At 63.4% G+C, this 113,681-nt stretch carries 107 protein-coding genes, 1 tRNA gene, 1 other RNA gene and 2 pseudogenes (1 of these 111 running past the window's edge); 63 read left to right on the top strand and 48 right to left on the bottom strand.

Going from position 1 to position 113,681, the window contains the following annotated elements; translation table 11 throughout:
- Window positions 1-1,004: the 3' portion of an esterase-like activity of phytase family protein gene (locus ACK4R0_RS06410; RefSeq protein WP_409671931.1), read on the top strand. 1 nt of this gene lie to the left of the window's left edge; the window shows 1,004 of its 1,005 coding nt (coding positions 2-1,005); the start codon is cut by the window's left edge — 2 of its three bases fall inside, at window positions 1-2; its stop codon occupies window positions 1,002-1,004.
- Here ACK4R0_RS06410 and ACK4R0_RS06405 read toward each other — a convergent pair.
- Together ACK4R0_RS06405 and rpmB are read right to left on the bottom strand one after the other, a co-directional pair.
- The gene (locus tag ACK4R0_RS06405) at window positions 973-1,440 is read right to left on the bottom strand and encodes a Rid family hydrolase (RefSeq protein ID WP_409671928.1); all 468 of its coding nucleotides are present in this window, start codon (window positions 1,438-1,440) and stop codon (window positions 973-975) included. The genes ACK4R0_RS06410 and ACK4R0_RS06405 overlap by 32 nt on opposite strands.
- A gap of 1 nt (window position 1,441) precedes the next feature.
- A complete protein-coding gene (gene rpmB / locus ACK4R0_RS06400) occupies window positions 1,442-1,723 on the bottom strand; it encodes a 50S ribosomal protein L28 (protein WP_300880021.1) in 282 nt (93 codons plus the stop codon).
- Window positions 1,724-1,873: 150 nt separating this feature from the next.
- Between rpmB and ACK4R0_RS06395 the strand changes: the two genes are divergently transcribed.
- A complete protein-coding gene (locus ACK4R0_RS06395) occupies window positions 1,874-2,329 on the top strand; it encodes a nucleoside deaminase (RefSeq protein WP_409671926.1) in 456 nt (151 codons plus the stop codon).
- 56 nt (window positions 2,330-2,385) lie between these two features.
- Here ACK4R0_RS06395 and ACK4R0_RS06390 read toward each other — a convergent pair whose 3' ends face one another.
- On the bottom strand, window positions 2,386-3,192 hold the full coding sequence (locus ACK4R0_RS06390; RefSeq protein ID WP_409671924.1) for a LytR/AlgR family response regulator transcription factor: 807 nt from the start codon (window positions 3,190-3,192) through the stop codon (window positions 2,386-2,388).
- Complete coding sequence (locus ACK4R0_RS06385) at window positions 3,189-4,286, bottom strand: sensor histidine kinase (protein WP_409671922.1); 1,098 nt, start codon at window positions 4,284-4,286, stop codon at window positions 3,189-3,191. Before ACK4R0_RS06385 ends, ACK4R0_RS06390 begins: the two co-directional genes overlap by 4 nt.
- A 120-nt stretch (window positions 4,287-4,406) precedes the next feature.
- On the opposite strand from ACK4R0_RS06385, the gene ACK4R0_RS06380 reads away from it, so the two are divergent.
- Window positions 4,407-5,015: an HD domain-containing protein gene (locus tag ACK4R0_RS06380; protein ID WP_409671920.1), complete on the top strand. Its 609-nt coding sequence runs from the start codon at window positions 4,407-4,409 to the stop codon at window positions 5,013-5,015.
- Window positions 5,016-5,098: 83 nt separating this feature from the next.
- Here ACK4R0_RS06380 and ACK4R0_RS06375 read toward each other — a convergent pair whose 3' ends face one another.
- The 14 genes from ACK4R0_RS06375 to ACK4R0_RS06310 form a co-directional block, all read right to left on the bottom strand.
- Entirely contained in the window at window positions 5,099-5,995 is an 897-nt protein-coding gene (locus ACK4R0_RS06375) for an OmpA family protein (RefSeq protein ID WP_409671918.1), read from the bottom strand.
- Window positions 5,996-6,160: 165 nt separating this feature from the next.
- Window positions 6,161-7,189 (bottom strand): M48 family metalloprotease, encoded by a 1,029-nt coding sequence (locus ACK4R0_RS06370; protein ID WP_409671916.1) that lies wholly within the window; start codon window positions 7,187-7,189, stop codon window positions 6,161-6,163.
- Window positions 7,190-7,194: 5 nt separating this feature from the next.
- Window positions 7,195-7,977 carry a DsbA family protein gene (locus ACK4R0_RS06365; protein ID WP_409671914.1) on the bottom strand — a complete coding sequence of 261 codons (783 nt, stop codon included), beginning with the start codon at window positions 7,975-7,977 and terminating at the stop codon, window positions 7,195-7,197.
- Between the two features lie 94 nt (window positions 7,978-8,071).
- Window positions 8,072-9,457: a M48 family metalloprotease gene (locus ACK4R0_RS06360; RefSeq protein WP_409671912.1), complete on the bottom strand. Its 1,386-nt coding sequence runs from the start codon at window positions 9,455-9,457 to the stop codon at window positions 8,072-8,074.
- A 165-nt stretch (window positions 9,458-9,622) separates the two neighbouring features.
- Entirely contained in the window at window positions 9,623-11,233 is a 1,611-nt protein-coding gene (locus ACK4R0_RS06355) for a methyl-accepting chemotaxis protein (protein ID WP_409671910.1), read from the bottom strand.
- A 117-nt stretch (window positions 11,234-11,350) separates the two neighbouring features.
- Window positions 11,351-12,652, bottom strand: a complete 1,302-nt coding sequence (gene hslU, locus ACK4R0_RS06350) for an ATP-dependent protease ATPase subunit HslU (protein ID WP_409671908.1) — start codon at window positions 12,650-12,652, stop codon at window positions 11,351-11,353.
- A gap of 58 nt (window positions 12,653-12,710) precedes the next feature.
- Window positions 12,711-13,817, bottom strand: a complete 1,107-nt coding sequence (locus tag ACK4R0_RS06345) for an FAD-dependent oxidoreductase (protein WP_409671906.1) — start codon at window positions 13,815-13,817, stop codon at window positions 12,711-12,713.
- 18 nt (window positions 13,818-13,835) lie between these two features.
- Entirely contained in the window at window positions 13,836-14,399 is a 564-nt protein-coding gene (gene hslV / locus ACK4R0_RS06340; protein ID WP_409671904.1) for an ATP-dependent protease subunit HslV, read from the bottom strand.
- A 39-nt stretch (window positions 14,400-14,438) separates the two neighbouring features.
- On the bottom strand, window positions 14,439-14,741 hold the full coding sequence (locus tag ACK4R0_RS06335) for a putative quinol monooxygenase (protein ID WP_409671902.1): 303 nt from the start codon (window positions 14,739-14,741) through the stop codon (window positions 14,439-14,441).
- 72 nt (window positions 14,742-14,813) lie between these two features.
- Complete coding sequence (locus tag ACK4R0_RS06330) at window positions 14,814-15,812, bottom strand: NAD-dependent epimerase/dehydratase family protein (protein WP_409671899.1); 999 nt, start codon at window positions 15,810-15,812, stop codon at window positions 14,814-14,816.
- A gap of 18 nt (window positions 15,813-15,830) precedes the next feature.
- Window positions 15,831-17,132, bottom strand: a complete 1,302-nt coding sequence (wecC, locus tag ACK4R0_RS06325; protein WP_409671896.1) for a UDP-N-acetyl-D-mannosamine dehydrogenase — start codon at window positions 17,130-17,132, stop codon at window positions 15,831-15,833.
- A gap of 254 nt (window positions 17,133-17,386) precedes the next feature.
- Entirely contained in the window at window positions 17,387-17,656 is a 270-nt protein-coding gene (locus ACK4R0_RS06320; RefSeq protein ID WP_409671893.1) for a hypothetical protein, read from the bottom strand.
- 65 nt (window positions 17,657-17,721) lie between these two features.
- Complete coding sequence (locus tag ACK4R0_RS06315) at window positions 17,722-18,444, bottom strand: glycosyltransferase (protein WP_409671889.1); 723 nt, start codon at window positions 18,442-18,444, stop codon at window positions 17,722-17,724.
- Window positions 18,441-19,028: a TIGR04282 family arsenosugar biosynthesis glycosyltransferase gene (locus ACK4R0_RS06310; RefSeq protein ID WP_409671886.1), complete on the bottom strand. Its 588-nt coding sequence runs from the start codon at window positions 19,026-19,028 to the stop codon at window positions 18,441-18,443. Before ACK4R0_RS06310 ends, ACK4R0_RS06315 begins: the two co-directional genes overlap by 4 nt.
- A gap of 167 nt (window positions 19,029-19,195) precedes the next feature.
- On the opposite strand from ACK4R0_RS06310, the gene maiA reads away from it, so the two are divergent.
- From maiA to ACK4R0_RS06290, 4 genes are all read left to right on the top strand, one after another.
- On the top strand, window positions 19,196-19,828 hold the full coding sequence (maiA, locus tag ACK4R0_RS06305; RefSeq protein WP_409671883.1) for a maleylacetoacetate isomerase: 633 nt from the start codon (window positions 19,196-19,198) through the stop codon (window positions 19,826-19,828).
- Between the two features lie 104 nt (window positions 19,829-19,932).
- The gene (locus tag ACK4R0_RS06300) at window positions 19,933-22,026 is read left to right on the top strand and encodes a TonB-dependent receptor (RefSeq protein ID WP_409671880.1); all 2,094 of its coding nucleotides are present in this window, start codon (window positions 19,933-19,935) and stop codon (window positions 22,024-22,026) included.
- A 13-nt stretch (window positions 22,027-22,039) separates the two neighbouring features.
- On the top strand, window positions 22,040-22,492 hold the full coding sequence (locus ACK4R0_RS06295) for a MarR family winged helix-turn-helix transcriptional regulator (RefSeq protein WP_409671877.1): 453 nt from the start codon (window positions 22,040-22,042) through the stop codon (window positions 22,490-22,492).
- Between the two features lie 106 nt (window positions 22,493-22,598).
- Complete coding sequence (locus tag ACK4R0_RS06290; protein WP_409671874.1) at window positions 22,599-23,606, top strand: fumarylacetoacetate hydrolase family protein; 1,008 nt, start codon at window positions 22,599-22,601, stop codon at window positions 23,604-23,606.
- Between the two features lie 16 nt (window positions 23,607-23,622).
- Here the strand turns inward: ACK4R0_RS06290 and ACK4R0_RS06285 are convergent, their stop codons facing one another.
- From ACK4R0_RS06285 to ACK4R0_RS06275, 3 genes are all read right to left on the bottom strand, one after another.
- Entirely contained in the window at window positions 23,623-24,555 is a 933-nt protein-coding gene (locus ACK4R0_RS06285; protein ID WP_409671872.1) for a hypothetical protein, read from the bottom strand.
- A gap of 160 nt (window positions 24,556-24,715) precedes the next feature.
- Entirely contained in the window at window positions 24,716-25,696 is a 981-nt protein-coding gene (locus tag ACK4R0_RS06280; protein WP_409671869.1) for a hypothetical protein, read from the bottom strand.
- A gap of 96 nt (window positions 25,697-25,792) precedes the next feature.
- Entirely contained in the window at window positions 25,793-26,449 is a 657-nt protein-coding gene (locus ACK4R0_RS06275) for an alpha/beta hydrolase (RefSeq protein WP_409671867.1), read from the bottom strand.
- A gap of 191 nt (window positions 26,450-26,640) precedes the next feature.
- Between ACK4R0_RS06275 and ACK4R0_RS06270 the strand changes: the two genes are divergently transcribed.
- From ACK4R0_RS06270 to ACK4R0_RS06235, 8 genes are all read left to right on the top strand, one after another.
- Complete coding sequence (locus tag ACK4R0_RS06270) at window positions 26,641-27,726, top strand: cysteine desulfurase family protein (protein ID WP_409671864.1); 1,086 nt, start codon at window positions 26,641-26,643, stop codon at window positions 27,724-27,726.
- Window positions 27,726-28,856 carry a cysteine desulfurase family protein gene (locus ACK4R0_RS06265; protein WP_409671861.1) on the top strand — a complete coding sequence of 377 codons (1,131 nt, stop codon included), beginning with the start codon at window positions 27,726-27,728 and terminating at the stop codon, window positions 28,854-28,856. The genes ACK4R0_RS06270 and ACK4R0_RS06265 overlap by 1 nt, the downstream gene beginning before the upstream one ends.
- A gap of 3 nt (window positions 28,857-28,859) precedes the next feature.
- On the top strand, window positions 28,860-29,195 hold the full coding sequence (locus ACK4R0_RS06260; protein ID WP_409671858.1) for a 2Fe-2S iron-sulfur cluster-binding protein: 336 nt from the start codon (window positions 28,860-28,862) through the stop codon (window positions 29,193-29,195).
- A 63-nt stretch (window positions 29,196-29,258) separates the two neighbouring features.
- Window positions 29,259-29,354: signal recognition particle sRNA small type (ffs, locus tag ACK4R0_RS06255), an RNA gene on the top strand.
- 95 nt (window positions 29,355-29,449) lie between these two features.
- Window positions 29,450-31,291 (top strand): DNA polymerase III subunit gamma/tau, encoded by a 1,842-nt coding sequence (locus ACK4R0_RS06250; protein WP_409671856.1) that lies wholly within the window; start codon window positions 29,450-29,452, stop codon window positions 31,289-31,291.
- Window positions 31,288-31,623, top strand: coding sequence for a YbaB/EbfC family nucleoid-associated protein (locus ACK4R0_RS06245; RefSeq protein ID WP_409671853.1), 336 nt, complete (start codon window positions 31,288-31,290; stop codon window positions 31,621-31,623). The genes ACK4R0_RS06250 and ACK4R0_RS06245 overlap by 4 nt, the downstream gene beginning before the upstream one ends.
- A 122-nt stretch (window positions 31,624-31,745) precedes the next feature.
- Entirely contained in the window at window positions 31,746-34,142 is a 2,397-nt protein-coding gene (gene lon / locus ACK4R0_RS06240) for an endopeptidase La (protein WP_409672230.1), read from the top strand.
- Between the two features lie 211 nt (window positions 34,143-34,353).
- Window positions 34,354-34,626, top strand: a complete 273-nt coding sequence (locus tag ACK4R0_RS06235; protein WP_409671850.1) for an HU family DNA-binding protein — start codon at window positions 34,354-34,356, stop codon at window positions 34,624-34,626.
- 172 nt (window positions 34,627-34,798) lie between these two features.
- Here the strand turns inward: ACK4R0_RS06235 and ACK4R0_RS06230 are convergent, their stop codons facing one another.
- The 3 genes from ACK4R0_RS06230 to rlmB all read right to left on the bottom strand — a co-directional run bounded on the left by ACK4R0_RS06230 (window position 34,799) and on the right by rlmB (window position 37,141).
- On the bottom strand, window positions 34,799-35,431 hold the full coding sequence (locus ACK4R0_RS06230; RefSeq protein WP_409671847.1) for a DUF4157 domain-containing protein: 633 nt from the start codon (window positions 35,429-35,431) through the stop codon (window positions 34,799-34,801).
- A 22-nt stretch (window positions 35,432-35,453) separates the two neighbouring features.
- Window positions 35,454-36,248 carry a hypothetical protein gene (locus ACK4R0_RS06225; protein ID WP_409671844.1) on the bottom strand — a complete coding sequence of 265 codons (795 nt, stop codon included), beginning with the start codon at window positions 36,246-36,248 and terminating at the stop codon, window positions 35,454-35,456.
- A gap of 128 nt (window positions 36,249-36,376) precedes the next feature.
- Entirely contained in the window at window positions 36,377-37,141 is a 765-nt protein-coding gene (gene rlmB, locus ACK4R0_RS06220) for a 23S rRNA (guanosine(2251)-2'-O)-methyltransferase RlmB (RefSeq protein WP_409671841.1), read from the bottom strand.
- Window positions 37,142-37,298: 157 nt separating this feature from the next.
- On the opposite strand from rlmB, the gene ACK4R0_RS06215 reads away from it, so the two are divergent.
- Window positions 37,299-37,384, top strand: a tRNA-Tyr gene (locus tag ACK4R0_RS06215).
- A gap of 11 nt (window positions 37,385-37,395) precedes the next feature.
- Here ACK4R0_RS06215 and ACK4R0_RS06210 read toward each other — a convergent pair.
- Window positions 37,396-37,866 (bottom strand): DUF4126 family protein, encoded by a 471-nt coding sequence (locus tag ACK4R0_RS06210; RefSeq protein ID WP_409671838.1) that lies wholly within the window; start codon window positions 37,864-37,866, stop codon window positions 37,396-37,398.
- Between the two features lie 119 nt (window positions 37,867-37,985).
- On the opposite strand from ACK4R0_RS06210, the gene gloB reads away from it, so the two are divergent.
- A complete protein-coding gene (gene gloB / locus ACK4R0_RS06205; RefSeq protein WP_409671835.1) occupies window positions 37,986-38,714 on the top strand; it encodes a hydroxyacylglutathione hydrolase in 729 nt (242 codons plus the stop codon).
- Window positions 38,715-38,738: 24 nt separating this feature from the next.
- Here the strand turns inward: gloB and ACK4R0_RS06200 are convergent, their stop codons facing one another.
- Window positions 38,739-40,367: a leucyl aminopeptidase gene (locus ACK4R0_RS06200; RefSeq protein WP_409671832.1), complete on the bottom strand. Its 1,629-nt coding sequence runs from the start codon at window positions 40,365-40,367 to the stop codon at window positions 38,739-38,741.
- A 133-nt stretch (window positions 40,368-40,500) separates the two neighbouring features.
- Here ACK4R0_RS06200 and ACK4R0_RS06195 point away from each other — a divergent pair, with 133 nt between their 5' ends.
- Both ACK4R0_RS06195 and ACK4R0_RS06190 read left to right on the top strand, forming a co-directional pair.
- Window positions 40,501-40,989, top strand: a complete 489-nt coding sequence (locus ACK4R0_RS06195) for a TspO/MBR family protein (protein WP_409671830.1) — start codon at window positions 40,501-40,503, stop codon at window positions 40,987-40,989.
- 79 nt (window positions 40,990-41,068) lie between these two features.
- Entirely contained in the window at window positions 41,069-42,382 is a 1,314-nt protein-coding gene (locus tag ACK4R0_RS06190; RefSeq protein ID WP_409671827.1) for an NAD(P)/FAD-dependent oxidoreductase, read from the top strand.
- A 980-nt stretch (window positions 42,383-43,362) separates the two neighbouring features.
- Here ACK4R0_RS06190 and ACK4R0_RS06185 read toward each other — a convergent pair.
- The gene (locus ACK4R0_RS06185) at window positions 43,363-44,442 is read right to left on the bottom strand and encodes a PA0069 family radical SAM protein (protein WP_409671825.1); all 1,080 of its coding nucleotides are present in this window, start codon (window positions 44,440-44,442) and stop codon (window positions 43,363-43,365) included.
- Between the two features lie 109 nt (window positions 44,443-44,551).
- Between ACK4R0_RS06185 and ACK4R0_RS06180 the strand changes: the two genes are divergently transcribed.
- The gene (locus ACK4R0_RS06180) at window positions 44,552-45,784 is read left to right on the top strand and encodes a potassium/proton antiporter (RefSeq protein WP_409671822.1); all 1,233 of its coding nucleotides are present in this window, start codon (window positions 44,552-44,554) and stop codon (window positions 45,782-45,784) included.
- Between the two features lie 16 nt (window positions 45,785-45,800).
- Here the strand turns inward: ACK4R0_RS06180 and moaB are convergent, their stop codons facing one another.
- Genes moaB through ACK4R0_RS06165 form a run of 3 tightly spaced genes read right to left on the bottom strand, consistent with a single transcriptional unit; the run spans window position 45,801 to window position 48,900 of the window.
- On the bottom strand, window positions 45,801-46,328 hold the full coding sequence (moaB, locus tag ACK4R0_RS06175; RefSeq protein ID WP_409671819.1) for a molybdenum cofactor biosynthesis protein B: 528 nt from the start codon (window positions 46,326-46,328) through the stop codon (window positions 45,801-45,803).
- Between the two features lie 3 nt (window positions 46,329-46,331).
- Window positions 46,332-48,089 (bottom strand): lytic transglycosylase domain-containing protein, encoded by a 1,758-nt coding sequence (locus tag ACK4R0_RS06170; RefSeq protein WP_409671816.1) that lies wholly within the window; start codon window positions 48,087-48,089, stop codon window positions 46,332-46,334.
- A gap of 1 nt (window position 48,090) precedes the next feature.
- Window positions 48,091-48,900, bottom strand: coding sequence for a uracil-DNA glycosylase family protein (locus tag ACK4R0_RS06165; RefSeq protein ID WP_409671813.1), 810 nt, complete (start codon window positions 48,898-48,900; stop codon window positions 48,091-48,093).
- An 82-nt stretch (window positions 48,901-48,982) separates the two neighbouring features.
- Here ACK4R0_RS06165 and ACK4R0_RS06160 point away from each other — a divergent pair, with 82 nt between their 5' ends.
- From ACK4R0_RS06160 to ACK4R0_RS06130, 7 genes are all read left to right on the top strand, one after another.
- Complete coding sequence (locus tag ACK4R0_RS06160) at window positions 48,983-50,635, top strand: electron transfer flavoprotein-ubiquinone oxidoreductase (protein ID WP_409672227.1); 1,653 nt, start codon at window positions 48,983-48,985, stop codon at window positions 50,633-50,635.
- Between the two features lie 144 nt (window positions 50,636-50,779).
- Entirely contained in the window at window positions 50,780-51,715 is a 936-nt protein-coding gene (locus tag ACK4R0_RS06155) for a 4-(cytidine 5'-diphospho)-2-C-methyl-D-erythritol kinase (RefSeq protein ID WP_409671810.1), read from the top strand.
- A complete protein-coding gene (locus ACK4R0_RS06150) occupies window positions 51,712-52,446 on the top strand; it encodes an N-formylglutamate amidohydrolase (RefSeq protein ID WP_409671808.1) in 735 nt (244 codons plus the stop codon). The genes ACK4R0_RS06155 and ACK4R0_RS06150 overlap by 4 nt, the downstream gene beginning before the upstream one ends.
- Before the next feature lie 44 nt (window positions 52,447-52,490).
- A complete protein-coding gene (gene ilvD / locus ACK4R0_RS06145; RefSeq protein WP_409671805.1) occupies window positions 52,491-54,212 on the top strand; it encodes a dihydroxy-acid dehydratase in 1,722 nt (573 codons plus the stop codon).
- Window positions 54,199-54,573 (top strand): hypothetical protein, encoded by a 375-nt coding sequence (locus ACK4R0_RS06140; protein ID WP_409671803.1) that lies wholly within the window; start codon window positions 54,199-54,201, stop codon window positions 54,571-54,573. Before ilvD ends, ACK4R0_RS06140 begins: the two co-directional genes overlap by 14 nt.
- A complete protein-coding gene (locus ACK4R0_RS06135; protein ID WP_409671800.1) occupies window positions 54,566-55,987 on the top strand; it encodes an NAD(P)H-hydrate dehydratase in 1,422 nt (473 codons plus the stop codon). The genes ACK4R0_RS06140 and ACK4R0_RS06135 overlap by 8 nt, the downstream gene beginning before the upstream one ends.
- Window positions 55,977-57,179 carry a class I SAM-dependent RNA methyltransferase gene (locus ACK4R0_RS06130; RefSeq protein ID WP_409671797.1) on the top strand — a complete coding sequence of 401 codons (1,203 nt, stop codon included), beginning with the start codon at window positions 55,977-55,979 and terminating at the stop codon, window positions 57,177-57,179. Before ACK4R0_RS06135 ends, ACK4R0_RS06130 begins: the two co-directional genes overlap by 11 nt.
- Window positions 57,180-57,185: 6 nt before the next feature.
- On the opposite strand, the gene ACK4R0_RS06125 is transcribed toward ACK4R0_RS06130, so the two are convergent.
- From ACK4R0_RS06125 to ACK4R0_RS06105, 5 genes are all read right to left on the bottom strand, one after another.
- Complete coding sequence (locus tag ACK4R0_RS06125; protein WP_409671795.1) at window positions 57,186-57,626, bottom strand: MAPEG family protein; 441 nt, start codon at window positions 57,624-57,626, stop codon at window positions 57,186-57,188.
- Window positions 57,627-57,638: 12 nt separating this feature from the next.
- Window positions 57,639-58,067 (bottom strand): MAPEG family protein, encoded by a 429-nt coding sequence (locus ACK4R0_RS06120; protein WP_409671792.1) that lies wholly within the window; start codon window positions 58,065-58,067, stop codon window positions 57,639-57,641.
- 106 nt (window positions 58,068-58,173) lie between these two features.
- On the bottom strand, window positions 58,174-59,367 hold the full coding sequence (locus tag ACK4R0_RS06115; RefSeq protein WP_409671789.1) for a type III PLP-dependent enzyme: 1,194 nt from the start codon (window positions 59,365-59,367) through the stop codon (window positions 58,174-58,176).
- Window positions 59,368-59,498: 131 nt separating this feature from the next.
- Complete coding sequence (locus tag ACK4R0_RS06110) at window positions 59,499-60,671, bottom strand: carboxynorspermidine decarboxylase (RefSeq protein WP_409671786.1); 1,173 nt, start codon at window positions 60,669-60,671, stop codon at window positions 59,499-59,501.
- A 128-nt stretch (window positions 60,672-60,799) separates the two neighbouring features.
- Entirely contained in the window at window positions 60,800-62,005 is a 1,206-nt protein-coding gene (locus tag ACK4R0_RS06105) for a saccharopine dehydrogenase C-terminal domain-containing protein (RefSeq protein WP_409671782.1), read from the bottom strand.
- Between the two features lie 57 nt (window positions 62,006-62,062).
- Between ACK4R0_RS06105 and ACK4R0_RS06100 the strand changes: the two genes are divergently transcribed.
- The 6 genes from ACK4R0_RS06100 (at window position 62,063) to ACK4R0_RS06075 (ending at window position 67,298) form a co-directional block, all read left to right on the top strand.
- The gene (locus tag ACK4R0_RS06100) at window positions 62,063-63,046 is read left to right on the top strand and encodes a threonine/serine dehydratase (protein ID WP_409671779.1); all 984 of its coding nucleotides are present in this window, start codon (window positions 62,063-62,065) and stop codon (window positions 63,044-63,046) included.
- Window positions 63,047-63,107: 61 nt separating this feature from the next.
- A complete protein-coding gene (locus ACK4R0_RS06095; protein ID WP_409671776.1) occupies window positions 63,108-63,620 on the top strand; it encodes a sigma-70 family RNA polymerase sigma factor in 513 nt (170 codons plus the stop codon).
- Entirely contained in the window at window positions 63,610-64,329 is a 720-nt protein-coding gene (locus tag ACK4R0_RS06090) for an anti-sigma factor domain-containing protein (protein ID WP_409671773.1), read from the top strand. Before ACK4R0_RS06095 ends, ACK4R0_RS06090 begins: the two co-directional genes overlap by 11 nt.
- A 340-nt stretch (window positions 64,330-64,669) precedes the next feature.
- Window positions 64,670-65,248 (top strand): fasciclin domain-containing protein, encoded by a 579-nt coding sequence (locus tag ACK4R0_RS06085; RefSeq protein WP_409671770.1) that lies wholly within the window; start codon window positions 64,670-64,672, stop codon window positions 65,246-65,248.
- A gap of 177 nt (window positions 65,249-65,425) precedes the next feature.
- Window positions 65,426-66,643 carry a DUF3419 family protein gene (locus ACK4R0_RS06080; protein WP_409671768.1) on the top strand — a complete coding sequence of 406 codons (1,218 nt, stop codon included), beginning with the start codon at window positions 65,426-65,428 and terminating at the stop codon, window positions 66,641-66,643.
- Window positions 66,644-66,650: 7 nt separating this feature from the next.
- Window positions 66,651-67,298, top strand: a complete 648-nt coding sequence (locus ACK4R0_RS06075; RefSeq protein ID WP_409671766.1) for a class I SAM-dependent methyltransferase — start codon at window positions 66,651-66,653, stop codon at window positions 67,296-67,298.
- Window positions 67,299-67,409: 111 nt separating this feature from the next.
- Here ACK4R0_RS06075 and ACK4R0_RS06070 read toward each other — a convergent pair whose 3' ends face one another.
- The 5 genes from ACK4R0_RS06070 to murI form a co-directional block, all read right to left on the bottom strand.
- Complete coding sequence (locus ACK4R0_RS06070) at window positions 67,410-68,975, bottom strand: cisplatin damage response ATP-dependent DNA ligase (RefSeq protein WP_409671763.1); 1,566 nt, start codon at window positions 68,973-68,975, stop codon at window positions 67,410-67,412.
- Window positions 68,975-69,979 carry a ligase-associated DNA damage response exonuclease gene (locus tag ACK4R0_RS06065; RefSeq protein WP_409671761.1) on the bottom strand — a complete coding sequence of 335 codons (1,005 nt, stop codon included), beginning with the start codon at window positions 69,977-69,979 and terminating at the stop codon, window positions 68,975-68,977. The genes ACK4R0_RS06070 and ACK4R0_RS06065 overlap by 1 nt, the downstream gene beginning before the upstream one ends.
- A gap of 32 nt (window positions 69,980-70,011) precedes the next feature.
- Complete coding sequence (locus tag ACK4R0_RS06060) at window positions 70,012-71,274, bottom strand: YceI family protein (protein ID WP_409671759.1); 1,263 nt, start codon at window positions 71,272-71,274, stop codon at window positions 70,012-70,014.
- Between the two features lie 4 nt (window positions 71,275-71,278).
- Entirely contained in the window at window positions 71,279-72,493 is a 1,215-nt protein-coding gene (gene hemA / locus ACK4R0_RS06055) for a 5-aminolevulinate synthase (protein WP_409671756.1), read from the bottom strand.
- A 293-nt stretch (window positions 72,494-72,786) separates the two neighbouring features.
- Complete coding sequence (gene murI / locus ACK4R0_RS06050; protein ID WP_409671754.1) at window positions 72,787-73,608, bottom strand: glutamate racemase; 822 nt, start codon at window positions 73,606-73,608, stop codon at window positions 72,787-72,789.
- 111 nt (window positions 73,609-73,719) lie between these two features.
- On the opposite strand from murI, the gene plsY reads away from it, so the two are divergent.
- The 8 genes from plsY to ACK4R0_RS06010 all read left to right on the top strand — a co-directional run bounded on the left by plsY (window position 73,720) and on the right by ACK4R0_RS06010 (window position 81,919).
- Window positions 73,720-74,334: a glycerol-3-phosphate 1-O-acyltransferase PlsY gene (gene plsY / locus ACK4R0_RS06045; RefSeq protein ID WP_409671751.1), complete on the top strand. Its 615-nt coding sequence runs from the start codon at window positions 73,720-73,722 to the stop codon at window positions 74,332-74,334.
- A gap of 24 nt (window positions 74,335-74,358) precedes the next feature.
- The gene (gene dprA / locus ACK4R0_RS06040; protein WP_409672224.1) at window positions 74,359-75,471 is read left to right on the top strand and encodes a DNA-processing protein DprA; all 1,113 of its coding nucleotides are present in this window, start codon (window positions 74,359-74,361) and stop codon (window positions 75,469-75,471) included.
- A gap of 91 nt (window positions 75,472-75,562) precedes the next feature.
- Window positions 75,563-78,169 (top strand): type I DNA topoisomerase, encoded by a 2,607-nt coding sequence (gene topA, locus ACK4R0_RS06035; RefSeq protein ID WP_409671748.1) that lies wholly within the window; start codon window positions 75,563-75,565, stop codon window positions 78,167-78,169.
- Between the two features lie 434 nt (window positions 78,170-78,603).
- Window positions 78,604-79,071, top strand: coding sequence for a hypothetical protein (locus ACK4R0_RS06030; RefSeq protein ID WP_409671745.1), 468 nt, complete (start codon window positions 78,604-78,606; stop codon window positions 79,069-79,071).
- 263 nt (window positions 79,072-79,334) lie between these two features.
- A complete protein-coding gene (locus ACK4R0_RS06025; RefSeq protein WP_409671742.1) occupies window positions 79,335-80,258 on the top strand; it encodes an IS1595 family transposase in 924 nt (307 codons plus the stop codon).
- A gap of 26 nt (window positions 80,259-80,284) precedes the next feature.
- Complete coding sequence (locus ACK4R0_RS06020) at window positions 80,285-80,470, top strand: hypothetical protein (protein ID WP_409671739.1); 186 nt, start codon at window positions 80,285-80,287, stop codon at window positions 80,468-80,470.
- Window positions 80,471-80,507: 37 nt separating this feature from the next.
- The gene (locus ACK4R0_RS06015) at window positions 80,508-81,326 is read left to right on the top strand and encodes a hypothetical protein (protein WP_409671736.1); all 819 of its coding nucleotides are present in this window, start codon (window positions 80,508-80,510) and stop codon (window positions 81,324-81,326) included.
- A gap of 188 nt (window positions 81,327-81,514) precedes the next feature.
- Window positions 81,515-81,919 carry a hypothetical protein gene (locus tag ACK4R0_RS06010; RefSeq protein WP_409671733.1) on the top strand — a complete coding sequence of 135 codons (405 nt, stop codon included), beginning with the start codon at window positions 81,515-81,517 and terminating at the stop codon, window positions 81,917-81,919.
- Between the two features lie 33 nt (window positions 81,920-81,952).
- On the opposite strand, the gene era is transcribed toward ACK4R0_RS06010, so the two are convergent.
- Genes era through lepB form a run of 3 tightly spaced genes read right to left on the bottom strand, consistent with a single transcriptional unit; the run spans window position 81,953 to window position 84,365 of the window.
- On the bottom strand, window positions 81,953-82,885 hold the full coding sequence (gene era, locus ACK4R0_RS06005; protein ID WP_409671730.1) for a GTPase Era: 933 nt from the start codon (window positions 82,883-82,885) through the stop codon (window positions 81,953-81,955).
- The gene (gene rnc, locus ACK4R0_RS06000; RefSeq protein WP_409671727.1) at window positions 82,882-83,580 is read right to left on the bottom strand and encodes a ribonuclease III; all 699 of its coding nucleotides are present in this window, start codon (window positions 83,578-83,580) and stop codon (window positions 82,882-82,884) included. Before rnc ends, era begins: the two co-directional genes overlap by 4 nt.
- Window positions 83,553-84,365: a signal peptidase I gene (gene lepB / locus ACK4R0_RS05995; protein ID WP_409671724.1), complete on the bottom strand. Its 813-nt coding sequence runs from the start codon at window positions 84,363-84,365 to the stop codon at window positions 83,553-83,555. The genes rnc and lepB overlap by 28 nt, the downstream gene beginning before the upstream one ends.
- 137 nt (window positions 84,366-84,502) lie before the next feature.
- On the opposite strand from lepB, the gene pgi reads away from it, so the two are divergent.
- Complete coding sequence (pgi, locus tag ACK4R0_RS05990) at window positions 84,503-86,020, top strand: glucose-6-phosphate isomerase (RefSeq protein ID WP_409671721.1); 1,518 nt, start codon at window positions 84,503-84,505, stop codon at window positions 86,018-86,020.
- A 37-nt stretch (window positions 86,021-86,057) separates the two neighbouring features.
- Entirely contained in the window at window positions 86,058-87,404 is a 1,347-nt protein-coding gene (gene gorA, locus ACK4R0_RS05985) for a glutathione-disulfide reductase (protein ID WP_409671718.1), read from the top strand.
- A 9-nt stretch (window positions 87,405-87,413) separates the two neighbouring features.
- Here gorA and ACK4R0_RS05980 read toward each other — a convergent pair whose 3' ends face one another.
- The gene (locus ACK4R0_RS05980) at window positions 87,414-88,814 is read right to left on the bottom strand and encodes a short-chain fatty acyl-CoA regulator family protein (RefSeq protein WP_409671715.1); all 1,401 of its coding nucleotides are present in this window, start codon (window positions 88,812-88,814) and stop codon (window positions 87,414-87,416) included.
- Window positions 88,815-88,924: 110 nt separating this feature from the next.
- On the opposite strand from ACK4R0_RS05980, the gene ACK4R0_RS05975 reads away from it, so the two are divergent.
- The 12 genes from ACK4R0_RS05975 (at window position 88,925) to alr (ending at window position 101,457) form a co-directional block, all read left to right on the top strand.
- Window positions 88,925-90,451, top strand: coding sequence for an acyl-CoA carboxylase subunit beta (locus tag ACK4R0_RS05975; RefSeq protein WP_409671712.1), 1,527 nt, complete (start codon window positions 88,925-88,927; stop codon window positions 90,449-90,451).
- 59 nt (window positions 90,452-90,510) lie between these two features.
- Complete coding sequence (locus ACK4R0_RS05970; protein WP_409671709.1) at window positions 90,511-90,804, top strand: hypothetical protein; 294 nt, start codon at window positions 90,511-90,513, stop codon at window positions 90,802-90,804.
- On the top strand, window positions 90,801-91,016 hold the full coding sequence (locus tag ACK4R0_RS05965; RefSeq protein WP_409671706.1) for a hypothetical protein: 216 nt from the start codon (window positions 90,801-90,803) through the stop codon (window positions 91,014-91,016). Before ACK4R0_RS05970 ends, ACK4R0_RS05965 begins: the two co-directional genes overlap by 4 nt.
- Window positions 91,013-91,462, top strand: coding sequence for a methylmalonyl-CoA epimerase (mce, locus tag ACK4R0_RS05960; protein ID WP_409671703.1), 450 nt, complete (start codon window positions 91,013-91,015; stop codon window positions 91,460-91,462). The genes ACK4R0_RS05965 and mce overlap by 4 nt, the downstream gene beginning before the upstream one ends.
- A 191-nt stretch (window positions 91,463-91,653) precedes the next feature.
- Complete coding sequence (locus tag ACK4R0_RS05955; protein WP_409671700.1) at window positions 91,654-92,436, top strand: enoyl-CoA hydratase-related protein; 783 nt, start codon at window positions 91,654-91,656, stop codon at window positions 92,434-92,436.
- 22 nt (window positions 92,437-92,458) lie between these two features.
- Window positions 92,459-94,597, top strand: coding sequence for a methylmalonyl-CoA mutase (gene scpA, locus ACK4R0_RS05950; RefSeq protein ID WP_409671697.1), 2,139 nt, complete (start codon window positions 92,459-92,461; stop codon window positions 94,595-94,597).
- A 107-nt stretch (window positions 94,598-94,704) separates the two neighbouring features.
- On the top strand, window positions 94,705-95,691 hold the full coding sequence (gene bioB, locus ACK4R0_RS05945) for a biotin synthase BioB (RefSeq protein WP_409672221.1): 987 nt from the start codon (window positions 94,705-94,707) through the stop codon (window positions 95,689-95,691).
- The gene (locus tag ACK4R0_RS05940; protein ID WP_409671695.1) at window positions 95,688-95,939 is read left to right on the top strand and encodes a hypothetical protein; all 252 of its coding nucleotides are present in this window, start codon (window positions 95,688-95,690) and stop codon (window positions 95,937-95,939) included. The genes bioB and ACK4R0_RS05940 overlap by 4 nt, the downstream gene beginning before the upstream one ends.
- The gene (locus tag ACK4R0_RS05935; protein ID WP_409671693.1) at window positions 95,936-96,802 is read left to right on the top strand and encodes an alpha/beta hydrolase; all 867 of its coding nucleotides are present in this window, start codon (window positions 95,936-95,938) and stop codon (window positions 96,800-96,802) included. Before ACK4R0_RS05940 ends, ACK4R0_RS05935 begins: the two co-directional genes overlap by 4 nt.
- Complete coding sequence (locus tag ACK4R0_RS05930; RefSeq protein WP_409671690.1) at window positions 96,781-98,778, top strand: biotin carboxylase N-terminal domain-containing protein; 1,998 nt, start codon at window positions 96,781-96,783, stop codon at window positions 98,776-98,778. Before ACK4R0_RS05935 ends, ACK4R0_RS05930 begins: the two co-directional genes overlap by 22 nt.
- A gap of 23 nt (window positions 98,779-98,801) precedes the next feature.
- Window positions 98,802-100,409 (top strand): MFS transporter, encoded by a 1,608-nt coding sequence (locus tag ACK4R0_RS05925; protein WP_409671687.1) that lies wholly within the window; start codon window positions 98,802-98,804, stop codon window positions 100,407-100,409.
- Window positions 100,410-100,431: 22 nt separating this feature from the next.
- A complete protein-coding gene (gene alr / locus ACK4R0_RS05920) occupies window positions 100,432-101,457 on the top strand; it encodes an alanine racemase (protein ID WP_409671684.1) in 1,026 nt (341 codons plus the stop codon).
- Between the two features lie 133 nt (window positions 101,458-101,590).
- Here alr and ACK4R0_RS05915 read toward each other — a convergent pair whose 3' ends face one another.
- Together ACK4R0_RS05915 and ACK4R0_RS05910 are read right to left on the bottom strand one after the other, a co-directional pair.
- Window positions 101,591-102,763 (bottom strand): acetyl-CoA C-acetyltransferase, encoded by a 1,173-nt coding sequence (locus tag ACK4R0_RS05915; RefSeq protein WP_409672218.1) that lies wholly within the window; start codon window positions 102,761-102,763, stop codon window positions 101,591-101,593.
- Between the two features lie 51 nt (window positions 102,764-102,814).
- Window positions 102,815-103,855: an alpha/beta fold hydrolase gene (locus ACK4R0_RS05910; protein WP_409671681.1), complete on the bottom strand. Its 1,041-nt coding sequence runs from the start codon at window positions 103,853-103,855 to the stop codon at window positions 102,815-102,817.
- A 73-nt stretch (window positions 103,856-103,928) separates the two neighbouring features.
- Here ACK4R0_RS05910 and phaR point away from each other — a divergent pair, with 73 nt between their 5' ends.
- From phaR to rnr, 3 genes are all read left to right on the top strand, one after another.
- Entirely contained in the window at window positions 103,929-104,522 is a 594-nt protein-coding gene (phaR, locus tag ACK4R0_RS05905; protein ID WP_409671678.1) for a polyhydroxyalkanoate synthesis repressor PhaR, read from the top strand.
- Between the two features lie 96 nt (window positions 104,523-104,618).
- Complete coding sequence (gene proS, locus ACK4R0_RS05900) at window positions 104,619-106,151, top strand: proline--tRNA ligase (RefSeq protein ID WP_409671675.1); 1,533 nt, start codon at window positions 104,619-104,621, stop codon at window positions 106,149-106,151.
- A gap of 174 nt (window positions 106,152-106,325) precedes the next feature.
- Window positions 106,326-108,617, top strand: a complete 2,292-nt coding sequence (gene rnr / locus ACK4R0_RS05895) for a ribonuclease R (RefSeq protein ID WP_409671672.1) — start codon at window positions 106,326-106,328, stop codon at window positions 108,615-108,617.
- Between the two features lie 6 nt (window positions 108,618-108,623).
- On the opposite strand, the gene ACK4R0_RS05890 is transcribed toward rnr, so the two are convergent.
- Window positions 108,624-109,079 (bottom strand): universal stress protein, encoded by a 456-nt coding sequence (locus ACK4R0_RS05890; RefSeq protein ID WP_409671669.1) that lies wholly within the window; start codon window positions 109,077-109,079, stop codon window positions 108,624-108,626.
- Window positions 109,080-109,241: 162 nt separating this feature from the next.
- On the opposite strand from ACK4R0_RS05890, the gene ACK4R0_RS05885 reads away from it, so the two are divergent.
- The 5 genes and pseudogenes from ACK4R0_RS05885 (at window position 109,242) to ACK4R0_RS05865 (ending at window position 113,541) form a co-directional block, all read left to right on the top strand.
- Complete coding sequence (locus tag ACK4R0_RS05885) at window positions 109,242-110,546, top strand: pyruvate dehydrogenase complex dihydrolipoamide acetyltransferase (protein WP_409671666.1); 1,305 nt, start codon at window positions 109,242-109,244, stop codon at window positions 110,544-110,546.
- A 13-nt stretch (window positions 110,547-110,559) separates the two neighbouring features.
- Window positions 110,560-110,922: pseudogene (locus tag ACK4R0_RS05880) on the top strand (endonuclease domain-containing protein); the annotation flags it as partial.
- A 142-nt stretch (window positions 110,923-111,064) separates the two neighbouring features.
- A complete protein-coding gene (locus tag ACK4R0_RS05875; RefSeq protein ID WP_409672257.1) occupies window positions 111,065-111,460 on the top strand; it encodes a hypothetical protein in 396 nt (131 codons plus the stop codon).
- Between the two features lie 5 nt (window positions 111,461-111,465).
- Window positions 111,466-112,860 (top strand): dihydrolipoyl dehydrogenase, encoded by a 1,395-nt coding sequence (gene lpdA, locus ACK4R0_RS05870; protein ID WP_409671664.1) that lies wholly within the window; start codon window positions 111,466-111,468, stop codon window positions 112,858-112,860.
- A gap of 15 nt (window positions 112,861-112,875) precedes the next feature.
- Window positions 112,876-113,541, top strand: coding sequence for a hypothetical protein (locus ACK4R0_RS05865; RefSeq protein WP_409671661.1), 666 nt, complete (start codon window positions 112,876-112,878; stop codon window positions 113,539-113,541).
- A 36-nt stretch (window positions 113,542-113,577) separates the two neighbouring features.
- On the opposite strand, the pseudogene ACK4R0_RS05860 reads toward ACK4R0_RS05865, so the two are convergent.
- Window positions 113,578-113,681: pseudogene (locus tag ACK4R0_RS05860) on the bottom strand (IS5/IS1182 family transposase); the annotation flags it as partial.

Genomic DNA, 113,681 nt, shown 5'->3' with positions numbered 1-113,681 from the left:
TGATGATCCGGCGGACATTGGCGCTGGCGTCGCTGCTGTTCTTTCTGGGGACAGGTGCCTTCGTGGCGGATTCCCCGGTGCCGCCCAACACCAGCCAGCAGATCGTGTTGAAGCGGCCGCTCGATCTGCCGCCGCTGCCCCACCGCATCGGCACCGGCGAACTGACGCTGATCGACGGCTGGGAGCTGGAAAGCGACAACAGCGATTTCGGTGGATTTTCTGCGCTGAACGCCATGGGCGACGGACGGCTGCTTGCGCTGAGTGATGCCTCCATCCTTGCCGGTTTCACCATCGGCAAGGGCAGGACCGCGCGCGACGCCTTCATCGCGCCGCTGCCGATCCGCAAGGGCGAACGCAGCACGAAGAAGGACCAAGATTCCGAGAGCCTGACCCATGATCCCGTCTCGGGCCGATATTGGGTGGGGTTTGAACACAATCACAGGATCAGGCGCTATTCGCCAGGGTTCGCGCGCGCCGAGGCGACAGGTGCGCCTGCTGCCATGGCGCAATGGCCCAAAAACGGTGGGGCTGAAGCGATCGTCCGGCGCTCGGATGGCAGCTTTGTCGTTTTCGCCGAGACGCACTCGTCACGCCCAGGATTTACCACCGGGTTGATCTTCAAGTCGGATCCGTCCGAGCGAGGCGCGCGAGCGCAGGAATTCTCCTATCGTGCGCCAACCGGGTATCGCCTCACCGACGCCGCCGCATTGCCCGATGGGCGCATGATGGCGCTGCATCGGCAGTTTGGCTATTTCAGCGGTTTCAAGGCCAAGCTGGGGGTGATCGAGGCAGGCAGCATCGCGCCTGGAAGCATCGTGGAACCAAGGATCATCGCGACGCTGGTGCCGCCGTTTCCCGTCGATAACATGGAGGGGATCGCGGTCGATCAAGAGGCCGGCAAGACGATCGTCTGGGTGATCTCGGATGACAATTATTTCGCGATCCAGCGGACGCTTCTGCTGAAGTTCGCGTTCAGCGCGGCGGGCGCTTCGCCACGACCTTGATCTCGGTCTTGCCCTCTGGCGCATAAAGACGGCTCACCTGAATGGCCGTCCACGCGGGGAAAGGTGGTGCGAGATACTGCTTCTGCACCGCTGACATCGGACCGATCTGCGCATCAATATCGGTATGGTAGCTGGTAACGTCGACGACGTCTTCCCAGCTGGCCCCGGCGCGGATCAGGATGCGGCTGATGTGCAGATAGGCGCGATTGAACGCAGCCTCGTCGGCATCGCCACCAACGACGACGCCTGACAGATAGATCGTGCCATCGCCGAGAATGACCGCATCGCTATACCCCGTGGCCTCCTGGAAGGCACGGCCCTGCGGGTTTTCGGAATACAGCACTTCTGCGGTCGTACGCGAACCTGCCATTGCAGGGTGCGATACCGCAGCGAGGCCCAGCGCGCTTGCAATCAGCAAGACGCGCTGGAGGGCCATGTCAGGCCGCAGCCTTGGCAAGCTCGCGCTTGATCTTGGCGGCGCGGGCCGACAGCTTTTCTTCGCTGGTCTTGATCAGCCAGTTGTCGAGACCGCCGACATGCTCGACCGAGCGCAGACCTGCGGTCGATACGCGCAGCTTGAAGCTGCGGTCGAGCTTTTCGCTCATCAGCGTGACATTCTGCAGGTTGGGCAGAAAGACGCGCTTGGTCTTGTTGTTGGCGTGGGACACATTGTGACCCACCATCCGGCCCTTGCCGGTCAGTTCGCAAATCCGCGACATGGTGTAAGAATCCTGATGAAACGTTGTGTTTATGAAGGAGCGGCGGTTAGCGTCAGAGCGTGCCCAAGTCAACCTTTGCCGATGCCTGCTGCGGCCAATATGCGCGAAAACTGCTGGCAGGGCAACCGCGTTGACGGTAACCGGCAGGCCATGACGCTCGAACACGCCCGCAAATACAGTGCCCTTGCCCTCGATCTGGCTCGGCAAGCCGCCGCACTGGGCGAGGTGCCGGTCGGGGCCATCGTGGTGCAACATGGCCTCGTGATCGGCGAAGGGCACAACCAGCCTCGCGCGCGCAACGACCCGACCGCACATGCCGAGATCATGGCGATCCGTGCCGCATGCGCGGCCTTGGGAACCGACAGGCTCACTGGATGCGAGATGTGGGTGACATTGGAGCCCTGCGCGATGTGCGCAGGCGCCATATCGCACGCCAGGATCGCCAGATTGCATTACGCCGCCAGCGACCCGAAGGGCGGGGCGGTGGAGCATGGCCCGAGGCTGTTCCAGCAGCCCACCACGCTGCACAAGCCAGAGGTTTATGCTGGGGTGGGTGAGGAAGACGCGGCGGCACTGCTGCGTGCCTTTTTTAGCGAAAGGCGCTGATACCATGCCGTTCTCCGGCTTGCGCCAGAGAACGGTTGGCGAATCGGGACCTCAGTTCAATGCACGAACCGCGCGACAACGTCGCGATAGCTGCGCGAGACCTTCACCTGCGCGCCCGATTCGAGCACCAGGAAGCACTCGCCGTTGGTGTGCGGCTTGACCTGGCGGACCAGCCCCAGATTGACGATGGTCGAACGATGGACACGCTGGAAGTTGCGCGGGTCGAGCCGCTTTTCCAGATCCTTCATCGTTTCGCGCAGAATCAGCGAATTGTCACCGGTATAGATGCACATATAGTCGCCAGCGGCATCGATCCGTTCGATGGTATCGACATCGACACGGAAAATCTGGCCGCGGTCCTTGATGTTGATGAGCTTCTCGTAACGGTTCGAAGCGGCACCATCGTCGTCGTCGCTCAGGTCAAGCGCTTCGACGGCATCGGGCGCGACCTCGTTGAGCACGTTCATCAGCTTGTCAGCCTCTTCACGGCCCTTCTTGTCGCGGATGCGCTCGCGGATGCGGTCGATCGCATCGGCAAGCCGCACGTCGTCCACCGGCTTGAGCAGGTAATCGACAGCCTGGGCTTCGAACGCCTTGACGGCATGTTCGGAATACGCGGTGCAGAACACCACCAATGGCGGCTCGATGTCCATGATGCCCTTGACCACCGAAAAGCCGTCGAAGCCGGGCATCTGGATATCGAGAAATACCAGATCGGGCTTGAGTGTCTTGATCTTGCGGATCGCCTCGCGCCCGTTGAGGCAGGTGTCGATAATTTCGATGTCTTCAAACTTTTCCAGCCGGAGCTGCATTCCCTGAATGGCGAGTTTCTCGTCATCTATCAGGATGGTGCGGATGGTCATGCCTGTAATTGCCTTTGTTCGCGTGTTTCAAACGGAATTTCGATAATCACGCTATAGCCGCCCCCGGGTGATGATCGTGTCTCAAACCGGTGATTGTCTTCGTAAGCCTGGGACAATCTGTCCCTGATATTCGCTAACCCGACCCCGGTTGACGCATTGGCGGTTGTGCCTTGCTTCTTCAATCCGGGCCCTGTGTCTGTCACGGTGATACGCAGCAGGGGTCCGATGAGTTGCGCCGAAATGGTGATATCGGCCCCGTCCTCCTTCGGCGTCACTGCATATTTTATGGCGTTCTCGACCAACGGTTGCAAGAGAAGCGACGGCAGCAGGGCCCCGGCGGCATTCTGTTCGATCTCGAAATGCGCACGTAGCCGCTCCTCGAAACGCATCTTCTCGATATCGAGGTAGAGCTTCAGCGTCTCGACCTCCTGCGCCAGCGTGACCCGCGCGGTCGGCTCGTTCGCCAGCGTGTAGCGCAGGAACGACGACAGCCGCGACAGCATGGCGTTGGCCGGCTCGGTCTGCTTGAGTAACACGAGCGTCGAGATGCTGTTCAAGGTGTTGAACAGGAAGTGCGGATTGAGCTGATAGCGCAACATGGCCAGCTGCGCGCTGGTCGCCTGATTTTCCAGCCGCAGCATCTGGTCCTGCTGCTCCTCGATGCGCAGGAAGAAGTTGATCGCGTAGTACAATGCCGACCACGCCCCGAGCAGCGTCAGATCGAGGTAGAACGCGCCTAGCAGAATAGCGGTGAAGTTGCTGACGCTGCCCGGACGGTAGAGCGTCGCCACCCATGCATCGACGAAGGCATACAGGGCCGATCCCGCCAGCAGCACGATCAGCGTGATGCTCCAGGTAACGAGCGGCTTGCGGTCGATCAGTGCCTGATAGATTACGCCCATCACCAGCGAGATCGAATAACCGGTGATCGTCGCGATGATGATCGGCACCAGGAACGAAATCGGCTGGCCGTTGGCGAGCCCCGATATGCCGCGCAATGCGAGCGCGCCTGCCCAACCCAAGGTTTGCAGGTTCCAGAAGGCCCGGTTCTTGTTGGCAAAGAACGGTGTCGGCTTGAAGGGCAGCATCGCCATAGGGAACACGGCTTAGCCGGATTCGTGCCATCACCCCAGAAAATTTTGACCCGCATTTTTTTGCATCCGCTGCGCCGCTGGGTTACTCTCAACGTCAACGATAACGAGAGGATCCGCCGCATGAGCGACATGACCGATACGCTTGCGCCCGAGGACCGGGCGCAGTTCACCGCAATGACCAATGGCACGCAGGGCGACTGGGCGATCATCGCCGGACAGTATCGCGAGTTTGCTGGTGGGCTTGCCGATCGGGTGCTGGCGCACCTGCGCCTGCTCGATGGCGATTTCGGCGGATTCCCGATCGATCGGATGCAGCACAGCCTGCAGACCGCGACACGAGCCCATCGTGACGGACGCGACGAGCCGTATGTCGTGATGGCACTGCTCCACGACATCGGCGATACCTTGGGGAGCTATAACCACCCCGACGTTGCCGCCGCGATCATCAAGCCGTTCGTGTCGGAGGAGCTTCACTGGATCTGCGCCAACCACGGTGCGTTCCAAGGCTATTATTATTTCCATTTCATCGGCGGGGATCGCAATGTGCGCGAGAACTTCCGTGGATCGCCATATTTCGACGCCTGCGCCGAATTCTGCGAGAAATACGATCAGGCTGCGTTCGACCCGGATTATCCAAGCGAGCCGCTCGAGTTCTTCGAGCCGATGCTGCGCCGGGTGATGGCACGCCCGATCAATTCGATGTACGCCAAAGCGGCGGAAGCTGCCTGATCAAAACACTGGCGCTCGCTGCGTGAGCCGAGCGAAAGGTTGATAAGGGTGTCGCCGCGGTCGCCGGGGCGACACCCCCTCGCTCAACGGGAAGAGTTATCCGCATAAAGGCCATCAACGGCCTTGCTTACGAGCACGTTCACGGTGACGCGGCGGTTCTGCGCCTTGCCTTCCTCGGTCATGTTGTCAGCGACCGGATCGGCCTCGGCCATGCCTGCGGGGGTGAGCATGCGATAGGGCTTCCAGCGACAGGCCTGCTGCAGATGGTTGGTCACGCTGGCAGCGCGCTTTTCGCTGAGCTGCTGGTTGAAGTCCTGCTCGCCGTCGGCGTCGGTGTACCCGACCACCAGCATCAATGCGTTGTCCATCTGCTCGGCCGAACCGGCAGCGGCGCACAGCTGCGCCTTGGCTTCGTCGGTCAGCTTGGCCTGGGCGGTATCGAAATAGACGTTGGTCGTCGCCTTGACGTTATACTGGTCGATATCGCCCATCCGTCCGCGCAAAGCCTCGGTCGCGGCGGATTGCTCGGCGAACTGCTGCGACGTTCCGGTGCGGATCATCGAGGCGGTCTTGAAATCGGTGTTCTTGAAGGTGATCTGGCGTGCCAGCAGCGTGTCGCCCGATTGCAGCGTCTTCACGGTCAGCGGCAGTCCGTTAAGCAACGCGCCCGTGTCCAGCTCGGTCCGGCTCGCACCGAACAGGCCACCAGAGGCCCGGACCTGGGTGGCCTCATTGACCATGAGCAAGGTGCGGCTGCCGTCTGCGGTCTCGACCTGGATGCGATCGCCCTGACGCGCGGTGAGCACACCCTTGATCTCGGGACCCTCGGTCATCGAGGCAGGGTCGGGCAACCGCTCGCCAGCGTTGGCGACATCGGCCTGGAGTGGCGCAGACTGCTGGGCGATGCTCGCGGTGGCAGCGGTGGCGGCCAACAAGGCAAGCGCCATTTTGATTCCCGAAGAGGTGGCATCGGAACGCATTGAGAGACTCCTTCAACATGGGGGTTTTCGCCCGTGTTCTGCGGAGACTGCTCGAACGATATTTATGTTCCCGCCGATTGGCAAATGTGCGGCAAAACGAAAGCAAAGGCACGGCGAGGCGAGGAACACGCCACCGGGCCAATGCTGTTTGCGCTGACAGCGGCGCTATTCGAGCGGACGAAGCGGTGCGGCCAGGAGGGGGGGCACCCGCCCATGCTGGCCGGTGGTGGTTGCTGCCAGCCGCGCCATTTCCTCTTCGAACAGTCCCACACGTTTCTTCCAGCGATAATGGGTCGGGGCAGAGAAGATGCCCTTGCCATGCTGCTTTCCGTAACGCGTCCAGAAGCGGACCGCGCCGCCCGGATCATAGCCCGCATTGGCCATCAGCCAGATCGAGAGCCGGTCCGCCTCGATCTCTGTTGCCAGCGTCAACCGGGCATTGCGGCCGATCTGTTGCATCAACCCGCGCTGGATCCCCGCGTCGTTCAAGCGCTTGCGATGCTCCAGCAGGTTGTGCGCCATTTCGTGCGCCAGAATCGCGGCAAGCTCGTCATCATCGGCCATGAAGCCCAGCATCGCGCTGGTGATACCAACGATGTCGCCATCGGCCGAGGCGCCATATTTGCCGCTGGGTCTGAGCTCGAAGCGGCTGCGGCAGGCAGGCATGCCGGTGAGAATGACGTCGAAGGTCTCGCCGCCCCGCATCAGGGTCAGCGTCACCGGCGGCGCGTCCAGCGCCGTGCGCAGCCGGGCATCCGCCCATGCGACGGGGCGATAAGCGGCAGGCTGATCGATCTCCGCAAGCTCGCCGGGGGGAGGGGCCAGCTCCACGCCGTTCAGCGCCACGATCGCATCGTCGGCCCGGATGCCCGCCTGCGCCGCCGGGCCGTCTGCCACCAATGCCAGCACCGCATAGTCGCGGGCAAAGCCGAAGGTTGCGCGGGCAGCGGCGTCATCACCATACTGCCCGATATGGTGCAGCGTCATCCCGATCGCATTCTCGGTGGACTTGCAAAACGGCGCGTTGGCGACCGCTAGCCGGGTCCCGACCGACAGGATTCGCGTATCGGATGCCCGCAATGCTGCCAGGCTTTCGTCAGCAGCAGCCACGGATTGCGCGCGTGCCGTGGGTGCCAGACCAGGCGCGGCACACGCCAGTGCCAGCCCGAGCGCGAGCGAACGGGCAAAGCGCATGCTGCTCAGCCTGCCGTTTTCTTTGCAGCGCGAGCCTCGTCGATCGCGCTCTTCAACTCTTGATAACCGACCGCGCCGTTCAGCACCTTGTTGCCGACCACCCAGCTGGGCGTGCCGCTGAACTCGAGCTGCTGGGCAACGCGAATGTTGCCCTCAAGCACCGCATCGGTCTTGTTGGTCGCAACGAAGCTCCGCGCGGCGGCCATGTCCAGCCCGGCCGTCTTTGCGGCCTGCTCGATGGTCGACTGGTTGGGGCGGCCGGCAGCAAACATCGCCTTGTAGAACGCGTAATATTTGTCCTGTTGCGCGGCGGCGAGACCCCAGGCGGCAGCGACCCGGCTTTCGTCAGAGAGGATCGGAAGCTCGTGGAACACGATCTTGAGGTTCTTGTCCTCGCTCAACAGTCGGGCGACGTCGCTGACGCTCTGGCGGCAGAACCCGCAGGCGAAATCCGAATACTCGACGAGCACGACATCGCCGTTGGGGTTGCCGGCAAACGCTGCGGCATAAGGCTGCTCGATCTCGTTGCGCACCGATGCGATTCGCTTTTCCGCCTGCTTGGAGCGCAGGTTTTCGACCGCTTCGGGGATGATCTCGGGATTGTCGAGAATATAGGCGCGAACGATCGCCTCGATCGCGGCCTTTTCTTGGGTGTCGAACCCAGCGGCAGCCGCAGCGGCGTTGGCATCCTGCGTGGCTGCTCCTCCGCCTGCGCCGGCGACGCTGCCGCCCTGCCACATGAAGGTGCCGATCGCAGCTGCGATGGTGATAAATGCAGCAACAGCCATGAACCGCCAGTTCCTTGATGAAGCCTCGCCAGAGGATGATGTGGGTGATGTCATGGCGGGCCTTTGATTGGTGAAAGGTATCGAGCAGATGCGCTTAACGACGGCGCGACTGGCGTTCAACCGCGTCGCGCGCCAGAATGGCGATATCCTGCGCGCGGATATGGTCTGCGCTGCCCTGCGGCAGGCCCAGCATCGCCTCTTCGGAGCTGCGCAACGCAAGTTCGGCATTACCCTGCAGCACATAGCGCTCGGCGCTGGCGAGTGCCGCGCGCGGGGTATCGCCGCGGCTGGCATAGACCACGCCCAACTGGTACCAGGCAAACGGGTTCTGGGCATCGCGCGCGACCGCGGCCTTGAGCACCCGCTCGGCCTCGGGCAGGTTGGCCGGGTCTTCGGTGGCAATCAGCGCGTGCCCATAAACGCCTGCGATCAGTGATTGCGCGTTGGTCGTCGTCACCGCGCGCTGCAGAGGAGCGATCGCCTCGAGCGGTCGCCCTGATTCGAGCAGTATCTGCCCGTAGATTTCGAGAAAATAGGGATCATCGGGCGCCTCTGCGAGCAGCGACCGAGCCTCGTCCAGCGCTTTTTCGGGGTACGCGCTCTTGTGCCATGCATAGGCGCGAGCATAACGGGCAGGAACGCTCCGGTCGGTTTCAGGGTAGTCGCGCAGTGTTTCCCCTGGATCGGCGACATAGCCGACAAGCTTGGCCTTCACCCGCTGGAACCGCGCCTCGAGCGCGGGATCGATCGGGGTGTTGTAGGCGGGGTCGTTCTCGTAGATTTCCTGTAGCAGCGTGATGCGCTCGCCAGACAGGGGATGCGAACGGTTGTAGCTGTCTTCCTGCGGGATCGCGAGACGGAACTCCAGGTTCTGCAGCCGCTTGAAGAAGTTGATCGAGCCCTTGCCGGTCAGCCCGGCGATGGAGAGATACTTGGCGCCAGCGACGTCGGCCCCGGCTTCCTCGCCGCGCGTGTGTGCCAGAAATTTGCCCAGCGCAGCCTGCTGGCCGGCGCCCATGATGCCCATGCCCGCCGCGCCAGCACCCGCCGCCACCGCAGCGATGCCGAGCAGCAGCGAGAGGATCGTGATGTTGGTCGCCTTCGCTGCGCTTTCCGACCGGGTGATCGAATGGCCGAGCGCGATATGCCCCAGCTCGTGCGCGATGACCCCCTGAACCTCGTTGACGTTGCCGGCTGCCTCGATCAGCCCGCTGTGGATATAGACGTCCTGCGTGCCTGCGACGAAAGCGTTGATGCTGCGTTCGTTGATCACCACGACATTGACGTTCGAGGGCAGGAGGCCTGCAGCCTTGATCAAGTCGCGCGACATATCCGCGAGCAGCGCTTCGGTCTCGGCATCGCGCAGGATGGACTGGGCCGAAACCGGCTGGACGACGAGCGCGATCATCGCGCAGCAGGCCAGAGCCCGAGCGGCAAGCTGCGATATCACCCTGTTCCAGCCTGACGTAATCGTGTCCATTGCCACCCGTATCGTTATCCTGATCACCCTATCGACGATGCCGCAGATGATCGAGCGGCGATGAACGGCGCATGAAACCGTGCGCAGTCATCGGCACCCTAACGCGCGATCGGCGGCTTGGACAGCGCCGCGCAACACAATCCGGCCAGACGCCAGCTTTTGCGATCAGGTGAAGCTGAGCTGCTGCAGGAATTCGGCGCTGGCGCGGCGAAGCTCGCCCGCCTGGTCCTGCAGCCGATCGGTAATCGCGCGCATATCGGCCGCCATCAGCCGGACCTGCTGTGCATGGCTGCTGACGTTGCGCGCCGTCTCCTCCATGCTGCGGGCGTCGGTCGCAACCTGGCTGACATGGTCGGAGATGTCGCATGTAGCCTTGCCCTGATTGGCGATCACCGCGGCGATCTGAACCGCGCCTGCGTTGACCACATCGATCTGGTCCGAGATCGAGTTGATCGTCATTTCCGCGAGGGTCATCTGGGTGCGGATGCCATCGACGGTGTGCCCCACCGAGTTGATGGCGCCGCGCGTCTGCCCGGCCAATTGCTTGACCTCATGCGCGACCACCGCAAATCCGCGCCCGGCGTCACCGGCCCGCGATGCCTCGATCGTGGCGTTGAGCGCGAGCAGGTTGGTGTGCGAGGCAATCTCTTCGATCAGATTGGCGATCTGCGATGCCTTCGCCGCTTCTTCGGCGAGCGCGCCGATGGCTGCGCTGCCTTCGCGGGAGGACGCCCGGACCGCAGTGGCCGCACGGTGTTGCTCTTCGATCTGCTGCGCAATTGCGCTGGTCGAGGAACTCAGCTGGCTCGCGGCGTTGGCGACGTTCTGCACCGATTGCCCGACATTGCCGGCCCGGCTGGTCACCATGGCGGCGCTGGCGCCGGTCTCGTCGCCGATTTCGCCCAGCGCATCGGAGCAAACGGCAAGGCGGTGCAGCGCCTCGCTCAGTTTCTCGACCGTCTGCAGCACCGATTGCTCGAACGCCCCGGCAAGCGTCGCCATGCCCTCGCGCCATTCTGCCGCGTGGCGGGCATCCTGTCGGGCCAGCATCTTGTGGGCTTTGAGATCGAGCTCGGCCTGGCTCTTGAGTTGCTCCTGCTCGAGCGCAAACTGTCGCTCGCGCGCCTCGGCGAGCTGACGCGACTGGATGATCGCATGCGCGAAGAAATTCCAGATGAGGATGTTGGTCCGCCACAGCGCGAACAGATAGACCAGCAGCAGCAGGTACAAGGTCGCCGGGACGCGTGTGTCGGTGATCTCGATCGCCGCGACAAGGCCGATCCCCGATCCGATCAGCCAGATCAGGTTGGTCGTGGGCAGGGTGAACGACCCCATCGCCCCGACGGCAATATGCGCGATCGCAACGAGCAGGCCCAAAATGCGGATGCTCGGGCTGGGCGACATCAGCATGCCCATCGTGATCAAAGACCAGCCGACTGCAGCGAATATGATTACCAACCGCAGCCAAAGATTGGCCGACGCGAGTGCCGGATCGAGATCAGGATCGTCGCCATGCAGCCGCAACGCCCGCAGGTGGATCAGGCAGAAGGCGCAGACCGCAAGCACGATCATCACCGATCCAGCGACGACCCAATGCGCCCCGGTTCCGCCCCAGCTGAACCAGCTGACGACAGGTCCGGTCACCGCCACGGCCGGCACCAGGGCGACCGAACCCTTGCTGGCGTGGAGGAACTGCGCCAGCCTGAATGCCCGCCCCGCTTCGGAATCAGCCGTCAGCGTGGTTCCGACGATATCCGGCGCAATACGTGTGTGCACAGATATATCTAGCCACAACTGGCGTGACATTCGGGCGTCTCCTTTGCCTTGGGAGGCCGCGCTAACACCGCCATGGTTAAGGAGAATTTACCAAACGGTATACAATTTCAACGGACCCTAGAGCACGTATTTGCTGAGGTCCGTATTCTTGGCGATCCCGGTCAACTGCTTCTGCACATAGGCCGCATCGATGGTGATCGTCTCGCCGCGATGCTCCTCTGCGCCGAAGCTGATCTCTTCCAACAGCTTTTCCATCACGGTCTGCAGACGGCGGGCGCCGATGTTCTCGACGCTCTCGTTCACCGATGCAGCGATGCGTGCCACTTCGCGAAGCGCGTCTTCGGTAAAGTTCAGCGTCAGCTCCTCGGTGCCCAGCAGAGCGGTGTACTGCTGCGCCAGATTGGCCTTGGTCTGGGTGAGGATGTGGTAGAAATCCTCTTCGGTCAGCGCTTTCAGCTCGACCCGGATCGGCAGGCGGCCCTGCAGTTCGGGCAGCATGTCGCTGGGTTTGGCGATGTGGAACGCACCCGATGCGATGAACAGCACATGGTCGGTTTTCATCGGGCCATATTTGGTGGCCACGGTCGTGCCCTCGATCAGCGGCAGCAGATCGCGCTGCACGCCTTCGCGGCTGACCGATCCACCGCGGACATCGGACACCGCGATCTTGTCGATCTCGTCGAGGAACACGATGCCATTGGCCTCGGCGTCGGCCAGCGCGACGCGCGCGACGTCGTCCTGGTCCATCCGCTTTTCGGCCTCTTCCTCGATCAATTTGTCCCAGGCATCAGCGAGCCGCATCTTGCGCGGCTTGGTGCGCTTCTGGCCAAACGCCTTGCCCATCATGTCGGACAGGTTGATCATGCCGACCTGGCCGCCCATTCCGGGGATCTCCATCGGCATATTGGGGCTGGATTCGACCTCGATTTCGACTTCGGTGTCGTTCATGTGGTTGTCGGTGATCCGCTGGCGGAAGCTCTGCCGGGTCGCCTCGCTGGCGTTGTCGCCGACGAGCGCATTGAGCAGTCGCTCCATCGCTGCTTCAGATGCCGCCTCGCGCACGCTCTCGCGGCGGCGCTCCTTCTCCAGCCGCACCGCATCTTCCACCAGGTCGCGCGCAATCTGATCGACATCGCGCCCGACATAGCCGACCTCGGTGAACTTGGTCGCCTCGATCTTGATGAACGGCGCGTCGGCGAGCTTGGCCAGACGCCGCGAAATCTCGGTCTTGCCGCAACCCGTGGGGCCAATCATCAGAATGTTCTTGGGCGTGACCTCGTCGCGCAGCTCGGCAGGCAGGCGCTGGCGGCGCCAGCGGTTGCGCAGCGCCACGGCCACGGCGCGCTTGGCGTCCTGCTGGCCGATGATGTGCGCATCCAGCGCAGCGACGATGGACTTGGGGGTAAGCATATCAGTCATTCGGGGTTCTTCTTTAGGAGAGTGTTTCAAGTCAATTTGGGGGTTGCGGCTACCCGCTTCAAGCACAGCGCCAGCCCGCCATCAGCGCGCGATGCGATTCGACGATATCGGCAATATCCTGCGGCTGAGGCTCGGCCAGATATTCGCCGCGCTCGAACGTGCCGCCCAGCAGGATGCCGTCGGCGCGGGGAAACATGTACCCCGCGCTCAGCGAATAGGCGTATTGCACCTCGGGCTGGGGGATCAGCACCGCAAGCTGGCCGCGCACGGGGATAAGCTCGCTGTCTCCGAACAATGCGGCTGCGCCCAGCCCGGTGCAATTGAACACCAGCCTTTCGGGCAGCGCGGCGATCTGCTCGGGCGTATCGAACCGGCGAACCTGGACTGCGCCACCTGCAACGCGGATATCGCTCAACAGCCGCTCGAGAAACCGCCCGGTCTCGACATACATCGTGTCGTACTTCACCACATTGTCGAGCGGGAAGGGGTGCTCGGAAGCCGAAAGGCGGTCGCGACCGGGGAACCTCAGGTCTGGCGGGATCGGGCCGACCCTTCGAGTCTGGTCATAGGTCGGCAACCAGCGGACACCATAGTCGTCGCCGACCATGATCTGGAACCGACGCCGGCTGTAATCAGCTGCGGCTGCGGCCTGTTCGCGCCACTGCGGGGTCACCATGTTTTCGTCGAAATGGCTTGCCGGGTAAATCTGCCCGCCGGCAATGTTCGAGGTGGTGCCGGGAGGAAGTGTCTCGGTGTAGATGGTGACGGGGTACCCGGCTTCCTGCACCAGGCGCGCCGTGGTGAGCCCCATGATTCCCGATCCGATCACCGCGACCGGACCCGAGTGGCCGGGCAGGCCAAGCGCCGTCGCCAGCCGCGAACTGCCCCAGCTCAGCGAGATGCCGCCGCCGCCATGGCCGTAATTGTGCACCAGCAGCGAATCCCCGAGCTTATCGGCGCGGACGACAAAGCCCGAGGGCCGATAGGGACGCAATCCCGCGACGGTGCGAATGACGCGCGACGGGTCGACCTGAACGCGCGGAAGGCAGCGGGTCGCAGGCGCCACCAGCTGCGCCACCGAGCGTGATTGCACGGTGGTGCACCCGCTCAACGCCAGCGCCGCTCCGCCCGAAACAAGCGCGCGTCGATCCAGTGCAAGTGTCATGGCGCCGACCATAAAAGGTCAGGCCGACGTGTCGAGGGTTTCGATGGTCAGCTGGTCGTTGGTGTAAACGCATACGTCGGCTGCGATCTTCATCGCCTTGCGCGCGATCGTCTCGGCGTCCTGCTCGTACTCGAGCAGAGCGCGCGCAGCGGCGAGTGCGAAATTGCCGCCCGATCCGATTGCCGCGACGCCATCGACGGGCTCAAGCACGTCGCCATTGCCGGTCAGGATCAGCGTCACATCCTTGTCGGCGACGATCATCATCGCTTCCAGGTTGCGCAGATACTTGTCGGTGCGCCAGTCCTTGGCAAGTTCGACCGCAGCGCGCATCAACTGCCCCGAATGGCGCTCGAGCTTGCCCTCGAGCCGCTCGAACAGCGTGAAGGCATCGGCCGTAGCGCCTGCAAATCCGCCGATCACCGATCCGTCGCCCAGGCGGCGCACCTTGCGCGCGTTGGGTTTCATGATGGTCTGGCCCATCGATACCTGGCCATCGCCCGCGATGACCGCCTTGCCGTTCTTGCGGATGCCGATGATGGTGGTGCCATGCCAGGTCGGCATGCTGCTGTCTTGTCTGCTCATGGCGCGGGATATGGTGGAGACGCCCGAGCGCTGCAACCCCTACATGATGCGCCGGACTTCATCGCCGTTGTACAGGCGGATGTCGGCGCCGATGCGCTCGACCTGGGCGAGCCCGGCGCCGAACGCCGCCATGTGCGGCGACGTCAGATGCGCATCGAGCGCCGCCTCGTCGGTCCAGCGTTCGGCAATGCGCAGGATATCGGGATCGTTCATGTCGCGCGCAAAGCTGTAATGCAGGCAGCCGTCTTCCTGATGCGTCGCCTCGACCATGATGCGCGCCGCCTCGGCGAACTTTTCGATTTCGCCCGGCGCAAAGTGGAGCCAGCCTTCGATGATGAGCATGTCGTGTTTCTCCGTGCGGCGCGATCGGTCCGCTGAGCGGTACAGGTACGATGCCGCTATCCGGCACGCAAGTCAGAGCTGGTGATAGGCGCGGTACCAGTCGACGAAGCGCGGGATGCCGGTGTCGATCGAGGTGGTGGGCGCATAGCCCAGATCGGCGTGGATCGCGCTGATATCGGCATAGGTTTCATGCACATCGCCGGGCTGCATCGGCAGCAGGTTGCGGATCGCGGGCTTGCCGCATGCGGCTTCGACAACGTCGATCATCCGGCCCAGCGGCTCGGGCTGGTTGTTGCCGATATTGTAGACCGAATGGGGTGAGACGCTGCCTCCAGGCTTGGCAGCGCCGTCATCAGCGGGCGGATGGTCGAGCACCGCGATCACGCCTGCGACGATGTCGTCGATGTAGGTAAAGTCGCGGCGCATATCGCCATGGTTGTACACGTCGATCGGCTGGTCCTGGAGGATTGCCCGGGTGAACTTCCACAGCGCCATGTCCGGACGGCCCCATGGGCCATAAACGGTGAAGAAGCGCAGCCCCGTCATCGGCAGCCGATAGAGATGCGCATAGGTTTCGCTCATCAGCTCGTCCGCCTTCTTGGTGGCGGCATAGAGCGAGACGGGATGATCGACGCGGGCATCGACACTGAACGGGCTCTTGGACGAATTGCCATAGACCGACGAGGACGAGGCATAGACGCAATGCCCGGTGCCGCGTGCGCGGGCGAGCTCCAGAATGTTGAGATGACCGACCAGATTCGACTGCACATAGGCGTGCGGGTTGTCGATGCTGTAGCGCACGCCCGCCTGCGCGCCCAGATGGACGATTGCATCGAACGTACGGCCCTCCAGCGCGGCAACCAGCGCGGGATAGTCGGCAAAGTCGAGCGGCAGGAACTCGAGGCGGCCCGTGGTCACCTCTTCCAGATCGGCGAGCCGGGCGTGCTTGAGCGCGGGGTCGTAATAGGGGTTCAGATTATCGATACCGATAACCTGATCGCCGCGCGCCATCAGTGCGCGCGTGAGGGCGTGGCCGATGAATCCGGCAGCTCCGGTGACAAGGACTTTCATGCTGTCGTACCTGCCCGATCAGCCGGCCAGGCGCAAATGGCCAGCCGGGCGTTCGGGATGGGCAGGCTGGTCGGACCAGATGCCGCGGGTGTCGTAGACGATCTTGCCTACGCGTTCGGCGAGCGGGATCGACTTGAACACGTCGTGATCGACCAGCACGATGAACATGTCACAGGTCTCGATCGCATCGTCGACATCGATCAGGCTTGCGCCAAGGCCGTCATAAGCGGGCGGCAGCGCCTGCGCATAAGGCTCGACGATCGCGATGCGCTCGCCATATTTCTGTGCCAGCGCCAGCGCGACCTTGTTGGCCGGGCTTTCGCGGAAGTCGTCGATGTTGGCCTTGAAGGCGAGGCCCAGACAAGCAACGCGCGCGGTGGGGTTGGCTTCGATCATGTCGCCGGCCTTGCCTAGCACATGGCCGATCTTGCCATCGTTGACCCAGCGTGCGGTGCGGATCAGCGGGGTGTCGTCGGGCGCGCCGTGGATGATGAACCACGGGTCGACCGCGATGCAGTGTCCGCCGACGCCCGGCCCGGGCTGGAGAATGTTGACGCGCGGGTGACGGTTGGCGAGGCGGATCACCTCCCAAACGTCCAGCCCCATGCGGTCGGCGACGATCGAAAGCTCGTTGGCAAAGGCGATGTTGACGTCGCGATAGGCGTTCTCGACCAGCTTGGTCATTTCCGCCGAGCGCGCGTCGGTGGTGATACACTCGCCGCGCACGAAGCGGCGGTAGAAGGTCAGCGCCTTGCGCGCGCAGCGCGGGGTGATGCCGCCGATCGAGCGGTCGTTGTTGGTGAGTTCCTCCAGAATGCGGCCGGGGAGCACGCGCTCGGGGCAATAAGCGATCGCGATATCGGGAATGTCGGTGGTGATGCCGGGAACCTTGAGATCAGGCCGCAGCTTGGCGATCATGTCGCGCATTTCCTCGGTCGTGCCGACCGGCGAGGTGGATTCCAGGATGATGCAATCGCCAGGCTTGATCACGGCGGCGATGCTGCTCGCGGCCTTCAGCACATAGCTGATATCGGGCGCATGGTTGTCATCGAAAGGGGTGGGGACCGCGATCACGAACACGTCCGAAGGCTCGACGGTCAGCGAGGTTCGCAGCATGCCGCGCGACACCACGCCCTGCACCAGACCATCGAGATCGACCTCCTCGATATGGATCCGGCCCTCGGCGATGGTGTTGACGACGTGCTCGGACACATCGACGCCGAGCACCCGGCAGCCCGATCGGGCGATGATCGCGGCGGTGGGCAGGCCGATATAGCCGAGCCCGACGACACAAACTTCAGGCTTCTTGTCGGACAGCATGGTCAATCCCCGGAGATAGGCGACCCCGCACGGCGAGAGCCCGGGGCCAGTAAGCCCCTGTCCTAAGTCCTATGGAGTTAAAAAAGCCGTAAGCAAGCCACATTGGCCGGCAGGTTGGGCTGGCGCGGCGGCCGGGGCGCGTCTGTAGCAGCCGTCGTCAGGTTGCGGGCGGCTGCCCCGCCGGCGTCGCGAGCGCACAAACAAAAAGGGCGACCGATTGGCCGCCCTTTCCGTATGCGTTGCGCCTGATCAAATCAGGGGCTGTTGGGTTCATCATCATCAGCGATGAGGATGATGCCGCCGACGACAGCAGCTGCAGCGACGACACCGATGATGATACCGGTGCTGCCTTCAGCTTCGCTGTCTTCGCTCGAAACAGCGGAGGTACGGGCAACAGACGATACGGCCTGTGCCAAAACCGGAGCGCCGACCATCGTGGTCAGTGCGATCGCGGCCATTGCAGCTTTGAACATTTTCATAGTGATTCCCCAGAAGGAGTTTTTGTCTTCAAGGGCAGACTGCACCCAAACCCATTATATTGCAAGTGCGAAATGGATATTCCCCCCGATTTGGTGGCGATTCGCTGGTCCTAGCGGACATCGGGGTACATATCTTTCAGTCGGTGGCGCATCCCGAAGGTCCATGCGAGGCCGACCTTGAGATAGATGTAGTTGGCCTTGAGCGGGCCCCAGGCAGCGATCCGGCGGTCGGAGGTGATCACCGGCTTGCGTGTCATCTTCAACTTCCCGATCCGCGCAAAGCCTATGCAAAGATCGGCTTCCTCCATGATCGTGGCATCGGCGGGGATCCCACCGATGCGCAGAAAGTCGGCGCGGCGGAAGAACATCGCGTGATCGCCAAACAACAGCCGCACCCCGCGCACGAACAAATGCGGATGCGTGACCAGCGGGTAATAGGTCTTCCACCAATTGTGCGCGGTGGTGAACCACCGCAATTTTTCACCGCGGATGATCGGCAGAAACGTCGCGAGCGAAATCCGCCGATCTGCAAGCACCGCGCGGATATGCGCGATCGCGTCGGGCGGAAGCAGGCTGTCGGCGTGCAGAATGCAGACCAGATCGCTTTGCGCCTGCTCGACCCCGAAATTGATCTGCGGCCCGCGTCCGCGTTGCGGCGATACCAGCGCCCGCCATCCTGCAGCCGTTGCCAAAGCGACAGTCTCGTCCTCGCTGCCGCCGTCGATCAGCAATATCTCGTCCGGTTGCGGGTCCATCGCGGCGACGTTGGCGATGGTCGCGGGCAAGGCTTTAGCCTCGTTGAGCGCAGGGACCATCAGCGTCACGGTGGTCATGCAAGCGTCGCCAGATCGGGCCAGCGTGCAAGATCGGAGGGCGTGTCGCAGTCGGACAGCATGAGCAGTACCGCCACCGAGAGCCCAAGTCCCTCGCTCCGGCGGATCGTTTCCGCGAAGACGGCAGGAGTGCTCCACGGCATGTCGGTCAGCAGAGCGGGCTGCGCGGTCGCCATCCCGATCATATAATAGCCGCCATCCTCGGCAGGCCCGATCACCACATCGTGCGACGCCAATGCAGTGATGGCGTCATTGATGATTTCGGTGGTGAGCTCCGGGGTGTCCGCTCCAAAGAAAATGTGCGGCGCAGTGCGCCCCGCATCGATCAATCGCTCGGAAAGCCCGCCTTCGACCTGCCGGGCCAGAGCAACCGCCTCGCCCAGCCAGTCTCGGAAATCCTGCTCGCTCGCCCCGGCATAGCGAACCTCGACCGGCGCGCCCGATGCCAGCAGCGTGGCGACGGTGCGTTCGGTCAGATGGCGGTGCACTTTTGCTGCGCCTTGCGCTCCGACCGCGGGGATCAGCCGCGTCTTGGCATAGCCCGGAACGGGAAACTTGGCGAATAGCACTAGTGTGGGCAGCACAGGGGTTGGCAACACAGGGGTTGGCAGCACAGGGGTGGGCATTGCGGGCATGGCGACAAGCCATACCGGGCGGCGAACGGGAAACAAGCCTTGCATCGCGGCGTTCGCTACATATGGTGCGCGGCCCGGCAGCCCCGCTGGCCCGGCAAGATCACACGGAGCGCATAATGTCTGAGACCATCCTGTTCGATTACTGGCGTTCGTCGGCCAGTTACCGGGTGCGTATCGCGCTCAATCTCAAGGGCGTTGCCTATCGCGCGGTTGCGACCGACCTGGTGACCGGCCAGCAGAAGGCCTCCGATTATGTCGCGCGCAACCCGCAGGGGCTGGTGCCGATGCTGCAGATAGACGGTCATGACCTGACCCAGTCGCTGGCGATCATCGACTATCTCGACGCGACACGGCCCGACCCGCAGCTGATCCCGGCGGATCCTGCGGCGCGTGCCGCCACGCTTTCGCGGGCGATGATCATCATTGCGGACATCCACCCGGTCAACAACCTGCGGATGCTGAAATATCTCAAGGCCGAGATGGGGCAGGATCAGGCCGCGGTCGACCAATGGTATCGCCACTGGATCGCCGAAGGCTATGCCGCGCTGGAGCAACTCGCCCCCGAAACCGGTCTGTTCGGCGGCGATCAGCCCGACCTCGTCGATGTGTGCCTCGTCCCGCAAATGGCCAATGCACGCCGGTTCGATCTCGATCTCGCTCCCTATCCCAAGCTGGTGCGGATCGATGCGCAGCTGCGGGCGATCCCGGCCTTTGCCGCCGCGCATCCCGATGCGGTGAAACCGGCATGAGGATCGCAGGGCGACACAACCAATCCGTTTTCCGGCGAAAGCCGGAATCCAGTAGCGAAATTGTGCAAGGCCGCCCTGGACTCCGGCTTTCGCCGGAGAACGGCTTGCGCCTGACCTTCGGATTGGCTGTAGCGCTCGCGGCAACGCCGGCCACTGCTCAGGAGCAGCCGTCCGAGCCGGAGACAATCACCTGGGCCGATGCGCCGATCACCGTCGTCGGCAAGCCGCTCGATGTGCCGCTGGGTGACCGCGCCTACAGCGTCACCAGCATCACGCCGGACATGCTCGCCAACGAACCCAGCCAGCGGCTCGAAAACGCGCTGCGGCTGGTGCCGGGGCTGCAGCAGTTTCGCAGGTCCGATGCGCGCAGCGCCAATCCCACCAGCCAGGGCGTGACGCTGCGCGGGCTGGGCGGCAATGCCTCGAGCCGGGCGCTGCTGGTGCTCGACGGGGTGCCGCAGAGCGATCCGTTCGGCGGCTGGATCAGCTTTCCCGGATACGACGCGATCAACCTGTCCGCGATCCGGGTCCGGCGCGGGGGCGGGACCGGCAGCGATGGCCCAGGCGCGCTTGCAGGCACGATCGAACTGGAAAGCTCCGGTATCCGCCCGGATCAGTCCAATCTCTACGGCGACCTGGCCTATGGCAGCCGCAATTCGCTCGAGGCCAGCGTCGGCACGACGCAGGCGCTGGGGGCCGGTGGTCTCTCGATGTCGGCGCAATATGCGCGCGGCGATGGCTTCATCCCCACCATCAAACGGCAGCGCGGCGCAGTGGACCGGGCGGCACCCTATGAGCAGGCGAGCGTCTATTTGCGGTTCGTCGCGCCGATCAGCGCCGACACCGAGTTGCAGGCGAGTGCGCGCGCGTTCACCGACCAGCGCGAGCGCGGCTTCGCGTTCAGTGACAACAGCAACGATGGCGCCGATGCCAGCCTGCGGCTCGTCGGGCGGGGTACGCTGCCCTGGTCCGCGCTCGCCTATGTGCAGATGCGCAGCTTCGCCAGCAGCTTCGCCGCGATCAGCGCGGACAGGGCCACCGCAACCCAGACGCTCGACCAGTTCAACGTGCCGTCCACCGGTCTCGGCGCGCGGGTAGAAGTCCGCCCGTCGCTGGGTGAGGGCGCGCAGTTGCGGCTCGGCGGCGAATGGCGGCGCACCACGGGCGAAACCCGCGAGCTTTTCACCTATGTCGCTGGAAGCCCGACCCGGTTGCGGCGCGCAGGCGGGGCTAGCGATATTTTCGGCGCCTTCGTCGAGGCCAGCTGGCAGGCGTCACCCGATCTGCTGCTCACCGGTGGCGGCCGGATCGATCACTGGACGCTGACCGACGGGCAGCTGCGCGAAACCGTGCTGGCCAGCGGCGCACCTGTCACCACCACCGATTTTGCCGATCGCGATGGCTGGGAAGGGACCGGGCGGCTGGGCTTTGCCTGGGATGCCGCGTCGTTGCTCACGGTTCGCGGGGCAGGGTATCTCGGATGGCGGTTGACGACGCTCAACGAACTCTACCGGCCCTTCCGGGTCGGAGCGGATGCCACTGCCGCCAACGCTGCCCTCTCACCCGAGCGGCTGCAGGGTATTGAACTTGGCCTGGGGTATGAAATCTTCACGCTGCAACTCGGCGCGACAGTCTTCTGGAACAAGCTCGACAACGCGATTGCCAACGTCACGCTGGCGCGCGGCCCCGGCACCTTTCCCGGCGTTGGCTTCGTCTCGGCGGCGGGCAGCTTCAACCAGCGGCAGAACCTCGACGCCGTCGAGGCCAAGGGCATCGAACTGGAAGCGCGTGCCGATATCGGCAGTTTCAATCTGGCGGCAGCGTATAGCTTCGTCGATGCGCAGGTGAGCGCCGGTGCGGGGCAGGCCGCGATCGATGGCCTGCGCCCCGCCCAGGTGCCGCGCCACTTTGCCACCGGCTCGATCGGCTGGTTTCCGCAAGGCGGCGACAGCGGCGTCAACCTGAGCGCGCGCTATGTCGGCTCGCAGTTCGAGGATGACCTGGGGCTGCTCAGGCTTGACGATGCGCTCACGCTCGATGCGCGCGCGGCGCTGCGGATCAACCGCAACCTGCTGGTCGAACTGCGCGGCGAAAACCTGTTCGATGCCACCATCCAGGCGGCGATCAGCGGGCCCGGGATCGTCGAGCGCGGTGCCCCGCGGACGATTTGGCTTGGCGTGAAACTGGACATTGAATAGCGTTGCCCGAACAATGACCGATACCGTGACCCGTCTCGCCGATTTCATGCCATATCGCATCTCGATCACCTCGAATGCGATCAGCGATCTGATCGCGCGGGAATATCGCAGCCGCTTCGGGCTGAAGATCGCCGAATGGCGGGTGATGGCGGTGCTGGGCGATGTCGGCGAGGCGACCCAGCGCGAACTCGTCGCCGCGACCCGGATGGACAAGGTCGCGGTCAATCGCGCCACCAAGGCGCTGGGCGAGCGCGCACTGATCCAGCGCGCGCCGAACATGAGCGATGGCCGGTCGCATCATCTGGCGCTGACGGCGGATGGCAAGGCGCTCTACGCCGAGATCATGCCGTTGGCACTGCAGATGGAGGCTCAGGTCATCCAGGTACTCGCGCCGCACGAACAGGCACAGTTTTCCGCGCTGCTCGGCAAGTTGCTGAACCAGGCCGATTCGCTGGCAGCAGATTGACGGGGCCGAAAGCGCCTTGTTTTACGGTTTCAAATGATACTATGCTGCGCAACACGAACAGGCGCACTCTGCCGGTCCCCGCATTCACGAAAGGAAGCCTCCTCGCATGAAGCTCGCATCCCTCAAAAACGGCCGCGACGGCCGTCTGGTCGTCGTCTCGAACGATCTGGCCTGGTACGCAGATGCCAGCCATCTGGTCCCCACGCTGCAGGCGGCGCTCGATGACTGGGACCGCATGGCGCCCTATCTCGAAGTGCTGTCGCGCGACCTCGAGCACGCCGCCATCCCGCGCGAGCGCTTCCACGAACACGATGCCGCAGCACCCTTGCCGCGCGCTTTTCAATGGGCCGATGGCTCGGCCTATGTGAACCACGTCGAACTCGTGCGCAAAGCGCGCGGCGCCGAACTGCCCGAAAGCTTCTGGACCGATCCGCTGATGTATCAGGGCGGCTCGGACGACCTTATGGGCGCGCGCGACGATATCCTGCTCAAGGACGAGGCCTGGGGCTGCGATCTGGAAGCCGAGATCGTCGTCGTCACCGGCGATGTTCCGCAGGGCGTGACGCCTGAGGACGCGCGCGGGTACATCCGGCTGGTCGGGCTGGTCAACGATGTGTCGCTGCGCAACCTGATTCCCGATGAGCTCGCCAAGGGCTTTGGTTTCGTCCAATCCAAGCCCGCGAGCGCGTTTTCGCCGGTGTTCGTCACGCCTGACGCGCTGGGCGGTTACTGGCAAGATGGCAAGCTGCACCGCACCTTGATGGTCGATCTCAACGGCAAGCCGTTCGGCCGCGCGGTCGCGTCCGATGATTGCACCTTCGACTTCGGCGTTCTGATCGCACACCTCGCCAAGACCCGCCGCGTCCGCGCCGGTTCGATCATCGGTTCGGGCACGGTATCGAACCGCGATGCCGATGGCGGCCCCGGTCGCCCGGTCGCCGACGGTGGCCTGGGCTACAGCTGTCTTGCCGAAGTCCGGATGGTCGAGAAGATCACCTCGGGCGAAATGAAGACGCCGTTCCTCAAGCACGGCGATGTCGTCCGCATTGACGTCCACGATGACCGCGAACACACCATATTCGGCGCGATCGAGCAGACGGTAAAGGTCGGCTGATTTTAGCGGTCCGCGATCAGTCGATGCTTTCGGCGGGTGCCGAGGCATCGACGATCGCCCCGACCAGCAGCCTGCGCTGTTTCCATCCGGCGCGATCATGCGGAATGCTGTACAGCGTCCGCAGCAGCGCAATGTCCCAGTCGGTCGGATCGGTCACCCTGGCGCCCTGGTCGAACAGTCCCAGGATCGAGTTGGGCATCGGCCGGGTGGGCGGCGAGGTTTCTGCAAAGGCGACCATCGCGGCGTAGGTTGCGACCGCATCGAGCGGGACGCCTTCGGCCAGTTTGACATCGATCACGACGTTCGCCCTGAACAGCGCGCGCACCTCCAGCGTGCCAATCAACGTCGATCGATACGCCTGAACCGTCTGGGTGCCGTTGCCGATCGCGGATTCGGCGCCAATACCGCCATTGAACGTCCTCCCGTCGGTCGCATCGGCGCTTGCCAGAAGCGAATCCGAGTTGGCCACCGCCATCCCGTCCGCGCCCTGCGACCGGACATTGTACCACCAGCGAACCGGTGCGTTGCCGTTCACCAGCGTGCTGCGCTCATGCGGCGGGAGTTCGGCAAGGCGGCTGGGCGATTTGGTCGAAATGTTCCGCATGACGGCAGCCGCATCGGTGGTGAAGCTCACCACGATGTTGGCTTTGCAGTCGAGCCTGTCCGTCTGTATGCCAGAAAGATCCGCGATCTCGCGCATCCTGCTTTCTACGATCGCGGCGTATTCGGGCTTGATCCCCACAACCTTGGGGCAGACCGGTTCGATCCATCTGGCGACGGGATCGGAGCCATTGGCGACGCCCGTGCTGCGGACGAAGTCATTCGCCTGTTTGCGCCGTTCGGCTTCGGTGATCTGGCGCCCGATCACCCTGATGGTGGATTTCTTGTCTTGCGGGTCGGACGACTCAAACTGCTCGGCGCTCGCAGTGTTCGCCAAAAGTACGGACATCGCCAAAATCAGGCAGTTACGTAATGTCGCCATTGCCGAGCCTCCGATTGCCAGGACAGCTGAATCGGAAAGTCTCACATAATCGATCACTAAACAAGATCGTGATCAAATTGCCCGGATTGCCAGCTTGTCTTGATACGATGCTCTCAGAATAGGGATTTTACTTCGGGTCCATCAATCCCTCGGTCAGATCATCGTCGTCATCCACTTGCCCAGCGACATCGGCGTCCTTGAGGATCTTGCCGACCAGCATCCGGCGCTGCTTCCATCCGGCGCGGGCGGCGGGGATGCTGTAGAGCGCCTTGAGGAAGCTGATGTCCCAATCGGTTGCGGACCCCGGTTTGTCCGATTGGCCGAACAGGCTGAGGATCGAGTTTGGCGGCGGGCTCTGGCTGGGCTTGACCTCGGCAAAGGCGACCATCGCGGAATAGGCGGCGACGGCATCGAGCGGCACGCCTTCCGATAGGGTGATGTCGATCACAACGGTTGCGCTGCGCAGTGCGCGGACTGCCTGGGTGCGGATGATGCTTGAGCTATAGGCCTGGATCGATTGCGCCCCGAGCGCCAGCGGCGAGCCGCCGCCTTCTGCAGTTCCCGCGCTTGCAAGCGGTGCATCGCCGATAGTCGACATGCCGTCGGTCCCGGTGACTTGCGTCGTGTACCACCAGCGGATCGGCGCGCTGCCCTTGAGCAATGCTGCGCGATCGGGCATCGGCACCTCGGCGATCCGCTTCGGGGATTTCTTGGCGACGCGCTGGATGACGGCGCTGGCATTGGTGGTGAAGCTGACCACGATGTTGGTCTTGCACGGCAGCGGCGCCAACGCGATCTCGGCGGTTTGCGCGATCGAACGTATCTTGCGCTCGACGATCGCGGCATATTCCGGGTGGATGCCCAGCACCGCCGGACACACCGGCGCGGTCCACCGCGCCACCGGATTCTCGCCATTGGCAACGCCTGTGCCCCTGACGAAGTCGTTCGCCTCCTTGCGCGCCTGTTCCTCGCTTTGCCGCCGACCGATCACCTCGATCGTCGCATCGTCGGAGTCCTGGTTAGCATCCTGCGCAAAGGCTGCCACCGGGGCGAGCAGCGTCAGGCCCAAGAAAGCGATTATCGGGAGGTGAAAGGAGGTCTGTGCCATGGGAAACTCGCCTTCGGGCAAGCGAGCTTTATAGCCGATGCAGGCCAGCGATGCGATGGTCGTTCGACCAAGCAGCGTCACCGGCCTGCAGACAGTTCAGCGAATCGGCGAATCCGGCGCGAGGCGCATGTCGAGATAGTTGTCGACCGAGTGCATCAGATCGTCGAGCTCGTGCTCGAAGAAGTGGTTGGCGCGGCCGATCTCGTCGTGGTGAATGGTGATGTGCTTTTGCGTGCGCAACTTGTCGACCAGCTTCTGCACGGCACCGGGTGCTACGACCGTGTCGGCGGCACCCTGCACGATGATGCCAGAAGCGGGGCAGGGAGCGAGGAAGCTGAAATCGTACATGTTGGCAGGCGGCGCGACCGAGATGAAACCGCGGATTTCCGGACGGCGCATCAGCAGCTGCATGCCGATCAGCGCGCCGAAGCTGAAGCCTGCGACCCAGGTGGTCTGCGCCTCGGGGTGGAAGCTCTGCACCCAGTCGAGCGCGGCGGCGGCATCGGAGAGCTCGCCGATGCCGTTGTCGAACGTGCCCTGGCTGCGGCCGACACCGCGGAAGTTGAAGCGCAGGGTCGCAAATCCGCGACGCACGAAGGTCTTGTACAGCGCTTGCGTGATCCGGTCGTTCATCGTGCCGCCGCCCTGCGGGTGCGGATGCAGGATCATGGCAACCGGTGCGCGGGGACGGGGGGCAGGGCTGAAGCGCCCTTCGAGACGGCCTTCGGGGCCGGGAAAGATGACGGCTGGCATGTTTTGCGGGACTTTCGGAAAACTGTAAATCGCAGCGGCCATGCTGCCCGCTGCGTCTGGCGGAGCGCCAGGGAAGAGCGCCTATACGCAATCCGACCCCCAAAAAGCAACAAAATGCGTGGCAATGCGGCAGGCTGCGGCTAGATGGGCGCGATGAACCGTTGCATTTCAAGCCCAGGCTGACTTTGAACATGGCCGATCCGCGCATCTATCTTGATCATGCGGCGACCACGCCGGTGCTGCCGGAAGCGCGCGCGGCCATGGCCGGGGCGTTGGAGCTCTGGGCCAACCCGTCCTCTCCGCATGCCGATGGCCGAGCTGCGCGGGCTGCGCTCGAAGGTGCGCGCCGGCAGATCAGCGACGCGCTGGCCTGGGACGGTGAGATCATCCTCACCAGCGGCGCGAGCGAGGCGATCGCGCTGGCGATGACGGCGAGCAAGACCGACAGCTGGATCATCTCTCCGACCGAGCACGATGCCGTCCAGCGGATCGCCGAGCGGGCCCCGGAAACGAAGGCGGTGCTGCGGCTTGCGGTCGATCTTGATGGGCAGCTGGTGCTGCCAAGCCTGCAGCGCGCGCTCGATACCGGGACCAGGCGGCCGCTGGTGGTGGTGCAATCGGTCAACAGCGAAACCGGCGTCAAACAGGACATCGCTGCGGTGGTTGCCATGGCGCATGCAGGCAAGGCGCTGGTGCTGTGCGATTGTTCGCAGAGCGCCGGCAAGCTGCCGCTGCCCGATGCCGACCTGATCGTCGTGTCCGCGCACAAATTGGGTGGACCGCCGGGCATCGGCGCATTGCTGCTGCGCGATCCCGGCGTGCTCAATCCTTCGGGCGGGCAGGAAAAGGGCTATCGCAGCGGGACCGAAAACGTGCCTGCCGCGCTGGGCTTTGCCGCCGCGCTGTCGGTGTCGCGTAACTGGATCGACCGCGCGGCCGATCTGCGCCACCAGCTCGAAAGCGCCATCCGGGCGGCTGGCGGCGAGGTCGTCGCCCACGCCGCGCCGCGCATTCCGACGATCGGCAGCTACCGGATGCCCGGCGTGCAGGCCAATGCGCAGCTGATCCAGTTCGATCTGGCAGGCGTTTCGGTGTCCGCCGGAAGTGCCTGTTCATCGGGCACGCTCAAGACCAGTGCGGTGCTCACCGCGATGGGCTGGGACGAAAAGGCCGCAGGAGAAGTGGTGCGGGTAAGCTTCGGCCCCTCGACCACCCGCGCGCACGTCTATCGCTTTATCGAACTGTGGCGCGCGATGGCCGAACGGACGCGGTCCTGATGGCCATCCCCGCGCCGATCTACCTCGATTATCAGGCGACCACGCCGCTCGCCCCCGAAGCGCTGGCGGCGATGCAGCCGTGGCTGGGCGATCCTGCGAGCAACACCGGCTGGGCCAATCCGCACAGCGCGCACAGCGCCGGACGCAAGGCAGCGGCGGCGGTCGAGGTCGCGCGCGACCAGATCGCGGCGCTGATGCCACCAGGCGGACGCATCGTCTTTACCAGCGGCGCCACCGAAGCGCTGAACCTGGGGTTGCGCGGGGTACTGGCGGGGCAGGCTCCGCGTCGCAAGATCGTCACCATCGCGACCGAACATGCCGCCGTGATCGATACATGTGTGTGGCTTGAGTCTCACGGCCATGACCTGCACATCCTCCCGGTAGGCAGCGATGGTCTTGTCGATCTGGACCAGGCGCGCGGCGCCATCAGTGGCGACACCGCGATCGTCGCTGCGATGCTGGTCAACAACGAGATCGGGGTGATCCAGCCGGTCGATGCGCTCGCAGACCTCGCCCACGCGGCAGGCGCTTTGTTCCTGTGCGATGCCGTGCAGGGCTATGGCCGCGTGCCGCTGCCGCATGCTGCCGACATGATCGCGATCAGCGCGCACAAGATCCATGGGCCCAAGGGTATCGGCGCCTTGTGGGTGCGCGAAGGCGTTGCGATCGAGCCGCTGATCCATGGCGGCGGGCAGGAGCAGGGGCTGCGATCGGGCACGCTGTCGCCTGCCTTGTGCGCGGGCTTCGGAGCTGCCGCCAGGGTCGCCGGGTCGCGTCACCAGGACGACGCCGCGCATGTTGCGATGCTCCAGCAAACGGCGCTGCGGCACTTTGCCGACTGGCAGGTCAACGGATCGCTCGAGCATCGCTATCCAGGCAACCTCAATCTGCACTGCCCAAGGCTCGATGTGTCGCGGCTTCTTTCCGATGTGCGCGGCGTGGCGTTTTCAGCAGGCTCGGCCTGTGCCAGCGGATCCGGGCGGCCCAGCCATGTGCTCACCGCGCTGGGCCTGCCGTCTGACAAGGTCCGTTCGTCGATCCGGCTTGGCTTTGGGCGCTACACCACGGTTGACGAAATCGAACGCGCCGCGCATTTGATCAACTCAGCGGCCATGAACCAGACAGGGTAACCAATGATCGAGGTGACGTTCATCAGCGCCGACGGCAAGTCTCGCCAGACCGTACAGGCGCAGAACGGCGACCGGCTGCTCGATGTCGCGCAGGCGAACGGGCTGCCGTTGGAAGGGACGTGCGAGGGCCAGATGGCCTGTTCGACCTGCCACCTGATCATCGATGCCGCCGATTTTGCAAAATTGCCCGAGCCGGTCGAGATGGAAGAGGACATGCTTGACCTCGCGGTCGCGGTCACCCGCACCTCGCGGCTGTCGTGCCAGATCTTCCTGCGCGACGAATGGGAGAGCCTGACCTGCCGCGTCCCGGCTGAAAGCTACGACATGCAGGGCATGTGACTCGGCACGGACCAGGTTGATCAGCCCGGCTTGCTTTCCGTTTAAACTGTCGCCATATGCGCTCTGGGAGTCGGGCGGACGTAGCCGTCGCCAATCTGGTCAGGTCCGGAAGGAAGCAGCCACAACGATTTTCGCCGCGGGTCGTCCGGCTCCTACCAATCCCCCCATTTCATGCGCATCAAACGGCCTTGCGGTTTTTGAACAACCGCGCGGTTTCGTTTCCATCCCTGCGCGCCAGCGGCTAATCACAGGCCATGCATGATTCCCCGCAGCCAGATACGGACCCAGACACGGGCAGCGATGCCGACGACGAAGCCCTGATGCCCGGCCTCGGGCTGGACTTGCCGCCCGTCGCCGAGCCTGCTCCTTTACCCTCGACCGGCCAGGCCTATCGCGTACTGGCGCGCAAGTACCGCCCCCAGACCTTCGCCGAACTGATCGGCCAGGACGCCATGGTTCAGACCCTGGGCAACGCCATTCGCCGCGAGCGACTGGCGCACGCGTTCCTGATGACCGGGGTTCGCGGGGTGGGCAAGACCTCGACCGCGCGGCTGATAGCCAAGGCGCTGAATTGCATCGGCCCGGACGGACAGGGCGGCCCGACGATCGCGCCGTGCGGTGTATGCGAACCGTGCGTCGCGATCGCCGAAGGCCGCCACATCGACATCATCGAGATGGACGCAGCCAGCCACACCGGCATCGACGATGTTCGCGAAATTACCGAGGCGGTTCGCTACGCCGCCGTTTCGGCGCGCTATAAGATGTACATCATTGACGAAGCGCACATGCTCTCCAAACAGGCATGGAACGGCTTGCTCAAGACGCTCGAGGAGCCGCCGCCGCACGTGAAGTTCCTGTTCGCCACCACCGAAGTCAACAAGGTGCCGATCACGGTGCTGTCGCGCTGCCAGCGTTTCGACCTCAAGCGTATTTCGTCTGAGTTGCTGGCGAGCCACTTCGCTGAGATCTGCGTCAAGGAAGCTGTCGTCGCCGAGCCCGACGCGCTGGCGATGATCGCCGATGCCGCAGAAGGTTCTGTGCGCGATGGCCTGTCGATCCTCGATCAGGCGATCGCGCATGCCGATCTGGGCGGGCACAGCGATGATGCGGGCGCCGCGATGGTGCGCGCCGAGCAGGTTCGTGCGATGCTGGGCCTGTCGGATCGCGGGTCGATGCGGCGGCTGTTCGCGCATCTGATCGCGGGCGATGCCGATGCAATGCTGGCCGATCTGGATGCGCAGCACAATTTGGGGGTCGATCCGCTGGCAGTGGTGCGCGGGTTGCTGGCGATGGTCCATGCGATCACGCTGCACAAGGCGACGGGCCGGGTGCGCACCGTGCATGGCGAGGAGGACCGTGCTGCGCTTGCCGACTGGGCCGAGAAACTCGGCCAGGGCAGCCTGCACCGGCTCTGGCAGCTGCTGCTCAAGGGCCATGACGAAATCGAGCAGGCACCTGTTCCGCGCGAGGCCTGCGAAATGGCGTTGATGCGCGCGCTTTATGCCTCGACGTTGCCCGATCCCGGAACGCTGGCACGCCGCATGTCAGAAGCGCCCGCGCAGGCTCCGCAAGCCGCGCCGGCTCCTGAACTATCACCGTCGGAACCAGACCCGGCGCCCATGCCGGACGCGTCGCCACCCTGGGATATGGCCGGCCGTGACCCGGAGCCGGTTCGGCCGCACAAGCCGGTCGCCGAAATACAAACGATCCGCGACATCGTCGATCTGCTCGATGCGGGCGGGCGGCTGTTGCTGGCGGGCCAGGTCGGGGCCGACATGCGCCCCATCGAGATCGGTCAGGACCGGCTGATCTACCAGTCGGCATCGGGCCGCGACGACTATGTGCCGCTGCTGCGCGAGGCTCTCGCCGACCTGACCGGCCGGCGCTGGCATGTCGAGCGTGGTGCAGGCGAAGCGTCGCCCAGCCTGGCCGAGCTGGAAAAGCGGGCCGAAGAGGCGTTGCGCGATGAAATTCTCAATCACCCGATGGTGAAGGCAACACAGGCTGCCTTTCCCGATGCGGAAATTGACTGGACTGCGGCGGAATTCTCCCCACATGAGGACGATAACCTGCCAACACGGAGTGCCAAGGCATGAAAAGCATGGAAGAAATGATGGCTGCAGCGCAGGAAGCCGCGCAGACCGTCCAGCGTCAGATGAACGAGGCCCAGGCCAAGCTTGAGTCGGTCGAGGTCGAAGGCGCCGCAGGCGGCGGGCTGGTCAAGGTTCGCGCCACCGCCAAGGGCCGCATCCTGGGTGTATCGATCGACGACAGCCTGATCGTCCCTGCCGACAAGCAGATGCTCGAGGATCTGATCGCCGCAGCGTTCAACGATGCGCGCACCAAGGCCGACCGTGCCAGCGAAGAAGAAATGAGCAAGATGGCGCAGGGCATGGCGCTGCCTGCCGGCTTCAAGCTGCCGTTCTGATCACGTTAACCCGGACGAGTGCAGGGTCGCTTGTAGCGGCCTGCAGCTGTGACCATATAGCGGGCTGAAAAGCTGCCGATTGATCGGCTATCTCAGCCAAGATGGATTGAACCGAATTGACCATGTTCCAGAACTATCCCCTGCTTCCCCTGCGCGACATCGTGGTGTTTCCGCAGATGATCGTGCCGTTGTTCGTGGGCCGCGACAAATCCGTCGCCGCGCTCGAGCGGGCGATGGAGCAGGACAAGGAAATCTTCCTCGTTGCGCAGCTCGACCCGGCGCGTGACGACCCGGATCGCGACGATCTCTATGATATCGGCGTGATCGCCACCGTCCTGCAGCTGCTCAAGCTGCCCGATGGCACGGTTCGCGTGCTGGTCGAGGGCGGCGAACGCGCGCGTCTCAACCGGTTGGAAACCGCTGGCGACCATGTGCTCGCCGAAGTCGAGCCGATGACCGCGCGTGCGGTGAGCGGAACCGACGTCAACGCGCTGATGCGCTCGGTTGTCGACCAGTTCGAGAACTATGCCAAGCTCAACAAGAAGATGCCCGCCGAAACCGCGGTGCAGTTGGCCGAGATCGACGATGCCTCCAAGCTTGCCGATGCAGTCGCGGCGAACATTGCGGTCAAGGTCGCGGACAAGCAGAGCCTGCTGACCGAGGACGATCCGGTCAAGCGGCTGGAGATGGTGTTCGGCTTCATGGAAGGCGAGCTCGGCGTGCTGCAGGTCGAGAAGAAGATCCGTGGCCGCGTAAAGCGCCAGATGGAAAAGACCCAGCGCGAATATTACCTCAACGAACAGCTCAAGGCGATCCAGTCCGAGCTGGGCAACGGCGATGGCGACGATGGCAACGGCGTTGCCGAACTCGCTGCCAAGATCGAGAAGCTCAAGCTGTCCCCCGAGGCCAAGGCCAAGGCGACGTCCGAGCTCAAGAAGCTGCGCGGCATGGCGCCGATGTCGGCCGAAGCCACGGTTGTGCGCAACTATCTCGATATGCTGTTGGGCCTGCCCTGGGGCAAGAAGTCCAAGCTCAAGAAGGATATCGGCGAAGCCCAGAAGGTGCTCGACGACGACCATTTCGGGCTCGAGAAGGTCAAGGACCGGATCATCGAATATCTCGCCGTGCAGGCACGCACCAACAAGCTCAAGGGACCGATCCTGTGCCTCGTCGGCCCTCCGGGTGTCGGCAAGACCTCGCTCGGCCGCTCGATCGCCAAGGCAACCGGACGCGAGTTCGTGCGCCAGTCATTGGGCGGCGTGCGCGACGAAGCCGAGATCCGTGGACACCGGCGGACCTATATTGGCTCGCTGCCGGGCAAGATCGTCAACAATCTGAAGAAGGCAGGGACCAGCAACCCGCTGTTCCTGCTCGACGAGATCGACAAGCTCGGCCAGGATTTCCGCGGCGATCCGGCCTCGGCGCTCCTCGAGGTGCTCGACCCCGAACAGAACGGCAAGTTCCAGGACCATTATCTTGAGATCGACATCGATCTTTCGGACATCATGTTCGTGACCACCGCGAACAGCCTGAACCTGCCGCAGCCTTTGCTTGACCGCATGGAGATCATCCGGCTCGAAGGCTATACCGAGGACGAGAAGGTCGAGATCGCCAAGCGGCACCTGATCGCCAAGCAGATCGAGGCGCATGGCCTCAAGGACAAGGAGTTCATCCTCACCGACGAGGGCCTGCGCGATCTGATCCGCTATTACACCCGCGAGGCCGGCGTTCGCACGCTCGAGCGCGAGATTGCGCGTCTGGCGCGGAAGTCGCTGCGGCGTATCCTTGAGGGCAAGGACACCAGCATCACGATCACGTCGGAAAACCTCGCCGACTTCGCAGGGGTCCGCAAATACCGTCACGGCATCGGCGAGGCCGAGAACGACATCGGCGCGGTGACGGGTCTGGCGTGGACCGAAGTGGGCGGCGAACTGCTGACGATCGAGGCTGTGACCGTCCCCGGCAAGGGTCAGATCAAGACCACCGGCAAGCTTGGCGAAGTGATGCAGGAATCCGTGCAGGCTGCGTTCTCGTTTGTGAAGGCGCGCTCGCCTTCCTACGGCATCAAGCCCAGCATCTTTGCGCGCAAGGACATCCATATCCACCTGCCCGAAGGGGCGGTGCCCAAGGATGGTCCGTCGGCGGGCATCGGCATGGTCACCTCGATCATTTCGACGCTCACCGGCAATGCTGTGCGGCGCGATGTCGCGATGACCGGTGAGGTCACGCTGCGGGGCCGCGTGCTGCCGATCGGTGGCCTCAAGGAAAAGCTGCTGGCGGCGCTGCGCGGCGGCATCACCACCGTTCTGATCCCGTCGGAGAACGAAAAGGACCTCGCCGAGATACCGGATAACGTGAAGCAGGGGCTGACCATCATCCCGGTGAGCCATGTCGATGAGGTCCTGCGGGTCGCTTTGGTCGATCCGCTGGTGGCAATCGACTGGACCGAGGCGGACGAGCTTGCAGCGCTTCCGCGAGTCGGCAGCGGCGATGCGGGCGCTGGTGCGATCACGCATTGACGGTTTAGGGGCCGGCAGGCTGTTGGGCCGAGATGGTGCATTGCAGCATCTCGGCCACCCGGCTCCGAACACCCAAAATACGGTAATTATGCGATAAAACGCCCGGAAATGCGCGCTTTTCCCTTTGACACTTGGTTTTAACTGGTTCTAACTCGGCACCCTCAAAGCTGCAAATCAGCCAATCCAAAAATGAGCAGGGGGTTCCCGAGGCATGAACAAGAACGATCTTATTTCCGCAGTCGCTGATCAGAGCGGCCTCAGCAAAACCGATGCCAGCAAGGCGGTGGAAGCCGTGTTCGATTCGATCAGCGGTTCGCTCGCCAAGGGCAATGAAGTCCGCCTGGTCGGGTTCGGGACTTTTTCGGTCAGCAAGCGCAAGGCATCGACCGGACGCAACCCGCGCACCGGCGAAAAGATGGAAATCAAGGCCTCCACCCAGCCCAAGTTCAAGGCCGGCAAGGGCCTGAAAGACGCGGTCAACTGAACCGCCTGATGCGCCACCAGCGCATCACAGCAAGACAGACTTTGAGCCGGCAGGGGTCGCCAAGCCAGAAACCCTCCCCGGGCGATACTGAAAAAGACAAAAGGCGGCGCAGCAATGTGCCGCCTTTTGCGCGTCCGTGATGGTCAGCGGTTGCCGCCGTCAGGCGTGAGCGTCAGCCGGCGGCCCGGATCGCGGCGGTGACCTGGTTGGCGCGGTCGGTGGCTTCGCGCTCGATCGCCTGCCAGTCCCTGATATAGGCTGCCGCGAAGCGGTTTATCCCCATCCGGCGATATTGCTCCACATGCGCAAGCTCATGCGCCCAGATCCAAACGTTTTCCGTCAGGCGCTCGCTGGAGAACACCACCTGCCGGTTCAGCGCCACCGCGCCTTCATCCATATACTGGTCGGTGAGCAGCGTGCCCAGATCCAGCCTGCCGGCACCGATGGTCCACCGCACTGACGCCAGCAACTCCGCATCGAAATATGGCGCCAGCACCCTTGTCATGGGCTCGGGGATACTCTGGGCTCCCGCGCGCGAAGCCTGCGTTTCGGCGTGCCGGATCGCCTGCGCCAGAACCGGCCCGGTGATCGATGCCGACCGCTGGACGAGCCTGCTCGATCCGCGCTGCGCACGGCTCGCAATCTGGCGTGAAGACTGCGCGGTCTGTTTGCCAAGGACCGCCAGCACCCGCGCAACCTCGGGTGGAGGGCGGAGCATCTCGTCGCTCGGGCGCTCGGTGCACCCGGAAAGTGAAACCAAAGCCAGCAAAGCGAGCGATCGGGTCAGCATGTTCAAACCGTGCATTGGCGCAGGGCTAGGCGATTGGTTACTGGCCCGCAAGCCTGATCAGCGCTTCCGGGGCCTTGGCGAGCCGATTGTTGACGACCCATTTGAGGACCGATTTGCCGGCAGCATCGGTCGGCCCCTCGTCTGTGTTGTTGGTCAGGATGCGGCCTTCGGTGGTGACGGTAAATGTGCCTTCGGGCTTGGGTTGTGCAGCCTTGCCAGGGCTGCTGGCGGCACCTGCCAGTGCACCCATGCCAGCAAGTTCACCGGCCATGCCGCCGCCGGAAAATGCAGGTGCCACCACCTTGACGGTGCCGTCCTTGCGCCGGGTCAGCGTGATGAAGGGCATCACCGCGCCACCCCCTTCCATCAGCGGGAAGGAAAAGCCGTGATTCAACGTCCCGGTGATCGCGTATTCGACATCGATGATCCGGTTGCCGCGATAGCTGACCGATTTCCAGCCTTCCTGCTTCTTGAGCTGGTCGATCAGGTCGGCGATGCTCTCTTCGCTGCCGAAGTCGCCCATGCCCTTGCCCAGCATTTCCCCTGGCGCGTTGCTTGACGCCAGCGCTGCATCGAAATCCTTGCGCTGCTGGTCCAGTTCGGCGGGGGTGCATTCGCGTTCGTCGAATGTCGTTTCGTCGAAGCAGGGGCTGGCGGAGAACTCCGCAGGAGGCGACGATGTGTCCGTCACCACGATCTCGCCTGCGTAGGTGAACGTGAAGGTGCCGTCGCGCTTCAGGTCCAGGGTCGAGGCGAACTTGCCGGGGGACAACAGGCACCCGGCAAGCAGCAACGGTATGGCCAAGGCAGCGATCAGGCGCATCGTCTTCATGGTGTGTCCCCTCCGGCGCGACCCGGGATCGCCAGTGCTTATGCGCCTCCGGGCAGGCAGGGTCCAGCATGATCAGCGCGCCGAATCGCCTTGGCCTGCCCCTCCCGGCGCCGTCTACGCCGTTCGCATCAGCTTTCGCCCCGGTCCATCCGAATCGCATACAGCGAAATGGCCGCGGCATTGGAGACGTTGAGGCTTTCCATCGCCGCGCTGATCGGCAGCCGTGCCAGCACGTCGCAATGGGCCGCGACGTTGGGGCGAAGGCCTTCGCCTTCAGCGCCCAGCACCAGCGCGATCGGCCCGGCACCCAGCGTCTGCGCCAAGGTGTCGCGCGCATCACCATCAAGACCGATGCGCCAGTATCCGGCCTCGGCCATTTCCTCGAGCGCGCGCGACAGATTCACCACCCGAACCCACGGCACCGATTCGAGCGCGCCCGATGCGGCCTTGGCCACGGTTCCCGATTCGGCAGGCGCGTGCCGGTCCTGGGTGACGATCGCGGCGGCATCGAAGGCCGCGGCAGAACGGAAGATCGCGCCGACATTGTGCGGATCGGTGACCTGATCGAGCACCAGAATGGGACGCAGCGGATCGCCCGACAGAACGTCGCCGAGCAGCATGTCGTCGAGCGGTTCGACCTCGATGACGACGCCCTGGTGCGGCGCGTCGCGCGCCACCAGACGGGCCAGATCGGCGACATCGGCAAACTCTACCGGAACGCCGGCGGGCAGATCGAAATGCGCCAGCGCCTCGCGCGTGCCGCGAATCCAGTGAATCTGTCGCTCAGGGTTGTTGAACGCGGCTTCCACCGCATGAGTGCCCCAGAACCGTGGAAACTTGCCACCTTCAAGACCGGCTTTCCGCTGCCGGTTGCGCACGCCGCGCTTTGCCATGTTCGTTCAAATCTTTCCTGGGCGATGCCACCACCGGGCATGGGGTGCTTTCGCTTTTCGTCCTGTCGGCATTGACAGGGAAGCGCGAATTGTTCAAGGGACCGCCTCTCGGCAAGAACGGCCCCTCCCGGGGGGCCACACACAGGGAAAATCGTGTGGACAGGTGGCCGAGTGGTTAATGGCAGCAGACTGTAAATCTGCCCGCGAGAGCGTACGCTGGTTCGAATCCAGCCCTGTCCACCACCCCTTTCCCGTTATCGGCTCAACCAGCCCGATTTCGCCGGCCCCGGCATGGCCATCGCGAGCGCTCCGACCACCAGCGCATCCTCGATCATCCCTGTGGTTTTCTGATCCAGATGACGCATCGCGCGCTTGCGCAGGTCGAGCGTGACATAGGCCGACGCGACCGCGCTGGCGCTTCCCAGGATCGCCGCCACCCACCTTTGGTCGCGCGGAGCGAGCGCGGCGGCGGCAATTGCGCCGGTGATGACCCGCGCCGTCGTGCCGGCCGGCACGGTGCGGTCTGGGGCGGAATCCATCTTGTCGCCGAGCATCTCTCCGGCTGCCAATGCCTTGGTACCCGTGACGACCAAAGGATGGCCGAGCAGCGCCGACATACCATCGCCTGCGGGAAGCTTGCCCTCGCTCACGGCACTGCTCACGGCGGCCAGCGGGGTCATCGAACGCGATCCGGCGACGACGCCGATCAGGATAGAACGCAGCATAAAATCTCCATTGGTGTGATGCCAACCAACGAGCGAAGCTGGCGTTCGCTCCCATCACGCCTTGCGAGGCACCCGTGCCCGGGCTTGGCAACATGCGCAGAAACGGGCAAACACGCAGGATGATAGAAATCGTCCGCATCCCCGCCCTGTCCGACAACTATATCTGGCTGGCGCACGAGCCCGACAGCGGCGAAACCGTGGTCATCGATCCCGCCGAATCCGAACCGGTGCTGGCGGCGGCAGCCGAGCGCGGGTGGACGATCACCCAGATTTGGAACACCCATTGGCACCCCGACCATGTCGGCGGTAATGCCGCGATCAAGGCGGCGACCGGCTGCACGATCACCGGGCCGGCGGCGGAGCAGGACCGGATCGCGACGCTCGACGACATGGTGCGCGATGGCGACAGCGTTGCTCTGGGAGCGCTGCGCGCCGAGGTGATCGACGTGCCGGCGCATACCAGCGGCCACATCGCCTATCATCTTGCCGAGGCTTCGGTGGTCTTCGTCGGCGATACCTTGTTCGCGATGGGCTGCGGGCGGCTGTTCGAGGGCACGCCCGAACAGATGTTCGCCAACATGCAGCGGCTGTCGGCGCTGCCTGGCGAGACCAAGGTCTATTGCGCGCACGAATACACCCAGTCGAACGGGCGCTATGCGCTGGTCGCCGAGCCGGACAACGTCGAGATCAAGCAGCGCATGGTCGAGGTCGACGCGATGCGCGCGCGCGGCGAGGCGACGGTGCCGACCACCATCGCGCTCGAGCGTGCCACCAACCCCTTCATGCGCGCCAGGACCGCCGCCGAACTCGCCGAGCGCCGCGCCGCCAAGGACAGCTTCAGGGGCTGACGGCGACGCGGCTTCGGCGCGCCCTTAATCGGAGGCTGCGACCTTGGGGACGGGCTGGAAATTGCGCACGAACGCTTCGAGCAATCGGACGCCATAGCCGCTCGATCCGGCCGGCTTGAGGTCGTTCGCGCCGCCCCACGCCATCCCGGCGATGTCGATATGCGCCCAGGGCGTCTCGGGCTTGACGAACGCACCGATGAAATGCGCGCCCGCGCCAGCCCCCGCACCGCTGGCACCCGAATTCTTGATATCGGCAATCGTTGACTTGGTGTCCTCGGCATAGCTCGGGTGCAGCGGCATCTGCCACAGCAAATCACCGCTGGCATCGCCCGCCTGCAGCAGCTGCCTGGCGAGTGGCTCATGGCGGCTGAACAGCCCGGCATAGTCGTCACCCAGCGCGGTCATGATCGATCCGGTGAGCGTCGCCATGTCGACGATCGCCGCAGGATTCAGCTTCGCATCGGCATAGGCCACCGCATCGGCAAGCACGAGCCGGCCTTCGGCGTCGGTCGAGATGATCTCGATCGTCATGCCGTTCATCGCCTGGAGAACATCTGCGGGGCGTGCCGCGTTGCCATCGGGCATGTTCTCGGACAGCGCCGCAATCGCGACGACATCAACTGGCGCGCGCGATTTCGACAGCGCGAGCACTGCGCCGACGACGCTGGCGGCGCCCGACATGTCGAATTTCATATCGCCCATGCCGCCGCTGTTCTTGATCGATATGCCGCCCGAATCGAACGTGATCCCCTTGCCCGCCAGCACCACCGGCCCGGCAGAAGGCGCGCCGCGCCCGGTGTAACGCACGATCAGCATCCGTGGCGGGCGCGCCGAGCCGCGGCCCGAGCCCAGGATCGATCCCATGCCCAGTCGTTCCATCGCGGGCACGTCGAGTGCTTCGATCGTTACGCCGGAGACCCCAGCGAATGCCGCGCGGGTGCGTTCGACGAAGCTTTCGGGGTAGATAACGTTGGCAGGCTCGTTGGAAAGATCGCGCGCAAACGCCATCCCCTCGACCAGAGCCTTGCCGCGGCCCTCGTACAGCCCGCGCGCACCGTCTGCCGCGTCGCTGACGATGGTGGTTCCGGCCATGGCGGCTGCATCGCGTGCCTTGGCGTTGTAAAGGTCGGAGCGGTATTCACCGATGCCCATGCCGGTCGCGATCTCGGCAGAGGCTTCTGCCGACAGGCCACTGGCGAGCACTGTAATCGATCCCTTGTCCTTCATCAGCGCGCGACCGGCCATGACGCCCAGTTTCTGAAGCGCTGCCGGGCTCATGTCCTTGCCGGTGCTGACGACGTGGATCCTGTCCCATCCGCCGATCCCGCGCAACGACAGCGCGCCTTGCGCCTCATAGTCGAACTCGGCTGCAGTCAGCGCGCGGGCAATCGCGCCACGCTCAGCCTCGCTCAGCGCGCTGGCGCGGGAGGCCAGATCGGCTTCGGTCGTCAGCGGCAGCACCAATGTGCCGCCCGCCGGTGGTAGCGTTGTGGCGAAGCTCACCGCGCGATGCTGCGCCTTCGCCGCCTTGATGGTCAGTGACGGCGTCCCCGCGTCATTGGCGCGGCTTTGCGCGAGAGCAGGCGCGGCAATGGTGCTCGCGGCCAACGCGGCGGCGAGGGTCAAAGCGGTCGAACGGCGGCAAGGCAACATGGCAGGGGGCCCCTTTATTTTATCTGCAAACTGCCGCTATTTCAGCAGCCTGTCCGGCATGCGGCAAGCGAATAACGGGCAAGTGGCGACATCTGCCATTGCGCAATGCAGCATTGCGCCCCATTGTCGGGACATGTTCAGCCCCACCGTCATCGCCGCAATCGCCTGGGCCGTCATTCTGGGCGGAGCAGGCGGACTGCTGACCGAGATCGGCAGCTGGTACAAGAACCTTAAAAAGCCGAGCTGGCAACCGCCCGACTGGCTGTTCGGCCCGGCCTGGACCACCATTCTGGGCCTTGCCGCCTGGGCGCTGGTGCTGGCGTGGAATGGCGCCGAGACGCAGGCCGATCGCGGCGTCATCATCGTGCTGTACGCCGCAAACTTCGTGTTCCATCTGCTGTGGTCGCCGTTGTTCTTCAAGCTCCACCGGCCCGACTGGGCGCAGATCGAGGTGGTCTTCCTGTGGGCATCGGTGCTCGCGATGTGTGTCTTCCTGCGGCCCTATTCGGTGCTCGCGAGCTGGCTGATCGTGCCGTATCTCGTCTGGGTCAGCTTTGCGGCGATCCTCAATGCCAGGATCGTCCAGCTCAACCGGCCGTTCGGCAAGGCGGCTTCTTCCTGATTTTGGGCCCAAGTGCCCAAAAAGCTTTGCCAATCGATAATATGTGTTAACTTTGCTTGACACTTTTTACGGGGGTAACGTGACCGATCAGAAGACGCAGATCGTCGTTGTTGGCGGCGGGGCCGGCGGGCTTGAGCTGGTGCGCAGGCTGGGCAGCAAATTCGGCCGCGACGCGCATGACATCATCCTGGTCGATCGCAACCAGACCCATATCTGGAAACCTTTGCTCCACGAAGTTGCCGCAGGATCGCTCGACGCCAACCTCGACGAGGTCGGCTATGGCGGCCACGCGGTGCGCTGGGGCTATCGCTTCTTCAACGGCACGCTCGAAAGCATCGACCGCACGACCAGGCATATCACCACAGCGCCGTTGATCGACGATCAGGGCAGGGAGGTGATCGGACGACACCGCATCCGCTACGACTATCTGGTGCTGGCGTTCGGCGGCGTCTCCAACGACTTCGGCACGCCGGGCGTGCGGGAGCATGCGCAGTTTCTCGAGCATCGCGCGCAGGCCGACAGCTTCCGCCAGCGCCTGCTCAACGCCTGCCTGCGGGCCAACCACGCACACAACACCGGCGATCCCGAGGCTCGGGTGCGGATCTGCATCATCGGTGGCGGCGCGACCGGGGTCGAGCTATCCGCCGAGCTCTACAACGCGGCCAAGGCGCTGCGCAATTACGGGCTCGAGGTGTTCGACGAATCGAAGCTCGAGGTCACTTTGGTCGAAGCCGGGCCGCGCATCCTGCCGCAGATCGATGCCGAGCTGGCGGCGGTGGCAAAGCACGAGCTCGAGCAGCTCGGCGTCAGCGTCCGCGAAAACACGCAGGTGGTGCGGGTCGAGGAGCACGCGGTGGAGACAAAGAGCGGCGAGACGATCGGGGCCGATCTGATCGTCTGGGCTGCGGGCGTGAAGGGCGCCGACGGTGTCGATGCGATGAGCGATCTCGAGCTCAACCGGCTCGGCCAGTTCGTCGTTCGCCCGACGCTGCAGACCACGCTTGACGACCACATTTTCGCGCTGGGCGACTGCGCCTCGTGCACGCTTCCGGGACAGGAGCGCCCCATCCCGCCACGCGCGCAGTCTGCACACCAGATGGCGAGCCATATCTTCGACAACCTTTGCCGCGTGCAGCAGGGCAAGCCGATGCGCGATTTCGTCTACAAGGACCACGGCTCGCTGGTCTCACTCAGCCGCTTCTCGACCGTTGGCAGCCTGATGGGCAACCTCGTCGGCGGGCGCATGGCGGTGGAGGGCCGTCTGGCGCGCTGGGCATACCAGTCGCTCTACCGCATGCACCTGATCGCGATCCATGGGTGGATGAGGGGGATTTCGCTGATCGTGATCGGCCATGTGAACCAGATCGTGCGGCCGAAACTGAAGCTGCATTGAGGGGGGGCGCGCGTGAAGCCCCGCTTTTGCCCCACTTAACTTCCCCGCGCAAATCCTGGCCATCCCCCAACGCCGTTCTCCGGCGAAAGCCGGAGCCCAGGGGTCAGATCGCGCTGCACTCGCGCTGGATTCCGGCTTTCGCCGGAAAACGGTAGCGCATGGGAGCCGACCGACGGCGCGTGGCCTACGACAGGCTCAGGCTGAGCGCATTTTGCCGTTTTCGAAGCGCCTTCAAGCAACAGTTATTGTTCAGGAAACGAACCCGTTCCTTTCATGACAGGAAAGGGCTCTTTACGCGACGCAGACAACAAATGTATGGTGGCTAACTGCCCCTTGCTGCAATTTGGACGTTCGGACCTTGTGAGGCAATGCGACACTTAACTCTGATATTTAGAGGCTTAGCAGTAGCTTTGCTAATTCTGTTCGCGGCGTTGGCTGCCCTGACAAGTTATGCGACTTTAACGCGCCTAGACGCAGGGACAGCATATATGAGGATGAATGAGATGCGGTTTTCCGCTCTCGGAGAATTCGTTATGGATTATCAGCGACAGCACCATGAATTTCCAGACGACACTGTGATGCAAGGTTGGTCAATCCAAAACGGATACGACAAAGAGTGGGCCAGTTCAATTCGCGGTGATCGCGTTGGTGGTCATTCGCTAGCTTGCACCCGTGGACAACCCGAGGTGGGTTTCAAGCTGCCAAGTCAGGACACATTTGTGCTAAACCGATGGCGCGGCGAGTGGTTCGATTGTTTTAGCCTGCCCTCCGGCACCAACAATTTGGTCCGTTCACTTGATGGCGGTTCGGCGCTGTTTCACATCGTTTGCTGGCTAGTTGCGTCCGCTTGCATATCCGTAGCATGGCTCGTCAGACCAAAGCAGTTGCGGGATGCTTATTCCGCTCACCACCCAAGTTCAGTCAATATTGGGCCCAGCAGCTAAACTCCAAGAACCGACATTCTCTCCAACCAATTTTTGCTAAAACAACTCGCCCTGCATCCCATCGGCAGGCGCGCGGAACCCCTCGACCGATAGCTTCCACTCGTGCCGGTTCAGCCCCGCGCGCTTGAGCGCAATCCGGAAGCGTGTGCGGATCAGTTCGGCCCACGGCCCTTGCCCGCGCATTCTTGTGCCGAAATCGGGGTCGTTGTCGCGGCCGCCGCGCATGTCCTGGATGATGCCCATCACTTTGGCCGCGCGGTCGGGGAAATGCGCGTCGAGCCAGGCGCGAAACAGCGGGGCGACCTCGTGCGGCAGGCGGACCGGGATGAACGAGGCCGACAGCGCGCCCGCTTGCGCCCCTGCGGCAACCACCGCCTCGATTTCGTGGTCGGTGATTCCCGGGATCACCGGCGAGACGTTCATGTGCACCGGAATGCCACGCCCGGCCAGCGCACGGATCGCCGCCAGCCGTTTGCGCGGGGCGGCGGCGCGCGGTTCGAGCGTGCGCGCGATGGCCCCGTCGAGCGTCGTCACCGAGAGTGCAACCGCGACCAGATCGTGCCGCGCCATCTCGGCCAGCAGATCGATGTCGGCCAGCACCCGGTCCGACTTTGTGGTGATCGCCACCGGATTGCGCGCCTCTAGGCACACTTCGAGGATCTCGCGGGTGATGCGATACTCGGCCTCGATCGGCTGATACGGGTCGGTGTTGGTGCCCAGAGCGATGACCTTGGGAACATAGCCCGGCTTGCGCAGCGTCGCACGCAGCAGCCTGGCCGCATCGGGCTTGGCGAACAGCCGGCTTTCGAAATCGAGCCCCGGTGACAGGTCGAGCCAGGCATGGGTAGGCCGCGCATAGCAATAAATGCAGCCGTGTTCGCAGCCGCGATAGGCGTTGACCGACTGGTCAAAGGGCAGGTCGGGCGAGGTGTTGCGCGACAGGATCGAGCGTGGATGCTCGATGGTGACGGTGGTGCGCAGCGGCGGCGGCGCATCGTCGATCACCTGCTGGTCATCAAGCCAGTCGCCATCTGCCTCGCGCACCGGCAGGCCGAAGCGCTGGGATGACTGGTTGGCCGGGGCGCCGCGACCCCTCACAGGTGGCAGGATGGACATGCCAGCATGTGTGAAACAAAAACAGAACAAATGCAACCGCCATTGAATCAACGGGCGTCCGCGTCGGCCACGGCTTGCTATCACGGCGCGCAGGTGCTTTGGCGTTGCGATGATGACAGTCTCTCTCGACATAGCGCTGCTCGTCATCGGCTCGCTTCTGCTGACGACGGTGATCGCCGGAACCTTGACCAGCCGCTTCGGGCTGCCGGCGTTGATCGGGTTCCTGGGTCTGGGCATGCTGGCGGGGGTGGATGGACCCGGCGGCATGCGGTTCGACGATTATGTGCTGACCCAGGGGGTCGGCGTCGCGTGCCTGATCTTCATCCTGTTTTCCGGCGGCATGGATACGCGCTGGTCTTCGGTGCGGCCGATGGTGCGACCGGCGCTGGTTCTGGCGACCTTCGGGGTGGCGATCAGTGCGCTGGTGATTGCGCTTGCGGCGGTGATGTTGCTGGATTTCGACTGGTTTCAGGGGTTCCTGCTGGGATCGGTGATCGCTTCGACCGATGCCGCAGCGGTGTTTGCAATCCTGCGTTCGACCGGGATCGACATGAGCGGGCAGGTACCGGCGCTGATCGAGCTGGAATCGGGCACCAACGATCCGATGGCGATCTTCATGGTCGGCGCGGCTTTGCTGTTCATCGCGCAGCCCGGTGCATCGCCGCTGGCCTTGGTCCCCGACTTTTTCGGCCAGATGGCACTGGGTACCGGCATCGGCCTTGCCATCGGCTGGCTGCTACCCGAACTTTTGAAGCGCAAATTCTACGAGAGCAGCGGGCTTGCGTTCGTGATTTCTATCGCGGCAGCGCTGATCGGCTATGGCCTTGCCGAAGTCATCGGCGGTAACGGATTTCTCGCTGCCTATGTCGCGGGCCTGGTCGCGGGCAACCGGGTTTACGACGCCCGCCGGATCATCTCGACCTTCCAGGACGGTCTGGCCTGGCTTGGCCAGGTGGTCATGTTCCTCACGCTCGGCCTGCTCGTCGCCCCGAGCAATCTGCTCGATGTGGTCACGCCGGGTCTGGGCATCACCTTCGTGCTGATGTTCGTCGCGCGGCCGCTCAGCGTGTTCGTGTGCCTCGCGCCGTTCCGCTCGCTCGACTGGCGCGCCAAGCTGTTCGTATCATGGGCAGGCCTGCGCGGTGCGGTGCCGATCGTGCTCGCGACATTCCCGATGGTGGCGGGCGTGCCCGGCGCGTTCACGATCTTCAACATCGTGTTCTTCGTGGTTCTGCTGTCGAGCGTCATCCAGGGGCCAAGCATCAAATGGGTGGCGACACGGCTGGGCATCGGCGTGGCCGACCCTGCAAATCCGGCGCTCGAGGCTGCGGGCAGGTCATGACCCGCGATCGCAGCACTCAGGTTTCGCGCAACCTCGGCATCAGCTCGATGAAGTTGCACGGGCGGTTGCGGCTGTCGAGCTGCTCGTCGAGGATGCCGTTCCAGCCATCCTTCACCGCGCCGTTCGATCCGGGCAGTGCGAAGATATAGGTGCCGCGCGACAGCACCGCGCACGCGCGCGACTGCATAGTGCTGGTCCCGATGGTCTGATAGCTCAGCCAGCGGAACAGCTCGCCAAAGCCAGGTATGTCCTTTTCCTTCACCCGGTCGAGCGCTTCGGGGGTGATGTCGCGCCCCGTCAGGCCCGTGCCGCCGGTGGAGATGATCGCATCGATCTGAGGATCGTCGATCCAGTTGTTGAGCCGACTGACCAGTGCACCGACATCGTCGCGCTCTATCGCGCGGGTGATCAGCCTGTGGCCTTTGCCCTTGATCAGCTCGGCAAGGATATCGCCCGAAGTATCGTCAGCGGCGGTGCGCGTATCCGATATCGTCAGCAGCGCGATGTTGATGGGCTTGAAGACCCTGGATTCGTCGATCGGCATCGGTCAGTTGTTCAGGACAGTGCCGACGCGCACCAGCTCCATTCCGCCCGCATGCGGGAAGCGGGGCCACATGCCTTGTGCCAGCCCTTGCGCGCTCTTCGACGTCACGCCCGCCTGCTTTTCGTACATCCAGTAATTGCGCAGGATGATGCCGACATAGGCGCGGGTTTCCCAATAGGGAATCGATTCGATGAACAGCAGCGGGTCGCCGCCATCCTTGACCTTGTCGTTCCAGCGGCTGACCGGCAGCGGACCTGCGTTGTACGCAGCGATGATCTTGGGCAGCAGCCCTTGGGTCTCGGGCCGATCGCGCAGGAATTCAAGATAGCGCTGCCCGTATTCGAGGTTGGTCGAAGGCTGGTAAAGCTGGTTGGCGTCGAGCGACTGGCCACGCGCGCGCGCCATGTCCTGCGCGGTTCCGGGGCGGACCTGCATCAGGCCGCGCGCATCGGCGGCGCTGCGCGCATCGCTGCGGAAGTTCGATTCCTGCAAGGTGTGGGCATAGACCAGAGCAGGATCGACACGCCAGCCATCGACGGGAACCCAACGGGGCGAGGGGAAGCGTGCGAAACTGTCCGGGCGGCTGCCCTGCGGTCCGTTGTGCGCCAGCCACATCTGGGTCTGCGGCAGGGAGAGATCGCGCGCCAGCCGCAGCAGCGCATCATGGCTGCTGTCGCCTGCAATCTGCGCCTCGTGACGCAGCACCTGATCGGCAAGTGTGGATTCGCCGATCTGGCCCAAAGCAATCGCGCGGCGGACGTTCTGGCGGTTCTTGAGCTGCTTCCAGTCGCCATCGCCGAAATCGGGCGCGCGCACGATGGGGCCGGCCATGCCCAGCTGCTCGGCGGCGAGCACGCCATATAGCGTTTCGCCATACTGGCTGGCGGCGCGCAGATTGGCCTGGACCAGATCGGGGCGGCGGCAGCGGGTTGCCGCGCGCGAACCCCAATAATAACCGGCGGCGCGAAGTTCCTCGTTCCAGGCGCTGGCTGCAGCACCTTCAAATCCCTGCAGCGCAGAGACGCAATCGCCCAGCCGCCAGGCGGCGAGCCCTGCAGTCCAGTGCGCTTCGCCCACCCAGTCGCCTGCGCCGCCGGCGGCGACGCGGGCAAGCGCCAGCGCTTCGTCGTCGCGGTTCTCGATGTAATAGGACCACGCCACACGCTGCTGCAGCTCGGTGCGCGCATGGGGACTCAGCGGATCGGGGTATTGGGCCAGCGCCAGCGCAGCGCCGGCGGGGTCATCGGCCACGATCCGTTCCTGGATCAGCGCCGCCAATGCCACAGGCACCGTGCCGTCGGATATGCTGCGTGGCTTGCCGCGACGGGTGACACCGGCGAAACTCGCCATCTTCACCGTCATCGGCCGATCGGGGAGGATTGTCGCGCCGCGCTTGGTGGCAAGCGTGGCGAGACGTTCGGCATGCGGAAGTTCGGGTGCGGCGCTCAGCAGGCTGAGCAACGGCCCCATCTCGACGCGGGGAGAATTCGCGGCCAGATACAGCTCGGCACGCGCGATATCGTGCAGCAAGCCCTTTTCGCGGCTATCGAGCAGCACGCTCGCCTTGGCCCAATCCTGGCCACGGATCGCGGCAAACACTTCGCCATAATATTGCCGCTCGGCCGAAGACAGCTGATCGGGAACCTGCGTCTTGGCGACGCGGTCCGAAAAATAGCTGTACGACGATGTTTCCGCCAGCGCAGGCTGGGTGGTCATCGCGAGCGCCGCAGCGGCGATCATCCAGGCTTTTTTGAGCGACATTTTACCCCACGAGCAACAATTGCCAACTTTGCCACGCCATCGGCTTTTCCGGGATGCCGCGATGAAGCATCAATCCGGGCCGGCGCATCACAACTGTTTTGATTGTCCGGTCACCATGGTTAAGAAAATGTAAAATTGGCGGCTTTTGCGATGGATCGTGGCCTAGCAGCGCTCTGGCGGTGTCGCCGCCTGCAACCATGAGCATTTGGGGGTTCACCAGGGCGATGTGATGCAGTGTGACGCGCCGCCAGTGGTCGAGATAGGTCGCGGCTGCGCGTCCGTCCAGAACCACGCGCGGATAGAACGATGCCCGGTATACCTGCTCGCTTTCGAACCCTGCCGCCCGGACGATATTGTCGATCAGCGTCCCGGCCATGCCCGACAGAACGGTCTCGCGGTCGTCCTTCTCGGGCGCGCCGGTGATGATCATCACCTTCGGGTTTGCGGTGCCTGCAGGAGCGATATAGTGCCCTTCGCCATCATCCGGGCCGAGCTGCCCCTGCTGCCAGGCCAGCTGGAACGCGGCGAGGTCACCCGGCAGCTCGACTTCGGCGATCGGCGGAGCGATGGGCTTGGGCGTCGCTGGAGGAGGCGAAGTCCGCTGCACGGGATGCGCCGCTGCCGAGACTGCAGGTCCGGGATCGGGCCGGGTTTCGGGCGCATCGTCTGCGAGCCAGTCGGTCGGGGTTTCGGCATAGTCCCATTCCACCCCGGCTAGCTGCCACCAATCGACCAGGCTGCGCGCCAGTTGCAGGTCGCCGTTCATCGCAGCCAGCACCAAAGCACGCCAAAGCGGGTTGACTTGGGCCACGCGGCACTATTGGAGTGATCGGGAAGGTCCATCGCACTGCCCTTATGGCATAGGACCGGTCCTGAGCAACGGGGAACGAATGATGAGTGAACGCGAATCCATGCCATTTGACGTCGTGATCGTCGGCGCAGGCCCTGCAGGCCTTGCTGCGGCGATCCGGCTCAAACAGCTGGCGGCGGAAAACAACGCGGAAATCGAAGTCTGCGTTATCGAGAAGGGTTCCGAAGTCGGCGCCCATATCCTTTCGGGCGCGGTGATCGATCCGATCGCGCTCGACGAGCTGCTCCCCGACTGGCGCGAGCAGGGTTGCCCGATGGCCGATACCCCGGTGACCGAAAACCACCACTGGGTGCTCAGCAAGACCGGCAAGTTCGCGATCCCGCACATTACCACGCCGGGGTTCATGCACAACAAGGGCACCTATACCGGCAGCCTCGGCAACCTGTGCCGCTGGCTCGCCGAAAAGGCCGAAGAGCTCGAAGTGCAGATTTTCCCGGGCTTTGCGGCGGCGGAAATCCTCTACAACGAGGACGGCTCGATCAAGGGCGTCGCCACCGGCGACATGGGCATCGGCAAGGATGGCGAGCACAAGCCCGATTACACCCCGGGGCTCGAGCTGCACGCCCGCTACACCTTCTTTGCCGAAGGCGCGCGCGGACACCTGACCAAGATCCTCAAGCGACAGTTCGATCTGGAAGCCAATTGCGAGCCGCAGACCTATGGCATCGGCATCAAGGAACTGTGGGATATCGACCCCAAGAAGCATGTGCCGGGCAGGGTGATCCACACCCAGGGCTGGCCGCTCGATGACGCATGGGGCGGCGGCTTCCTGTATCACCAGTCCAACGGCCAGGTCGCCTTGGGCTTCGTGGTCGCCTTGTCTTACCAGAACCCGCATCTGTCGCCGTTCCACGAGTTCCAGCGCTGGAAGCTGCACCCCGAGATCCGTTCGATCCTCGAAGGCGGCAAGCGCGTCTCGTACGGCGCGCGCGCGATCAACGAAGGCGGCTGGCAGTCCGTCCCCAAGCTGGCGTTCCCGGGTGGCGCGCTGATCGGCTGCAGCGCAGGCTTCGTCAACGTGCCGCGGATCAAGGGCAGCCATACCGCGATGAAGTCGGGCATGCTGGCCGCAGAAAGCGCTTTCCGCGCGATCCAGGCGGACCGCAGCTCCGACGAACTGACCGATTATCAGGAGAACCTCAACGCCAGCTGGATCGCCACCGAGCTGAAGAAGGTCCAGAACGTCGAGCCTCTGGTCGACAAGTTCGGCGGCACGATGGGCACCGTGCTGGCGGGCATCGACATGTGGATGCGCCAGCTGAAAATCGGTTTGCCGATCACGATGAAGCACGACCCCGACTACAAGCACATGGGCCGCGCCGACCTTTACAAGAAGCCGGATTACCCCAAGCCCGATGGCGTGATCACCTTCGACCGGTTGTCGTCGGTGTTCCTCTCGAACACCAACCACGAGGAAGACCAGCCGGTTCACCTTCAGCTCAAGGATCCTGCGCTGCCGGTGACGTACAATCTGCCGTTGTACGATGAACCCGCGCAGCGTTACTGCCCCGCCGGGGTGTACGAAATCGTCGGGGAGGAAGAGGGCAATCCGCGGTTCCAGATCAACGCGCAGAACTGCGTCCACTGCAAGACCTGCGACATCAAGGAAATGAGCCAGAACATCAACTGGGTGGTGCCCGAAGGCGGCGGTGGCCCGAACTATCCGAACATGTGAATCGGTTAATTCCTCCCCTGAAAGGGGAGGTGGCATCGCGGAGCGATGACGGAGGGGTGTCCACGTTCGCGCACCGGTGTCACCCCTCCACCACTTCGTGGTTCCCTCTCCCCTTGCAGGGGAGGATTTGACAGTGGAGCACCCGTGCTGATCGAAACCGCCTATGCCAAGGTCAATCTGGCGCTGCACGTGCGGCGGCGGCGGGGTGATGGCTATCATGACATCGAGAGCCTGTTCGCGTTTGTCGATCAGGGCGATGTGCTGCGCGCAGAGCGCCGCGACGATGGGGTGGTCACGCTGAGCATTGATGGCCCGTTCTCAGCGGGACTGGACGACGGGCCGGACAATCTGGTGCTGCGCGCGGCTCAGGCTCTCACCCTTTCCGCCTGTCCCGAGCGAAGTCGAGGGACGTACGCGCTACCCCTGGCGGAACGTCCCTCGACTTCGCTCGGGAGCTCGGAAAGGGGGGCGCAAGAACCCCTGCCGCACTGGGGCGCCAACCTCTACCTCACCAAGAACCTTCCCGTCGCCTCGGGGATCGGCGGCGGGTCGGCCGATGCCGCGGCTGCGCTGCGGCTGCTCAATCGGCTATGGGACTGCCGCCTCGACGACCCGGCCCTGTGCGCGATCGCCGAGACGCTTGGCTCGGATATCCCCGCCTGCGTCATCAGCCGCACGTTGCGGGTGGAAGGTCGCGGCGAAGCTCTGACGCCGCTCGACCTGCCCGGGCTGGCGGGCATGTCGATGCTGCTGGTCAACCCCGGCGTCCCGCTGGGCACCGCGCCGGTATTCGCGGCCTGGGACCAGCACGACCGCGGACCGCTCGACAGCGCAAGCCTCGATGCCATCATCACCGAAGGCCGCAACGATCTGGAACCCCCGGCGCGCGCGCTGGTGCCCGAGATCGGCGCGGTGCTCGATGTGCTGGGCGCGATGCCCGGCGTCGTGCTGGCGCGGATGTCGGGCAGCGGGGCCACCTGTTTTGCCCTGTTCGATCACCGCGCCGAAGCCGACGAGGCAAGGCAGGCGATCGATCGGGCCTATCCCGACTGGTGGACGATGTGCGGTGCGGTACGATGAGTGTCTTCCAACCCTATGAAATTATTGTAGGTCGGTCCGACAGCTCGGCATCGAACATTCTGATCATCGCCGATCATGCCAGCAACTGCGTCCCGCCCGGTATCGACCTCGGCATTGCTCCGGATGAGCTCGACAAGCACATCGCGATCGACATCGGTGTCGCAAGCGTCACCCGTGCGCTGTGCGCAACGCTGGGCTGCGGCGCCGTGCTGGCCGGGGTGTCTCGGCTGGTCATCGATTTCAACCGCGAGGAAGACTCCCCTGGACTGATTCCCACGGTCAGCGATGGCGTCGTCATTCCGGGAAATTCCGATGCCGATGCCGAGGCGCGCCTGGTCGCCTATTACCGGCCCTATCACGCTGCGGTTACGCGCACCCTCGATGCGATTGACCGTCCGTTCATCCTATCGTTGCACAGCTTCACCCCGCAACTGGCCACCCGGCCCGAGGAGCAGCGGCCATGGGATGTCGGCATTCTCTACAACACCGACGATCGCGCAGCGCGGCTCGCCATTCCGATGGTGGGGCAGGCGGGGCTGCGGGTCGGCGATCAGCTGCCTTATGCAGGCACGGTGCTCAACGCGACGATGAACCTGCACGCAGAAGCGCGCGGGCTTCCATATCTCGGCGTCGAGATGCGCCAGGATCTTGTTGGTGACGATGCAGGCGCACGCCGGATGGCCGAAGCGCTCGCGCCAGTTTTGCTCCACTGCAGCAACAGACTTGCGTAACGCCCCCGTTTTTGGAAAGAGCGCCGCCAAAGAAAGGCCTCATCATGACACATTCGTTCGATAAGTCGAAACTGCCAAGCCGCCATGTCTCGGTTGGGCCGGAGCGTGCGCCGCACCGCAGCTATTACTACGCGATGGGATTGAGCGAAGAAGAGATCGGACGGCCTTTCGTCGGGATCGCCAGCGCAGGCAACGACAGTGCGCCGTGCAACACTACGTTGAATGCACAGGCGGATGTGTGCCGCGATGGCGTGAATGCCGCAGGCGGCATGCCGCGCCGGTTCAACACCATCACCGTGACCGATGGTATCGCCATGGGCCATCAGGGGATGAAGAGCTCGCTGGTCAGCCGCGAAGTGATCGCCGACTCGGTCGAGCTCTCGGTGCGTGGGCACTGCTATGACGCATTGGTCGGCTTTGCCGGATGCGACAAGTCACTGCCTGGGATGATGATGGCGATGCTGCGGCTGAATGTGCCGTCGATCTTCGTCTATGGCGGATCGATCCTGCCCGGCCATTTCGACGGCAAGGACGTGACCGTGGTCGATGTTTTCGAGGCGGTGGGACAGCATGCTGCGGGCAACTGCCCGCTCAAGGATCTGACCGCGCTCGAGAAGGTCGCGTGCCCTGGCCATGGTGCATGCGGCGGCCAGTTCACCGCCAACACCATGGCATGCGTCGGCGAGGCGATCGGCCTGTCGCTGCCCAACAGCAACATGGTCCCGGCGCCGTATCAGTCACGCGCTGAAATCGCGATCGCAGCGGGCGCTCAGGTGATGGAACTGCTCGCCCGCAACATCAGACCACGTGACATCTGCACGCGCGAAGCCTTTGAAAATGCTGCGAGAGTTGTCGCGGCGACCGGTGGATCGACCAACGGCGCGCTGCATCTTCCCGCGATGGCGAGCGAGGCGGGGATCGACTTCGACCTGTTCGACGTCGCAGAAATGTTCAAATCGACGCCCTATATTGCCGATCTCAAGCCCGGCGGGCGCTATGTCGCCAAGGATATGTACGAGGCCGGCGGTGTCTACATGCTGATGAAGACGATGCTCGCCAATGGGCTGCTCCACGGCAATTGCATGACCGTGACGGGCAAGACGCTGGGCGAGAACATCGATGAGGTCACTTGGAACCCAGACCAGAAGGTGATCTATGACGTCAAGGCACCATTGAGCCCGACCGGCGGCGTCGTCGGCCTCAGGGGCTCGCTTGCGCCCGATGGCGCGATCGTCAAGGTCGCAGGGATGGCCCGGCTTCAATTCTCCGGCCCGGCGCAGGTGTTCGATTGCGAGGAGGATTGCTTTGCGGCGGTCGAGGCACGGCAGATCAAGGAAGGCTCGGTCATCGTCATCCGCTATGAAGGGCCCAAGGGCGGCCCGGGAATGCGCGAGATGCTGTCGACCACCGCGGCGCTGTACGGCCAGGGCCTGGGCGAAAGCGTCGCGCTGATCACCGATGGTCGCTTTTCGGGCGGAACGCGTGGTTTCTGCATCGGCCATGTCGGGCCCGAGGCAGCCGATGGCGGACCGATCGCGCTGATCGAGGATGGCGACACCATTGCGATCGATGCCGAAGCAGGCACGATCGACCTGCTGGTCGATGAAGCGGTACTCGCCGAACGGCGCAAGGCTTGGCAGCCGCGCACCAACGACTATCAGTCGGGCGCGCTGTGGCGCTATGCCCAGAATGTCGGGCCTGCCAGCAAGGGCGCGCTGACCCATCCGGGCGCGAAAGCGGAGCGGCACGTTTATGCGGACATCTGATGCCCTGCTGGCGCTCGGTGCAATCGCTGCGCTGGCGGCTTGCGCGCCTTCGGAACCTAATTCGCTCACCGGCGGCGAAGAAACCCGCATCACATGCGCGCTGGGCGACGAGACCGAGTTTACCGAGCAGTGCGATGCAGAGCGTGTGCAGAATGGCGAAAGGCGCGAGCTTGTGATGCGTCACCCCGATGGAGGCTTCCGCCGGTTCGAGATCGTCAGCGACGGACGCGGACTGGTCGCTGCCGATGGATCGGAAGAAGCGGTGGTGACGCCGCTGACCGATGGCCGGATCCAGCTTTCGGTGGGGGGAGACCGCTATCGGTTGCCCGCCACGGTCAAGCCCGGCGCGGGCGGTGGTTGACAACGGCGGCCCGGTGCTGACGGTCGCGCAGATGGTCGCGGCTGAGCAGCGGGTGTTCGATACCGGCGTATCGGTTGATGCGCTGATGCGTCGCGCCGGGCAGGCCGCCGGCGAGATGATCTGGCGGATTGGTGGCAAGACGCCCACGCTTGTATTGTGCGGACCCGGCAATAATGGCGGCGATGGCTATGTTATCGCACAGTTTTTGTGGCAGCAGGCGGTTACAGTCACGGTCGCCGCGATGACTGAACCGCGCACCGAGGCTGCGCGCAATGCACGGGCCCGTTATGAAGGTGACGTCATCGCGCTCGCCGATGCCGTGCCGAAAGCGCAGGTCGTCGATTGCCTGTTCGGCAGCGGATTGACCCGCGCGATTGATGATGCCGTCTGGCGCAAGTTCTCCGCGCTCGTGACCGCATCGCGCCGCAGTTTTGCGGTCGATCTGCCCAGCGGTGCGGATGCCGACCGTGCCGTCTGGCTCAACGATCCGGTGCCGTTCGACCACGTCTTGGCGCTTGGAGCCTACAAATACGCGCATCTGCTTGAACCCGTGGCGAGCGACTGTCGCTCGGTCAGCCTGATCGACATCGGCGTCCCCACCCCGGATGACGCTGCCATGCGCATCATCAAGCCGGCCTTGGCGCCGCCGACCGCCCGGTCGCACAAGTATCGGCGGGGGCTCGTCGTGGTGCTGGCAGGTGCTATGCCGGGGGCGGCCCTGCTGGCTGCGCGCGCGGCGCAGGGAACCGGGGCGGGCTATGTCAAGATCATCGGGGCAGGCAAGCCGCCTGCCAACTTGCCTGCGGATATCGTCTGGGTCCGCGCCGAGGATGCCGGGTCGGCGGCGGATGCGCTGGCCGACCCCCGGATCGGAGCGGTGGTTGCGGGGCCAGGCTTCGGGCGCGACGATACAGCGCAGGCTCTAGTCGCGGCCGCACTGGCTTGTCCGCACCCGCTCGTGCTCGATGCCGACGCACTGCATCTGCTTGAAAGCTGCCAGCAATCGCTGTCCGACCGCTCCGTCCCCGTCGTGCTCACGCCCCATCATGGCGAATTCGTCGCGCTGGCAGGCGAAGGCACGGACAATCCCAACAAGGCCTTCGCTGCGGCCCATCTGGCTGGGGAACTGAAAGCTTGCATACTCTACAAGGGAGCCGACAGCGTGATCGCGTCGCCCGACGGACGCGTGATCATCGCTGACCGCCGGTGCAGCTGGCTGTCGGTGGCTGGCACGGGCGACGTTCTGGCGGGATGCATCGCCGCACGGCTTGCCAACGGCGTGCAACCGCTGCATGCGACGGCCGAAGCGGTCTGGTTGCATGACCGCGCGGCGCGGTTCGCGGGGCCAGCCTTTACGGCATGGCAGCTTACTCAAGCGCTGCCGCTGGCGGTGGAGTTCTGTCTTGAACGATGATGTGATCGTGCGGGTGGCCGCGCGCGGCGATGGTGTCACCGCGTCCGGGCGTCATGTCGCTGGCGCAGCGCCTGGCGATACGATCACGGCCGAAGGGGTGATCGTCGCTGGCCCACACCACGCCACGCCGCCATGCCCGCATTTCGGAAAGTGCGGCGGCTGCAGCCTGCAGCATCTCGACGACACTGCATTGGCCGATTTCGTCCGCGAACGGGTAACTGGGCCGCTGATCGCCAAGGGTATCGCAATTGGCGAGGTACGCCCAGTACATCTGTCACCCCCGCGCAGCCGTCGGCGCGCCAGCCTTCGCTTCACGCGTCAGAAATCGGCGGTAACGCTGGGTTTTGCCGGGCAGGGCAGCCACGATCTGGTCGATATCCGCACCTGCGAAATCGTGACGCCACGACTGTTTGACGTCATGATGGCTGTGCGCGGGCTGATCGCGAAATGGCCGAAGCCCAAGCTTTCCGGGCAGGTCGAACTGGCCGAGGTCGATCAGGGTGTCGATGTCCTGATCACTGGCCTTGCGCCCGATTCGGTGGCCGAGCACGAACTGCTCTCGAGCTTCGCCGAGGCGAACACGCTGGCGCGCCTGTCGATCGATCAGGGCTATGGGCCAGAAACGCAATACGAGCCGGTGCCGGTCACGGTCAGCTTTGGCGAGGTTGCCGTGCGGTTTCCGCATGCAAGCTTCCTGCAGGCAACGGTCGATGGCGAGGCGGCACTGGCGGCGGCGGCACGCGAGGCGCTGACCGACTGCAGGATGGTGGCGGACCTGTTTGCGGGCCTCGGCAGCTTTGCGTTTCACCTGAGCGCGCCGGGGCGCAAGGTCTACGCCGCCGAGGCTGCGCGCGATCCGGTGCTGGCGCTGACCCAGTCGGCCAATGCGCGCCAGCTTGCCGTCTTCGCCGAGCATCGCGACCTGTTCCGCAATCCGCTGCAGGCCGATATGTTGAACAAGTTCGACGGACTGGTGCTTGATCCGCCGCGCGCCGGCGCCGAGGCGCAGATCGCCGCGATTGCAGCATCAGGCCTCGAGCGATTGTGCTATGTCAGCTGCAACCCGGCCACATTCGCCCGCGATGCGCGGATGCTTTGTGACGCAGGCTTCACGCTCAAGACTTTGTGGCCGGTGGGGCAGTTCCGCTGGTCGACCCATGTAGAATTGGCCAGCCTGTTCGTGCGGGCGTGATGCGGATCAGCCGATATGCAGGTCGAAAATCGGGATCGCCGCGTGGAAGATCAGTACGATCAGGCTCAGGCTCGATAGCGCGAACAGGAAGAAACGGACCGCGACGCGGTTGACCGTTGCCTGCACCAGGCTATGCGCGATCCGCAGCGCCACATAGAACCAGGCGATGGCCAGGTTCATGCCCTCGCCATGGCCGATGATGGCCAGCACCAGACACACCGCATAAAATATTGTCGGTTCGGCCAGCAGATGGTTGTAATTGTGTGCTTTCCACTGCACTTCTGCGGGCAGGATCGCATCCAGATCCTTGCCGGTGCCGCCCTTGAGATTGGCGACATCGATTTTCGCCTTCTGCATCGCCGGGATGCGCGTGACATACATCCACAGCCACATGACCATGGTCCAGGCGAGCAGGATGACGACGGGTTGAAGAATCGAAATGGTCACGGCTGGTCCCCCTTAAAGCGTTGCGAGCAAAGCGCGGATCGCGAGAACGATCAGGCACAGCGTCGAGGCAAGGAACAGCAGGAAGCGGGTCTGTACCTTGTTGACCGTGGCCTGCCAGATGCTGTGCACGATCCGGATCAGGGCATAGCCCCAGGCCAAGGCGACGTTGATGCTATCGGTGCCTGCGCCTGCAATCGCCAGAATTGCAATCGTCGCATAAAAGATGGTCGGCTGCTCCATCAGGTGCGCATAATTGTGCGATTTCCAGGCGACCTGTGGCGGCATCGCAGGGTCGAGATCGCTGCCGCGACCGCCGACCGCCTTGGAGATATCGACGCCCATTTTCTTCGCCTGGGGCAGCCGGGACCCCGCCATCCAGAACAGCACGACGATTGACCAGAGCACCAGCACCGCGGCTGGCGTCAGAACATTAGCGGACATCGGCAGTTTCCCCCCCCTGCGGAACAGGGGTGGAAACTGCGTCAGCCTCAATAGATTGTCAATCGCAACGTATCTGGTGCAACGTATTTAGTGCACCGTATCTGCGTCAGCGGTTGATGCTGACCACATTGTCGGCGCGCCAGTGCGGGCGGGCCTCGCCGGTGTACATCGACTGCATCGGTTCGTCGGCAACGGTATAATGCTCGCTGGTGCCAAAGCCGTTGAACGCGGTGCGCATCGTGGCGCCATAAGCACCGATCATGCCGATCTCGATATAATCCCCGGCCTTGATGTCCGCAGGCAGCGGGAAGGGGCCGGCCATGTAATCGATATCGTCGCAGGTCGGGCCGAAGAACGCGAAATCGGCCATCGTGCTGCTGCGCGTGTCGCCCAGATAGCGGACGGGGAAGCGCCAACCGATATGCGCAGCATCGAACAGCGCGCCATAGGCACCATCGTTGATGTACAGTTCGTCGCCACGGCGCCGATCGACGCGCACGACGATCGAATTGAACTCGGCGCACAGCGCACGGCCGGGCTCGCACCACAGTTCAGCCGAATAGCTGATCGGCAGGCTTTCGAAGGTGCGTTCGATGATCGCGAAATAATCCTCGAGCGGCGGGGGCTGCATGCCGGGATAGGCCGATGGGAAACCGCCGCCGACATCGATGACGTCCACGGTGACCGATGCGTCGACGATCGCCGCGCGGACGCGGTCAAGCGCCTGGACATAAGCGTGCGGGCTCATCGCCTGGCTGCCGACATGGAAGCAGATACCGAGGCTGTCAGCGGCCTGGCGGGTTGCCATCAGCAGATCGCGCGCTTCGGTGAGCTCGGTACCGAACTTCGACGCAAGGCTGAGTTCGGAATGCTCCGACGACACCCGCAGGCGAACGCACAGCGTCAGATCTTCGGGCGCACCGGTGGCTTCCACGATCTTGTCGAGCTCTTCGCGGCAATCGAGCGAGAACACGCGCACGCCATGAACGGTATAGGCCTCGGCGATTGCCTCCGGGGTCTTGACCGGGTGCATGAAGCACAAGGTCGCATCCGGAAGCGTTTCAGCCACCAGCCGGACCTCGGCGATCGAGGCGACGTCAAAATGGGTGATACCTGCATTCCACAGCACGCGCAGCAGGTCGGGCGAAGGATTCGCCTTGACCGCATACAGCGATTTGCCGGGAAAACGATCAACGAAGAACTTCGCCGCGCGCGTCGCCGCTTGCGGTCGGTCCAGCGTAACCGGCTGTGCCGGTGTCAGAGCCTTAATCAGCTCCAGCGCATCAAGGAAATTGTGCAACTCAAGGGACCCCCAAAAAACAGATAAAACGACAAGGCTGCCTTGCGGTTATTGGAAGTCCCCCTGGGGCAGCGGACCGCGTAAATAGGGCGTCACCGCCAGCATGTAAAGTGGAAATTTGTGCGAGGTTTTTATCCTAGACGGTCGCGGAACGCCTCGTAGCCAAACGCCCGGATTTCTTGCAGGCTGTCGTTTTCGCTGTTCCATAGCCAGATAGATGGCAGCGGTACGCCATTGAATGTATTGGTTTTTACCATGGAGTAATGCGCCTGGTCGAGAAACGCGAAACGCTCGCCCGGCTCCATCGGCCCCGGCAGGCCATAGTCGCCGATGATATCACCCGCGAGACAAGACGGTCCGCCAAGCCGTATCACTTGCGCGTCGGGCCGTTCGCCGAGCATGGCCGGGCGATACGGCGCTTCGATCACATCGGGCATATGGCAGGTCGCCGAGATATCGGTGATTCCCACCTTCATCCCGTTGTCGAATACATCAAGCAGTTCGCCGACCAGGATACCCGCATCGAGCGCCACCGCCTCGCCCGGCTCGAGATAGATCTCGCACCCGGTGCGCGCTTTGACCGCGATCAGGAAATCGACCAGTTCGTCGCGCTGATAATCGGCGCGCGTAATATGATGTCCGCCACCGAAATTGAGCCATTTCAGTTGGTTGAAATAAGGTTCGAGCAATGGTTCGAGCTTGGCCCAAATCTCCTGCAGCGGCACCAGGTCCTGTTCGCACAAAGAGTGGAAGTGGATGCCCGAGACGCCCGCAAGGTGTTCGGGGCGGAGCTGATCGACCGGATGACCCAGGCGGCTGTGCGGCTGCGAGGGATCGTATTTGGGTGTCTCGCCCAGCGGCAACGCGGGGTTGATCCGCAGCCCGATGTCGAACTGCTGGCCATTTGCGCGGGCTTCATCGATCAATCCGGCGAATCGGCTGATCTGGCCGGGGCTGTTGAAGATGACATGATCGGACAGCGTCAGGATTTCGCGCAGGTCTTCGGCCTTGTACCCGGCGCAATAGGTGGCGACTTCGCCGGTATAATGCTCGGTCGCCAGCCGCGCCTCCCAAAGGCCCGACGAGCAGGTGCCGTCGAGATACTCGCCGACGACGCTGCCCAGATGCCAGAACGAGAACGCCTTCAACGCCGCGAGCATCTTGATGCCCGCGCGGTCGCGGACATCGGCGAGAATGCCCAGATTGCGCCGCACCGCAGCCTCGTCGACCACGAAAGCGGGCGAGGGGACGCGGTGCAAGTCGAAATGCCGGAACGCGCCGGGATCGCCAGCCTTGGTTTCCATAACTCACTCCCTCTCCCCTTCAGGGGAGAGGGCCGGGGAGAGGGGAATATGCTCTCGCCGACCCAGTTTTTGTTTCGGGGTGTCCCCCTCTCCCAACCCTCTCCCCTGAAGGGGAGAGCGCTAAAGGCTCAAAACGCCAGCGGCGCGTCGAGTTCCTTCACCTGCCAGGGCAGGCCGTGCTGGTTGAGCATGTCCATGAACGGATCGGGATCGAACTGCTCCATGTTGAACACCCCTTCGCCGGTCCATTTGCCGGTCAAAATCATCGCCGCGCCAATCATCGCAGGAACACCGGTGGTGTAGCTCACCGCCTGGTTGCCGGTCTCGGCGTACGCTTCCTCGTGATCGCAGATGTTGTAGACATAGACGGTCTTGTCCTGGCCATCCTTCGTGCCGGTGGCGATGTCGCCGATGTTGGTCTTGCCCTTGGTCGTCTCGCCCAGCGATGAAGGCTCGGGCAGCACGGCTTTCAGGAACTGCAGCGGGATGATCTCGCGGCCTTCGTACATCACCGGATCGATCCGGGTCATGCCGACATTCTGCAGCACTTCCAGATGCTTGAGATACGCATCTCCGAAGGTCATCCAGAAGCGGATGCGCTTGATCTCGGGGTAATGCTTGGCGAGCGATTCGAGCTCCTCATGATACATGAGGTACATGTTCTTCTCACCGACGGCCTCGAAATCGAAGACCTGCTTGTGGCTGAGCGCAGGTCCTTCGACCCACTCGCCATCCTGCCAGTGCCGCGAAGGCGCGGTCACTTCGCGGATGTTGATCTCGGGATTGAAGTTGGTGGCGAAATGCTGGCCGTGATCGCCGCCGTTGCAATCAAGGATATCGAGCGTGTCGATCCGGTCGAGCAGATGCTTCCTGATATAGCTGGCGAACACGCTGGTGACGCCGGGATCGAAGCCCGAGCCGAGCAATGCCATCAGACCGGCATCTTTGAACCGGTCGTGATAGGCCCATTGCCAGCCATATTCGAACTTGGCCTCGTCGCGCGGTTCGTAATTGGCGGTATCCATGTAGTGCACGCCGGTGCGCAGGCAGGCATCCATGATGGCGAGATCCTGATAGGGCAGCGCCAGATTGCAGACGAGATCGGGCTTCACCCGCTCGATCAGCGCTGCGGTCGCATCGACGTCATCGGCATCGACCTCGGCCGTCGCGATCTTGACGCCGGTGCGCGCCAGAACCGATTCGGCGATCGCGTCGCATTTGGCCACGCGGCGGCTCGCGAGTGTGATCTCGGAGAAAATATCCGCATTCATCGCCATCTTGTGCACCGCGACCGAACCTACGCCGCCTGCACCGATCACCAGAATCTTGCCCAAAGCCGTCTCATCCTTATTGCTGGAATTGCTGTCAGCGGGTGCATATAGAGGCTCTGCATGACAGAACCAAGTGATCCCCTTCCTCCCGATCGGAAACCCAGCCGCGAAGGCATCGAGCGCGCCGCCAAGAAAATCTCGGCGATCCTGCCTCCGACACCGCTGATGCCGCTAAAGCATGACGGCATGACGTTGTGGTGCAAGGCCGAGTGCCTGCAGCCCATCGGGTCGTTCAAGATTCGCGGTGCCTGGCACCGGCTGTCCGACCTGACCGAGGAAGAGCGCGCGCGCGGCGTCGTCGCGTTCTCGAGCGGCAACCACGCACAAGGCGTCGCCTGGGCGGCAAAAAGGCTCGGCATCAAGGCGACCATCGTCATGCCCGCCGACGCACCCAGGCGCAAAATCGATTCGACCCGCGGCTATGGCGCCGAGGTCATCACCTATGATCGCCGCAGCGAGGACCGCGTCGCCATCGCCGAGCGTATTGCGGCGCAAACCGGCGCGGTCGTGGTGCCCAGCTTCGACGATCCCTGGATCATCGAGGGACAGGGGAGTACCGGGCTCGAGGCGATGGTGCAGATCATCGCCCAGGCCGGGATCCATCCGCACCGCGTGGTCTCGTGCTGCGGCGGCGGCGGTCTGGCGGCGGGAATCGCGCTGGCCATGCCCGGCGCAAAGATCACCGTCGTCGAGCCAGATGGCTGGGACGACATGGGCAAATCCCTGCGCGGCAAGAAGATCGTCCCCGTACCCGCCAACGCGCCCGATACCGTGTGCGATGCGCTGCAGACACCATTGGTGTCGCCATTGACCTACGAGATCCTCAAGGAACGCCGGGCCGACGCAGTCAGTGTTTCGGATGAAGAGGTGTTCCGCGCGATGCGGCATGCGCACGAACGGTTGCGGCTGGTGCTCGAACCCGGCGGCGCGGTGGCACTGGCCGCGGTGCTGGCGGGCAAGGTCGAGGTCGACGACCGGACTTTGATCATCCTGTCGGGCGGAAACGTCGATCCGGCGCTGTTTTCCAAAGCACTCGCATCGTGAGCGGGCGGTGACGCCAGCCAGCGAGAGCCGCAGGGCGGACCTGCAATCGGCATTGATTCGCGTGGCGCAGCAGGACCGCGAAGCGCTGCGCACCGTCTATGCGATGACGTCCGCGAAACTGCACGGCGTTTGCTTGCGTATCTGCATCGACAGGGGTGCGGCGGAGGACGTGTTGCAGAACGTGTATTTGAAGGTGTGGCAGCGTGCCGGGTCGTTCGATCCGGCCAAGGCGAGCGCGATCGCCTGGCTGTGCGCCATTGCACGCAACGCCGCGATCGACTGGCGCAGAAGCCAGCGTTATGAAGACCCGCTGCCCGCCGATCTTGCCGACACGCTGGCCGATGACAGCGCCGATCCTTCGGCCGATCTGGCCCGATCGGGCGAGCGCGCGCAGATATTCGCGTGCCTTGAGGAGCTTGAGCCGATCCGCGCCACGGCGATCAAGGCAGGGTTTTATCAGGGGCTCAGCTATCCCGAGATCGCCGAAGCCATGGACAAGCCGGTGGGCACGGTCAAAAGCTGGATCCGCCGCGGTCTGATGCAGTTGAAGGAGTGCCTGTCGCGTGAGCAGTGATTCCATGCCTGACCGGTCCGTCACGGCGGCCGAATTGGCTCTGGGCCTGCTGGAAGGCACCGAGCGTGCGGCTGCGCTGCGTCTGATGCTGTCCGATCCTGGTTTTGCGGCTGAGGTCGAGGCGTGGCGGACGCGGCTCGCGCCTTTGTACGACGGCTTCGCAGACATCGCGCCTGCAGAAGGACTGATGCAGCGGATCGACCAGGCGATAGATGCCGAAGCAGCGCTTGCTCCTATGTCAGCGCTTGCGCTGCCTGCTCAACAGAGTCGCTGGAAGCTCGCGACTTTTGCCGCGTCTGCCGTCGCTGCCATGTTGGCGCTGGCGCTGGTGTGGCCATCACCGGAAGCAACCGGACCGGTGCCGCAGGCCGATGCCGATGTCGCCGTCGCGCAATTGACCGGCCCGATCGACGGGTTGCTGCTCACCGCGCGCTATGACAGCGGCACATCGGAAATGCTGGTGCGCGTCGAAGGCATGCCGGTCACCGAGACCGAGCCCGAATTGTGGATTGTACCGGCAGACGGGCAGCCCCGGCGCCTGGGCCGTCTGCAGCGCGGCGGCGTCACCCGCATCGTGGTCCCCGAAGGGCATCGCCAGTTCATCGATCAGGTCAGCGAGCTGATCCTGACGATGGAGCCCAAGGTGCTGCCCGATCCCGACAAGCCCAGCGCGCCCACGGTCGCCCAGGGCCGGTTGCAGCGGATTTGATCCGAACTACCGAAGGTCTATTTCTTCTTCTGGCGTTCGCAAAGCTTGTGCATACGTCCCTCGACTTCGCTCGGGACAGATGGCGAGGGGGAAGCGGACCCATTCGACGCATATTGATTGCGCGTCTTTCAGCGAGGCTGTCTCCACCTCCCGTGTTCCCGAGCGAAGTCGAGGGACGTCGTGTACCCTTCGTGCAAGCATCCTGCGTTTACCGGCGAAATGAAAATGGTTCAATTCCACATTTGTTAACCCGCCCGCATCCGGCGCGCATTTCCCTCCGTAGCTGCCCCCGTATCCCGCTTCCCCGGCGGGTACGGACCAACCCACGGAGATTCGCCTAATGCTGAAAACTCTTGCCCCCAGCCTTCTTGCCGCAACCGCTGCGGCGACCCTCGCTCTTGCCGGCCCGGCAATCGCCAACCATCACAAGGGTGCAGATCACACGATGGTCGGCGGTGCCGCCATGTATCCGGCCAAGAACATCGTCGAAAATGCCAGTGCAGCCCCCAACCTCACGACGCTGGTCGCTGCCGTCAAGGCGGCAGGTCTGGTCGATACGCTGGCGTCGCCCGGCCCGTTCACCGTCTTCGCGCCCACCGATGACGCGTTCGCCAAGCTGCCCGCCGGTACCGTCGAAACGCTGGTGAAGCCCGAGAACAAGGCGACCCTGACCAGCATCCTTACCTACCATGTCGTTGCCGGCAAGGTGACCGCAGCCGATGTGGTCGCGCTGATCAAGCAGGGCGGCGGCAAGGCCTTGATCAAGACCGTGCAGGGTGGAACGCTCACCGCTTCGCTGCAGGGCAAGAATGTCGTCCTTACCGACGCCAAGGGCGGTAAGTCGATCGTAACCCAGACCGATGTCATGCAGAGCAACGGTGTGGTGCACGTGATCGACACCGTGGTGATGCCGGGTTAACCCCTTAGCCCAGTGCGCACCACAGGCCCGCCGGTCCCCCCAGACCGGCGGGCCTCTTTGCGTCTGGATCAATGGTTTTGTGACAGGCGGAGTCGCCGATCCGTCATGCGCGGGTCACGCAAGCGGCTTAGCGCGCCCATTCAGAGGTTCAACCACTGAGCAAGGGGGCAAGGCGACATGGCCGGCACGATGCGCAATACCAAGATCGCAGAAGCGGTAACCCAATCGGCGACCACCAGCAAACAGGGGCTGTTCGAGCGGGCCTTCGCCTTCGCCTTCAAGGGGCTGGTCTACGCCCAGATCTGGGAAGACCCGGTGGTCGATATGGAGGCGCTGGCCATCCAGCGCGACAGCCGCATCATCACCATCGCATCAGGCGGCTGCAACGTGCTGTCCTATCTTATTGCAGACCCGGCGCAGATCATCGCGGTCGATCTCAACACCGCGCACATCGCGCTGAACAAGCTCAAGGTGGCAGCGGCACAGCATCTGCCGGACTACGCGCACTTCCATCGTTTTTTCGGCCAGGCAGATAGCAAGCTGAACCTGCGTGCCTACAAGGAGTTCGTCCGTCCGCATCTGGATGAGACCAGCCGCAGCTATTGGGAAGGCCGTGATCTCGCTGGGCGCAGGCGCATCGGCGGTTTCAGCAGCGGATTGTACAAGCGCGGACTGCTCGGCGGGTTTATCGGGACCGCGCATCTGCTGGCGCGGCTGTACAAGATCGAACTCAAGATGATGCTGACCGCTTCGACACTGGAAGAACAGCGCGCAATTTTCGAGCAGCATCTGGCGCCGGTGTTCGACAAGAAGTTCGTCCGCTGGCTCACCGATCAGCCACCTGCGCTGTTCGGCCTCGGCATTCCGCCTGCGCAGTTCGAAGCGCTTGCCGGTGACGAAGAGATGGCAGATGTGCTGCGCAAGCGACTGGAAAAACTGGCGTGCGACTTTGAAATCCGCGACAATTACTTCGCCTGGCAGGCCTTCGGGCGCGGCTATGGCCAGGGCGCGGACATGTCGCTGCCGCCCTATCTGCAGGCTGCGAATTATGACGTGATCCGCGCCCGTGCGGGCAGGGTCGAGGTCGAGCACGCCAATTTCGTCGAACGGCTGCAGGCGAGCGCCGACGCCAGCCTTGACCGCTATGTTCTTCTCGACGCGCAGGACTGGATGAACGATCAGCAGCTTACCTTGCTGTGGAGCGAGATCACCCGCACCGCCCGTCCTGATGCCCGGGTGCTGTTCCGCACCGCCGCGCAGCCCAGCCTGTTGCCCGGTCGGATACCTGACGCCCTGCTTGGCCAATGGGATTATCGCGCCGAAGACTCGCTCGGATACACCGCGCGCGACCGTTCCTCGATCTATGGCGGGGTTCACCTTTATGTCCTCAAATGATGCGAGCATGCCGACATCCGACCACGCCGACAGCATGGACGCGATTTATCGCACCCAGCGGCATATCTATGATCTGACGCGCAAATATTACCTGCTCGGGCGCGACCGGCTGATCGCCGAGCTTGTCCCTCCGCGGGGCGGTGTCGTGCTCGAAATGGGCTGCGGCACCGCACGCAATCTGATTGTGGCAGCGCGGCGCTACCCCGATGCACAATTCCTGGGATTCGACATTTCGGAGGCGATGCTGGACAACGCGCGGGCGTCGGTGCGCAGGGCCGGGCTCCAGGAACGGATCCAACTGGTCAAGGGCGATGCGACCGCATTTTCCTGCAAGCGGCTGTTCGGGATCGGCGGGGTTGATCGGGTGTTCTGCTCGTACACTCTCTCCATGGTGCCCGGATGGGAGATGGCGGTCGCAGCAGGCGCCGATGCACTGAGGGCGGGCGGAAGGATGCACCTGGTCGATTTCGGCGATCAGAACAGCCTGCCTGGCTGGTTCGCCCGCGGACTGAACGCCTGGCTGGCGCGGTTTCAGGTCAGCCCGCGCACCGATCTGGCTCCAGTGGTGCAGCATGTCGCGCATCAGCGCGGGCTGCTGATCGACCACCGCCACCTGTATCGCGGCTATGCGCAATACGCCGTGGTGGGTGGCTAAACGCGCTACATACGTCCGTCATTCCCGCGAACGCGGGAATCCCGCTCTAGGCCAACGATCGCGCATAAGCGGGACCCCCGCCTTCGCGGGGGTGACAATTGTGGATGGGTGCTAAGTTATCAGCGCCCGCAATGTCTCGACCGTATCCGCCTCGGCCGCAGGCTTGTCGCGTCGCAGCCGCGAGATTCGCGGGAAGCGCATCGCGATACCCGATTTGTGGCGCTTGGATTCGTGGATCGAATCGAACGCGACCTCGAGCACCAGCGACTTCTCCACCTCGCGCACCGGACCGAAGCGGTTGAGCGTGTTCTGGCGGACGAACTTGTCGAGCCATTTGAGCTCGGTATCCGAGAAGCCCGAATACGCCTTGCCCACCGGCACCAGTTCACCATCCTCGGTCCAGCAGCCGAAGGTGTAGTCGGAGTAAAAGGACGAGCGCTTGCCGCTGCCGCGCTGCGCGTACATCATCACGCAATCGGCGCTCAGCGGATCGCGCTTCCATTTGTACCAAAGGCCGACGCGGCGACCGGGGACATACTGGCTGTCGCGGCGCTTGAGCATCACCCCCTCGATCGCGGCATCGCGCGCGCCATCGCGGATCCGGCCAAGCTCGTCGAAATCCTGCGCCGCGATGATCTGCGACAGATCGAAGCGGTCAGCGGGCAAAGCCGACATCCGCTGATCGAGCCGTTCGCGGCGCGCGCTCCACGGCAGCAACCGCAGGTCCTCGGTTCCGTCGATCAGCAGATCGTACAACCGTACGAACGCCGGCGCTTCGGCAAGCATCTTGGCCGAGACGGTCTTGCGCCCGAGCCGCTGTTGCAGCGCGTTGAAGCTTGCCGCCTCGCCCATCTGCGCCGCGCCACGGACCAGCAGTTCGCCGTCGAACACGCCCTCGACCGGCATGTGCGCCGCGATATCGGGGAAGGCTGCGCTGATGTCGTCGCCGCCGCGGCTGAACAGCCGGGTGTTATTTCCGACCCGGACGATCTGGATGCGGATGCCGTCCCATTTCCACTCGGCTGCATAGTCGGCCAGATCGACCGTGCCGTCTTCGAGCGGATGCGCGAGCATGAACGGGCGGAAATACGGCGTGCCTTCGGGGTCCGGGCGCGGCCCCCCTTCGCCCCAGGCGAACAGGCTGGCATAAGGCGGCGACAGTGCGTGCCAGACCTCCTCGACCGCATCGACATCCAGCCCGAAACCCTGCGCAAACGCGGTCTTGGCCAACCGGGCGGAGATGCCGACCCGCATCGCACCGGTCGCCAGCTTGATCAGCGCATAGCGGCCGTCGCTGTCGAGCCGGTCCATATATTCGGACAGCAGCGCAGGGGCGCGCGCGCGGCTGACGCTGGCGAAGGCTTCGACCGCATCGGCGAGGCGGATGTCATTCGCAGGCGGTGCCATCTCGGGCCAGATCAGCGCGACGGTCTCGGCGGTATCGCCGACGAAATCGCGGCTCAGGCGGAACAGTTCGGGATCGACCCGCTCCATCGCCATCGTGCGCACGGCGTTCGATTTGACCGCCGCAAAATCCGCCTCGCCGGTCAGCGCCGCCAGCGCCCAGCCCCGATCGGGATCGGGCGTAGCGCGCAGATAGTCGGCGATAAGCGCGACCTTGGCATTGCGCGAGCGGGTATAGCCCAATTGGGTGACGAGCGTGGCGAAGGCCCGCATCAGCCTTCATCCTCGTCTTCGCGGCCAACGAGCGCCAGCGCGCGCGCCTTGACCTGGTGCAACACGCACCAGCGCAGCAGCGCCTCTTCGCGGCCGTGGGTGATCCAGACCTCCTTGGGGGCTACCTCGCGGATGGTGGCGGTCAGCTCGTCCCAGTCGGCGTGGTCGGAGATGATCAGCGGCAGCTCGACCCCGCGTTGCTGGGCACGCGCGCGCACCCGCATCCAGCCAGAGGCCATCGCGGTGATCGGATCGGGCAGGCGGCGGCTCCACCGGTCGGCGAGCGCCGAGGGCGGGGCGAGAATGATCGCACCGCGAAGATCGCCCTTGTCGGTGCCCGCCACGGGCAGCAACGGCCCCATATGGACGCCATGGTCGGCGTAAAGCGCGCACATTTTTTCGAGCGCGCCGTGCAGATAGATCGGATCGTCATAGCCCAGCGCGCGCAGTTCGGTGATCACCCGCTGTGCCTTGCCAAGCGCATAGGCACCCACGAGCACACAGCGGTCGGGGTGCGCGGCGCGAATGGCAAGGAGCTTGCCGATCTCGTCCGAGGTCGGCGGGTGCCGGAACACCGGCAGGCCGAACGTCGCTTCGGTGATGAAGATATCGCAGGGCACCAGCTCGAAAGGGGCGCAGCTGGGGTCAGGCCGCCGCTTGAAATCGCCGGTGACGACCACGGTCTCGCCCTGATATTCCATCCGGATCTGCGCCGACCCCAGCACATGGCCGGCGGGTTGGAACGAGACCTTGACGCCGTTCAGTTCCAGCGTCGTGCCATAATCCACGGCGTTTTCGCCCGGATAGCGGCCATAGCGCAGGTTGATGATCGCCAGCGTCTCCGGGGTCGCCCACACCGCGTCATGCCCACCGCGCGCGTGGTCGGCATGGCCATGGGTGACGAGCGCGCGGGCCACCGGGCGTGACGGGTCGATCCAGGCATTGGCGGGGCGGACGAAGATGCCATGGGGATGGGGTTCGATCCAATGGGGGGCGCTGTTCATCACTCCAGCATATGGGAGCCCGGCGGGCAGCTTCAATCTTTGGCGGTGGCGCTGAAGTCGAAGCTGATTGCGACCGGGCCTGCAATCTCTGTGGTGCCGGCAAAATCTCCCTGGCCAACCCCGAAGCTGGTGCGGTCGATCGTAGCGGTTCCGCGTGCGCGCGCCGTGTTGCCAGTGATGGTCAACGTGAAGTTCAACGGCACCGGCTTGCTCACCCCGCGCAGGGTCAGTGCGCCATCGGCTCGGTACCTGTCACCGCCCAGCGACTTGAATCGTGTAGCGCGATAGCTCGCTTTGGTGAACCGGGCGGTGTCGAAGAAATCGCTGGCGGTCAGCGTGCCATCACGCTGGCTGTCACCGGTATCGACCGATGTCAGGTCGATGCTGACGTCGATCCCGGATGCTTCCAGCGCTTCGGGGGCGAACAGGATATTGGATGACCATTTGGAGAAGCTGCCGTTGACTGGCTCTCCGTTCCATTGCGCAGTGAAGTTCAGCCGCCCGCCGGGGGAGAGTGCCCAATTGCGCGGCTTTGCCGATGCCTCGACCTCGGCCTCTGCCACCAACTTGGCGTGGTCATCCTCAGCAGCCTTGGACGATTCGACCGGTGCAATATCGTCTTGGGCAGGCGCGATATTCGATGGAGCAGCTTCGACCGCCGAAACCGGTGCTGCTTTCGCGCCTTTGGGGTCGGCGACCTTGCCCAGCACGACCGCCCCGATGATGATCGCAGCAGCCAGTGCCGCCGCACCGACCGCCTTGCCGTGCCCGCCGGGCAGCATCCGCGCCAGGATCGGTGTGCCCAGCAGATATTGGTGCCGCAGCGCGCCCGCGACATGCAGCACGAACAGTGCGATGCCGATCTTGGGAAGGATTTCGTGCAGGGCTTCTGCAGGCTCGCCCATCCACTGCGGCGCCGGCAGGTGGGGCCAGGGGACCGATCCGAACAGCAGCGTATCCACCCGAATGTCCGATGTGGAAACCAGAATCCATCCGGTCAGCGGCGCTCCGATCATGACGACATAAAAACCAAGATGCACCAGCCCGGACAGCGTCATCGCCCATTTCGGTCCGGGCACCGGGGCAGGGCGCGGGGCGAGCAACCGCCAGCCGACCCGCAGGACGCTGAGCAGCAGGATGGTGATGCCGACCGACTTGTGCAACTGGAACCGAGCAAACAGGTCCGGCCCGCGCGGGCCTTCGAGCGAGTCGGCAAAAACGATCTGGAAGGCCAGCGCCGCTGCGATCAACCAGTGGAGCAGGATGGCTCCAAGGCTGTAGCGGGCTGGCGCCATCCCGTCAGGCGGCCTTGCGCAATTCCAGGCGATCCCAGATTTCGACCAGCGCCGCCGTCAGGTCGCGCATCATCGCCTCGTCATGGCTTGGGCCAGGCGTGAAGCGCAGCCGCTCGGTGCCGCGCGGCACGGTGGGGAAGTTGATCGGCTGCACATACACGCCGTATTCGGCGAGCAGCATATCGCTGATCCGCTTGGCCTTGACCGGATCACCGACCATCAGCGGCACGATGTGCGTGGTCGTGTCCATCACCGGCAGGCCAGCCTCAAAGAAGAGTCGCTTGAGCATCGCTGCTGCAGCCTGCTGGCCGTCGCGTTCCTCGCTCGACTGCTTGAGGTGCTTCACGCTGGCCAGCGCGCCGGCAACCAGCACCGGCGAAAGCGAGGTGGTGAAGATGAAGCCGGGCGCATAGCTGCGAATGACATCGATGATCCGCTGGTCGGCGGCGATATAGCCGCCCATGACGCCGAACGCCTTGCCGAGCGTGCCTTCGATGATGGTCAGCCGGTTCGCGGCTTCGTCGCGCTCCGAAATACCGCCGCCGCGCTTGCCGTACATGCCCACCGCGTGGACCTCATCGAGATAGGTCAGCGCGTTGTACTTGTCGGCAAGGTCGCAGATCGCGTGGATCGGGGCGACGTCGCCGTCCATCGAATAGACGCTTTCGAATGCGATCAGCTTGGGCGTATCGGGGTCCTCGGCAGCGAGCAGCTCTTCGAGATGCGCGACGTCGTTGTGGCGGAACACGCGCTTTTCGCAGCCCGAATTGCGGATGCCCGCGATCATCGAGGCGTGGTTGAGTTCATCGGAAAAGATGATGCAGCCGGGCAGGATGCGCGCCAGCGTCGAGAGCGTCGCGTCGTTGGAGACATAGCCCGAGGTGAACAGCAATGCGCTCTGCTTGCCGTGAAGGTCGGACAGTTCGTGCTCGAGCTCGACATGGTAATGGGTGTTGCCGCCGATGTTGCGGGTGCCGCCAGAGCCTGCGCCGACATTGTGCAGCGCTTCTTCCATCGCCTCGATGACCTTGGGGTGCTGCCCCATCGTCAGGTAGTCGTTCGAGCACCACACCGTGATCGGCTTGGGGCCGTTGTGCCCGTGAAAGCAGCGTGCATTGGGGTACGCGCCCTTGTTGCGCAGGATGTCGATGAACACCCGGTAACGCCCCTCGGCATGCAGTCTGTCAATCGCAGCATCAAAAATCTGGTCGTAATTCACGCGGCCACCTTAGTCCTGTCGAGTGATAACCCAAGCCGTGCGCTGCCGTTTTCCGACCGGTGCCCACACATCTGCTGGCGCTGTAATAGCAATTAAATCCCCCATTTCCAGCGATAACGGCTCGCAACTGCTGGGTTATGGGCCATAATTGGGTGGACATATTGTCTCACCCCAGCGCCGATCGACGATCAGTTCGGTGGTGCAACAACGCTTTGGGGGATAGGCGCGAGCCGCCGACCGGGCCAACCTAAATTGCGTGTTGCGGTAATCGAAGCAGTCGATCACCCGAAGGTTCACAGCGTCTCGAAGCTTGAAAATCCGCGCGCGCTGAGCGCTGGCATATACGCCGCCATCCCCTCCGCTGGGCCTGTCGCAACGAAGCGCAGGCCGTTGCCGACAAACGACTGGCCTTTCGTCAGAAACGCGATCCGTCGTGCGATGCCTTCGGCGCCGTGGACAAAAGCCATCGTGCGGCCAAAGGCGCGCGCAAGCTCTTCCTCGACCAGCGGAAAATGCGTGCAGGCCAGGACGACGGTATCGATCGCCACGGCACGCTGCTGGCTGACGAGACCGGCAACGGCGCGGTCGAAGATTGCACGATCGGGCGTTTGCCCACGCAGTTTCATCTCGGCGGCGCGCACCAGTTCGGGCGCGCCGAAACGCAGGATGGTGGCGTCGCTGGCAAATTCGCGCGCAAGGTTGGTGACATAGGGCTGGCGCACGGTCGCCTCGGTGCCCAGCACGCCGATCACCCGGCTTTGCGACAGTTCGGATGCAGGCTTGATCGCGGGCACGGTGCCGACGATCGGCAGATCGAGCGCCGCGCGCACCTGCGGCAGTGCGATGGTCGAGGCGGTATTGCAGGCGATTGTGATCAGCCGGGGGCGATAACGCTCGACCAGCCGCCCGAGCAGCGCGGGGACGCGCGCCGCGATCTCCGCCTCGCTCTTTTCGCCATAGGGCAGTCCGGCAAAGTCGGCGGCATAGACGATTGGCGCATCGGGCAGCAGTTTGCGCGCCGCATCGAGCACCGTAAGCCCGCCCACGCCGGAATCGAAGAACAGCAGCGGAGCGTCGGGCGCGATATCGGGTTCGGCTGGCAATGAAGACGTCATCAACCCCGCTTAGCATTGCCGCGCCCGCGATCAACCATGCTTGCCAAAAGCGCCGCTTTGCCTATGCACGCAGCGTGAGGGTTTGCGGCGCTGGAGCAAGGGTGAGCTTTGATGAATGATCTGGCTGGAATCGCGGTGGCGAGCCTCGGTGGCCTGTTCCTGATGGGGTATCTGCTGGGCTCGATTCCGTTCGGCATCATCCTCACCCGGATGGCGGGTGCAGGCGACCTGCGGACGATCGGATCGGGCAATATCGGCGCGACCAACGTGCTGCGCACCGGGCGCAAGGGGCTCGCGGCAGCGACGTTGCTGTTCGATCTGGGCAAGGGCGCGGCGGCAATCGCCATCGCCGAGACGGTTGCTCCAGGCAGCGGGCCATTTGCCGGGCTGGGCGCGTTTTTCGGGCATTTGTATCCGATCTGGCTCAAATTCAACGGCGGCAAGGGGGTTGCGACCTTGCTTGGCATCGCGATTGCGCTTTACTGGCCGCTCGGTGTCGTTTTTGCCGTGGTGTGGCTGGCGGTGGCGTTTGCCACGCGGTTTTCCTCGCTCGGCGGCATTCTTGCGGCAGCGGCGATGCCGGTGGCGGCGTGGTGGTTTGGACGGGAGCAGGCTGTATGGGTGTTCGTGGTCATGCTCGGGTTCGTGCTGTGGAAGCATCGCGGCAACATCCAGCGGCTGATGGCCGGAACCGAGCCGAAGATCGGCAAGTCGTCCGCAGCCTGATCGCTGGCCGCCCGTTGCATGGCCATGCTTGACCCTGAGCATCTCGCCCGTATCCGGCTGCTGCGGACCGACCGCATAGGTCCCGTCAGCTTTGCCCAGCTGATCGCGCGCTTCGGCAGCGCCACGGCCGCGATCGAGGCGCTGCCCGATCTGGTCCAGCGCGCAGGGGGCAAGGCGATCCGCGTCGCGACGCATGCGCAGGTCACCGCCGAAGTCGCCCGGGTCGAAGCGGCAGGCGCGCGCTACCTGTTCGCCGACGATGGCGATTACCCTGCGTTGCTCGGCCATATCGACAACGCCCCGCCGGTGGTCACCTTCAGGGGCGAGGCGGCGCTGCTCAATCGCCCCGCCATCGCGATGGTCGGCGCGCGCAATGCCTCGGCCGCCGCCTGCCGTTTTGCCCGCCAGATCGCCGGCGAACTCGCCGAGGCGGGCTATCTCGTCGTCTCAGGGCTGGCGCGCGGTATCGACACGGCCGCGCATGAAGGCGCGATGCGGGTCGCAGGGAGCGGGCTGGCGAGCACCGCAGGCGTGATCGCCTCGGGGATCGATATCAGCTACCCGCCCGAGAACCGTTCGCTGCAGGCGGAGATGGGAGAACGTGCGCTGGTGATCGCCGAGCAGCCGCCCGGCACCGAACCGCTGGCGCGGCACTTTCCCTATCGAAACCGCATCATCGCCGGGATGGCGCTGGGCACCCTGGTGGTCGAGGCCGCACCCAAATCAGGCTCGCTGATCACCGCCCGGCTGGCCGCAGAGGCGGGGCGCGACGTCATGGCGATCCCCGGATCACCGCTCGATTCGCGCTCGCGCGGCTGCAACGAGCTGATCCGCGGCGGCGCGACCCTGGTGCAGAGCGTGAGCGATATTCTCGATCTGGTCGAACCCTTTGCTGCCGGGCAGACCCAGCGCGTGGCGGCACCTGCGCCGCGCTTCAGCGCCGCGACACCCGCGGTCGAACCCGACGACAAGGCGCGCCAGGATATCGTCAGTCTGCTCAGCGCTGCACCGGTCGGCATCGACGAGCTCGTCCGCCAGTCGGGGATCGAGAGCGGCGCGGTGCAGATGATCCTGCTCGATCTCGAACTGGCTGGCCTGATCGAGCGGCACGCAGCGGCCAGGGTGTCACTGATCTGACCCGGATTATCGGCTATGGACGCCCTTGACGAATGCCGATAACCCGCCCCAGCTTATACGCACACGCGAGAGCTTTCAGAAAGTCCAATCAATGCAACTGGTTATCGTCGAGTCGCCGGCCAAGGCCAAGACCATCGAAAAATATCTCGGCTCCGATTACCGGGTGCTGGCCTCATACGGCCATATCCGCGACCTTGCCCCCAAGGACGGCTCGGTCGATCCCGACAATGATTTCGACATGGTCTGGGAGGCGTATGCCGACAAGACGCGGCAATTGAAGGCGATCACCGACGAGGCCAAGAAGGCCGACCGACTGATCCTCGCAACCGACCCTGACCGCGAGGGCGAGGCGATCAGCTGGCACGTGCTCGAGGTGCTGACCAAGCGCAAGGTGCTGCCCAAGGAGGTCGAGCGCGTGACCTTCAACGCGATCACCAAAAAGGCGGTGACCGAGGCGATGGCGAGCCCACGCCAGCTCGATACCGATCTGATCGATGCCTATCGCGCCCGCCGGGCGCTCGACTATCTGGTCGGCTTCACGCTCTCGCCGGTGCTGTGGCGCAAGCTGCCCGGTGCCAAGTCGGCAGGCCGGGTGCAATCGGTCGCGCTGCGGCTTATCGTCGAGCGCGAGCGCGAGATCGAGGCGTTTACCGCGCAGGAATATTGGTCGGTCACCGCGCAGATGGAGCAGGGCGGCCAGCCCTTCACCGCGCGCCTGGTCCGGCTCGAAGGCGAAAAGCTCGACAAGCTCTCGCTGGGCAATGCAGGCTCGGCCGAAGCGGCCAAGGCCAAGGTCGAGGCCGGACACTTCACCGTCGAGACGGTCGAAACCAAGCCGCTCAAGCGCAATCCGCCGCCGCCGTTCACCACCTCGACGCTGCAGCAGGAGGCCGCGCGCAAGCTCGGCTTCTCGGCCAGCCACACCATGCGGATCGCGCAAGGCCTCTACGAGGACGGCGCGATCACCTATATGCGGACCGACGGGGTGCAGATGGACCCTGGCGCGATCCAGGAGGCGCGCAAGGCGATTTCAGACCGCTATTCGGGGCATTACCTGCCCGAAACCCCGCGCCAGTACCAGACCAAGGCCAAGAACGCGCAGGAAGCGCATGAGGCGATCCGCCCTACCGATTTCAGCCGCGACAAGGCGGCATCGGGCGACCATGCGCGTCTCTACGATCTGATCTTCAAGCGTGCGCTGGCCAGCCAGATGGCGACTGCCTTGCTCGAGCGCACCGTGGTCGAGATGGTCGATGGCACCGGTCGCACCGCGCTGCGCGCCAACGGCCAGGTGGTCAAGTTCCCTGGCTTCCTCGCGCTCTACGAGGAAGGTCTCGACGATAGCGACAATGAAGACGGCGGCCTGCTGCCGATCATGTCCAAGGGCGACAGCCCGGCGAAGAAGTCGGTCGATGCGGTCCAGCATTTCACCCAGCCCCCGCCGCGCTTTTCCGAAGCGTCTTTGGTCAAACGGCTCGAGGAACTCGGCATCGGACGGCCTTCGACCTATGCCTCGATCATCCAGGTGCTCAAGGACCGCAGCTATGTGAAGGTCGAGAAAAACCGTTTCTTCGCAGAGGAATCGGGGCGTCTTCTCACTGGGTTTCTCGAACGCTTCTTCGAACGCTATGTCGCCTATGACTTCACCGCCGGGCTCGAGGACCAGCTCGATGACGTCAGCGGCGGGCGTGCGGAATGGCGCAGCGTGCTCGAGGCGTTCTGGCGCGATTTCAAGCCCAAGACCGCCGAGGTGATGGAGCAGAAGCCTTCGGAAATCACCGCCGAGCTCGACATCTTCCTCGAGCCCTATCTGTTCCCCAAACAGGCCGATGGCGGCGATCCGCGGCTGTGCCCGAAGTGCGGCGAGGGACGGCTCGCGCTGCGCGGCGGCAAGTTCGGCGCGTTCGTCGCGTGTTCCAACTATCCCGAGTGCAAATACACCCGGCGCTTTGCTCAGGGTGGCGGCGAAGGCGATGGTGCGGATACCGGGCCTGAAGAGTTGGGCAACGATCCGGTCACCGGCGAACCGGTGACCAAGCGCAGCGGCCGCTTCGGTCCCTATGTCCAGCTGGGCGAGGGCAAGGAGGCGAAACGCTCGTCGATCCCCAAGGACGTTCCGGGCGAAGATTTCGGGCTGGAATGGGCGCTCAAGCTGCTTTCGCTGCCGCGCGAGATCGGCGCGCATCCCGAGACCGGCGCGATGATCACCGCGAGCATCGGCCGTTATGGCCCGTATCTCTCGCACAACGGCAAATACGCCAAGCTTTCGGGCACGATGGAGGTGTTCGAGACCGGAATGAACGCCGCGGTGGTCAAGCTCGCCGAAGCGCTCGCCAACCCCGGCCGCTCCAACCGCGCCGCGCCGGCCCCGCTCAAGGTGCTGGGCACGAACCCCGCGACCGACACCGAGGTCAAGATCATGGACGGCCGCTACGGCGCTTACGTCACCGACGGCAGCGTCAACGCGACCATCCCCAAGGATGTGAACAAGGACGAACTGACGCTGGATGTGGCGCTGCAACTGATCGCCGAACGCGCGGCCAAGGCGCCGGCGAAGAAGGGCAAGAAGCCTGCGGCGAAGAAGGCGGCTCCGAAGAAGGCTGCGGCGAAGAAGGATGCTCCGGCCAAGAAGCCAGCGGCAAAGAAGGCTCCCGCAAAGAAGGCGGCTCCGAAGAAGCCCGCAAAAGCAGAGGCTTGATACAGCCTTCTCCCCTCCCGCCTGCGGGAGGGGTGGCTGAGCCGAAGGCGAAGCCGGGGTGGGCCTGCACCGTCGCAAACTTCAGGCCCACCCCGGCCCGGCAAGCCGGGCCTGCCCCTCCCGCAAGCGGGAGTGGAGAGGGCGTTGGCTCGCGAACGTCAAAAGACATTCAACCGTTCTCCGGCGAAAGCCGGAGTTCAGGAGTCGGGTAGTACTGCAGTCGCCTTGGGATTCCGGCGTTCGCTGGAAAACGGTTGTGTCAGGGGCGATAGGAGCTCAGCCAATTGAGTTTCGTGGTCCCGGAATAGCGTGCCGAATGTATTTCGAAAAGAAATTGGGCTTTGGCCATACATGGGCAAGGTGCGGGGTCACAAATATTCTCTTGCTCTGGCCCGCAACTGGGGAGATTATGGTTTCCTATTTAAGGGGGGACTATGACGAACAGGGTTCATATCGATGCACCGGCAGGTATCGTGGAAATCGAGGGGGAGAAGGATTTTGTGGAGGGACTCTTGGCGAAGTTGTTCCCGCTACTCGAGGAGGCAGGCTTCGGCAGTCGGGCCACCGCCAAGACTAATCAAATAGACATCGGCGACGAAACGCCCGAGCCAGAGGACGAGGGCGCCGAAGAGAGTTCGATTACAAAAGCTAAGGCTAAACGGAAGCGCAGCGTCGCACCCAAGGGACATTCATGCGCTGACCGGATGCTTTCTATGAAGAGTGTCGGTTTCTTCAAAGAAAAGCGCGGCACGGCGGACATTGTGACTGGCCTTGCCGAAAAAGGGTTCACACATAAACCTAATCAGGTGTCTGCTGCTGGTGAATCTCTTTTCAAGAGAGGTCTCCTCCAGAGAACCAAGGAGGGTAATGGTCCCTTTCAATACTATTGGGACAGGGATTAATCTTTGAGCATTCCAAGCCTAAAGGTAGCGTTAGCAGCTATTCCGGTCGAACTCCTTGACCCACTTATCGACCAATTCGAGCAGGCTCTTTACGAATACCGTGCTGCTGATTGGGAAAAGGTGGGCCTCAAGGCAGGCAAATTTTGCGAGATAGCCTATTGGATTTGTGCGGGGCATGCGACCGGATTCTATACGCACTTGCCATCAAAACGGGACCTATATACATGCTTGACCCAACGGCGAGTTGGTGCTAGTTATAATGCATGAGCAAGATCGTAGAATTTAAGAGCCTGTTTGACCTCCTGAAAGTCATCCCCGACGAGCAGGCTGCGATTGACCACTTCACTGCGATTCGGTGGAAAAATGGCGCGTTTTGCCCGTTTTGCGGCAGCACGAAGGTTTATCACTTTTCAGACAAGCGCACCCACAAGTGCGGCGATTGCCGGAAGCGTTTCTCGATCAAGGTCGGAACAATCTTTCAGGACACCAAAATCCCGCTGCAAAAATGGCTAATGGCCGTTTGGCTCATCACCTCACATAAGAAGGGTATCGCGAGCACGACGCTGGCCCGCGATATCGACGTGACGCAAAAGACTGCTTGGTTCATGCTGCATCGTCTCCGGGCAGCAGCGACCACTGAGTCGTTCAGTGCGCCGCTGGATGGGGTAGTCGAAGCCGACGAGACGTTTGTCGGCGGCAAAGAGAAGAACAAGCATGCTCGCGACCGCAAGGGCGGAACGCAGGGTGGCAAGGGAAAGGCCGTAGTGTTTGGCATGCTTGACCGTGATGGCGATCTCCGCACGATCCATACCAACGACCAGCGCGCCAAGACCGTGCAGAGCATAATTGACGCTAATGTCGCGCGTGGCTCGACGATCATGACCGATGAGCATGCATCATTTGTTGGGCTTTCGGACCGCTATTTCCATCACAGGGTGAATCATAGCGCCGGGGAATACGTGCGTGATTTCTGCATCCACACGAACGGCATTGAGAGTGTCTGGGCGCTCCTAAAGCGGCAGATTGTAGGCATTCACCATGTGATCAGCCCAAAACATCTCTCTCGCTATCTTAACGAGATGACATGGCGCTTTAACCGCCGCGAACAAGCCGATGGTGCCCGCCTGAACAGTCTTCTCGCCGCCGCTGATCGCAGTCCGTTGCCATATCGCGAGTTGATCGCGTGAACGCGCGCAAAAAAGGAAAACCTGACATGGATATGTCAAACCTTGGCTTTGATGAGGCGCTCGCACGTCTTATTCAAACCGACCCAAAAGAAATTGCTAACTTGCATGAGCGAGTCGCAAAAGACGCGAAGGAAATTGAGAGCGATGCCAAAGAGCACTTCGACGATATCAAATCCGGCGGTAGAAGGTTCAAGCGCCCCTTCCGTCCTTGACTTTTTGTATCATGACAGTCGCAGGATCGGTTCGTTTTTGGCTCAGTTTGAAGGCGACGGCCACCTTCAGGAGTTTACCCGAACCAAGGATGGCACGAAGGGTAAACGAGATTCAAGTTCCCACGAGGCGCAAGGGACTGTCGGCATAGCAGGTGGCAAAGTTCAGGGTGGAACCGAAACAGCAGTTGAGATGCAAGAAGGTTATGCAAGGGTGTTTGATCCTCTGTGGTCGAATGCCAGGGCGTTTCTGGATTACCTGAGCGAGAATCAGTTGATGCAGCAGGACCTCTCGCAAGCATCAATCGGCCAATTTGTAATCGCATCAGGCTTTCTTAGCATTCAAGACTTGGCGATGTTCAAGGAGGCATGGAAAGCCCCATCCATCCAAAGGCAGGTGAAGGCTGGGGCCGGTCTTGGCCAAAAGCGGGCAAATATGACGGCTGCCCAAAAGGCTATGGCGCAACAGCAGCAGAATAATACTGATATGTTTCTAGATATGATCCAGATAATGCCGCACTCAGTCCATGCAAGATTGCTTACTCAGAGTAACGATAGCACAAAATTGGTGTGGTCCACGCTTAACCCAGAAAGTCTAGTAGCCCCTGCAAGCGATTTGACCCTAACATACGGGGACACAATGGCTGGCGAATGGTCGCTCGTTGGCATTCTGAGCGCCTACCCTGAATACATGACGCCAGATTTCGATCAACAATTTAATGCAGACGACTTCGGGATGACTGAGAGTATTATTGGTCAAATATCAAAAATATTAGCACCCATCGTCCGTGTTACACTAGGTAGGCCTGCCGCAGCCTATGCGATCACCCCGCTTCTGATTTTTCGCGAGGTATCGTAGGTCACACACGTATATAGGTCCCATCAAAACCGAGTAACTTTCCACAATCCTGTCGCGACCTTGAGCAGCACAACGGAGCCAAGGGACGATCGCTATGCATGCAAGTTCCGAAAGTGCTTACCGCACTTTATGAGCTAAGGAATAGTCGTGCAATAGGCCATGTGTCACCCGATATAAGCCCTAACCACATGGACGCCGAGCTTTTCCTTCGCGGCATGAAGTGGGTGATGGGGGAACTCGTCCGCAACTATTCCCAACTCACACTTATAGACTCACACGCCGTCGTCGAAGCGGTCACTGTCCGGACCTTCCACATGGTATGGTCAAATGGCGATGTGAGGCGAGTACTTGATCCAGCGCGAACTGCTAGCCAAAAGGTGCTAATTTTACTCTATGCTGAAAGCAAACCCGTGTCTATTATACAGCTACAATCATGGATAGAATATAAAAACCAAACAGATTTCAAACGCAAAGTCCTTAAAGACCTTCACAAGAAAGCGTTGGTTCAGTTTGATGAAAAAGCAGAGACAGTCGAAATCTTGCCTACTGGACAGACTCTTGTCGAGACTACAGGTTTGCTCATCATGAAATAAATGATTAAGTTTTGGTATCGTAGTAGTCACCCCCTACTTCACCCACCCCAGCCCGATCGTCTCATAAATCTCGCGGTCCTCGTCCCAACCTTCCTGCACCTTGACGTGCAGATACAGGTGGACATCGACGCCGAGCACCTTGGCGAGTTCCTTGCGCGCCTTTTCGCCGATTTCCTTGATCCGCGATCCTCCTTTGCCGAGCACGATCGCGCGCTGGGTGTCGCGGGCGACGAGGATTTGCTGGTGGATCTCGACCGAGCCATCCTTGCGGGTGACGTATTTTTCCGGGACCACCGCGCTGGCATAAGGCAGTTCGGCATGGAGCTGGTTGAAGAGCTGTTCGCGGGTGATTTCGGTCGCCAGGATGCGCTCGCTGGCGTCCGAGACCTGGTCTTCGGGGAAGTGCCACGCGCCTTGCGGCATCGCATCGGCGAGGAACGCCTTGAGTTCCGGAACGCCGTCGCCGGTCTGCGCGCTGACGAAGAACACCTCGTCGAACTGGCCCGCGGCGTGCAGCTTTTGCGCCTGAATCAGCAATTTGTCCTTGGCGGCGATATCGACCTTGTTGAGCACCAGGATCTTGCGTTCGCGGCGCTCGGCAAGCTGTTCGACCAAGGTTGTCAGCCGGTCGTTGAGCCTGGCCTTGGCATCGACCACCAATGCGATCACGTCGGCGCCATCCGAGCCTTCCCACGCCGCGCTGACCATCGCGCGGTCAAAGCGACGGTTGGGGTCGAAGATGCCGGGCGTATCGACCAGCATCAGCTGGGTGTTGCCCGCGATCGCGATGCCCAGCAGCCGCACGCGCGTGGTCTGCGCCTTGGGGCTGGTGATGGCGACCTTCTGGCCGACGAGCTGGTTGACCAATGTCGACTTGCCGGCATTGGGTGCGCCGATCACGGCGACGAGGCCGCAGCGGGTTTCGGCTGCCGAAGGTGCGGCGGGGGAGGGGGTAGCTTCTGTCATGTCGTGTGCTCCGCCAGAAACTGCCGTGCGGCAAGCGTTTCGGCTTCCTGTTTGCTGGTCCCGGTCGCTTCTGCGGCGCCCAGTCCCTTGATTTCGACCCGCACGGTAAAGCGCAGATCATGGTCGGGCCCGGACTTGCCGAGCATGGTATAGGTTGGCGTCTTGCGGTTGCGCGCGGCGGCCCATTCCTGCAATTCGGATTTGGGGTGGCGCGGCGCCTCGCTGATCTCGGCGATCCGTGTCCCCCAGTGGCGTTCGATGAAGGCGCGCGCGCGCTCCATGCCGCCATCGAGATAGAGCGCGCCGATCAGCGCCTCGACGACATCGCCCAGGATGTTGGTGCTGCCCGCACCGCCATCGTCACGCGCCTGCTTGCCCAGCCGGATCAGCGGGCCCAGGTTGCACGCGCGCGCAATCTCCGCGCAGCTTTCGCGCGACACCAGCCGGTTGAGAAAGGCCGACATCTGGCCTTCGGCGGCCTTGGGGAAGCGGGCATAGAGCAGGTCGGCGATGACCATGCCCAAGACCCGGTCGCCCAGAAACTCGAGCCGCTGATAATCGGGGGTCTGGCCGGTGCTGCCGTGAGTCAGTGCCTGCACGAACAGGGCAGCATCTAGGGGCTCATGATCGATGATCGGCCCCAGCGCCGCAAAATCGATCGCTGCGCTCAAAACCCTTCCCCGATGCGGTCCCATCGCGCGGCGGTGAACCATGTCCACGGCAGGAACCAGCTGGCCGACCCGTCGGTGGAGAACACCGAAACCAGCGCGCGGCCGACCAGGTGATCCTGCGGAACGATGCCGATGCCCTGGCCTTCCACCGCCGGAAAACGGCTGTCGAGGCTGTTGTCGCGGTTGTCACCCATCAGGAACATGTGTCCTTCAGGCACGATGATCGCCTCGGTGGTGTCGCGCGGCGCATCGATGAGGTCGAGCACGTAATAGCTCTTGCCGTTGGGCAGGGTCTCGCGAAAGCGCGGGTAGCTGCACACTGATGTGCCGTCGCTCTGCGGAACCTCGAAGCTGCGATCATAACAGCGGGTGTTGGGCGAAACCGGGATGATGAAATCTGCAACCCGCTGCTTTTTCACCGCTTCGCCGTTGAGCCAGACGGTGCCGTCGCGCATCTCGATGGTGTCGCCCGGCAGCCCGATGACCCGCTTGATATAGTCCGATCCGGCGGTCGGCGGTGCCTTGAACACCACGACGTCGCCGCGCTCGGGCTGGCTCGCCAGAATGCGCCCGGGGATCAGCGGCAGGTTGAACGGCAGGCTGTAGCGCGAATAGCCATAGGACCATTTCGACACCAGCAGATAGTCGCCGACAACCAGCCGCGGCTGCATCGATTCCGAAGGAATGTTGAACGGCGAGATGATGAAGCTGCGCAGGATAAAGAAGAAAATCGCCAGCTTGACCAGAAATTGCAGAAAATCCGCCGTTTCGGACTTGGCTTTGGGAGCTTTTGCGGCGGTTTCGGTCATTTTCTCCCTTTGCGGGTGGCCCTATCCGTCGTCAAGCCCCTCTCGACGAAGCGGCGTCGGTGGCGAAGCCCCTCGCCAAGCCGAACATGCCCCGCTAAACCCAGGCGCGACACAGAAACCGACGAAAGAGAGTATCCATGCCGCACAGCGCCGACGTGATCTGGCAATCGATTGCAGACCATCCCCGCGCCGCCCTTGGGCAGCTTTTCGCGGGCGATCCCGAGAGGCTGGCAAAACTGTCTCACCGCATCGCCATCGGCGGCACCGACATGCTTTTCGACCTGTCCAAGACGCATCTGGATGATGGCCTGCTCGGACTGTTCAACCAGTTGGCCGAAGCGATGCACCTGGCGGGCATGCGCGACCAGTTTCTCTCCGGCGCCAAGATCAACACCAGCGAGGATCGCGCATCCGAGCACCCGGCAGAGCGCGGCATGGGGGCCAGCGACGCCGTCGAGCAGGCGACGATGTTCCACGCGCGCATGGCAGCGCTGGTCGAAGCCATCGATGATGGACTGCTCGGCGAGATCAAGCACATCCTGCACATCGGCATCGGCGGATCGGCGCTGGGGCCCAAATTGGTGATCGACGCGCTGTGCCGCGACAGCGATCGCTATGACGTCGCGGTGGTCGCCAATGTCGACGGCGAGGCGCTGTCCGAGGCGGTGGCCAAGTTCGATCCGGCCAAGACCTTGGTCGCGATCGCGTCGAAGACCTTCACCACCACCGAAACGCTGATGAACGCCAACAGCGCGGTCGAGTGGCTGCGCGAGGGCGGGGTGGAAGATCCCTATGGCCAATTGGTCGCATTGACCGCCGCGCCCGACAAGGCAGCCGAATGGGGCATCGACGAGACCCGCATCCTGCCGTTCGGCGAGAGCGTCGGCGGGCGTTATTCGGTATGGTCGAGCATCGGCTTTCCGGTCGCGATGGCGCTGGGTAACGAGGGCTTTGCCGCGTTCCGCGCCGGCGCGCTGGCAATGGACGAGCATTTCGTCACCGCGCCGTGGGAGCGCAACATGCCGGTGCTCGCGGCCTTCGCCGATCTGTATTACGCACAGGCGCGCGGCTGCCAGACCCGCGCGGTGTTTGCCTATGACGAGCGCCTGCGGCTGCTGCCGAGCTATCTTCAGCAGCTCGAGATGGAGAGCAACGGCAAGCAGGTGATGCGCGATGGCAGCGCGCTCACCCGGCCGAGCGCGCCGATCACCTGGGGCGGGGTGGGCACCGATGCCCAGCACGCGGTGTTCCAGTTGCTGCATCAGGGCACGCATCTGGTGCCGGTGGAATTCATCGCGGCGCGGCTTGCGGCGCACGAATTCGACGAAGCGCACCATCAGGCGCTGCTCACCAACTGCTTCGCGCAGGGTGCCGCGCTGATGCAGGGCAAGGCCAGCGAGGATCCGCAGCGCAACTACCCCGGCGACCGGCCGTCTTCGACGATCCTGCTCGACAGCGTCGACCCCGCCAGCCTCGGCGCGCTGCTGGCGTTCTACGAACACCGCACCTTTGCCAACGCAATGCTGCTGGGGATCAATCCTTTTGACCAGTTCGGAGTTGAATTGGGCAAGGAAATCGCCAAATCCATGGGCGACCGCCAATCCGGCGATTTCGACCCTTCCACTGCCGCGCTGATCGAAGCTGCAGGTCTGTAAGGGCCGTCCCTATACCAGTTCCCGGGAGTTTGAGTGCATGAGTGACTATGATTTCGACCTGTTCGTCATCGGAGCAGGATCGGGCGGGGTGCGTGCCTCGCGCATCGCCTCGTCTTACGGCGCCAAGGTCGCGGTGGCGGAGGAATACCGCGTCGGCGGCACCTGCGTCATTCGCGGCTGCGTCCCCAAGAAGCTGCTGGTCTATGGATCGCACTTTGCCGAGGATCTGGAAGATGCGCAGAATTATGGCTGGACCATCGAGGGCGCGAAGTTCAGCTGGCAGGTGCTGCGCGACCGCGTTCTGGGCGATGTCGACCGGCTGAATGCGGCGTACACCAGCACGCTCAACAACCACAATGTCACGATCATCGAGGAACGCGCGACGATCATCGCGCCGCACCGGGTCAAGCTCGCCAGCGGCAAGGAGATCAGCGCGAAGTACATCCTGATCGCGGTCGGCGCGCGTCCGTTCGTGCCCGATTTCCCGGGCGCCGAACACATCCTGACCTCGAACGACATGTTCCATCTAGACGAACTGCCCAGGCGGGCGGTGATCGCGGGCGGTGGCTATATCGCCAACGAGTTCGCGGGCATCCTCAATGGCCTGGGCACGAAGGTGACCATCGTCAACCGCGGCGACAGCATCCTGCGCGGCTATGACGAATCGCTGCGCGACCGGCTGTTGCAGATTTCGATGACCAAGGGCATCGAGTTCAAGTTCAAGGCGCCGTTCGAAAAGGTCGAAAAGCGCGAGGACGGCTCTTTCGACGTCTATCTCAAGGGCCAGGACCCGATCCACACCGACATCGTGATGTTCGCCACCGGGCGCGTTCCCAATGTCGAGGGTCTGGGTCTGGAGCATGCGGGCATCGAGACCGACGATCAGGGCGCGATCCCGGTCGACGAATACAGCAAGACGGCTTGCGACAGCATCTATGCGGTGGGCGATGTCACCAACCGGGTGCAACTGACCCCCGTGGCGATCCGCGAGGGCCAGGCGTTTGCCGACACCGTGTTCGGCGACAAGCCCAGCACCGTCGACTACAACTGCATCCCGACGGCGGTGTTCTCGCAGCCACCGATCGCGTCTGTCGGCCTGACCGAGGGCGAGGCGCGCAACCGTTATGGCAACATCCGCGTGTACTCATCCGACTTCCGCCCTATGCGCAATGTCTTCGCGCACCGTGCCGAGCGCGGGCTTTACAAGATGATCACCGAGGAACCTTCGGGCAAGATTCTGGGCCTGCACATGATCGGCCCGGATTCGCCCGAAATCCTGCAGGCAGCGGCGGTTGCGGTGAAGGCGGGGCTCACCAAGCAGGCGTTCGATGACACCGTTGCGCTGCACCCGAGCATGGCCGAAGAACTGGTGTTGATGAAGTAAAAGCGATCGTTACCCGATCCGGTACGGCACCATGCCGCGCCGGTCGGGGTCGATCAGCAACGGGCGATCGGTGGGCGGGAACGCGCGCTGGTCGCAATTGTCGCGTGGGCAGGTGCGGCAGCCGATGCCGATTGGGGTGACCGCCCCCACCGCAGTGGTATCGAGCCCATCGGCATAAATGAAATGCCGCGCGTGCTCGACTTCGCAGCCCAAGGCGACGGCATAACGGCGCGGCTTGCGGCCATAGCTGCCCGAGGGCTTGACCAGCCCCTTGGCCATCGAGACATAGCGCACCCCGTCGGGGGTCTCGGCGAGCTGCACCAGAATGCGGTCGGGGATCGCGGCGGCCTCGTGCACCACCCAGAGCGGACACGCGCCGCCAAAACGCGCGAACTGCAGCCGGGTGGCGCTGTGCCTTTTGGTGATGTTGCCCGCCATGTCGACCCGGCAGAAGAACACCGGCAGCCCACGCGCGCCCGGGCGCTGCAGCGTGGAAAGCCGGTGGCAGGCCTGCTCGAAGCTGACGCCGAAGCTCTGGGCGAGCTGCTCGATGTCATGACGGCATGCCATCGCGGCGCTGCGGAACGCGGCATAAGGCATCACCAAAGCGCCAGCGGCGTAATTCGCCAGACCCACCGCGACCAGCTTGCGCGCCTGTTCGCTGCGCAGGTCCGCGCTGGCGGCGAGGGCGGCGATGGCGTCGCGCATTTCCTCGGCGACCAGTCTGTGCGCCAGTTGGAAATAGCGAGATTCAGGCGCCATGCTGCGATCGAGCGACAAGGTGCGGCTCTCGCGGTCGAAGCGGCTGAGCGCGGAATCGGAACTCGATCCCTGCCAGCCCGCCACGGTGATGCCATGACGGGCGTGCAGCCGCGCCACCAAGGCGTCACCACCCAGTGTTTCGCCGACCTCGCCTGCAATGCGTTCAGCGTCGCGGTCGAGCAGGTCGATATAATTGCCCGCCTCGTGAAACCAGTCGCGCACCTCTTCCCATGGTAGCCGCGCGGTGTGCTGGCCGGTGCCCGCGAGGCTGTCGTCGAGCATCGCGGCGCGCTCCTGTGCCTGGCGGTAGCCATGGTACAAGGTGCTGAGCATCGCGGCGAAATCGGGCTGCACTTCCTGCCAGCGCGCGAGCCGGGCCGGGTCGATATCCGCGCCTGCGAACAACGGATCGTCGAGGATGATCTGCAGCGCTTGCCCTGTGTCGGCATCGCTGTCGGTATCGAAGGCGAACCGCCGCGACAATGCGGTCAGCACTGCGGTGGTCACCGGGCGCTCGTCGTTTTCGATCTGGCTGAGATAGCTCGCCGAAATTCCCAGCGCCTGCGCCATAGCCGCCTGGTTCAATCCGCTGCGGCGGCGGGCAGTGCGGACGCGCGATCCTGCGTAGAGGCGCTTGCGGGTGGACATGCCGCATCGCTAGTTTGCAAACAAACGCTTTGCAAGTTTGCAATTTAACATTTGCGCCTGCCTTCAAAGGCTGAAATGGATGCGGTCCGAAATTCAGACAAGAGGATGCGATGCAGGCCATATTGGAAGAACTCGCCGAGCGGCGTGAGAAGGCGCAGTTGGGCGGCGGCATCAAGCGGATCGAGGCGCAGCACGCCAAGGGCAAGCTGACCGCGCGCGAGCGGCTCGACGTGCTGCTCGATCCGGGCAGCTTTGAAGAGCTCGATATGTATGTCGAGCACAATTGCGTCGACTTCGGCATGCAGGATCAGATCATCCCCGGCGATGGCGTGGTCACCGGTTCGGGCACGGTCAATGGCCGTCTGGTCTTCGTGTTCAGCCAGGATTTCACCGTGTTCGGCGGTTCGCTCTCGGAGCGGCACGCGCAGAAAATCTGCAAGATCATGGATATGGCGCTGAAGGTCGGCGCGCCGGTGATCGGGCTCAATGATTCTGGCGGCGCGCGCATCCAGGAAGGCGTTGCGTCGCTCGGCGGCTATGCCGAGGTGTTCCAGCGCAACGTGCTGGCCAGCGGCGTGGTGCCGCAGCTTTCATTGATCATGGGGCCATGCGCAGGCGGCGCGGTGTACAGCCCCGCGATGACCGACTTCATTTTCATGGTGAAGGATTCGAGCTACATGTTCGTCACCGGTCCCGATGTGGTCAAGACCGTGACCAACGAGGTGGTGACGCAGGAAGAGCTCGGCGGCGCGGTGACGCACACCGCCAAGTCGGGCGTTGCTGATGTGGCGTTCGACAACGACATCGAGGCGCTGCTCGCCGCGCGCGACCTGATCGACTACCTGCCGTTGTCGAACCGCGAGGACCTGCCAGAGCGCCCGACCGCCGATCCCTTTGACCGGATCGAGAACAGCCTCGACATGCTGATCCCGGCCAACCCGAACATGCCCTACGACATGCACGAGCTGATCAGGAAGACGCTCGACGAGGGCGAGTTCTTCGAGATCCAGCCGACGCATGCGGGCAACATCATCACCGGCTTCGGCCGCATCGAGGGCCGCACCGTGGGCGTGGTCGCCAACCAGCCGATGGTGCTCGCCGGCTGCCTCGACATCAACTCGTCCAAGAAGGCCGCGCGCTTCGTGCGGTTCTGCGATTGCTTCGAGATCCCGATCATCACCTTCGTCGACGTCCCCGGCTTCCTGCCCGGCGTCGCGCAGGAGCACAGCGGCATCATCAAGCACGGCGCGAAACTGCTCTACGCCTATGCCGAGGCGACTGTCCCGAAGATCACCGTCATCACCCGCAAGGCCTATGGCGGCGCGTACGACGTGATGGCGTCAAAGCACCTGCGCGGCGACCTCAACTACGCCTGGCCGACTGCGGAAATCGCGGTGATGGGCGCCAAGGGCGCGGTCGAGATCATCTTCCGCGGCAAGACCGCAGACGAGATCGCCGAGCGCACCAAGGAATACGAGGCGCGCTTTGCCAATCCGTTCGTCGCGGCGGCCAAGGGCTTTATCGACGAGGTGATCATGCCGCACTCGACCCGGCGGAGGATCGCGCTTGGCTTACGGAAGCTGCGGAACAAGCAGCTGGAGAACCCGTGGAAAAAGCATGACAATATTCCGTTGTGACCAGCTTGCATCCATCCCACCAAACATTACAATGACATTGTAATGTGAAGGAGAGTACGATGCAGACCGAACGTGTGACGTTTCTGACTAGCCGCGACCATAAGGCTGCGCTTGATGCCTATGCCAGCAGAACCGGCCAGTCTGTCGGTAATGTCGTTCGCGAGGCGACCATGCGCTACATCTCTCAGCCTCAAGGCGCGAGCGAGGAAGAGGCGGAACTGGCGGCATTGGTTCAGCATGTGAACGAGGCGTTGCCTAAGATGCATGCATCGATTGACGGTATGATCGACGCGATGCGGGCAACGCATGAAGAGGTTGACCGCACCTTGCGCGCTGCGGGCATCCGCAAATGAGCGCGCTGGGCGACGCGCTGGCCGCACTGAAAAGCGTCGTTCTGATGCAGGAGCGACTAGACGTGATGCGGACGGAGCAATCCAGGATTTCCGAGGATGTGCGGGGCCTCAATGATTATCTGCTGTCGGTCGATAAGCGCGTTATTCGCATTGAAACGATGATCGAAATGTCCGGCCGAAATGGTGGGCAACCAAGGATTGAAGAAAGATGAAACTGGGCCGTCTCAACCATATCGGCGTCGCCACGCCCTCGATCGCGGACAGCATTGTGTTCTACCGCGATGTCATGGGCGCGACCAAGATTCACGAACCGTTCGACCTGCCCGAGCAGGGGGTGAAGGTGTGCTTTGTCGATACGCCTGGAGCTGACGGTGCGCTTAATGGCACGCAGATCGAGCTGATCGAGCCGTTGCCGGGCAATGCCTCGATCGCGGCGTTCCTCGAGAAGAACCCGAACGGCGGGCAGCATCATGTCTGCTATGAGGTGCCCGATATTCACGCGGCGAAGGCGGAGTTCGAGGGGCTAGGCAAACGGGTGCTGGGCGAGCCTCGGATCGGCGCGCATGGTACGCTGATTTTCTTCGTGCACCCCAAGGATATGGGCGGGGTGCTGACCGAGATTATGGAGACGCCGCCAGAAACGGATGGGGCGCATTAAACCTTCTCCCTCGATGGGAGAAGGATACGAAGCCTTGCCAGCTTGCTGGCTAGGCGCAGTTGGATGAGGGTGATGCAGAGCAGGCTTTGCGCAATGTCACCCTCACCCAGCTTCGACTAGGGCCGTTCGGCCCAAGTCTTCGCAGCCCTCTCCCATCAAGGGAGAGGGGTAACGAGAAGGGAGAGTTCAGGATGACCTACGAAACCATAAAGCTCGATATCGCCGACCAGATTGCCACCATCACGCTCAACGTGCCCGAGCGGCTCAATGCCTGTTCGCTGCCGATGGCGGGTGAGATCAACGATGCGCTCGATCATCTCGGCGACGCGCGCGCGCTGGTGATCACCGGCGCGGGCAAGGGTTTCTGCTCGGGCGCGGATCTGACCGGCGGGCGTGACAGCTCGATCTCGGGCGGGCAGGGCAGCTACAAGGCGCTGACCCAGCATTACAACCCGATGCTGCTCAAGCTGCACCGGCTGCACATCCCGACGATCAGCGCGGTCAACGGACCTGCTGCCGGCGTTGGCTGCTCGATCGGCCTCACGCCCGATTTCGTCGTGGCCAGCGACAAGGCGTATTTCCTGCAGGCGTTCGTCAACATCGGTCTGGTGCCCGATGGCGGCGCGAGCTGGATGCTCACCCGGCTGATCGGCAAGGCGCGCGCGACCGAGATGATGATGCTGGGCGAAAAGATCCCCGCCGCCAAGGCGCACGACTGGGGCATGGTCTACAAGGTGGTCGAGCACGACAGCCTGATGGATGAAGCGATGGCGCTGGCCAAGCGGCTCGCCGCGATGCCCACCGTCGCACTGGGCATCATGCGCAAGAACCTTGTCGAAGCGCTCGAATGCGATTTCGCCACCGCGCTCACCCGCGAGGCCGAAGGCCAGAAGATCGCGGGCGATACCAACGATGCGCGCGAGGGAGCAATCTCCTTCCTGCAGAAGCGCAAGCCGAACTTCACCGGCAGCTGATCATACACACGGGACCGATAGAATGACCGACACACCCAACATCACCGACTGGCAGGCGCTCGCCGAAAAGGAGGTCAAGGGACGCGATCTCACCTGGCAGACGCCCGAGGGGATCGCGGTCAAGCCGCTGTATACCGCGGACGATGTGTCGGTCGATCCCGGCCTTCCCGGCTTCGCGCCGTTCACCCGCGGGGTGCGCGCCAGCATGTATGCAGGCCGCCCCTGGACGATCCGGCAGTATGCCGGGTTCTCGACCGCCGAGGAATCGAACGCCTTCTATCGCCGCAATCTTGCTGCCGGGCAGAAGGGGCTTTCGGTTGCGTTCGATCTCGCCACCCACCGCGGCTATGACAGCGACCATCCGCGCGTTACCGGCGATGTCGGCAAGGCGGGCGTCGCGATCGACAGCGTCGAGGACATGAAGATCCTGTTCGACGGCATCCCGCTCGACAAGATGTCGGTCAGCATGACGATGAACGGCGCGGTGATCCCGATCCTCGCGTTCTTCATCGTCGCGGGCGAAGAGCAGGGCGTGAACCGCAAGCTGCTCGACGGGACCATCCAGAACGACATTCTCAAGGAGTTCATGGTCCGCAACACGTACATCTATCCGCCTGAGCCTTCGATGCGGATCATCTCGGACATCTTCGGCTACACCAGCCGCGAGATGCCCAAGTTCAACAGCATCTCGATCTCCGGCTATCACATGCAGGAAGCCGGCGCGACGCAGGTGCAAGAGCTCGCTTTCACCATCGCCGACGGCATGGAATATGTGAAATACGGCGTTGCCTCGGGGCTCGACATCGACAAGTTCGCAGGCCGCCTGAGCTTCTTTTTCGCGATCGGCATGAACTTCTTCATGGAAATCGCCAAATTGCGCGCTGCCCGCGTGCTGTGGCACCGGGTGATGACCAAGCTGGGCGCGCAGGACGAACGCTCCAAGATGCTGCGCACCCACTGCCAGACCTCGGGCGTGTCGCTCACCGAGCAGGACCCGTACAACAACGTCATCCGCACCACGATCGAGGCGATGGCCGCGATGCTGGGCGGCACGCAGTCGCTGCACACCAATGCGCTCGATGAAGCCATTGCATTGCCCACGGATTTCTCCGCGCGCATCGCCCGCAACACCCAGCTGGTGATCCAGGAAGAGACCGGGATGACCAACGTGGTCGATCCGCTGGGGGGCAGTTATTATATCGAGAGCCTGACGCAGGAGCTGGTCGACAAGGCGTGGGAGATCATCGAACGCGTCGAGAACGAAGGCGGCATGGCCAAGGCTGTCGCTGCCGGATGGCCCAAGGCGATGATCGAGGAGGCCGCTGCTGGACGCCAGGCACGTGTCGATCGCGCCGAGGATGTCGTGGTCGGGGTGAACAAGTATCGCCTGCCGAGCGAGGACCATCTCGAAACGCTCAATGTCGACAACGCCAAGGTGCGTGAGGGCCAGGTAGCGCGGATCGCATCGGTCAAGGCCTCGCGTGATGCGGCGGCGTGTCAGGCCGCGCTCGATGCATTGCGTGAGGGCGCGAAGGGCGATGGCAATTTGCTCGCGCTCGCGGTCGATGCCGCGCGGGCTCGTGCGACGCTCGGCGAAATCAGCCAGGCGATGGAGGATGTTTTCGGCCGCTATGCCACCGTGCCGACCCCGGTGAAGGGCGTGTACAGCGCGCCCTATGTCGATGATGGCCGCTGGGCGCAGGTGGTCGAGGGCGTGAAAGCCGTCGAGCGCCGTCTGGGCCGCAAGCCGAAGCTGCTTGTCGCCAAGATGGGGCAGGATGGGCATGATCGCGGCGCCAATGTCATCGCGTCGGCGTTCGGCGATCTGGGCTTCGAGATCGTCTCGGGTCCGCTGTTCCAGACGCCCGAGGAAACCGTAGTGCTTGCGCTCGAGAGCAATGTCGATGTCGTCGGAGCCTCCTCGCTGGCTGCCGGGCACAAGACGCTGATCCCCGAGCTGATCGCGGGCCTCAAGGAAGCCGGGCGCAACGACATCAAGGTGATCGTCGGCGGCGTCATTCCGCCGCAGGATTACGACTTCCTGCGCGATGCCGGCGTTCAGGGCATCTACGGGCCCGGATCGAATGTGGTCGAATGCGCTGCCGACGTGCTGCGCCTACTCGGCCACAACATGCCCCCCGTTCAGGAGGCTGCCGAGTGACAGCCCCAACCACCCCCACCCGTTTGTCCCGAGCGAAGTCGAGGGACCTTAAGCATACGTGTCTCGACTTCGCTCGACACAAACGGAGATTTTGAGTGACCGCCGAAATGAAAACCGACTGGACCCGCGAAGAAATCACCACGCTGTTCGACCTGCCGTTCAACGACCTGATGTTCGAGGCGCAGAGCATCCACCGCGCGAACTTCCCGCGCAACGAGGTGCAGCTCTCCACGCTCCTGTCGATCAAGACCGGCGGCTGTCCGGAGGATTGCGGCTATTGCAGCCAGTCCAAGGATGCCGAAAGCGGCGTCAAGGCGACCAAGCTGATGGACGTGCAGGCGGTGCTGCAGGCTGCAGCGCAGGCTAAGGATCACGGCTCGGGCCGGTTCTGCATGGGGGCAGCCTGGCGCAACCCCAAGGACCGCGACATCCCCAAGCTCGCCGCGATGGTCAAGGGCGTGCGCGAGATGGGCATGGAAACCTGCATGACCTTGGGGATGCTGACCGCTTCGCAGGCCAAGCAGCTCGCCGATGCGGGGTTGGATTACTATAACCACAACATCGACACCGCGCCCGAGAACTACGCCAACGTCATCACCACCCGCACCTTCGAGGACCGGATGGAGACGCTGGACAATGTCCGGTCGGCGGGCATCAATGTGTGCTGCGGCGGCATCGTCGGCATGGGCGAGACCCGGTCCGACCGCATCGGCTTCATCCATGCGCTCGCCACCATGCCGCACCCCGAAAGCGTGCCGATCAACGCGCTCGTCCCGGTCAAGGGCACGGTGCTGGGCGACATGCTCGCCGATACGCCGCTCGCCAAGATCGACGAGATCGAGTTCGTCCGCACGGTGGCTGTCGCGCGCATCACCATGCCGCAATCGATGGTGCGGCTGAGCGCGGGCCGCGAGAGCATGTCCGAAAGTTGCCAGGCCTTGTGCTTCATGGCGGGCGCGAACAGCATCTTCACTGGCGATAAACTGCTCACCGCACCCAATGCCGGCGACGACAAGGACGGCGCGCTGCTCGCCAAGCTCGGCATGAAGGCGATGGCTGCGCAGCCGCATGGGCATCTGGAGGCTGCGGAGTGAGCTTTGCCAGCCAGCCGACAATGAGCCTACCCGCAAAGCTTGGATGCTTTGCGGTTGGCCTCGTCTTGGTTGGCCTCAGCATGCTTTTTTTGACGGGCGCAGCCATGGGACATTGCGCGCCTGAAGCAGACGGCAGCGGTTGCGAGTATGACAGACTAATCAAGTTCATGATGTTCCCTGGTTTTCCGATCGCGTCAGTCGTATTCATGGTTTGGTTTGTTCGTCGTCTGATGCGGGGTGACGCGTGATCCGATCACTCGCTACCCTGCTAGGTATCGTGCTCGCCTGCGCTGCGCCCGTCGCTGCGCAGCCGGTGCCGATCACCATTGGCGAGACGCACGTGCTGGCGTCGAAGCCGCTGGCGCAGGCGCGGGTGGTCAACGTCTATCTGCCCGCGGGTTACGTGACATCGGGCAAGACCTATCCCGTACTGTATCTGATCGACGGCGGGCTGGATCAGGACTTCCTCCACATCGCAGGCACATCTGCGCATGGCGCGCTTTGGGCCCAGTCGCAGGACGTGATCGTCATCGGGATCGCTACCATGGATCGCAGGCGCGAACTCACCGGGCCGACGCAGGACGCCGCGCTGCTCAAGGAGTTTCCGACCGCAGGCGGTTCGGCAGCGTTCCGCGCGTTCATCCGCGACGAGGTCATGCCGATGGTCGCCAAGAGCTACCGCACCTCGGGCGAGTCCGGAGTGATCGGGGAATCGCTCGCCGGGCTGTTCATCCTCGAGACCTATCTCACCGAGCCCGACCTGTTCGATCATTATGCCGCGATCAGTCCCAGCCTGTGGTGGGATGACGAGCGGCTGGCCAAGGCGTCAGACGCTCTGCTCGCGAAGCCTTCGTCCAGACCGCACCGGCTGTATTTGACGATCGCCAACGAAGGCCGCGAGATGCAGACCGGGATCGATCGGCTGACCGCTGCGCTGGGTGCCAGCAAGCGCTCCGGCCAGGACTGGTGCTACGCGCCGCGCCCCGATCTGACGCACGCCACCATTTACCACAGCGTCTCTCCTGAGGCGCTCCAGTTCCTCTTCCCAACTTCGGTCGAGCAAGACCCAAAAAGTGGATTTGACTTATCATGCCAATCACTAAAATCCTGATCGCCAACCGCGGCGAGATCGCCTGCCGCGTCATCCGTACCGCCCGCAAGATGGGCATCAAGACGGTCGCGGTCTATTCGGACGCTGACGCGCGCAGCCCCCATGTAGAGATGGCCGATGAAGCCGTGCACATCGGCCCGTCGCCTGCCGCGCAGTCCTATCTGCTCGCGGACAAGATCATCGAGGTGTGCAAGGCGACCGGCGCGGATGCGGTGCACCCCGGCTATGGCTTCCTGTCCGAGCGCACCAGCTTTGCCGAGGCGCTGAAGGCCGCCGGGATCACGTTCATCGGCCCACCCCCGGGCGCGATCGCCGCGATGGGTGACAAGATCGAATCCAAGAAGCTGGCATTGCGGGCTGGCGTCAATGTCGTCCCCGGCTTTGTCGGCGAGATCGATAATACCGAGCATGCGGTGCGGATTTCCGAAGAGATCGGCTATCCGGTGATGATGAAGGCCTCGGCCGGCGGCGGCGGCAAGGGCATGCGGCTCGCCTATAACGAGCAGGACGTGCGCGAGGGCTTCGAGGCGACCAAGCGCGAGGGACTCGCCAGCTTTGGCGATGACCGCGTGTTCATCGAGAAGTTCATCCTCCAGCCGCGCCATATCGAGATCCAGGTGCTCGGCGACCAGCATGGCAACATCGTCTATCTGGGCGAGCGCGAATGCTCGATCCAGCGTCGCCACCAGAAGGTGGTCGAAGAAGCGCCATCGCCTTTCGTCACGCCCGAAATGCGCAAGAAGATGGGCGAGCAGGCGGTCGCGCTGGCACGCGCGGTGGGCTATTACAGCGCGGGCACGGTCGAGCTGATCGTCTCGGGCGCGGACACCACCGGCGAAGGCTTCTACTTCCTCGAGATGAACACCCGGCTTCAGGTCGAGCATCCCGTGACCGAGCTGGTCACCGGGCTCGATCTGGTCGAACAGATGATCCGCGTCGCCAATGGTGAGCCGCTGGGCTTCACCCAGGAAGACATCAAGCTCACCGGCTGGGCGGTCGAGAACCGGGTGTATGCCGAAGACCCTTATCGCGGCTTCCTGCCCTCAATCGGGAGGCTGGTGCGCTACAACCCGCCCAAGCAGAAGAAGGGCGTGCGCGTCGACGATGGCGTCGAAGACGGCGGCGAGGTCTCGATCCATTACGACCCGATGATCGCCAAGCTGATTACCTACGGCGACACGCGTCTCGAGGCGATCGACCGGCAGATCACCGCGATCGACCGGTTCGAGCTCGAAGGGCCGGGGCACAACCTCGATTTCGTCTCGGCGCTGATGCAACATCCGCGCTTCCGTTCGGGCAACATCACCACCGGCTTCATTGCCGAAGAGTATCCCGACGGGTTCCACGGCGCGCCCGCATCGCCCGAACTGCTCCAGCGGCTCGCGGCGATTGCCGCGTTCATTGCCACTGCCGAGGCCGACCGGAAATTGCGTGTCAGCGGTCAGCTCGGCAACCGACTGACCCCGCCGTCCGAATGGCGCGTGCGCCAGGGCGATATCGCGATGGAAGTCTCGGTCAGCGAGGACGCGATCATCGTCGATGGCGAGGTCGTCGATATGAGCATGGGCTATACCCCCGGCGACCGCATGGCGATCGCGGACTTCGGCGACGAGGATGTGAGCGACGAGCTCGCGGTCAAGGTCCAGCGCACCCGCACCGGCTTTGCGCTGACCGCGCGCGGCGCGACGCACCGCTTCGAGGTCTTGCCCGCGCATGTTGCGCAGCATGCCCGCCACATGATCGAGAAGGTCCCGCCCGATCTGTCGCGCTTTCTGCTCTGCCCGATGCCCGGCTTGCTGGTGAAGCTGCACGTTGCCGAAGGCGACAAGGTCCAGGTCGGCCAGCCGCTGGCAATCGTCGAAGCGATGAAGATGGAGAACATTCTGCGCGCCGAAAAGGCGGCCACGGTCAAGACGATCAGCGCTGCCGAAGGGGATAGCCTTGCTGTCGATGCGGTGATACTCGAACTCGAATAGGGACGCATTTGGGGAGATGCTGGATGGCCGCAACGGTCGCAGCAAACGGGGGTACCATCGCGCCGAGCAAGTCGGATATCCGGCTGGTCATCGGCGCATCATCGCTTGGCACCATTTTCGAATGGTATGATTTCTTCATCTACGGCACGCTCGCCGCGATCATCGGGCGGACGTTCTTTCCCAGCGGCAACGTCACGCTCGAGACGCTGCTGGTGTGGGCGGGGTTTGCCGTGGGCTTCGGTTTCCGGCCGTTGGGCGCGATCCTGTTCGGTTTTCTGGGGGACCGGCTGGGCCGCAAATACACCTTTCTGGTCACTGTGACGTTGATGGGCATCGCAACCGCCGGCGTCGGCCTCATCCCCTCAGCCGACAGCATCGGCTATGCCGCGCCGATCATCATCATCCTGCTGCGCATCCTGCAAGGCCTCGCGCTGGGCGGTGAATATGGCGGCGCTGCGATCTATGTCTCCGAACACGCCCCGCCGGAGAAGCGCGGATTCTACACCAGCTTCATCCAGGCCAGCGTCGTCGGCGGCTTCGTGCTCAGCCTGATCGTCGTGCTGGGCTGCAAGGCGATCATGAGCGATGCGGTGTGGAACGACTGGGGCTGGCGCGTGCCTTTCCTGCTCTCGCTGCTGCTGCTCGCGGTATCGTTGTGGATGCGGCTCAAACTCTCGGAAAGCCCGGTGTTCAAGGCGATGAAAGCCGAAGGCGAGCTCGCCGGCAACCCCTTCGTCGAAAGCTTTACCTATCCCGGCAACAAGAAGCGGCTGTTCGTGGCGCTGTTCGGCATCGCCGCGGGTCTCACCGTGATCTGGTACACCGCGATGTTCTCGGCACTCTCGTTCCTCAAGGGGCCGATGCGGGTCGATGATACCGCAGCCGAGATCATCGTCGGCGGTGCGGCCTGCATCTCGATGCTCTTCTATATCTATTTCGGCTCGTTGTCGGACAAGCTTGGCCGCAAGAAGCCGATCGTCTGGGGCTATGCGCTGACCCTGGTGCTGGTATTCCCGCTATTCTGGCTGATCGGCAGCGTGGCCAACCCCGCGCTCAATGCGGCGATGGAGCGCGCGCCAGTGATCATATCGGGACCCGATTGCTCCTATTCTCCTTTCGCCAAGGAGCAGGAAAGCGATTGCGCCAGGCTGCTCGCACAGTTCACCGCCAAGGGGGTGGGCTATACGCTGACGCAGGGGCCGCGGGTCGCAGTCAAGATTGGTGACGTCATGGTAGACGACACCAGCAGCGAAGGCGTCGATGCTGCGCTGGCGGCTGCGGGATACGACTTTACCCCCAGGGTGCCGCCCATGGCCAGCATCGCGGTGATCGTGCTGGCGCTGGTGGGGCTGGGCGCGCTCTCGGCTGCGACCTATGGCCCGGTGGCGGCGCTGCTGTCCGAGATGTTCCCACCGCGGATCCGCTACAGCTCGATGTCGATCCCCTATCATTTCGGCACCGGCTATTTCGGTGGGTTCCTGCCCTTCATCGCCAGCTTCATCATTGCCAAGACCGGCAATCCCTATTCGGGGCTGTGGTACACCTGGGGCGTGGTGCTGATGGCATTCCTGGTCAGCATGGTCTGGCTGCAGGAAACCCATAAGCCGGGAGTGGAGCCAGAGCATCCCTGACCCTTCACACATTGGCGCCAACATGCGGCTGGTCCTCGATGGTGCGGCGCTGGTTTCCAACTGGCGTGCCCTCGACAGGTTGAGTGGCAGCGCGTCGGCAGGCGCTGCGGTAAAGGCCGATGGCTACGGCCTGGATGCGCGCGAGGTGGTCGCGCGACTTTCCGCGGCGGGCTGCCGGGATTTCTTCGTCGCGCATTGGGCCGAGGCACGCGCCCTGGCCGGGTTGGTCGATCCGGCACGCATATCGGTGCTGCATGGGATCGCGCCGGGCGAGGAAGCGGCCGCGCTCGCCACGGGAGCGGTCCCAGTGCTCAACAGCGCCGATCAGATCGCGCGCTGGCGTTCGATGGGCGGCGGGACATGCCACGTCATGATCGACACCGGGATGGGGCGCCTCGGGCTCGACTGGCGCGACGATGTCGCGGGATTGTGCGCGGGGCTGGATATCGATCTGTGCATGAGCCACCTCGCCTCTGCCGATGAGGACAGTGCGCAGAATGAGGCGCAGCGCCTGCGGTTCGATGAGGTCCGAACCGGGGTGAGCGCCCGCCGTTACAGCCTCGCCAACAGCGCAGGGATCGCGCTGGGCAGCGACTATCACCTTGATTGCACCCGGCCTGGCCTTGCGCTTTATGGCGGGATACCCTGTGCGAGGGTGGCCGGGATCATCAACCCCGTCATGCGGATCGAGATACGAGTGCTGCAGGTCCGGCAGATGCAGGCGGGCGACAGCATCGGCTATGGCGCGACGTTCACCGCGCCTACCGCGATGCGCACCGCGACGCTGGCGCTGGGCTATGCCGATGGCTTCAAGCGCGCGTTGTCGGGTGTTGGCGGATTCAGTTGCAACGGCATTGGGCTGCCCTTGCTGGGGCGTGTTTCGATGGACCTCACCTGCATCGATATCAGCGATGTCCCGGCGGTGGGTGAGGGCGACTGGATCACCGCCGATTTCGATCTGCCCTGCCTCGAAGCCGCGACCGGGATCAGCCAGTATGAATGGCTGACCCAGATCGGACGACGTTTCGAGCGGGTTTGGGTGGATTAAGTCGCCCCCCAAAATGACATTCCATTCATCGTCACCCCCGCGAAAGCGGGGGTCCCGCTTGTGCGCCGCTGGAAGCGCAGTAGCGGGATTCCCGCGTTCGCGGGAATGACGAGGTATAGGGACTATCTGCCGTTTACCGCTCGATGCACACCGCAATGCCCATGCCGCCGCCGATGCAAAGAGTCGCTAGGCCCTTTTTCGCATCGCGGCGACCCATTTCGTAGAGCAAGGTCGTCAGCACGCGCGCGCCGCTGGCGCCGATCGGGTGGCCGATCGCGATCGCGCCGCCGTTGACGTTCACCTTCTCGGGATCCCAACCCATTTCCTGCGTGACCGAGAGCGCCTGCGCCGCAAATGCCTCGTTCGATTCGATCAGGTCGAGGTCGTCGACGCTCCAGCCCGCCTTGGCAAGCGCACGGCGGCTGGCCGAAACCGGGCCGATGCCCATCAGCGCGGGATCGACACCCATCGACGCCCAGCTGGCGATGCGGCCTAGCGGGGTAAGGCCGCGTTTGACCGCGTCTTCCTCGCGCATCAGCACCAGAGCCGCCGCGCCGTCATTGAGCCCGCTGGCATTGGCGGCGGTGACGGTGCCGTCCTTCTTGAACGCGGGCTTGAGCCCTGCGACGCTCTCATAAGTGGCGCCAGCGCGGATGTACTCATCATCGGTGACGGTGACATCGCCCTTGCGGCCCTTGATCGTGACCGGCGCGATCTCGTCGAGGAACCGACCATCGGCGCGTGCTTTTTCCGCCAGATTCTGTGAACGCACCGCAAAGCGATCCTGCGCCTCGCGGGTGATCTGGTATTTCTCGGCGAGGTTTTCGGCGGTCATGCCCATATGATACTGGTTGAACACGTCGGTGAGGCCATCATAGACCATGGTATCGACAAGTTTCATGTCGCCCATCTTCTGTCCGGCGCGCAGCATCTGGCAGTGCGGCGACATCGACATGTTTTCCTGACCGCCCGCGACGATGATATCGGCATCGCCGGTGGTCAGCGACTGGAAGCCCAGCGCCACCGCGCGCAGGCCCGATCCGCAGACCTGGTTGACGCCATAGGCGGGGACCTCCTTGGGGATGCCTGCATTGATCGATGCCTGGCGCGCCGGGTTCTGGCCCTGGCCAGCGGTCAGCACCTGGCCCAGGATCACCTCGGACACGTCTTCGCCGGTGATGCCCGATTGCTCGAGTGCAGCCTCGATCGCAATGCGGCCGAGCTCGTGCGCGGGGGTGGCGGCATAAGCCCCCAGAAAGCTGCCGACAGGGGTCCGCTTGGCAGCGGTGATGACGATGTTGGACATATCGGGGGTCTCCATTTTCAGGTGATGCCACTGTGGTGAGCGGGTTGTTCTCTAGGTAGGCGCTTCGTGGCTCAGAATCCATCGTTTCAGCATCGGCCATAGGCGTTTGGGCGCGCTGCTGCCGACGACCATGCCGACATGGCCGGATGCCAGCACCTGCCGTCCGGGAAGATCGGGCGAACAGGCCAGAGGCACGATGGCATCGCTTGCCGAGGAGAATTCCATGATCGGGCCGCTAACATTTTGTGCGCTGATCGACACCCCGCCAACGGTCCAGTTTGCCGTGCCGGTGATGTTGTCACCGTACAGGCGCTCGAACAGCTGCGCACCCAGCGCGAAGGGCAGCGGTTCGCCTCCATTGGCCCAGTCCTCGATGGCCACGAAGCGCTGCGCCTCGGCGCTGTCCGGCTCCATCGCGCCGAATTTAAGATACTTCTCGACCAGCTTGTCGGGCGAAAGCGTCCAGAAGCCGTGCTGCATGACCTCCATCGGCACCAGCCCCATTTGCTCGCATGTCGGCCGGTGGTGGGCCCACATGCGACCGAGCTCTGCCCTGCGCTTTGCGTCGTAACCGCTGAACTTCCAGGGGGTGGCGATCAACGTCAGGCTGCGGACATCGATATGGCAGGCCGCGGCCATCGCGACCAACCCGCCAAGGCAATAGCCGACCAGATGTACCGGGCCAGGTAGCAACTGCAGCAGTGGCAGCAACCGATCCATCGCCAGCGTGTCCAGCGTGTCGTCCCGGTCCGCAGGCGTGGTCGCCCCCCAGTCGACCAATGCCGACTCGATGCCATTGCGCGCCAGCCAGCCCATCAAGGACGAGTCGGCATCCATGTCCAGCACCTCGGGTGCATTGATCGGGGAGGGCACGAACACGACCTTCGGGTCACCCACCCGGGCAACTGCCAACGGCGGCCTGGCAATGACGCTGCGCAGCATCGTCTTGCCGTGGTGCAGCAAAACATCCCCTGCAGGGCGTTTGAAGCTGCGGTCGGCACGGTCGTATCGGTCAAGCGCTTGCAGCACCTGCAGCAGGCACGCCGGGTCGTCGCCAAGTTGCTGGCGGGCCAGTGCAAGGAAAAGCGGCAACGGACGGGGCGCATGTTGCAGTGCACTATGATGCAGTGCTACAGTGGCAGCGCTTTTATCGGGAGATGCGCGCATGGCCAAGTCTGGCACCTCGGATTCGGATGATGTCATCATCATCAAAAAATACGCCAACCGCCGTCTGTATAACACCCGGTCGTCGAGCTATATCACGCTCGACTTCTTGGCCAAGCTGACCCGCGAAGGCAAGGATTTCCAGGTGGTCGATGCCAAATCCGGCGACGACATCACCCATAACATTCTCACTCAGATCATTATGGAAGAAGAGTCGAGCGGCCAGCAGATGCTTCCGGTCGGCTTCCTGCGCGAGCTGATCTCGATGTACGGCAATTCGATGCAGTCGATGATCCCGCAATATCTTGAAGCCTCGATGGATGCCTTCCGCAAGAACCAGGAAAAATTCCACAGCGCGATGGAAGGCAGCATCAAGAACAGCCCGTTCGCGCAGCTCGCCCGCCAGAACCTGGCGATGTTCGAAGCCGCATCGAGCGCCTTCACTCCGCGCAAGGACAAGGGTGCAAGCACACCGTCGGAGCCGGGAACGTCAGTCGTGACAACGGCGCCATCGTCGGACGACGAGATCGCACAGCTCAAGGCGCAACTGTCCGCCATGCAGCGCAAGATCGACGATCTCGTCGACAAGAAGTAAAGCCCACCCGGTCCGCTATTGAACGGGTGATTGCGCTATCGATCGCGCTGGCCTAGGCACGCGGCCTTGTTTGAGTGCATCAGGATCGAGCTTAAAGTGACCAAGAAAAACGCGCTGCCCGTCACCCGGCAGGAAGACTTTGCCGCATGGTACCAGGCGGTGATCCAGGAAGCCGATCTCGCCGAGGAATCGGGGGTGCGCGGGTGCATGATCATGCGTCCGTGGGGCTACGGCATCTGGGAGCGTATCCAGATGCTGCTCGACCGGCAGATCAAGGAAACCGGGCACGAGAACTGCTATTTCCCGCTGTTCATCCCGCTGAGCTATTTCGCCAAGGAAGCCGAGCATGTCGACGGCTTTGCCAAGGAGATGGCGGTGGTCACGCATCACCGGCTCAAGATGCACGACGGCGCACTCGTCGTCGATCCCGAGGCGAAGCTCGAAGAGCCCTTGGTTATCCGTCCAACATCGGAAACGATGATTGGCACTGCATTCTCGCGCTGGCTGCAGAGCTGGCGCGACCTGCCGATCATGGTCAACCAATGGGCCAATGTCGTTCGCTGGGAAATGCGCACTCGGATGTTCCTGCGCACATCGGAGTTCCTCTGGCAGGAAGGCCACACCGCGCACGAGAACGAGGCCGATGCGGTCGCCGAGACGCTGACCATCCTCGCGATGTACCGCGATTTTGCGCAAGGCGCGCTGGCGATGCCGGTGATCGCGGGTGAAAAGCCCGAGAACGAACGTTTCCCCGGTGCGGTCGCGACCTATTCGATCGAAGCGATGATGCAGGACGGCAAGGCGCTGCAGGCGGGCACCTCGCATTATCTGGGTCAGAACTTCGCACACGCGCAGAACATCCGCTTCCAGGACCGCGAAGGCCAGTTTCAGTTCGCGCACACCACCAGCTGGGGCGTTTCGACGCGCCTGGTCGGCGGCGTCATCATGACGCATGGCGACGACGACGGCCTCAAGGTGCCGCCGCAAATCGCACCGCACCAGATCGTCATCGTGCCGATGTTGCGGGAGAATCCCGAAGACGAAGCGCTGCTCGCCTATTGCGCCAAGATCCGCACTGCGCTGATCGACTCATCGGCATTTGGTGAACCGCTGCGCGTGCTGATCGACAAGAAGGCGGGCAAGCCTGGTCCCAAGCGCTGGGGCTGGGTCAAGAAGGGTGCGCCGATCATCCTCGAGATAGGCGGGCGCGATGCTGCCGGCGAACAGGTGACGATGCTGCGCCGCGATTCTCTGTACGACGAGGACGGCAAGCTCGCCAACCAGGCGATGCACTGGGAATCCTTTGTAGGCCAGGCCCCGGCGCTGCTCGACCAGATCCAGACCTTGATGTTCTGCGCCGCCAAGCAGCGGCTCGATGGCCAGGTGCGCAGCGATGTCACCGACATGGAGGGCCTCAAGGCGCATTTCGACGGCAGCAAATATCCCGGCTGGGTCGCGGTGGACTGGTGCCGCCCGACCGGCGAGGCGCTCGACAAGGTCGTCGAGCAGTTGAAGGCGCTGAAACTCACCATCCGCAACACCCCGGAAAACTCGGCTCCGGCAGGCGAGACCTGCTTCTTCACCGGCGGTGCTGCGGTCGAGCGTGTGCTGCTCGCCCGGGCCTATTAATTTGACGCTGGCGCATACGTCCCTCGACTTCGCTCGGGAACGCGGCAAGGGTGATTTCTGATCTTAACCCTTCCCCGTCTGTCCCGAGCGAAGTCGAGGGACGTACGCGCCCGACCTGCCGTTACACTAACGAAGCTTATGGTCCCCGCGCAGTGATGCCCCTATAGCGGCACGATGAAAACCCACCGCACCGCCAAATCGGGCGCAGGCCATACGGGCATGCCCAATCGCGAACAGATTCTCAAGTTCATCACAGAGTCGTACGAGCCTGCTGGCAAACGCGAGATCGCCAAGCATTTCAAGCTGAGCGGCGCCGAGAAGATTGCGCTCAAGGCGCTGCTCAAGGATATGGCCGACGAGGGCCTGATCGACAGCGCGCCGGGCCGCGCTTTCCACAAGATGGGCGGGCTGCCCAAGGTCACCGTGCTCAAGATCATCGAGGTCGATGGCCGCGAACTCATCGGCGTTCCCGACAACTGGCAGGCCGAGGGCATGCCCGCCCCCAAGGTGCGCATTTCCGAGCGGGGTCGCTCGGGCGCGCTGGCGGTCGGCGACCGTGTGCTTGCTCGCACCGAAGAGGCAGGCGGTGGTTACCGCGCCTTCGTGATGAAGAAGCTGCAGCGCGCAGGCGAGCAGTTGCTCGGCGTGGTCCAGCGCGACGAGGGCAGCGGCAAATTGTGGCTCAAACCCGTCGACAAGCGCGTCCGCCGTCTGTTTCCGATCTCCGATGCCGGCAAGGCCGAGGTAGGCCAACTGGTGATGGCCGAACAAAGCGGGCTGCGTGATCGCGTTTCGGCCAAGGTCACCGAGGTGCTGGGCGAACCTTTCGCGCCGCGCTCGTTCAGCATGGTCGCAATCCACAAATTCGGGATCCCGGTGGAGTTTTCTGCCGAGGCGATCAGTGAAGCTGAGCTCGCATCAAAGCTGCCATTGACGATCGATGCGCGCGAGGACCTGCGCCATCTGCCGATCGTCGCGATCGATCCGGTCGATGCGCGCGACCATGATGATGCGATCTGGGCGGCACCCGACGACAACCCCGCCAATCTCGGCGGGTTCAAGGCGATCGTCGCGATTGCCGATGTCTCTTTTTACGTCCGCCCCGGCGGCGAGATCGACCGGTCGGCACGCAAGCGCGGCAACAGCGTCTATTTTCCTGACCGCGTCGTGCCGATGCTGCCCGAAGTGCTCTCGGCGGACATGTGTTCGCTGAAAGCCGGGCAGGACCGCGCGGCGATGGTCTGCCATCTGGTGATCGATGCCAACGGCAAGCTCAAGGACTGGCGCTTCTCGCGCGCACTGGTGCGGCTGGCGGCGAACATCGCCTATGAAGATGCGCAGGCGGCGATCGACGGAGAAAAGCCTCACGACCTGACCGAAACCGCGCTTCGTCCGCTCTGGGCATGTTGGAAGCTGCTTTACAAGGCGCGGGGCGCGCGTGAGCCGCTCGATCTCGATCTGCCCGAGCGGCGGATCGTGCTCGATGACGCAGGTCGCATCGTCAGCGTGGCGACCCGCGAGCGGCTCGACGCGCACCGGCTGGTCGAGGACTTCATGATCGCCGCCAACGTTGCTGCGGCCAAGGCGCTCGAGGGCAAGAAGGCGCCGGTGGTCTACCGCGTCCACGAGCCGCCGTCGCGCGAGAAGCTGGTGGCGCTCAAGGACTATCTCGAGACTTTCGAGATTTCGTTCGCGCTGGGGCAGGTGGTGCGGCCAAGCACGTTCAACGCTATTCTTGCCAAGGTGACCGACGAGACGATCAGGCCAATGGTCATGGAGCAGGTGCTGCGCAGCCAGACCCAGGCCTATTACGGCCCGCGCAACATGGGGCATTTCGGGCTGTCGCTTGGCTCTTATGGCCATTTCACCAGCCCGATCCGCCGCTATGCCGATCTGTTGCTGCACCGCGCTTTGGTCGATGCCTACAAGCTCGAGCAGCCCGCGCCCCGCAACAACGATTTGCCGCCGACCACGGGATTGAGCGAGCACGACGCCGCCTCGCTCGACCGGATCTGCCAGCTGATCAGCAGCTATGAGCGCCGCGCGATGGAGGCAGAACGCGAGACGGTCGACCGTTATGTCGCAGCCTTCCTCGCCACCCGCATCGGCGAAGTGCACAAGGTGCGCATCACCGGGGTGCAGAATTTCGGCTTCTTTGCGACGATCGAGGAGTTCGGCGGCGACGGGCTGGTGCCGGTCTCGACGCTGGGGGCGGAACGGTTCTGGTACGACGAGAAGGCGCAGACGCTGACCGGCGAAACGACCGGCGAGCAATATGCCATCGGGCAAAGGCTTGAGCTGCGTCTGGTCGAGGCCGATCCCATCACCGGGGCGATAAAGTTCGAGCTGCCCGAGGGCGGCAATTTCGTGCGCGAGCCCTATCGCGGGCGCAACGACGGCAAGCCCAAGCGTCCACCGATCAAGCGCCGCGGACGCCCCGGCAACATCCGCCACCAGAGCCGCTAGGGCGCGTCAGGACATCCGGTCGACTTCCGCGTCGGTGAGGCTGCCAGGCACGATCGTCAGCGGGCAGGGCAGGGCTCCGGCATCGGTGCCTGCGAAATGCGTGATCAACGGGCCCGGCGCACCGCTGGCCGCAGCACCCAGCACCAGCATCGCAAGATCGGGACATTCGACCATGTAATTGCGGATTTCCCGGGTTGCATCGCCCATGCGGACGGCAATGACCGGTCGCTGGCCCATCTCGTCGAACAATGTGCCGGCGGCATCGGCGACCATGGTTTCGGCGCGGCTGCGCGCCTCGTCCTCGATCGTGGCCTGAACGCCGCCCCAGGCAACGAAATCCTGCTTGGGCACCAGCGCCAGGATGTGCACTTGCCCGCCGGTATGCTGCGCCCGGCGCGAAGCAAAGCGCAGCGCGGTCAGCGCCTCGCTGGTTTCATCCATGATGACCAGATATACCCGCATAAAATCGCTGCCCCGTTTGCTGCGCACAAGAGTGCGCCAATTTGACGGGTGTGGCAAGGGCATGCCCCCTTGACCCTACGGACCCCTTGACCCAACGGACCTAACCGTCGAGAACGGCCCCCGTTATCGAACTGGCGCACCTGAATCGGGGGAAAACACCCAATGCCCATCAATCTTAAAATGCCCGCCCTGTCGCCCACCATGGAAGAGGGGACTCTGGCCAAATGGCTGGTCAAGGAAGGCGACAGCGTCGCATCCGGCGACCTGCTCGCCGAGATCGAGACCGACAAGGCGACGATGGAGTTCGAGGCGGTCGACGAGGGCGTGATCGCCAAGATCGTCATCCCCGAAGGCACCGACAATGTGAAGGTCGGCGAGGTCATCGCGATCATGGCGGTCGATGGCGAGGATGCCGGCGAAGCCAGTGCAGCGCCCGCCAAAGCGGAAGCGCCGGCGGCTGAAGCTGCGGCAGAGCCTGAAGCAAAGGCTGAGCCCGAAGCGAAAGCCGCGCCTGCGCCTGCTCCCACGCCGACATCGGCCCCAGCTGCATCGGACGACGACCGGATCAAGGCCAGCCCGCTCGCCAAGCGCATTGCTGCCGACAAGGGTATCGATCTGTCGACGATCAAGGGCACCGGCCCCGGCGGCCGCATCGTCAAGGCCGATGTCGAGGATGCCAAGCCCGGCGAGGCGAAGGCCGCCGCTCCTGCAGCGGCGCCGGCGCCGACCACAGCCGCTCCGGCTCCGGCTCCCGCCGCAGCCGCGTTCGAGACCGACATTCCGCACGAGGAGACCAAGCTCTCCAACATGCGCAAGACGATCGCGCGCCGCCTGACCGAGGCCAAGCAGACGATCCCGCACATTTACCTCACGCTCGATGTTCAGCTCGACAAACTGCTCAAGCTGCGCGGCGAGCTCAACAAGGCGCTCGAGGCGCAGGGCGTCAAGCTCTCGGTCAACGACCTGCTGATCAAGGCGCTCGCCAAGGCGCTGATCCAGGTGCCCAAGTGCAATGTCAGCTTCGCGGGCAATACGCTGATCAGCTACACCCGTGCCGATATCTCGGTCGCGGTCAGCACCCCTGCGGGCCTGATCACCCCGATCATCGTCGGTGCCGAGACCAAGGCCGTCGGCGCGATCTCCACCGAAATGAAGGAACTTGCCGGTCGCGCCAAGGAAGGCAAGCTCCAGCCGCACGAATATCAGGGCGGCACCGCGAGCCTGTCCAACATGGGCATGTTCGGGATCAAGCACTTCGAGGCCGTGATCAACCCGCCGCAGGGCATGATCATGGCGATCGGCGCGGGTGAGAAGCGGCCCTATCTGGTTGACGACGCGCTCGGCATCGCCACCGTGATGAGCGCCACCGGCAGCTTCGACCACCGCGCGATCGACGGCGCCGACGGCGCGCAGCTGATGCAGGCGTTCAAGGAACTGTGCGAGAACCCGCTGGGGATGCTGGCGTAAGGCGTTCTGGCTGATGGCGCGCGATCTTCAAAGTCCCTCTCCCCTCGCGGGAGAGGGGTTGGGGAGAGGGGGGCGGCGCGGCAGCGACGCTCCTGCGCAAACCGCTCCATCAACCGCAACCCTGCGCACCCGCGCCAAGGCAATGCGCAGTGAACCCACCGATGCGGAACTGAAACTCTGGCAGATCCTGCGCGGGAAGCGCCTCGCCGGGTTCAAGTTCAAGCGGCAGGTGCCGATCGACCGCTATATCGCCGATTTCGTGTGCTTTGCGCACCGGTTGATCATCGAGGCGGATGGGTCGCACCATGTCGAGAACGCATATGATGCAACACGCGATATCTATCTTCGCGGACAGGGATTCACCGTGCTGCGGTTTTCGAACTACGATATTCTGACGAACGATGAAGGGGTGGGCGAGATGATTTTGGGGGCGTTGCATGGCGACGAGCAGGCCATTGAGGCCTGTTCGTCGCGCCCCCGCACCCCAACCCCACACCCCCAAGGGGAGAGGGGCCAAGATGACCATCCTCATCTTCCTCTTCCGCCGCCTTTTACTGCCAACCGCGATTGCCACGATCGTCGGGCGGTTCGCGTTCAATATCGCCCAGACCGGGGCGCTGAACATTTCCGAGACGTTCTTCGATGCTGCCGATGCATTCTACACCGTGGTGATGGTGTTCATCATCCTGGTCGCCACCGCGCTCGTCGCGCTCGGGCTCGCGAAGCTCAACGCGCACCCGCTCCTGCGCATCCCCGTCCTGCTCGCCACCGCCGCAGGCAGCGGGTTTGCGCTGGTGTTGTATCTGACCGAAGTTGTCGCTTATGCAGAGCTTGTCTATGCCCCTGCGGTGGCATGCTGCATCGTGTGGATGCTCTGCAATCTTGATCTGATGAAACGCGCTAAGAAGGGCTGAGAACCATGGCTGAAACATTTGACCTGATCGTGCTGGGTTCCGGCCCCGGCGGCTATGTCTCGGCGATCCGAGCCGCGCAGTTGGGCCTCAAGGTCGCGATCGTCGAGCGCGAAAAGCTCGGCGGCATCTGCCTCAACTGGGGCTGCATCCCCACCAAGGCGCTGCTGCGCACGTCCGAGATCTTTCACTACATGACCCACGCGGGCAATTACGGCCTCACTGCCGACAAGGTGGGCTATGAGCTCGACAAGATCGTCGCGCGCAGCCGGCAGGTCTCGGGCCAGCTCAACGCCGGCGTCAAGGGGCTGATGAAGAAGAACAAGATCACCGTGGTCGAAGGCACCGGCAAGCTGACCGGCAAGGGCAAGCTTTCTGTCACCCAGGGCGACCAGACCCGCGAGCTCGAGGCGAAGGAGATCATCGTCGCCACCGGTGCGCGCGCGCGCGACCTGCCGTTCGCCAAGGCCGATGGCAAGCACATCTGGACCTATCGCCACGCGATGACCCCGACCGAAATGCCGAGCAAGCTGCTGGTCATCGGATCGGGCGCGATCGGCGTCGAGTTCGCCAGCTTTTACTCCGACATGGGCGCGGACGTCACCATCGTCGAGATGCTCGACCGCGTGCTACCGGTGGAAGACGCCGATGTCAGCGCGTTCATGGAAAAGGCGCTCAAGAAGCAGAAGATGACGATCCTCACCGGCGCGGGCGTCGAGGCGCTGACCGACACCGGAAAGGGCGTCACCGCCAGGATCAAGACCAGGGACGGCAAGAGCGAGGAACACCAGTTCAGCCACGCGATCGTCGCGATCGGCATCGTGCCCAACACCGAGGATATCGGGCTCGAGGCGCTGGGCGTCGAGACGAACCGCGGCCATATCGTGGTCGATGGCTTCGGCCAGACCAACGTGCCGGGCATCCGCGCGATCGGCGATGTCACCGGCCCCCCCTGGCTGGCGCACAAGGCGAGCCACGAGGGCATCATCGCGGTCGAACATATCGCGGGCAAGAACCCGCACCCTTTCGAAACCTGGAACATCCCGGGCTGCACCTATTCGCGCCCCCAGGTCGCCAGCGTCGGCCTCACCGAGGCCAAGGCCAAGGAAGCCGGACACGAGGTCAAGGTCGGCAACTTCCCCTTCATCGGCAACGGCAAGGCGATCGCGCTGGGCGAGGCCGAAGGGTTCATTAAAACGGTGTTCGACGCCAAGACCGGCGAGCTATTGGGCGCGCACATGATCGGCGCGGAAGTGACCGAACTCATCCAGGGCTATGTCATCGCTCGCCAGCTCGAGACCACCGAGGAAGAGCTGATGCACACGGTCTTCGCGCATCCCACGCTGAGCGAGATGATGCATGAGGGTGTGTTGTCAGCTTATGGGCGTGCGGTGCATTTTTGAGGGGTGCGCTTCGGCATGACTTGGACAATCGTCAGGACAGTTGGCAAAATCGCTCTACTTTTTGTCCTGACGATTATTGCGGCTGCATTCATTGGCCTCTGCGTTCTTACATATTTTCCACAGTCGTTCTCGCTTCATAATCGGACAGTTAACGAGCGTCAGTTCATCGCAATTTCTGAATATGGCCAGCCAGATCTCGCACAGGTTCGTGCGTTCGAATCGGCTCATGGACTGAAACCTGAAACTCGGGGTGGGTTAAGACTTTCAATCTTTGAATGGCCAGATTGGCAATATCTTGTTTCTATTGATCAATTGGCTGATGGGACGGCGAAAGGTGTGTTGCATTCCGCAGCTTATAATGGCGCGGGTCCAGGTTTTGAGCAGGAATTCTCGTTGAATGAGAATGAAGCGAGCCTGCTATTTGAATCTTTCGATCATCAGATCGATGGGTTTGGAGGATCGACTGAGGGGTGCACCGACGGTACTGGGTTTACTTTTGAACGTTGGGATAACGGGCGCGTAAAGGGGGGCGGGGGCAATGCGGCTTGCCAGCGTCATTACGCAGAATTGATGAGTTTGGTTGCCGAGACACTAGTAGTGAAACTCAACGACGTGCCATTTGAGTGGCAAAGTTGGTTTGCAGCCAACAGATACCTGACCCTCCGTGCTGTTGGCAAGTAAGGGCAAAATGATCGATCAACTAGGGTCCAGACTCGTTCAGAGCCAGAACGCGATGGCGGCAGCGAGGCTCACGGCTGACAGGAAGTTGCGGGCGAGCTTGTCGTAACGGGTGGCGATGCGGCGGAAGTCCTTGAGGCGGC

Origin of the sequence: Blastomonas sp. (assembly GCF_046294995.1) — a bacterium.
In the GTDB taxonomy this organism is placed as follows: Bacteria; Pseudomonadota; Alphaproteobacteria; order Sphingomonadales; family Sphingomonadaceae; genus Blastomonas.
The sequence above is the reverse complement of the archived record's forward strand: the minus strand, read 5'-3'. Positions and strand labels throughout refer to the sequence as shown.

Bases quoted from the DNA above. Each gene is read 5' to 3' on its own strand.
- ACK4R0_RS06405 (WP_409671928.1), bottom strand. From the start codon at position 1,440: ATGGCCCTCCAGCGCGTCTTGCTGATTGCAAGCGCGCTGGGCCTCGCT.
- rpmB (WP_300880021.1), bottom strand. From the start codon at position 1,723: ATGTCGCGGATTTGCGAACTGACCGGCAAGGGCCGGATGGTGGGTCAC.
- ACK4R0_RS06395 (WP_409671926.1), top strand. From the start codon at position 1,874: ATGACGCTCGAACACGCCCGCAAATACAGTGCCCTTGCCCTCGATCTG.
- ACK4R0_RS06390 (WP_409671924.1), bottom strand. From the start codon at position 3,192: ATGACCATCCGCACCATCCTGATAGATGACGAGAAACTCGCCATTCAG.
- ACK4R0_RS06385 (WP_409671922.1), bottom strand. From the start codon at position 4,286: ATGGCGATGCTGCCCTTCAAGCCGACACCGTTCTTTGCCAACAAGAAC.
- ACK4R0_RS06380 (WP_409671920.1), top strand. From the start codon at position 4,407: ATGAGCGACATGACCGATACGCTTGCGCCCGAGGACCGGGCGCAGTTC.
- ACK4R0_RS06375 (WP_409671918.1), bottom strand. From the start codon at position 5,995: ATGCGTTCCGATGCCACCTCTTCGGGAATCAAAATGGCGCTTGCCTTG.
- ACK4R0_RS06370 (WP_409671916.1), bottom strand. From the start codon at position 7,189: ATGCGCTTTGCCCGTTCGCTCGCGCTCGGGCTGGCACTGGCGTGTGCC.
- ACK4R0_RS06365 (WP_409671914.1), bottom strand. From the start codon at position 7,977: ATGGCTGTTGCTGCATTTATCACCATCGCAGCTGCGATCGGCACCTTC.
- ACK4R0_RS06360 (WP_409671912.1), bottom strand. From the start codon at position 9,457: ATGGACACGATTACGTCAGGCTGGAACAGGGTGATATCGCAGCTTGCC.
- hslU (WP_409671908.1), bottom strand. From the start codon at position 12,652: ATGACTGATATGCTTACCCCCAAGTCCATCGTCGCTGCGCTGGATGCG.
- ACK4R0_RS06345 (WP_409671906.1), bottom strand. From the start codon at position 13,817: ATGACACTTGCACTGGATCGACGCGCGCTTGTTTCGGGCGGAGCGGCG.
- hslV (WP_409671904.1), bottom strand. From the start codon at position 14,399: ATGAGCAGACAAGACAGCAGCATGCCGACCTGGCATGGCACCACCATC.
- ACK4R0_RS06335 (WP_409671902.1), bottom strand. From the start codon at position 14,741: ATGCTCATCATCGAAGGCTGGCTCCACTTTGCGCCGGGCGAAATCGAA.
- ACK4R0_RS06330 (WP_409671899.1), bottom strand. From the start codon at position 15,812: ATGAAAGTCCTTGTCACCGGAGCTGCCGGATTCATCGGCCACGCCCTC.
- wecC (WP_409671896.1), bottom strand. From the start codon at position 17,132: ATGCTGTCCGACAAGAAGCCTGAAGTTTGTGTCGTCGGGCTCGGCTAT.
- ACK4R0_RS06315 (WP_409671889.1), bottom strand. From the start codon at position 18,444: ATGACCACCGTGACGCTGATGGTCCCTGCGCTCAACGAGGCTAAAGCC.
- maiA (WP_409671883.1), top strand. From the start codon at position 19,196: ATGTCTGAGACCATCCTGTTCGATTACTGGCGTTCGTCGGCCAGTTAC.
- ACK4R0_RS06295 (WP_409671877.1), top strand. From the start codon at position 22,040: ATGACCGATACCGTGACCCGTCTCGCCGATTTCATGCCATATCGCATC.
- ACK4R0_RS06290 (WP_409671874.1), top strand. From the start codon at position 22,599: ATGAAGCTCGCATCCCTCAAAAACGGCCGCGACGGCCGTCTGGTCGTC.
- ACK4R0_RS06285 (WP_409671872.1), bottom strand. From the start codon at position 24,555: ATGTCCGTACTTTTGGCGAACACTGCGAGCGCCGAGCAGTTTGAGTCG.
- ACK4R0_RS06280 (WP_409671869.1), bottom strand. From the start codon at position 25,696: ATGGCACAGACCTCCTTTCACCTCCCGATAATCGCTTTCTTGGGCCTG.
- ACK4R0_RS06275 (WP_409671867.1), bottom strand. From the start codon at position 26,449: ATGCCAGCCGTCATCTTTCCCGGCCCCGAAGGCCGTCTCGAAGGGCGC.
- ACK4R0_RS06270 (WP_409671864.1), top strand. From the start codon at position 26,641: ATGGCCGATCCGCGCATCTATCTTGATCATGCGGCGACCACGCCGGTG.
- ACK4R0_RS06265 (WP_409671861.1), top strand. From the start codon at position 27,726: ATGGCCATCCCCGCGCCGATCTACCTCGATTATCAGGCGACCACGCCG.
- ACK4R0_RS06260 (WP_409671858.1), top strand. From the start codon at position 28,860: ATGATCGAGGTGACGTTCATCAGCGCCGACGGCAAGTCTCGCCAGACC.
- ACK4R0_RS06250 (WP_409671856.1), top strand. From the start codon at position 29,450: ATGCATGATTCCCCGCAGCCAGATACGGACCCAGACACGGGCAGCGAT.
- ACK4R0_RS06245 (WP_409671853.1), top strand. From the start codon at position 31,288: ATGAAAAGCATGGAAGAAATGATGGCTGCAGCGCAGGAAGCCGCGCAG.
- lon (WP_409672230.1), top strand. From the start codon at position 31,746: ATGTTCCAGAACTATCCCCTGCTTCCCCTGCGCGACATCGTGGTGTTT.
- ACK4R0_RS06235 (WP_409671850.1), top strand. From the start codon at position 34,354: ATGAACAAGAACGATCTTATTTCCGCAGTCGCTGATCAGAGCGGCCTC.
- ACK4R0_RS06230 (WP_409671847.1), bottom strand. From the start codon at position 35,431: ATGCACGGTTTGAACATGCTGACCCGATCGCTCGCTTTGCTGGCTTTG.
- ACK4R0_RS06225 (WP_409671844.1), bottom strand. From the start codon at position 36,248: ATGAAGACGATGCGCCTGATCGCTGCCTTGGCCATACCGTTGCTGCTT.
- rlmB (WP_409671841.1), bottom strand. From the start codon at position 37,141: ATGGCAAAGCGCGGCGTGCGCAACCGGCAGCGGAAAGCCGGTCTTGAA.
- ACK4R0_RS06210 (WP_409671838.1), bottom strand. From the start codon at position 37,866: ATGCTGCGTTCTATCCTGATCGGCGTCGTCGCCGGATCGCGTTCGATG.
- gloB (WP_409671835.1), top strand. From the start codon at position 37,986: ATGATAGAAATCGTCCGCATCCCCGCCCTGTCCGACAACTATATCTGG.
- ACK4R0_RS06200 (WP_409671832.1), bottom strand. From the start codon at position 40,367: ATGTTGCCTTGCCGCCGTTCGACCGCTTTGACCCTCGCCGCCGCGTTG.
- ACK4R0_RS06195 (WP_409671830.1), top strand. From the start codon at position 40,501: ATGTTCAGCCCCACCGTCATCGCCGCAATCGCCTGGGCCGTCATTCTG.
- ACK4R0_RS06185 (WP_409671825.1), bottom strand. From the start codon at position 44,442: ATGTCCATCCTGCCACCTGTGAGGGGTCGCGGCGCCCCGGCCAACCAG.
- ACK4R0_RS06180 (WP_409671822.1), top strand. From the start codon at position 44,552: ATGATGACAGTCTCTCTCGACATAGCGCTGCTCGTCATCGGCTCGCTT.
- moaB (WP_409671819.1), bottom strand. From the start codon at position 46,328: ATGCCGATCGACGAATCCAGGGTCTTCAAGCCCATCAACATCGCGCTG.
- ACK4R0_RS06170 (WP_409671816.1), bottom strand. From the start codon at position 48,089: ATGTCGCTCAAAAAAGCCTGGATGATCGCCGCTGCGGCGCTCGCGATG.
- ACK4R0_RS06160 (WP_409672227.1), top strand. From the start codon at position 48,983: ATGAGTGAACGCGAATCCATGCCATTTGACGTCGTGATCGTCGGCGCA.
- ACK4R0_RS06150 (WP_409671808.1), top strand. From the start codon at position 51,712: ATGAGTGTCTTCCAACCCTATGAAATTATTGTAGGTCGGTCCGACAGC.
- ilvD (WP_409671805.1), top strand. From the start codon at position 52,491: ATGACACATTCGTTCGATAAGTCGAAACTGCCAAGCCGCCATGTCTCG.
- ACK4R0_RS06140 (WP_409671803.1), top strand. From the start codon at position 54,199: ATGCGGACATCTGATGCCCTGCTGGCGCTCGGTGCAATCGCTGCGCTG.
- ACK4R0_RS06120 (WP_409671792.1), bottom strand. From the start codon at position 58,067: ATGTCCGCTAATGTTCTGACGCCAGCCGCGGTGCTGGTGCTCTGGTCA.
- ACK4R0_RS06110 (WP_409671786.1), bottom strand. From the start codon at position 60,671: ATGGAAACCAAGGCTGGCGATCCCGGCGCGTTCCGGCATTTCGACTTG.
- ACK4R0_RS06100 (WP_409671779.1), top strand. From the start codon at position 62,063: ATGACAGAACCAAGTGATCCCCTTCCTCCCGATCGGAAACCCAGCCGC.
- ACK4R0_RS06085 (WP_409671770.1), top strand. From the start codon at position 64,670: ATGCTGAAAACTCTTGCCCCCAGCCTTCTTGCCGCAACCGCTGCGGCG.
- ACK4R0_RS06080 (WP_409671768.1), top strand. From the start codon at position 65,426: ATGGCCGGCACGATGCGCAATACCAAGATCGCAGAAGCGGTAACCCAA.
- ACK4R0_RS06075 (WP_409671766.1), top strand. From the start codon at position 66,651: ATGCCGACATCCGACCACGCCGACAGCATGGACGCGATTTATCGCACC.
- ACK4R0_RS06070 (WP_409671763.1), bottom strand. From the start codon at position 68,975: ATGCGGGCCTTCGCCACGCTCGTCACCCAATTGGGCTATACCCGCTCG.
- ACK4R0_RS06065 (WP_409671761.1), bottom strand. From the start codon at position 69,979: ATGAACAGCGCCCCCCATTGGATCGAACCCCATCCCCATGGCATCTTC.
- ACK4R0_RS06060 (WP_409671759.1), bottom strand. From the start codon at position 71,274: ATGGCGCCAGCCCGCTACAGCCTTGGAGCCATCCTGCTCCACTGGTTG.
- murI (WP_409671754.1), bottom strand. From the start codon at position 73,608: ATGACGTCTTCATTGCCAGCCGAACCCGATATCGCGCCCGACGCTCCG.
- plsY (WP_409671751.1), top strand. From the start codon at position 73,720: ATGAATGATCTGGCTGGAATCGCGGTGGCGAGCCTCGGTGGCCTGTTC.
- dprA (WP_409672224.1), top strand. From the start codon at position 74,359: ATGCTTGACCCTGAGCATCTCGCCCGTATCCGGCTGCTGCGGACCGAC.
- topA (WP_409671748.1), top strand. From the start codon at position 75,563: ATGCAACTGGTTATCGTCGAGTCGCCGGCCAAGGCCAAGACCATCGAA.
- ACK4R0_RS06030 (WP_409671745.1), top strand. From the start codon at position 78,604: ATGACGAACAGGGTTCATATCGATGCACCGGCAGGTATCGTGGAAATC.
- ACK4R0_RS06025 (WP_409671742.1), top strand. From the start codon at position 79,335: ATGAGCAAGATCGTAGAATTTAAGAGCCTGTTTGACCTCCTGAAAGTC.
- ACK4R0_RS06020 (WP_409671739.1), top strand. From the start codon at position 80,285: ATGGATATGTCAAACCTTGGCTTTGATGAGGCGCTCGCACGTCTTATT.
- ACK4R0_RS06010 (WP_409671733.1), top strand. From the start codon at position 81,515: ATGGACGCCGAGCTTTTCCTTCGCGGCATGAAGTGGGTGATGGGGGAA.
- era (WP_409671730.1), bottom strand. From the start codon at position 82,885: ATGACAGAAGCTACCCCCTCCCCCGCCGCACCTTCGGCAGCCGAAACC.
- rnc (WP_409671727.1), bottom strand. From the start codon at position 83,580: ATGGGACCGCATCGGGGAAGGGTTTTGAGCGCAGCGATCGATTTTGCG.
- lepB (WP_409671724.1), bottom strand. From the start codon at position 84,365: ATGACCGAAACCGCCGCAAAAGCTCCCAAAGCCAAGTCCGAAACGGCG.
- pgi (WP_409671721.1), top strand. From the start codon at position 84,503: ATGCCGCACAGCGCCGACGTGATCTGGCAATCGATTGCAGACCATCCC.
- gorA (WP_409671718.1), top strand. From the start codon at position 86,058: ATGAGTGACTATGATTTCGACCTGTTCGTCATCGGAGCAGGATCGGGC.
- ACK4R0_RS05980 (WP_409671715.1), bottom strand. From the start codon at position 88,814: ATGTCCACCCGCAAGCGCCTCTACGCAGGATCGCGCGTCCGCACTGCC.
- ACK4R0_RS05975 (WP_409671712.1), top strand. From the start codon at position 88,925: ATGCAGGCCATATTGGAAGAACTCGCCGAGCGGCGTGAGAAGGCGCAG.
- ACK4R0_RS05970 (WP_409671709.1), top strand. From the start codon at position 90,511: ATGCAGACCGAACGTGTGACGTTTCTGACTAGCCGCGACCATAAGGCT.
- ACK4R0_RS05965 (WP_409671706.1), top strand. From the start codon at position 90,801: ATGAGCGCGCTGGGCGACGCGCTGGCCGCACTGAAAAGCGTCGTTCTG.
- mce (WP_409671703.1), top strand. From the start codon at position 91,013: ATGAAACTGGGCCGTCTCAACCATATCGGCGTCGCCACGCCCTCGATC.
- ACK4R0_RS05955 (WP_409671700.1), top strand. From the start codon at position 91,654: ATGACCTACGAAACCATAAAGCTCGATATCGCCGACCAGATTGCCACC.
- scpA (WP_409671697.1), top strand. From the start codon at position 92,459: ATGACCGACACACCCAACATCACCGACTGGCAGGCGCTCGCCGAAAAG.
- bioB (WP_409672221.1), top strand. From the start codon at position 94,705: ATGAAAACCGACTGGACCCGCGAAGAAATCACCACGCTGTTCGACCTG.
- ACK4R0_RS05930 (WP_409671690.1), top strand. From the start codon at position 96,781: ATGCCAATCACTAAAATCCTGATCGCCAACCGCGGCGAGATCGCCTGC.
- ACK4R0_RS05925 (WP_409671687.1), top strand. From the start codon at position 98,802: ATGGCCGCAACGGTCGCAGCAAACGGGGGTACCATCGCGCCGAGCAAG.
- alr (WP_409671684.1), top strand. From the start codon at position 100,432: ATGCGGCTGGTCCTCGATGGTGCGGCGCTGGTTTCCAACTGGCGTGCC.
- ACK4R0_RS05915 (WP_409672218.1), bottom strand. From the start codon at position 102,763: ATGTCCAACATCGTCATCACCGCTGCCAAGCGGACCCCTGTCGGCAGC.
- phaR (WP_409671678.1), top strand. From the start codon at position 103,929: ATGGCCAAGTCTGGCACCTCGGATTCGGATGATGTCATCATCATCAAA.
- rnr (WP_409671672.1), top strand. From the start codon at position 106,326: ATGAAAACCCACCGCACCGCCAAATCGGGCGCAGGCCATACGGGCATG.
- ACK4R0_RS05890 (WP_409671669.1), bottom strand. From the start codon at position 109,079: ATGCGGGTATATCTGGTCATCATGGATGAAACCAGCGAGGCGCTGACC.
- ACK4R0_RS05885 (WP_409671666.1), top strand. From the start codon at position 109,242: ATGCCCATCAATCTTAAAATGCCCGCCCTGTCGCCCACCATGGAAGAG.
- ACK4R0_RS05875 (WP_409672257.1), top strand. From the start codon at position 111,065: ATGACCATCCTCATCTTCCTCTTCCGCCGCCTTTTACTGCCAACCGCG.
- lpdA (WP_409671664.1), top strand. From the start codon at position 111,466: ATGGCTGAAACATTTGACCTGATCGTGCTGGGTTCCGGCCCCGGCGGC.
- ACK4R0_RS05865 (WP_409671661.1), top strand. From the start codon at position 112,876: ATGACTTGGACAATCGTCAGGACAGTTGGCAAAATCGCTCTACTTTTT.